At 55.4% G+C, this 114708-nt stretch carries 109 protein-coding genes and 6 tRNA genes (2 of these 115 only partly in view); 59 read left to right on the top strand and 56 right to left on the bottom strand.

The genetic code is table 11. The annotated features are described in order from the left end of the window. From ACR0CW_RS07380 to purC, 7 genes are all read right to left on the bottom strand, one after another. On the bottom strand, positions 1-366 hold the 5' end (the start) of the coding sequence (locus tag ACR0CW_RS07380) for an Rne/Rng family ribonuclease (RefSeq protein WP_480787308.1). 2532 nt of this gene lie to the left of the window's left edge; only the first 366 of its 2898 coding nucleotides appear in the window; the start codon lies at positions 364-366; its stop codon lies off the left edge, out of view. A gap of 525 nt (positions 367-891) precedes the next feature. Next, complete coding sequence (locus ACR0CW_RS07375) at positions 892-2226, bottom strand: sigma-54-dependent transcriptional regulator (protein WP_480787307.1); 1335 nt, start codon at positions 2224-2226, stop codon at positions 892-894. 12 nt (positions 2227-2238) lie between these two features. Further along, a complete protein-coding gene (locus ACR0CW_RS07370) occupies positions 2239-4017 on the bottom strand; it encodes a sensor histidine kinase (RefSeq protein WP_480787306.1) in 1779 nt (592 codons plus the stop codon). Positions 4018-4053: 36 nt separating this feature from the next. Further along, a complete protein-coding gene (purQ, locus tag ACR0CW_RS07365; RefSeq protein WP_480740632.1) occupies positions 4054-4722 on the bottom strand; it encodes a phosphoribosylformylglycinamidine synthase subunit PurQ in 669 nt (222 codons plus the stop codon). Positions 4723-4778: 56 nt separating this feature from the next. Then, positions 4779-5009, bottom strand: coding sequence for a phosphoribosylformylglycinamidine synthase subunit PurS (gene purS / locus ACR0CW_RS07360; protein WP_170430345.1), 231 nt, complete (start codon positions 5007-5009; stop codon positions 4779-4781). Positions 5010-5140: 131 nt separating this feature from the next. Further along, the gene (locus ACR0CW_RS07355; RefSeq protein WP_155146996.1) at positions 5141-5809 is read right to left on the bottom strand and encodes a MarC family protein; all 669 of its coding nucleotides are present in this window, start codon (positions 5807-5809) and stop codon (positions 5141-5143) included. 150 nt (positions 5810-5959) lie between these two features. Next, the gene (gene purC, locus ACR0CW_RS07350; RefSeq protein WP_155146998.1) at positions 5960-6715 is read right to left on the bottom strand and encodes a phosphoribosylaminoimidazolesuccinocarboxamide synthase; all 756 of its coding nucleotides are present in this window, start codon (positions 6713-6715) and stop codon (positions 5960-5962) included. Between the two features lie 187 nt (positions 6716-6902). Here purC and ACR0CW_RS07345 point away from each other — a divergent pair, with 187 nt between their 5' ends. Then, positions 6903-7220 carry a DUF1476 domain-containing protein gene (locus tag ACR0CW_RS07345; RefSeq protein WP_155147000.1) on the top strand — a complete coding sequence of 106 codons (318 nt, stop codon included), beginning with the start codon at positions 6903-6905 and terminating at the stop codon, positions 7218-7220. A 123-nt stretch (positions 7221-7343) separates the two neighbouring features. Then, positions 7344-8360, top strand: coding sequence for a betaine--homocysteine S-methyltransferase (bmt, locus tag ACR0CW_RS07340; protein ID WP_480787305.1), 1017 nt, complete (start codon positions 7344-7346; stop codon positions 8358-8360). An 11-nt stretch (positions 8361-8371) separates the two neighbouring features. Here the strand turns inward: bmt and ACR0CW_RS07335 are convergent, their stop codons facing one another. The 10 genes from ACR0CW_RS07335 to ACR0CW_RS07290 form a co-directional block, all read right to left on the bottom strand. After that, a complete protein-coding gene (locus ACR0CW_RS07335) occupies positions 8372-9148 on the bottom strand; it encodes an enoyl-CoA hydratase-related protein (protein ID WP_155147004.1) in 777 nt (258 codons plus the stop codon). 73 nt (positions 9149-9221) lie between these two features. After that, the gene (locus ACR0CW_RS07330; RefSeq protein WP_480787304.1) at positions 9222-9677 is read right to left on the bottom strand and encodes a cytochrome c-type biogenesis protein; all 456 of its coding nucleotides are present in this window, start codon (positions 9675-9677) and stop codon (positions 9222-9224) included. Continuing rightward, positions 9674-11638 (bottom strand): heme lyase CcmF/NrfE family subunit, encoded by a 1965-nt coding sequence (locus ACR0CW_RS07325; protein WP_480787303.1) that lies wholly within the window; start codon positions 11636-11638, stop codon positions 9674-9676. The genes ACR0CW_RS07330 and ACR0CW_RS07325 overlap by 4 nt, the downstream gene beginning before the upstream one ends. 75 nt (positions 11639-11713) lie before the next feature. After that, positions 11714-12292, bottom strand: coding sequence for a holin family protein (locus ACR0CW_RS07320; RefSeq protein WP_480787302.1), 579 nt, complete (start codon positions 12290-12292; stop codon positions 11714-11716). Further along, complete coding sequence (locus ACR0CW_RS07315; protein WP_480787301.1) at positions 12283-12894, bottom strand: holin-associated N-acetylmuramidase; 612 nt, start codon at positions 12892-12894, stop codon at positions 12283-12285. Before ACR0CW_RS07315 ends, ACR0CW_RS07320 begins: the two co-directional genes overlap by 10 nt. Positions 12895-13023: 129 nt before the next feature. Further along, on the bottom strand, positions 13024-13470 hold the full coding sequence (ccmE, locus tag ACR0CW_RS07310) for a cytochrome c maturation protein CcmE (RefSeq protein WP_170330530.1): 447 nt from the start codon (positions 13468-13470) through the stop codon (positions 13024-13026). 7 nt (positions 13471-13477) lie between these two features. Then, on the bottom strand, positions 13478-14506 hold the full coding sequence (gene argC / locus ACR0CW_RS07305; RefSeq protein WP_155147014.1) for an N-acetyl-gamma-glutamyl-phosphate reductase: 1029 nt from the start codon (positions 14504-14506) through the stop codon (positions 13478-13480). 95 nt (positions 14507-14601) lie between these two features. Then, on the bottom strand, positions 14602-15411 hold the full coding sequence (locus tag ACR0CW_RS07300) for a glutamate racemase (RefSeq protein WP_480787300.1): 810 nt from the start codon (positions 15409-15411) through the stop codon (positions 14602-14604). Between the two features lie 8 nt (positions 15412-15419). Continuing rightward, positions 15420-16298 (bottom strand): lysophospholipid acyltransferase family protein, encoded by an 879-nt coding sequence (locus tag ACR0CW_RS07295; RefSeq protein ID WP_480787299.1) that lies wholly within the window; start codon positions 16296-16298, stop codon positions 15420-15422. Positions 16299-16376: 78 nt separating this feature from the next. Then, entirely contained in the window at positions 16377-19796 is a 3420-nt protein-coding gene (locus ACR0CW_RS07290; RefSeq protein WP_480787298.1) for an indolepyruvate ferredoxin oxidoreductase family protein, read from the bottom strand. Positions 19797-19965: 169 nt separating this feature from the next. Between ACR0CW_RS07290 and ACR0CW_RS07285 the strand changes: the two genes are divergently transcribed. From ACR0CW_RS07285 to grxD, 8 genes are all read left to right on the top strand, one after another. After that, complete coding sequence (locus tag ACR0CW_RS07285; protein ID WP_155147021.1) at positions 19966-20874, top strand: LysR family transcriptional regulator; 909 nt, start codon at positions 19966-19968, stop codon at positions 20872-20874. A 278-nt stretch (positions 20875-21152) separates the two neighbouring features. Next, complete coding sequence (locus tag ACR0CW_RS07280) at positions 21153-23405, top strand: mechanosensitive ion channel family protein (protein WP_155147023.1); 2253 nt, start codon at positions 21153-21155, stop codon at positions 23403-23405. Positions 23406-23475: 70 nt separating this feature from the next. After that, positions 23476-24588: a BamA/TamA family outer membrane protein gene (locus ACR0CW_RS07275; RefSeq protein WP_480787297.1), complete on the top strand. Its 1113-nt coding sequence runs from the start codon at positions 23476-23478 to the stop codon at positions 24586-24588. 88 nt (positions 24589-24676) lie between these two features. Further along, positions 24677-26836 (top strand): phosphoribosylformylglycinamidine synthase subunit PurL, encoded by a 2160-nt coding sequence (gene purL, locus ACR0CW_RS07270; RefSeq protein ID WP_170330540.1) that lies wholly within the window; start codon positions 24677-24679, stop codon positions 26834-26836. Positions 26837-26978: 142 nt separating this feature from the next. Further along, entirely contained in the window at positions 26979-27215 is a 237-nt protein-coding gene (locus ACR0CW_RS07265; RefSeq protein ID WP_155147029.1) for a BolA/IbaG family iron-sulfur metabolism protein, read from the top strand. Next, positions 27215-27448 (top strand): hypothetical protein, encoded by a 234-nt coding sequence (locus ACR0CW_RS07260; protein ID WP_480787296.1) that lies wholly within the window; start codon positions 27215-27217, stop codon positions 27446-27448. The genes ACR0CW_RS07265 and ACR0CW_RS07260 overlap by 1 nt, the downstream gene beginning before the upstream one ends. Continuing rightward, complete coding sequence (locus tag ACR0CW_RS07255) at positions 27445-27693, top strand: hypothetical protein (RefSeq protein WP_480787295.1); 249 nt, start codon at positions 27445-27447, stop codon at positions 27691-27693. The genes ACR0CW_RS07260 and ACR0CW_RS07255 overlap by 4 nt, the downstream gene beginning before the upstream one ends. A 45-nt stretch (positions 27694-27738) precedes the next feature. Further along, positions 27739-28101 carry a Grx4 family monothiol glutaredoxin gene (gene grxD / locus ACR0CW_RS07250; RefSeq protein WP_155147033.1) on the top strand — a complete coding sequence of 121 codons (363 nt, stop codon included), beginning with the start codon at positions 27739-27741 and terminating at the stop codon, positions 28099-28101. A gap of 7 nt (positions 28102-28108) precedes the next feature. Here grxD and ACR0CW_RS07245 read toward each other — a convergent pair whose 3' ends face one another. Genes ACR0CW_RS07245 through ACR0CW_RS07235 form a run of 3 tightly spaced genes read right to left on the bottom strand, consistent with a single transcriptional unit; the run spans position 28109 to position 29708 of the window. Then, a complete protein-coding gene (locus ACR0CW_RS07245; protein ID WP_480787294.1) occupies positions 28109-28459 on the bottom strand; it encodes an MliC family protein in 351 nt (116 codons plus the stop codon). Continuing rightward, positions 28456-28851 (bottom strand): cell division protein ZapA, encoded by a 396-nt coding sequence (locus ACR0CW_RS07240; RefSeq protein ID WP_155147037.1) that lies wholly within the window; start codon positions 28849-28851, stop codon positions 28456-28458. The genes ACR0CW_RS07245 and ACR0CW_RS07240 overlap by 4 nt, the downstream gene beginning before the upstream one ends. After that, complete coding sequence (locus ACR0CW_RS07235; protein ID WP_170330549.1) at positions 28851-29708, bottom strand: coiled-coil domain-containing protein; 858 nt, start codon at positions 29706-29708, stop codon at positions 28851-28853. The genes ACR0CW_RS07240 and ACR0CW_RS07235 overlap by 1 nt, the downstream gene beginning before the upstream one ends. A 235-nt stretch (positions 29709-29943) precedes the next feature. On the opposite strand from ACR0CW_RS07235, the gene tkt reads away from it, so the two are divergent. Further along, positions 29944-31965: a transketolase gene (gene tkt / locus ACR0CW_RS07230; RefSeq protein WP_480787293.1), complete on the top strand. Its 2022-nt coding sequence runs from the start codon at positions 29944-29946 to the stop codon at positions 31963-31965. Positions 31966-32042: 77 nt separating this feature from the next. Here tkt and ACR0CW_RS07225 read toward each other — a convergent pair whose 3' ends face one another. After that, entirely contained in the window at positions 32043-32843 is an 801-nt protein-coding gene (locus tag ACR0CW_RS07225; RefSeq protein WP_480787292.1) for a thioesterase family protein, read from the bottom strand. A 70-nt stretch (positions 32844-32913) separates the two neighbouring features. Then, positions 32914-33885 carry a DUF808 domain-containing protein gene (locus ACR0CW_RS07220; protein ID WP_480787291.1) on the bottom strand — a complete coding sequence of 324 codons (972 nt, stop codon included), beginning with the start codon at positions 33883-33885 and terminating at the stop codon, positions 32914-32916. A 181-nt stretch (positions 33886-34066) separates the two neighbouring features. Between ACR0CW_RS07220 and gap (ACR0CW_RS07215) the strand changes: the two genes are divergently transcribed. The 3 genes from gap (ACR0CW_RS07215) to gap (ACR0CW_RS07205) all read left to right on the top strand — a co-directional run bounded on the left by gap (ACR0CW_RS07215) (position 34067) and on the right by gap (ACR0CW_RS07205) (position 36382). Next, entirely contained in the window at positions 34067-35068 is a 1002-nt protein-coding gene (gene gap / locus ACR0CW_RS07215; protein ID WP_155147045.1) for a type I glyceraldehyde-3-phosphate dehydrogenase, read from the top strand. A gap of 71 nt (positions 35069-35139) precedes the next feature. Next, complete coding sequence (locus tag ACR0CW_RS07210) at positions 35140-35283, top strand: hypothetical protein (protein ID WP_196223486.1); 144 nt, start codon at positions 35140-35142, stop codon at positions 35281-35283. A 94-nt stretch (positions 35284-35377) separates the two neighbouring features. Further along, complete coding sequence (gene gap, locus ACR0CW_RS07205) at positions 35378-36382, top strand: type I glyceraldehyde-3-phosphate dehydrogenase (protein ID WP_480787290.1); 1005 nt, start codon at positions 35378-35380, stop codon at positions 36380-36382. Here gap (ACR0CW_RS07205) and coaD read toward each other — a convergent pair. From coaD to ACR0CW_RS07190, 3 genes are all read right to left on the bottom strand, one after another. Then, the gene (coaD, locus tag ACR0CW_RS07200; protein ID WP_155147047.1) at positions 36374-36865 is read right to left on the bottom strand and encodes a pantetheine-phosphate adenylyltransferase; all 492 of its coding nucleotides are present in this window, start codon (positions 36863-36865) and stop codon (positions 36374-36376) included. The genes gap (ACR0CW_RS07205) and coaD overlap by 9 nt on opposite strands. A gap of 85 nt (positions 36866-36950) precedes the next feature. Continuing rightward, positions 36951-37388 (bottom strand): CBS domain-containing protein, encoded by a 438-nt coding sequence (locus ACR0CW_RS07195; RefSeq protein ID WP_155147049.1) that lies wholly within the window; start codon positions 37386-37388, stop codon positions 36951-36953. A gap of 63 nt (positions 37389-37451) precedes the next feature. After that, positions 37452-38354 carry a LysR family transcriptional regulator gene (locus ACR0CW_RS07190; protein ID WP_170330559.1) on the bottom strand — a complete coding sequence of 301 codons (903 nt, stop codon included), beginning with the start codon at positions 38352-38354 and terminating at the stop codon, positions 37452-37454. 103 nt (positions 38355-38457) lie between these two features. Here ACR0CW_RS07190 and ACR0CW_RS07185 point away from each other — a divergent pair, with 103 nt between their 5' ends. Further along, positions 38458-39957: a CoA-acylating methylmalonate-semialdehyde dehydrogenase gene (locus ACR0CW_RS07185; protein WP_155147052.1), complete on the top strand. Its 1500-nt coding sequence runs from the start codon at positions 38458-38460 to the stop codon at positions 39955-39957. Between the two features lie 67 nt (positions 39958-40024). On the opposite strand, the gene ACR0CW_RS07180 is transcribed toward ACR0CW_RS07185, so the two are convergent. Further along, positions 40025-40810, bottom strand: coding sequence for an EF-hand domain-containing protein (locus tag ACR0CW_RS07180; RefSeq protein ID WP_480787289.1), 786 nt, complete (start codon positions 40808-40810; stop codon positions 40025-40027). 250 nt (positions 40811-41060) lie between these two features. Between ACR0CW_RS07180 and ACR0CW_RS07175 the strand changes: the two genes are divergently transcribed. Then, positions 41061-41660 carry a L,D-transpeptidase gene (locus ACR0CW_RS07175; protein ID WP_480787288.1) on the top strand — a complete coding sequence of 200 codons (600 nt, stop codon included), beginning with the start codon at positions 41061-41063 and terminating at the stop codon, positions 41658-41660. A 56-nt stretch (positions 41661-41716) separates the two neighbouring features. On the opposite strand, the gene ACR0CW_RS07170 is transcribed toward ACR0CW_RS07175, so the two are convergent. Together ACR0CW_RS07170 and ACR0CW_RS07165 are read right to left on the bottom strand one after the other, a co-directional pair. Next, positions 41717-42193, bottom strand: coding sequence for a fasciclin domain-containing protein (locus ACR0CW_RS07170; protein ID WP_155147054.1), 477 nt, complete (start codon positions 42191-42193; stop codon positions 41717-41719). A gap of 71 nt (positions 42194-42264) precedes the next feature. Further along, entirely contained in the window at positions 42265-43116 is an 852-nt protein-coding gene (locus tag ACR0CW_RS07165; protein WP_480787287.1) for a class I SAM-dependent methyltransferase, read from the bottom strand. 143 nt (positions 43117-43259) lie between these two features. Between ACR0CW_RS07165 and ACR0CW_RS07160 the strand changes: the two genes are divergently transcribed. The 5 genes from ACR0CW_RS07160 to ACR0CW_RS07140 all read left to right on the top strand — a co-directional run bounded on the left by ACR0CW_RS07160 (position 43260) and on the right by ACR0CW_RS07140 (position 48130). Continuing rightward, on the top strand, positions 43260-44375 hold the full coding sequence (locus ACR0CW_RS07160) for a carboxylate-amine ligase (protein WP_480787286.1): 1116 nt from the start codon (positions 43260-43262) through the stop codon (positions 44373-44375). 186 nt (positions 44376-44561) lie between these two features. After that, complete coding sequence (locus ACR0CW_RS07155; protein WP_480787285.1) at positions 44562-45704, top strand: acyl-CoA dehydrogenase family protein; 1143 nt, start codon at positions 44562-44564, stop codon at positions 45702-45704. A 7-nt stretch (positions 45705-45711) separates the two neighbouring features. Next, complete coding sequence (locus ACR0CW_RS07150; protein ID WP_480787284.1) at positions 45712-46752, top strand: enoyl-CoA hydratase/isomerase family protein; 1041 nt, start codon at positions 45712-45714, stop codon at positions 46750-46752. Positions 46753-46755: 3 nt separating this feature from the next. Further along, the gene (gene mmsB / locus ACR0CW_RS07145; protein WP_480787283.1) at positions 46756-47628 is read left to right on the top strand and encodes a 3-hydroxyisobutyrate dehydrogenase; all 873 of its coding nucleotides are present in this window, start codon (positions 46756-46758) and stop codon (positions 47626-47628) included. A 109-nt stretch (positions 47629-47737) separates the two neighbouring features. Continuing rightward, a complete protein-coding gene (locus ACR0CW_RS07140) occupies positions 47738-48130 on the top strand; it encodes a hypothetical protein (RefSeq protein ID WP_480787282.1) in 393 nt (130 codons plus the stop codon). Positions 48131-48134: 4 nt separating this feature from the next. Here the strand turns inward: ACR0CW_RS07140 and uvrA are convergent, their stop codons facing one another. The 7 genes from uvrA to pdxH all read right to left on the bottom strand — a co-directional run bounded on the left by uvrA (position 48135) and on the right by pdxH (position 53563). After that, the gene (gene uvrA / locus ACR0CW_RS07135; protein ID WP_480787281.1) at positions 48135-50993 is read right to left on the bottom strand and encodes an excinuclease ABC subunit UvrA; all 2859 of its coding nucleotides are present in this window, start codon (positions 50991-50993) and stop codon (positions 48135-48137) included. Between the two features lie 176 nt (positions 50994-51169). Further along, positions 51170-51246: transfer RNA gene (locus ACR0CW_RS07130), tRNA-Asp, on the bottom strand. Between the two features lie 52 nt (positions 51247-51298). Then, a tRNA-Asp gene (locus tag ACR0CW_RS07125) sits at positions 51299-51375 on the bottom strand. A gap of 340 nt (positions 51376-51715) precedes the next feature. Continuing rightward, positions 51716-51792: transfer RNA gene (locus ACR0CW_RS07120), tRNA-Pro, on the bottom strand. Positions 51793-51835: 43 nt separating this feature from the next. Then, positions 51836-52300, bottom strand: a complete 465-nt coding sequence (locus tag ACR0CW_RS07115) for a DUF192 domain-containing protein (RefSeq protein ID WP_480740559.1) — start codon at positions 52298-52300, stop codon at positions 51836-51838. Between the two features lie 8 nt (positions 52301-52308). Further along, positions 52309-52836: a cold-shock protein gene (locus ACR0CW_RS07110; RefSeq protein WP_170330578.1), complete on the bottom strand. Its 528-nt coding sequence runs from the start codon at positions 52834-52836 to the stop codon at positions 52309-52311. 121 nt (positions 52837-52957) lie between these two features. Further along, complete coding sequence (gene pdxH / locus ACR0CW_RS07105; protein WP_155147069.1) at positions 52958-53563, bottom strand: pyridoxamine 5'-phosphate oxidase; 606 nt, start codon at positions 53561-53563, stop codon at positions 52958-52960. 136 nt (positions 53564-53699) lie between these two features. Between pdxH and fabI the strand changes: the two genes are divergently transcribed. The 5 genes from fabI (at position 53700) to trpE (ending at position 59716) form a co-directional block, all read left to right on the top strand. Further along, a complete protein-coding gene (gene fabI / locus ACR0CW_RS07100) occupies positions 53700-54506 on the top strand; it encodes an enoyl-ACP reductase FabI (RefSeq protein ID WP_480740555.1) in 807 nt (268 codons plus the stop codon). Positions 54507-54512: 6 nt separating this feature from the next. Beyond that, on the top strand, positions 54513-55022 hold the full coding sequence (gene gpt, locus ACR0CW_RS07095; RefSeq protein ID WP_155147071.1) for a xanthine phosphoribosyltransferase: 510 nt from the start codon (positions 54513-54515) through the stop codon (positions 55020-55022). Positions 55023-55094: 72 nt separating this feature from the next. Next, positions 55095-56270: an aminotransferase gene (locus ACR0CW_RS07090; RefSeq protein ID WP_480787280.1), complete on the top strand. Its 1176-nt coding sequence runs from the start codon at positions 55095-55097 to the stop codon at positions 56268-56270. Between the two features lie 81 nt (positions 56271-56351). Continuing rightward, a complete protein-coding gene (locus ACR0CW_RS07085) occupies positions 56352-58193 on the top strand; it encodes a peptidyl-prolyl cis-trans isomerase (RefSeq protein ID WP_480787279.1) in 1842 nt (613 codons plus the stop codon). A gap of 11 nt (positions 58194-58204) precedes the next feature. Continuing rightward, positions 58205-59716 (top strand): anthranilate synthase component I, encoded by a 1512-nt coding sequence (gene trpE, locus ACR0CW_RS07080; RefSeq protein WP_170330586.1) that lies wholly within the window; start codon positions 58205-58207, stop codon positions 59714-59716. Between the two features lie 58 nt (positions 59717-59774). Here the strand turns inward: trpE and ACR0CW_RS07075 are convergent, their stop codons facing one another. Then, complete coding sequence (locus tag ACR0CW_RS07075) at positions 59775-61265, bottom strand: divergent polysaccharide deacetylase family protein (RefSeq protein WP_480787278.1); 1491 nt, start codon at positions 61263-61265, stop codon at positions 59775-59777. A 198-nt stretch (positions 61266-61463) separates the two neighbouring features. Here ACR0CW_RS07075 and ACR0CW_RS07070 point away from each other — a divergent pair, with 198 nt between their 5' ends. The 6 genes from ACR0CW_RS07070 to lexA all read left to right on the top strand — a co-directional run bounded on the left by ACR0CW_RS07070 (position 61464) and on the right by lexA (position 66290). Continuing rightward, positions 61464-62045: an anthranilate synthase component II gene (locus tag ACR0CW_RS07070; RefSeq protein ID WP_480787277.1), complete on the top strand. Its 582-nt coding sequence runs from the start codon at positions 61464-61466 to the stop codon at positions 62043-62045. Beyond that, positions 62042-63061, top strand: coding sequence for an anthranilate phosphoribosyltransferase (gene trpD / locus ACR0CW_RS07065; RefSeq protein WP_155147082.1), 1020 nt, complete (start codon positions 62042-62044; stop codon positions 63059-63061). Before ACR0CW_RS07070 ends, trpD begins: the two co-directional genes overlap by 4 nt. Continuing rightward, positions 63058-63870 (top strand): indole-3-glycerol phosphate synthase TrpC, encoded by an 813-nt coding sequence (gene trpC, locus ACR0CW_RS07060; protein WP_480787276.1) that lies wholly within the window; start codon positions 63058-63060, stop codon positions 63868-63870. Before trpD ends, trpC begins: the two co-directional genes overlap by 4 nt. After that, positions 63870-64343, top strand: coding sequence for a cyclic pyranopterin monophosphate synthase MoaC (moaC, locus tag ACR0CW_RS07055; protein WP_480787275.1), 474 nt, complete (start codon positions 63870-63872; stop codon positions 64341-64343). The genes trpC and moaC overlap by 1 nt, the downstream gene beginning before the upstream one ends. Beyond that, complete coding sequence (locus ACR0CW_RS07050; RefSeq protein WP_480787274.1) at positions 64340-65512, top strand: molybdopterin molybdotransferase MoeA; 1173 nt, start codon at positions 64340-64342, stop codon at positions 65510-65512. Before moaC ends, ACR0CW_RS07050 begins: the two co-directional genes overlap by 4 nt. Before the next feature lie 79 nt (positions 65513-65591). After that, entirely contained in the window at positions 65592-66290 is a 699-nt protein-coding gene (gene lexA, locus ACR0CW_RS07045; protein WP_170330595.1) for a transcriptional repressor LexA, read from the top strand. Here lexA and ACR0CW_RS07040 read toward each other — a convergent pair. After that, positions 66284-68326, bottom strand: a complete 2043-nt coding sequence (locus tag ACR0CW_RS07040; protein WP_480787273.1) for a ComEC/Rec2 family competence protein — start codon at positions 68324-68326, stop codon at positions 66284-66286. The two genes, lexA and ACR0CW_RS07040, sit on opposite strands and share 7 nt — an antisense overlap. 79 nt (positions 68327-68405) lie before the next feature. Here ACR0CW_RS07040 and gltX point away from each other — a divergent pair, with 79 nt between their 5' ends. Both gltX and gltA read left to right on the top strand, forming a co-directional pair. After that, on the top strand, positions 68406-69806 hold the full coding sequence (gene gltX / locus ACR0CW_RS07035; RefSeq protein ID WP_480787464.1) for a glutamate--tRNA ligase: 1401 nt from the start codon (positions 68406-68408) through the stop codon (positions 69804-69806). Positions 69807-69928: 122 nt separating this feature from the next. Next, the gene (gene gltA / locus ACR0CW_RS07030; RefSeq protein ID WP_170331076.1) at positions 69929-71224 is read left to right on the top strand and encodes a citrate synthase; all 1296 of its coding nucleotides are present in this window, start codon (positions 69929-69931) and stop codon (positions 71222-71224) included. Positions 71225-71274: 50 nt separating this feature from the next. Here gltA and ACR0CW_RS07025 read toward each other — a convergent pair whose 3' ends face one another. Next, positions 71275-72342 (bottom strand): PA0069 family radical SAM protein, encoded by a 1068-nt coding sequence (locus ACR0CW_RS07025; protein ID WP_480787272.1) that lies wholly within the window; start codon positions 72340-72342, stop codon positions 71275-71277. A gap of 301 nt (positions 72343-72643) precedes the next feature. Here ACR0CW_RS07025 and ACR0CW_RS07020 point away from each other — a divergent pair, with 301 nt between their 5' ends. From ACR0CW_RS07020 to ACR0CW_RS07010, 3 genes are all read left to right on the top strand, one after another. Beyond that, positions 72644-73342, top strand: coding sequence for a corrinoid protein (locus tag ACR0CW_RS07020; RefSeq protein ID WP_155147101.1), 699 nt, complete (start codon positions 72644-72646; stop codon positions 73340-73342). A 146-nt stretch (positions 73343-73488) separates the two neighbouring features. After that, positions 73489-74523, top strand: coding sequence for a Hint domain-containing protein (locus ACR0CW_RS07015; RefSeq protein WP_480787271.1), 1035 nt, complete (start codon positions 73489-73491; stop codon positions 74521-74523). Positions 74524-74600: 77 nt separating this feature from the next. Continuing rightward, complete coding sequence (locus tag ACR0CW_RS07010) at positions 74601-75272, top strand: DUF1638 domain-containing protein (RefSeq protein WP_480787270.1); 672 nt, start codon at positions 74601-74603, stop codon at positions 75270-75272. Positions 75273-75298: 26 nt separating this feature from the next. Here ACR0CW_RS07010 and ACR0CW_RS07005 read toward each other — a convergent pair whose 3' ends face one another. Further along, entirely contained in the window at positions 75299-75709 is a 411-nt protein-coding gene (locus ACR0CW_RS07005; protein WP_480787269.1) for a SufE family protein, read from the bottom strand. Positions 75710-75849: 140 nt separating this feature from the next. Here ACR0CW_RS07005 and ACR0CW_RS07000 point away from each other — a divergent pair, with 140 nt between their 5' ends. After that, entirely contained in the window at positions 75850-76374 is a 525-nt protein-coding gene (locus ACR0CW_RS07000) for a hypothetical protein (RefSeq protein WP_170330610.1), read from the top strand. 8 nt (positions 76375-76382) lie between these two features. Here the strand turns inward: ACR0CW_RS07000 and rnd are convergent, their stop codons facing one another. The 3 genes from rnd to purM all read right to left on the bottom strand — a co-directional run bounded on the left by rnd (position 76383) and on the right by purM (position 79295). Further along, a complete protein-coding gene (rnd, locus tag ACR0CW_RS06995) occupies positions 76383-77540 on the bottom strand; it encodes a ribonuclease D (RefSeq protein WP_480787268.1) in 1158 nt (385 codons plus the stop codon). A 115-nt stretch (positions 77541-77655) separates the two neighbouring features. Continuing rightward, positions 77656-78252, bottom strand: coding sequence for a phosphoribosylglycinamide formyltransferase (gene purN / locus ACR0CW_RS06990; protein ID WP_170330616.1), 597 nt, complete (start codon positions 78250-78252; stop codon positions 77656-77658). Continuing rightward, the gene (gene purM, locus ACR0CW_RS06985) at positions 78249-79295 is read right to left on the bottom strand and encodes a phosphoribosylformylglycinamidine cyclo-ligase (RefSeq protein WP_480787267.1); all 1047 of its coding nucleotides are present in this window, start codon (positions 79293-79295) and stop codon (positions 78249-78251) included. The genes purN and purM overlap by 4 nt, the downstream gene beginning before the upstream one ends. A 106-nt stretch (positions 79296-79401) precedes the next feature. Between purM and ACR0CW_RS06980 the strand changes: the two genes are divergently transcribed. Next, positions 79402-79478: transfer RNA gene (locus tag ACR0CW_RS06980), tRNA-Ile, on the top strand. A gap of 2 nt (positions 79479-79480) precedes the next feature. Here ACR0CW_RS06980 and ACR0CW_RS06975 read toward each other — a convergent pair. Continuing rightward, complete coding sequence (locus ACR0CW_RS06975; protein ID WP_155147113.1) at positions 79481-80800, bottom strand: ATP-binding protein; 1320 nt, start codon at positions 80798-80800, stop codon at positions 79481-79483. A 44-nt stretch (positions 80801-80844) separates the two neighbouring features. On the opposite strand from ACR0CW_RS06975, the gene ACR0CW_RS06970 reads away from it, so the two are divergent. After that, the gene (locus ACR0CW_RS06970) at positions 80845-81759 is read left to right on the top strand and encodes an MBL fold metallo-hydrolase (RefSeq protein ID WP_480787266.1); all 915 of its coding nucleotides are present in this window, start codon (positions 80845-80847) and stop codon (positions 81757-81759) included. Between the two features lie 77 nt (positions 81760-81836). Further along, positions 81837-81911 (top strand) — tRNA-Asn (locus ACR0CW_RS06965). A 150-nt stretch (positions 81912-82061) separates the two neighbouring features. On the opposite strand, the gene ACR0CW_RS06960 is transcribed toward ACR0CW_RS06965, so the two are convergent. Beyond that, complete coding sequence (locus ACR0CW_RS06960; RefSeq protein ID WP_480787265.1) at positions 82062-82952, bottom strand: class I SAM-dependent methyltransferase; 891 nt, start codon at positions 82950-82952, stop codon at positions 82062-82064. A 283-nt stretch (positions 82953-83235) separates the two neighbouring features. Between ACR0CW_RS06960 and ACR0CW_RS06955 the strand changes: the two genes are divergently transcribed. Beyond that, positions 83236-83310 (top strand) — tRNA-Asn (locus ACR0CW_RS06955). A gap of 19 nt (positions 83311-83329) precedes the next feature. Here the strand turns inward: ACR0CW_RS06955 and ACR0CW_RS06950 are convergent. The 4 genes from ACR0CW_RS06950 to zwf all read right to left on the bottom strand — a co-directional run bounded on the left by ACR0CW_RS06950 (position 83330) and on the right by zwf (position 88863). Continuing rightward, complete coding sequence (locus ACR0CW_RS06950) at positions 83330-84949, bottom strand: long-chain-fatty-acid--CoA ligase (protein WP_480787264.1); 1620 nt, start codon at positions 84947-84949, stop codon at positions 83330-83332. Between the two features lie 181 nt (positions 84950-85130). After that, positions 85131-86735 carry a glucose-6-phosphate isomerase gene (gene pgi / locus ACR0CW_RS06945; protein WP_480787263.1) on the bottom strand — a complete coding sequence of 535 codons (1605 nt, stop codon included), beginning with the start codon at positions 86733-86735 and terminating at the stop codon, positions 85131-85133. Between the two features lie 5 nt (positions 86736-86740). Next, on the bottom strand, positions 86741-87412 hold the full coding sequence (gene pgl, locus ACR0CW_RS06940) for a 6-phosphogluconolactonase (RefSeq protein ID WP_480787262.1): 672 nt from the start codon (positions 87410-87412) through the stop codon (positions 86741-86743). Continuing rightward, complete coding sequence (gene zwf / locus ACR0CW_RS06935) at positions 87409-88863, bottom strand: glucose-6-phosphate dehydrogenase (protein ID WP_480787261.1); 1455 nt, start codon at positions 88861-88863, stop codon at positions 87409-87411. Before zwf ends, pgl begins: the two co-directional genes overlap by 4 nt. A 160-nt stretch (positions 88864-89023) precedes the next feature. Between zwf and ACR0CW_RS06930 the strand changes: the two genes are divergently transcribed. Beyond that, positions 89024-89977, top strand: a complete 954-nt coding sequence (locus tag ACR0CW_RS06930; protein ID WP_480787260.1) for a radical SAM protein — start codon at positions 89024-89026, stop codon at positions 89975-89977. Between the two features lie 3 nt (positions 89978-89980). Here ACR0CW_RS06930 and ACR0CW_RS06925 read toward each other — a convergent pair whose 3' ends face one another. After that, positions 89981-90250 (bottom strand): usg protein, encoded by a 270-nt coding sequence (locus ACR0CW_RS06925; RefSeq protein WP_155147246.1) that lies wholly within the window; start codon positions 90248-90250, stop codon positions 89981-89983. A 193-nt stretch (positions 90251-90443) separates the two neighbouring features. Between ACR0CW_RS06925 and gyrA the strand changes: the two genes are divergently transcribed. Together gyrA and ACR0CW_RS06915 are read left to right on the top strand one after the other, a co-directional pair. Beyond that, positions 90444-93173, top strand: a complete 2730-nt coding sequence (gene gyrA, locus ACR0CW_RS06920; RefSeq protein ID WP_480787259.1) for a DNA gyrase subunit A — start codon at positions 90444-90446, stop codon at positions 93171-93173. A 159-nt stretch (positions 93174-93332) separates the two neighbouring features. Continuing rightward, complete coding sequence (locus ACR0CW_RS06915) at positions 93333-94184, top strand: DUF4396 domain-containing protein (protein ID WP_480787258.1); 852 nt, start codon at positions 93333-93335, stop codon at positions 94182-94184. A gap of 88 nt (positions 94185-94272) precedes the next feature. On the opposite strand, the gene ACR0CW_RS06910 is transcribed toward ACR0CW_RS06915, so the two are convergent. The 3 genes from ACR0CW_RS06910 to ACR0CW_RS06900 are packed head-to-tail and all read right to left on the bottom strand — an operon-like array spanning position 94273 to position 97696. Beyond that, the gene (locus ACR0CW_RS06910) at positions 94273-95742 is read right to left on the bottom strand and encodes a carboxypeptidase M32 (protein ID WP_480787257.1); all 1470 of its coding nucleotides are present in this window, start codon (positions 95740-95742) and stop codon (positions 94273-94275) included. Positions 95743-95746: 4 nt separating this feature from the next. Continuing rightward, positions 95747-96892, bottom strand: coding sequence for a heme A synthase (gene ctaA / locus ACR0CW_RS06905; RefSeq protein WP_480787256.1), 1146 nt, complete (start codon positions 96890-96892; stop codon positions 95747-95749). A gap of 60 nt (positions 96893-96952) precedes the next feature. Then, positions 96953-97696: an RNA methyltransferase gene (locus tag ACR0CW_RS06900; protein ID WP_480787255.1), complete on the bottom strand. Its 744-nt coding sequence runs from the start codon at positions 97694-97696 to the stop codon at positions 96953-96955. 152 nt (positions 97697-97848) lie between these two features. On the opposite strand from ACR0CW_RS06900, the gene ACR0CW_RS06895 reads away from it, so the two are divergent. Beyond that, complete coding sequence (locus tag ACR0CW_RS06895; RefSeq protein ID WP_480787254.1) at positions 97849-98469, top strand: thiamine phosphate synthase; 621 nt, start codon at positions 97849-97851, stop codon at positions 98467-98469. Here the strand turns inward: ACR0CW_RS06895 and ACR0CW_RS06890 are convergent. Continuing rightward, a complete protein-coding gene (locus tag ACR0CW_RS06890) occupies positions 98466-99434 on the bottom strand; it encodes a HupE/UreJ family protein (RefSeq protein WP_480787253.1) in 969 nt (322 codons plus the stop codon). The genes ACR0CW_RS06895 and ACR0CW_RS06890 overlap by 4 nt on opposite strands. 313 nt (positions 99435-99747) lie before the next feature. On the opposite strand from ACR0CW_RS06890, the gene ACR0CW_RS06885 reads away from it, so the two are divergent. The 3 genes from ACR0CW_RS06885 (at position 99748) to ACR0CW_RS06875 (ending at position 102303) form a co-directional block, all read left to right on the top strand. Continuing rightward, a complete protein-coding gene (locus tag ACR0CW_RS06885; RefSeq protein WP_480787252.1) occupies positions 99748-100641 on the top strand; it encodes a PfkB family carbohydrate kinase in 894 nt (297 codons plus the stop codon). Then, positions 100638-101552, top strand: coding sequence for a pseudouridine-5'-phosphate glycosidase (locus ACR0CW_RS06880; RefSeq protein ID WP_480787251.1), 915 nt, complete (start codon positions 100638-100640; stop codon positions 101550-101552). Before ACR0CW_RS06885 ends, ACR0CW_RS06880 begins: the two co-directional genes overlap by 4 nt. A 73-nt stretch (positions 101553-101625) precedes the next feature. Then, entirely contained in the window at positions 101626-102303 is a 678-nt protein-coding gene (locus ACR0CW_RS06875; protein WP_170330638.1) for a DUF502 domain-containing protein, read from the top strand. Here ACR0CW_RS06875 and ACR0CW_RS06870 read toward each other — a convergent pair whose 3' ends face one another. Together ACR0CW_RS06870 and ACR0CW_RS06865 are read right to left on the bottom strand one after the other, a co-directional pair. Next, complete coding sequence (locus tag ACR0CW_RS06870; protein WP_480787250.1) at positions 102304-103329, bottom strand: patatin-like phospholipase family protein; 1026 nt, start codon at positions 103327-103329, stop codon at positions 102304-102306. Positions 103330-103381: 52 nt separating this feature from the next. Next, positions 103382-104155: a 3-hydroxybutyrate dehydrogenase gene (locus tag ACR0CW_RS06865; protein ID WP_480787249.1), complete on the bottom strand. Its 774-nt coding sequence runs from the start codon at positions 104153-104155 to the stop codon at positions 103382-103384. A gap of 322 nt (positions 104156-104477) precedes the next feature. On the opposite strand from ACR0CW_RS06865, the gene ACR0CW_RS06860 reads away from it, so the two are divergent. The 5 genes from ACR0CW_RS06860 (at position 104478) to ACR0CW_RS06840 (ending at position 108737) form a co-directional block, all read left to right on the top strand. Further along, on the top strand, positions 104478-106292 hold the full coding sequence (locus ACR0CW_RS06860) for an extracellular solute-binding protein (protein ID WP_480787248.1): 1815 nt from the start codon (positions 104478-104480) through the stop codon (positions 106290-106292). Positions 106293-106324: 32 nt separating this feature from the next. Further along, positions 106325-107149 carry an arsenate reductase/protein-tyrosine-phosphatase family protein gene (locus tag ACR0CW_RS06855; RefSeq protein ID WP_480787247.1) on the top strand — a complete coding sequence of 275 codons (825 nt, stop codon included), beginning with the start codon at positions 106325-106327 and terminating at the stop codon, positions 107147-107149. Positions 107150-107185: 36 nt separating this feature from the next. Continuing rightward, positions 107186-107662 (top strand): arsenate reductase ArsC, encoded by a 477-nt coding sequence (locus tag ACR0CW_RS06850; protein ID WP_480787246.1) that lies wholly within the window; start codon positions 107186-107188, stop codon positions 107660-107662. Then, positions 107659-108318 carry an aquaporin gene (locus ACR0CW_RS06845; protein ID WP_480787245.1) on the top strand — a complete coding sequence of 220 codons (660 nt, stop codon included), beginning with the start codon at positions 107659-107661 and terminating at the stop codon, positions 108316-108318. Before ACR0CW_RS06850 ends, ACR0CW_RS06845 begins: the two co-directional genes overlap by 4 nt. 191 nt (positions 108319-108509) lie before the next feature. After that, entirely contained in the window at positions 108510-108737 is a 228-nt protein-coding gene (locus ACR0CW_RS06840) for a hypothetical protein (protein ID WP_155147174.1), read from the top strand. Here the strand turns inward: ACR0CW_RS06840 and ACR0CW_RS06835 are convergent. Continuing rightward, the gene (locus ACR0CW_RS06835) at positions 108734-109357 is read right to left on the bottom strand and encodes a helix-turn-helix domain-containing protein (protein ID WP_155147176.1); all 624 of its coding nucleotides are present in this window, start codon (positions 109355-109357) and stop codon (positions 108734-108736) included. The genes ACR0CW_RS06840 and ACR0CW_RS06835 overlap by 4 nt on opposite strands. 65 nt (positions 109358-109422) lie before the next feature. Between ACR0CW_RS06835 and ACR0CW_RS06830 the strand changes: the two genes are divergently transcribed. The 5 genes from ACR0CW_RS06830 to ACR0CW_RS06810 all read left to right on the top strand — a co-directional run. Then, the gene (locus ACR0CW_RS06830) at positions 109423-110940 is read left to right on the top strand and encodes a class I adenylate-forming enzyme family protein (protein WP_480740476.1); all 1518 of its coding nucleotides are present in this window, start codon (positions 109423-109425) and stop codon (positions 110938-110940) included. Next, positions 110937-111596 (top strand): DsbA family oxidoreductase, encoded by a 660-nt coding sequence (locus ACR0CW_RS06825; protein ID WP_170330655.1) that lies wholly within the window; start codon positions 110937-110939, stop codon positions 111594-111596. The genes ACR0CW_RS06830 and ACR0CW_RS06825 overlap by 4 nt, the downstream gene beginning before the upstream one ends. 75 nt (positions 111597-111671) lie before the next feature. Then, positions 111672-112880, top strand: coding sequence for a multidrug effflux MFS transporter (locus ACR0CW_RS06820; RefSeq protein WP_170330657.1), 1209 nt, complete (start codon positions 111672-111674; stop codon positions 112878-112880). 56 nt (positions 112881-112936) lie between these two features. Next, entirely contained in the window at positions 112937-114601 is a 1665-nt protein-coding gene (locus tag ACR0CW_RS06815) for a tetratricopeptide repeat protein (RefSeq protein WP_480787244.1), read from the top strand. Then, positions 114598-114708, top strand: partial view of an SH3 domain-containing protein gene (locus ACR0CW_RS06810; protein ID WP_480787243.1) — the 5' end (the start) only. 567 nt of this gene lie beyond the right edge of the window; only the first 111 of its 678 coding nucleotides appear in the window; its start codon is at positions 114598-114600; the stop codon falls past the right edge of the window. The genes ACR0CW_RS06815 and ACR0CW_RS06810 overlap by 4 nt, the downstream gene beginning before the upstream one ends.

Below are 114708 nucleotides of genomic sequence, written 5' to 3'. Positions count from 1 at the left end.
TGCCTTGGTGCGTGAACGCGAACGACGCTTTTTGGGCTTCGCCTCTTCAGCTTCGTCACGTGCCTTCATCGCTTCGGCGTAGGCGCGTTCTTCTTCCATCAGGGCTTCGCGGTCTGCGACCGGAATCTGATAGTAGTCGGGGTGAATTTCCGAAAAGGCGAGGAAACCGTGCCGGTTGCCGCCGTAATCAACAAATGCCGCCTGCAGAGACGGTTCGACCCGAGTTACCTTTGCGAGGTAGATGTTTCCTGCAAGCTGACGCTTGTTTTCGGATTCAAAGTCGAACTCCTCGACCTTGTTTCCATCGACCACCACGACGCGGGTTTCCTCCGCGTGGGTGGCATCGATAAGCATTTTCTTAGCCATGTGTCCTTGGTGCACCGCGCCAAACGCGTTGTCCTTACCCGTCCGGGCGGACAGGCGCTTTTGGGGTGGTGTCTTGTCAGGGCGATATCGGACGGCGCGCGGCAGGGTCTGGCGCTCTGGCCCCCTGCCCGTTCACTCAATCGTTGCGCGCGCGTCATCGCGGTTCTTCTCCGACAGGCGCGATCCATGCCGCAGCCCGCCCATTTATTCCTTTCGCCCGTATTCCGGGCTCAGGTGCTCCAATACCCCGTGAGGGGCACAATCGGTCTGCCTGGCCTTGTGGGAATGATCACCATCTGCGGCAAAGCAGCGAAACTCAAAGATTCGGGACTTCTGGGCGCAAAATTAGCCCGGCCCGTTCCGTCACAATAAAAGCAGTCCTGTGGAAAAGACAATGGGCAAACTGCACGATCAGCATCTGCCGATAGGCATCAAAATCAGCAAAAAGCCGTCAAAGAGCTAATTTTCAGGGGTGTTTGGCCTAAAAAATATCCGGAGAGGGTGTGCCCTCTCCGGACTTGGTGGTCAGAGATAATCGGAACGTTGCAGGCCATATTTGGCCATTTTTTCGTTCAATGTCCGGCGTGGCAGACACAGCTCTTCCATCACCGAAGCAATCGAGCCTTTGTGGCGGCGCATGGTATTATCGATCAACATCCGCTCAAACGCTTCGACGTATTCCTTGAGAGGCTTGCCTTCGGTTGTCATGACCGGCTGCATCTCTTCGTGATCCGACATCAGCAACGATGCGATGGTACCCGACCCCCGTCGAGACTGAAGAACAGCCCGTTCTGCAATATTGATCAGCTGGCGTACGTTTCCGGGCCAGGGTGCCTGCAGCAGTTGCGCAGCTTCCTGAGCGCTAACCTGAGGTGCCTCGCAGCCGTATTCCTCAGCAAACTGCTCACTGAGACGAGTGAACAGTGTCAGAATATCCTCACCGCGCTGACGCAGCGGCGGCATGGTGATCCGCAGCGCGGCCAGACGATAGAACAGGTCAGGACGCAAAACATCTTCGCTGGTTTTCCCGGCTTCCTGCAGATTCGAGATGGCAACGATCCGGGTTTCTGCCGGCGTGCCCTGCTCATTCATTACGCTCAACAGTCGAGCCTGGAGCGTATCGCTGAGCGCCTCTACATCCTCGAGCACCAGTGTACCACCGCGTGCCTCTTCGATCGCTGGTAGCTGTGCATCTTCAGGCATCATCGGGCCAAACAGCCGTTTCGACAGCGCCTCTTCTTCCAGAGCTGCACATGACACCAGAACAAATTTCTTACCCGCACGACTGCCGACAGCATGAAGCGCATGAGCGACGAGTGTCTTCCCGGTTCCGGTTTCGCCATCGATCAATACATGACCATCGGCTTGCCCCAGATCCAGAATATCTTCGCGCAGGCGCTCCATTACCGGGCTGGCGCCAATCAGCTTGTTCATGATCTGGGTGCCGCCTGACAGTTCGCGACGCAGCGCGCGGTTATCCAGTGTCAGACGTCGCGCGTTGCTGGCACGCTTCGCCAGCTCCGACATACGGTCCGGATTGAACGGTTTCTCAAGAAAATCGAAGGCACCGACGCGCATCGCCTCGACAGCCATAGGCACATCACCGTGGCCCGTGATCATGATCACAGGAAGCGTGCTGTCAGCGCCCATCAGTTTCTTCAACAGCTGAATACCGTCCATACCCGGCATCTTGATGTCAGAGATAACAATGCCTGGATACTCCGGCCCCAACACCTTGAGCGCATCTTCAGCGCTGGAAAAGGTCTCGGTGTCGTATCCCGACAATGCCAGCCATTGGCTGATCGACTGGCGCATGTCCTGTTCGTCATCAACAATGGCTATCTTCATGGCCTGTGCCATAGTACTTCCTCGTTATTCAGCGGCCTCAAGGCCGTCGCTTCCCAGTATCGGCAGTTGCATTTCGAATACCGCGCCACCGTTTTGTCCGTTGCGCGCAGTCAGCCGACCCCCATGGTCGTTCACGATCCCGGATGAGATGGCAAGACCCAGTCCAACGCCATCCCCGGGACGCTTGGTTGTATAAAACGGCTCAAACAGGTTCTCGATATCCTCGATACCGTGGCCGTTATCGCGGACCGTCAACACGGCCGTGTCGCCCGCCGCCAGAATGATCTCCACATCCGGCTCAATAACAGATTTGGTGGCGTCCAGCGCGTTGCGCAAGAGGTTCACCATCACCTGCTCGATCCGCATCCGGTCCCCCATCACTATAACAGGTTCTTCGGGCAGGATCTGAGTAATCTTCACGTGCCGCTGGCGCAGCTGCGGTTCCATCATAGACAGGCTAGAGGCCAGCGCCTCACCAAGATTTACTGGTGAAAACGCGTCTGCACCCTTGCGAGCGTAGGACTTGAGCTGGCGTGTGATTGCACCCATCCGCTCGATCAGGCCATCGATCCGACCGAAGCTGGCCAGCGCCTCTTCTGGACGATTTCGCCGCAGCAAAAGGCGCGCACCGGCGAGGTAGGTTTTCATCGCAGCGAGCGGCTGGTTCAACTCGTGACTGACGGCTGCAGACATCTCACCCAAGGCGGCAAGTTTGGAACTCTGGGCCAGGGTTTGCTCGGCCACTTCCAGCGTCTTTTCAACCCGTTCGCGTTCAGCAATTTCCCGCTGCAGCCTTGTATTCAATGCGCGAAGCTCCGCCGACTCACGCTGAAACAAAGCGGCGCGCAAAGCGGTGCGTCGGCTAAGTGCATAAAACGCCAGCGCCAGAAGAATCGCGAAGCCCATGATTTCGAGGGCCAGCACACTATTCACCTTCTCGCGGATCGACGAATAGGTGGTGAAAGACGTCATCTGCCAGCCTCGGAAAGGAATACGGGTTTCCATCCGCATCACAGCCTCGCCCTGCAAATAAGCATCGGGTGGCAGAGCCGTCCAATCAGTCGTTGCACGAATGGCGCGCTGAATAGCCCCCTGAGGCGGCTGGCGCAGCATTGCAGCGCTTTCATTAAGGCCACGCCATTGCGGTTCGGTCGACAAAATGATTGTGCCTGTACTGTCCGTCACCATCACGGCGTCAGAAATCCCCGCCCAGGCGCGCTCGAACTTCTGCAGATCGACCTCAACAACGATTACGCCCAGGATTTCAGAGCCAGCCTCAAGTCGCCGGGAGTAGACAAAACTATAGCCGCCAGATTCACGCGGGATCACCGAAAATATCGTCGAGTTTGCGCGAATAGCATCGATAAAATAGGCGGCGCTACGATGCGCCTCGCCCAACCGGTTCCGGTCGGTTGCAGCGACGGTGCGGCCGTCGCTATCCAGCAGCATGAGTGAAGCCGCACCAATCTCTTCAACAAAAGAAATCAGGCGTTGTGTAGATAAAGAGAAATCGCTGGATTGTAGTGCAGCGATGAGCGTCGGGTCGCGCGCAAGCAATTGCGGCACGATGGCATTTCTGCGTAGTTCGCTCAGAAGGTTACCAGAATATAGCGCTAGGCGCAGTTCGGCACGGTTTCGTGTCGATTCAGTAAACCGGTTCGTCAGCAGGCTGTTGGTTATCCATACCGTGGCAACCGTCGCAATCAGCAGTACAATAATCGCCAATCGCAATCGCCAGCCCAGCGGCGCACCGCGGAACCGGCTCATGAAATTTGCCCAGCCTGATTGTACTTCGGAACTCATCCCCCGAAGCTAAGCCCCAGTGGCCACGACCTCAAGTCACGCAGGTGTCAAAACACCTGACAATGCGCGGAAGAGCGCCGTTCCATCGGTGCCACCATGGCCTTCATCCGCCGCCCGTTCCGGATGCGGCATCATCCCAAGCACGCGTCGGTTGTGCGACAGGATGCCGGCGATATCGCCGCGGGAACCATTTGGGTTCTCGGTGTAGGTGAACGCGATGCGATCTTCATCACGAAGTCTTGCCAAAGTCTCGTCATCGGCAAAGTAGTTGCCATCGTGGTGCGCAATCGGAATCCCGATGACGTCACCAGCATTGTAGCCTTCAGTGAATGCGCTGTCGCTTGTTTCCACCTTCAGTCCAACGGTGCGGCAGATGTATTTTAGTCCCGCGTTACGCAGAAGCGCACCCGGCAGGATGCCGGTTTCCGTCAGGATCTGAAAACCATTGCAAACACCAAGGGCATATCCGCCACGTTCGGTGTGTTCGACAACTGCTTTGCAGATCGGCGACTGCGCTGCAATCGCACCACAACGCAGATAATCACCATAAGAAAAGCCACCCGGTACGCCGACGATGTCGATGCCTTCTGGCAGTTTGGCGTCCTTGTGCCAGACCATATCGACCTGAAAGCCCGCCTGCTCAAAGGCGACCGCAAGATCTCGGTCACAGTTGGAACCGGGGAAAACGACGACGGCTGCGCGCATGACAAGCACTCCTTGGTCACAAATCAGTGGTTTGGTCGCGTCACGACCGGAAAAAGTCAGACCAGTTCGATCTCGTAGCGTTCGATGACCGTGTTGGCCAACAGCTTCTCGCACATCTCGGTCACGTCCGCTTCGGTCGCGCCTTCGGCCAGTTCCAGGTCGATCACCTTGCCCTGACGCACGCCTTCGACCTTGTCGAAACCCATGGCGCCCAATGCGTGACGAACCGCCTCGCCCTGCGGGTCCAGCACCCCGTTCTTGAGCATCACATGCACCCGTGCCTTCATTTTCGCAACTCCACCTGCGGCCCGCGCCCCGGGGCCAATTCCGTTGCGCGGGGAGATACCCTGCTTATGGTATTTGGACAACCCTCGATAAGACGGACGGATTACCGCAGCCAAGGCAACCCGTCAGTTGATCAGCCGTCAGCGCCTGAGGTCAGACCCGGGTAATGCGCATCGATGGCGTTGAAAGTGCCTGTCAGAACCATCTCGACCGCTACTGCGACCAGTAGAATCGCCATGATCCGGGTCAGCACATTGATCATGGTTTCCCCAAGCAACCGGGAAATCTGGTCCGCAAACAGCAATCCCAGTCCAACAATTGCGCAAGCTATCAGCACGGCAGAGCCCAGAGTTACCATTTCAGCACCATCCGAAAGCTGATGTGAGAAAACGATGGTGATGGCAATGGTTCCCGGACCGATGGTCAGAGGTATCGCCAGCGGAACCACGGCAAAATTGAGTTTCCGCTCCTGCCCTTCGGCGAGTGCGGCCTGATCACCTGCGGGACGGTCTTCGGCATTTAACATCGACATACCAATCCCGAAGATGATGATCCCTCCGGCGATGCGGAAAGAGGGAACATCAATCCCGAAAATCGCCAAAACCTCTTCTCCAATCCCCACGGCAATCAAAGCGATCAAAGTGACCGAAATCATCACGATCAGAGCCACCCTGCGCCGCTCGGGCTTGGTACACTGACTCGTCATGCTCAGGAAAATCGGAATATTATAGAGCGGATTGAATATAGCCAGAACAGCCGCGAGAAACTTCAAGAACACAGCGTGGTCGAACAGTTCGCTCATACCGAGTGTCACCTTGTTAGTAAGCCGGATTAGTTGTCAGATCTAAACATGCTGCATGACAGTCAAATCTGTCAAATACTTATACAGAATACGAAAAGTGCCGCCTGATAAGTGGCGGCACTTGGATCATTGCAAGTTTGCGCTTGCGGATCAGTTGATCAGCGTAGGTTTCGCGACATTGCTTTTGGGCAAAACGCCCAAACGACGCGCCACCTCGGAATAGGCATCCGTCAGATTGCCCAGATCGCGGCGGAAGACGTCCTTGTCCAGCTTCTGACCGGTTTCAATGTCCCACAAACGGCAACTGTCGGGGCTGATTTCATCGGCAATGATCAAACGCTGGAAATCGCCTTCATATACGCGACCGATCTCGATCTTGAAATCGACCAGACGAATGCCGACAGCCAACATCATACCACTCATGAAGTCATTCACGCGGAGTGCGAGGCTCAGGATGTCGTCCATATCCTGCTGGCTGGCCCAGCCAAAGGCAGCAATGTGCTCTTCGGTAACCAGCGGATCACCGAGCGCGTCGTCCTTATAGCAATATTCGACAATCGGCCGCGGCAATTGCGTGCCTTCGGCGATACCCAGACGTTTGGACATCGAACCAGCGGCGTAATTGCGTACAATTACTTCCAACGGCACGATTTCGCAGCTGCGAACCAATTGCTCGCGCATGTTCAGGCGACGAATGAAATGGGTCGGCACGCCGATCTGGCTCAGACCAGTCATGAAGAACTCGCTCAGACGATTGTTCAGAACGCCTTTGCCGTCGATGACGTCTTTCTTTTCGGCGTTGAACGCAGTGGCATCGTCCTTGAAATACTGCACAATTGTGCCCGGCTCGGGGCCTTCATACAGAATCTTGGCCTTGCCTTCGTAGATCTTTTTGCGACGCGCCATAAGCGAACCTTCCAGTCTGGGGTGTGGGAATGAGTCCCTCTCCTTTGGCGCCCTCATAGTCCAAGCCCCACTTTCTCGCAAGTTCGCAGGCCCGAGGGGCTTTGACGCAGCGCAAATCTCTTGCACCCGGCCTCACGTATAGTCATATCATCAGGAAAGAAATCGTTATCCAAGGGGTCCCTAACCAATGACCACGTTCGACGAACGCGAAAATGCCTTTGAAGCCAAGTTTGCTCATGATGAAGAGATGCAGTTCAAGGCGCAGGCCCGCTGCAACAAACTGCTCGGCCTTTGGGCTGCAGGAAAGTTGGGCAAATCCGGCGCGGACGCCGAAGAATATGCAAAAACCGTAGTGTTGTCCGATTTCGAAGAAGCCGGACACGAGGATGTTGTGCGCAAGGTGGCTGGTGATCTGGGTAGCTTGGCATCGGATGATGAGATCCGTGCGAAGATGGCTGAACTTCTGCCTGAAGCAAAATCGCAGGTTCTCAGCGAAGTTGACTAAGGCATTGCTGCCTTCCTCATGATCTTCATGAGTTTTATGAATTTGATTTGACGCCCCGGTCGTGAGACATGGGGCGTCTCTAAATTTGATCGGCCATGGCGCCCTCTTTTTCGGAATACTCCAATGACAAACGCGCTGAGCAAACTTCTGGAATCCACAGATGCCATCCTCGCGGATGGGGCCACTGGGACCAACCTTTTCAATATGGGTCTTCAATCAGGCGATGCACCTGAGCTCTGGAATGTGGACGCTCCGGATAAAATCCGCGCGCTCTATCAGGGTTCGGTTGATGCGGGCAGCGACCTGTTTCTGACCAATACCTTTGGTGGCACCTCGGCACGACTGAAGCTGCATGATGCGCAAAACCGAGTTGCGGAACTCAACCACGCCGGAGCCGAACTCGGCCGTGAGGTTGCAGACAAGGCCGGACGCACGATTATCGTCGCAGGATCAGTTGGCCCGACCGGTGAAATCATGGAACCTGTCGGCAGCTTGTCGCACAGCGAGGCCGTCGAGATGTTCCATGAACAGGCCGAAGCGCTCAAAGCCGGTGGCGTTGATGTTCTTTGGGTCGAAACCATCAGTGCACCTGAGGAATTCCGCGCCGCAGCCGAAGCATTCGCACTGGTCGATATGCCTTGGTGTGGCACCATGAGCTTTGACACTGCGGGACGCACAATGATGGGTGTGACCTCTGCAGATCTGGCACAACTGGTCGAAACCCTGCCCAACCCACCGATCGCCTTTGGTGCAAACTGCGGCACCGGTGCGTCTGACATTCTGCGAACGGTTCTGGGCTTTGGCGCTCAGGGAACTGAACGTCCTATCATTTCGAAGGGTAATGCGGGCATTCCCAAGTATGTGGATGGGCATATCCACTATGATGGCACGCCAGAGCTTATGGGTGACTATGCCGCTATGGCCCGTGATGCAGGTGCGACAATCATCGGTGGTTGCTGTGGCACCATGCCAACCCACCTGCGCAAGATGCGTGAAGCACTCGATACCCGCCCACGTAGTGAACGCCCGACCCTGGATCAGATCACGGATGCGCTTGGGCCGTTCTCGTCGGCATCAGACGGTACCGGCGACGATGCGGCGGCGCCAGAGCGCCGCACACGTAAACGCCGTCGCGCTTAAAATTTACTGGATTAACGCCCCTCGAATTTCGCGGGGCGTTTTTCCAAGAACGCAACAACACCTTCCGCAAAATCACGTGTCCGGCCGCAATCGCCCTGCAAATGCGCCTCGGTCGCCAATTGCTGCGGCAGCGTTTTGTCGTATGTGCCACGGATCGCCTGTTTGATCGCACCAAACCCAGCGGTTGGTCCATTGGCCAAGTACTCTGCGCGCTTGCGCCAATGGGTGGCGAAATCTGCGTCAGCAACCGCTTCCCAGATCAAACCCCAGTCATCCGCCTGCCGTGCGCTGATCTTTTCCGCAAACAATGCAGCCCCCATCGCCTTGGCAAAACCCATCTGGCGCGGCATGAACCATGTACCACCGGCATCAGGCAAAAGGCCAATGCGGGCGAAGGCCTGAAGGAAATATGCACTCTCAGTCGCAATCACGACATCGGCACATAATGCAAGGTTGGCCCCTGCCCCTGCTGCCGGACCATTCACCGCTGCAATGGTGGGAACAGGGCAATCGTACACGGCTTCGAGCATGGGCTCGTACTCGTCACGCAAGGCACGCTCAAGATCGATCTTCCCGGTGCTGGATGCGTCACCCAGATCCTGCCCCGAACAGAACGCGGGCCCTGCGCCGGTTAGCACAATTGCACGTGCATGCCGTGCTGCATGTTTCATCGCATGCGTAATCTCGGCGCGCATCTGAGTTGTCAGTGCATTCATCTTGTCGGGCCGATTCAATGTCAGCACCGCCAATCCATCAGTGATATCCAGAAGGATCGCTTCGTATTCCATAAAAAACCTCATCTGCGCAGAGCTTTGTCAGACCCTGACGCAGTTACCATGGAAGGGAAAGTGGAACCACGCGTCAGTCTTCGAGAATTTGGCGCAGGCGCTCTTTTTCGTCATCGCTCAATGCGTCGACGTTCCCGGAAACCTGTTTGGCTGAGCGCGAGCGCAGAAAGCTCCACCCTACAACAGCAGCAATCAACAGCATGATCGGTCCGGCCAACCATAACAGAAGGTTGGAGCCAGACGTTGTGGGTTTCAGCAGGACATACTCACCATAGCGATCGACGATGAATTCGATCGTCTCTTCATCCGTATCGCCTGCGACCAGACGTTCCCGAACAAGCAAACGAAGATCGCGCGCTAGATCGGCATTGCTTTCATCGATACTTTCGTTTCGGCAAACAAGACAGCGCAGTCCTGTGCTCAGGTCGCGCGCACGCTCCTCCAGTACGGGGTCGTCAAGTACTTCGTCGGGCTGAACCGCCAGCAGTGGCGTAGCGGCAATCATCAATATCAGGACAAGACGTTTCATTCCGCCGGTACTCCTGAAGCAGTTGACTTACGAGCCCCCGCCGCAACCCTGAACCTGCGGTCAGACAGGCTGAGCACGCCGCCGAGGGCCATCAGAATACATCCACCCCAGATCCAGTTCGCCAGTGGTTTGATGTAGGTACGTACAACCCAACCGCCATCAGCCTGCTGATCACCGATCACGACATAGAGATCTCGCAGGAACCGGTAGTCAATTGCAGCCTCGGTCGTGGGCATCCGTGCCACCGGGTAGTCCCGCTTTTCAGGATGCAATGTGGCGATCGGGCGACCATCTTTTTCTGCAACGATGTCGGCCATGGTCGAAAAGTAATTTGGTCCCTGAACGCGTTTTACGTCCTGCAGGGTCAAAGTGTATTGCCCTACCTCAAACGGTTGTCCCGGTTGGACGACGCGAATGTCCTCTACTTCCCATGCAGACAGACCAGCGATTGCGAACATGGTGACACCCAGTCCGGTATGTGCCACGGCCTTGCCCCAGTCAGCACCTGGCAGGCGCAGCAAGCGCTTGAAACTGCCATTGCGGCCCGTGCGGCTCCACAGATCAACAATGGCGCCAAAGGTAATCCACGCCCCAAGGAACAACCCAATCGGACCCATAGCGCTGCGCCCTGTCTGCATAACCCAAACCAGCAGCGCCAGCGCAACAGCCAGAATGAACGCATATCGCAGCGACCAGGCAGCACGTCCCAGTTTTCCACGCTTCCAAGGCAGGATCGCGCCAATCGGCAAGGCAATCCCCAATACAATCATGAACGGTGTAAATGCCGAATTGAAGAACGGTGCACCAACCGACAATTTCCGGTCAAAAGCCATCTCGGCAACCATCGGCCACATCGTACCGACGAACACGACAAAACAGCTTACAGCCAGCAGGATATTGTTCAAAATCAGTGCGCTTTCCCGGCTGACCATGCCAAACACACCTTTGGCCTCCATCGCCTGAGCGCGAGCTGCAAACAGGGTCAGCGCGCCACCGATGAAGATCACCAGAATGAACAGAATGAACACACCCCGTTCAGGATCGTTCGCGAACGCATGTACCGAAGTCAGCAAACCGGATCGGACAATGAACGTTCCGATCAGCGAAAAACCGAACGCAATGATCGCCAGCAGGATGGTCCAGCTTTTCAGAGCTTCCCTCTTTTCAACCACGATCGCCGAATGCAAAAGCGCCGCCGCCAGCAACCATGGCATGAAAGAGGCGTTCTCAACCGGATCCCAGAACCAGAAACCGCCCCAACCCAGCTCGTAGTAGGCCCACCACGACCCCAATGCGATACCGATGGTCAGGAATATCCAGGCAGCAAGCGTCCAAGGGCGTACCCAACGCCCCCACGCAGCATCAATGCGGCCCTCAATCAACGCAGCAACTGCAAAGCTGAACGCCATACTCAAGCCAACGTAACCCAGATAGAGGAATGGCGGATGAAAGGCCAAACCCGGATCCTGCAACAGAGGGTTCAGATCTCGCCCGTCAAAGGGCGCTATTACCAGTCGGTCGAACGGGTTCGACGTAAACAGGATAAACGCGAAAAACGCCACTCCGATCGCAGCCTGAACCGACAGAACACGTGCCTTCAAGGTTGGCGGCAATCCCCCTCCAAATATAGCGGCCATGGCGCCAAACAGCGCGACGATCAATACCCACAGCAGCATGGAGCCCTCGTGGTTCCCCCATGTGCCGCTGATCTTGTACAGCATCGGCTTTGCCGAATGGCTGTTTTCGACGACGATACGTAGCGAGAAGTCGGATGTGACGAACGCCCAGACCAGTGCGCCGAAAGCAAAGGCTGTCAGGATGAACTGAGATATTGCCGCAGGTTCAGCAAATACCATCCAGCCAGTCCAACGTTTTGCCGCCCCGATCAGGGGGACTACGCTTTGGACGATGGCTACAAAAAAGGCTAGGATCAGTGCGAAGTGGCCGAGCTCTGTAATCATGGCCAAGGGTATAATCCTGTCTCCGGGCAAGCGCCAATCACTTTCGCCCGGAAACAGCGCACATAGTGTCGCGGCTCAGGGTCGCCTTAACTGTCTCCAGTCCTCGAGTGCCCGGTTCGCATCCGGTTGAGCTACATCAATTTCTAGCTGAGCGTCGTGACCCGGATCTGCAGCACCCGGAGTATCGTTGCGCAATCGATCGAGCGCCTCGAGATTGGCCACCACAGCCGGTGCACGGACCATCGTCGCGGTGATTTCTCGCTGCAAATCCTGAACTTTGGCCTGATGCCGAGCGCCAAAATAGAAAGAGACGATCACCCCCAGCAGCCACCACAGAGGCTCGGGGACCAATGCGATGCCCTGCATCCGCTCAGCAAACCATACTGGATCGACCATGGCTGCCCCGAACAATCCCAGCGTCCCCAAGGCAAGTGCGGGCCGAGGCAATCGGTTTAGGCCGTCCATAAAGCGGTCAAAACCACTCTTTCCTGACGTATGAAATTCTGCCCCGAATTGCGTCATGGCCTGCACCCGCATGGTCGCGCTTCGCTCTGCGCCGGCCTCTGTATTTTCACGAAACACTTCGGCAGTTTCGCGTACGACATTGCGCCCGTTTCCGAACAGAAAACCCAACAAGCCAGAAATCAATCCCATCCTGAAACCCTCATTTGAAACTCTGTGTCGCTAAGATGGTAAGTCGGCGAAAGAAACTCCTCGGCCCTTTTGATCCATCCACCTTTGCCGCCAGACCGACTGCGCGCATATTTTCTTGAGGCAGGTCTGCGATCTGCCAATCTGAAATAGTAATTCCGCCTTGCAACGCCGTACGCATCCCGCAACGCAATCGGATTTGGATCAGCAGCCGAATGAGATGCCTGAGCGGTCTGGGGGCCCAACGCGCCATCCACGTTCACCTCAAATCCCATTTCTCGGAGAAGCCGTTGCAGGATTTTCACCGCCTGCGCGCCTGCGTTTACATACATGTCAAACAAAGAAGGTTGCAGAGCTTCGGGCAGCAGCTCTATGCGTGGCTTGCGATAATAATGGGTCAGAAAAACATCCACTGCCTGATCGCGTGTCAAAGCACGAACGTCGGCACGGTTCACCACGCCATCGTGATCCAGATCCAAACCCAATCGCCGCATAGTGTGAATGGTCACACCGTATTTGGTCACCCCACCCGGATCATCGGGATCATCCACAAATCCCCCTTCACGCGCCACAATCCCTTGGGCAATCTGACGAACCGTCTGCATGCAACAACCTCCGCTTTACTCTGCAAACGGTCAGACAACTTCATTAAGACAGCCGAAATAATGAGGGCGCTGCAGGTCTTTCCCTGGCAACGCCCCTTTGGTCATCCATCCATGGATTTCAGATGAAAATCAGCCCTCGTCGGCCTCTTTGTAGACACCTTGTTCTTTCAACGCATCCACGACCTCTTTCGGCATGTATGTCTCATCGTGTTTTGCAAGAATTTCAGTGGCTTCAAACACACCGTTCACGTAGCTCCCAGTGCCCACCATACCCTGATTTTCAGAGAACAGATCAGGCAGCACCCCGGTAAAAGATACCGGGACGCTCTCGCCCCCATCCGTAACAACAAAGCGGACAGTTTCACCTTGCCCGCGGATGATAGAGCCTTCTTCAACCAGACCTCCGATGCGAAACACTTCGGTTGGTTGTGGCGGCTCAGCAATAACCTGGCTGGGTGAACGGAAGAAATTGATGCCGTCCCGCATGGCATACCCAATCAACGCCGTCGACAAAGCCAAGGCAACAACGGCCAGAACTATGATCTGTACACGACGACGTTTCTTGAGTGTTTTCATACCGTCCTCACGGGAATAGAGGGGCCATCATCAGCCCCTGGGTCTCAGCCTCACCTAACATCAGGTTGGCATTCTGCAAGGCTTGTCCGCTGCTACCTTTTGTCAAGTTATCCAATGCTGCGATCACAATGGCGCGACGCTCGATCCGATCCGCAGCCACTCCGATATGGCAGAAGTTGGATCCCCGGACATGGTGGGTCGACGGCGCCTCGCCAAATGGCAACATCTGGATGAATGGTTCATTTTCGTAGGTGGCGCACAGCGTCTCATAAACACTTTGCGGATCACCTTTTACATAGGTGGTTGCCAGAATGCCCCGGTTGGCTGGAATCAGGTGCGGCGTAAACTGCACATGTACAGTCCGCCCGGCCAGCTTGGAGAACTCCTGATCGAATTCACCTAGATGCCGGTGCGATCCGCCGATGGCGTAGGCATTGGCCCCTTCGCTCAACTCTGCATGTAGCAGGTTTTCCTTCAGCGACCGCCCTGCCCCTGAAACAGCGCATTTCAGATCGAGAATGATGTCATCCAGATCAATCACCCCCGCAGAAATAAGGGGCCGCAAGACATACTGCCCGGTTGCGGCGTTACAACCGGTTCCGGCAACAAGCCGGGCATTGCGGATTTCTTCCCGATAGAACTCGGTCAGACCGTACACAGCCTCTTCCTGTTGTTCGAGCGCCGTATGAGGGTTGCCGTACCACTTCTCGTATTCCTCAGCATCCTGCAGCCTGAAATCGGCCGAAAGATCGATGATCTTCAGTGTCTTGGGCAAGTCACGGATGACCTCTTGGCTAGTTTTGTGCGGCAACGCGCAGAAACATAGATCAACCTTGGAAAAGTCGATCTGAGAGATTTTGCACAGCACCGGCAGATCTAGATGCCGCAGATGGGGAAAGACCTGTGCCATGGATTGACCGGCTTTGCGCTCGGCCGCCAAAGCCACGATTTCCATATTCGGGTGCTCGGCGATCAGCCGCACCAGTTCCGCACCGGTATAGCCGGACGCGCCAAGGATTGCGATTTTATGGGTCATGTCAGACCTCTTTGTATTTGAGTGTCATACGTATCGATCGCCGATGTGACGATCATCGAACTACAGAATCAATGCGGTTGTTTCCTTGACCTAAGTCAGGCCGCCTCAAATGCGATTTGTCGTCGGAGGAATTGCGTTGCGCGATCGCTGACAAAGTCCGGTTTACCGGTTGTCACGAATCCACCCTCGCCGGTCCCCAGCATATTTGGATGGCGTTGCAGATAGTCGGCAAGACTTTGAGCAACCAGATCACCTTGGCTGAAAACCTGTACATCTGGCCCAAGCGCTTTCTGGAATGTCTCGGCCATCAGCGGATAGTGGGTGCAGCCCAAAATAGCTGCCTGCGGTTCGGGCATCTTGCGTTTCAGCGCATCGACATGGGACCGGACCAATGCCTCGGCCAGGATCATGTCCCCGTCTTCGATCGCGTCAACGACGCCGCCGCAGGATTGGGCCTCAACATCCACGCCGATTGCACGGAATGCGAGCTCACGCTGAAAGGCACGGCTCGATACGGTTGCGGGTGTCGCAAACAACGCCACGTGCTTGACCGTCACTTCACGAGGTGGGCTGTTGTCGCCCCATTGCCGCTCAGTCAGGGCTTCGATCAGTGGCACAAACACGCCCAAAACGCGTTTGCCTTCTGGTACACCTTCTTCCTGCATCCGGCGCAGCGCGGCAGCGCTCGCTGTGTTGCAAGCGAGAATCACCAGATCGCACCCACGCGACCACAGATCGGATACTGCCTTGCGTGTGAGTTGATAGATATCTTCTGCGTCACGCACGCCGTAAGGCGCGTGTGCGCTGTCCGCAAAATACAGAAAATCAACGTCCGACAGACGTTTCTGAGCTGCGTCCAGGACGGTCAGACCGCCCAACCCGGAATCAAAGATACCTACTGCCATTTGCCCCTTCAGGCGCGATGCCGTTCCTCAAATTCATAACCGTAGTCATACGACTTCAACGGCTTTGGAGACAGCTCATACGTGGCTTTGCGCAGGAAATCCATCATCTTGCGCGTATCCTTCGCCAACGGGTCCAATACGTCGCGGCCAATGGGCTCGCCGATCACGACTTTTACAGGTGTATCGACACGCTTTTTGAACTCTTTGATAAGCAAACCCATGCGAAGGGTGTAATGAAGATGGCTTGCGATCTGGAACAAACGTGACGTGTGACCATCGAAGAAAACCGGCACAACAGTAGCATTGGATTTTGCCACCATACGTGCGGTGAAACCACGCCAACCTGGATCCATTGGGTGTGAGAATGGCTTGACTGCCGTGCTGACTGTCCCGCCAGGAAATATTCCGATGGCCCCACCCTCGCCCAGATAATTCAACGCGTTTTTGCGGGTTTCCAGGTTCAGCTTCATGGCCTCCTTCGTTTCGTCAAACGAGATCGGCAAGATAATTCGATTCAGGTCTTCGGCCTTGCGAAACACGTGGTTCGCCAGAATGCGAAAATCGCCACGAGCCTGAGACAAGATGTGACCCATCATCAGACCATCAAGAATTCCGTAGGGATGGTTCGCGATCAGGATCAGTGGCCTGTCCATTGGTATGTTCGTCAACGCCCCCCCGACCACATCCAGCGACAGTCCATAACGTTCGACCATAACGGACCAGAAGTCGCGACCGTTGGCCACCTCTTGCTCATATCCGTCCGCACGCTTGATCAGGCGCAGACGGCCTGTTGTGTTTTCCATAAGCTTGATGACCATTCTGCCGCCTTTGGTTTCGGCAGAATAGGCATAAGAAATGTCACGAGCGACGTGGCGGCGCGAGGGCATAAAGGTCTCCGGTTTGCTGCCTGCTACATAGGTTGTCGCAACAGTTTTGCCTAGCTTGCATGACAGTCCTGTGACGATCTACTCAGCCGCCTCCTTGAGCTTTTCGCCACCTTGCCGAATTGCCGCAAGCAATTCCTCGCGCCGTTTTGCAGCCTTGGTCTCATTGGCAATCAAAACCGGGCCAAACCCACGGATATCCAAGGGAAGTCGACCTAGAGCTGCAATAGCGTCTTTTGTCTCGGGCGAAAGCTTCGGCAATACCTCTTTCATGTCCTTTTCGTACTGCCGGATCAGCGCCCGCTCCATGCGCCGTTCAGCACTGTATCCAAAGATGTCGAGCGGCGTCCCACGCAAACCCTTCATTTTGGCCATCAGCTTAAGCGGCCCTGACAGCCATTCACCAAAGGCGCGTTTACGAGGGCGACCATCAGACCCCTTACCGCCCAGAATCGGCGGTGCGAGATGGAAGGTCATCTTGAAGTCACCATCAAATTCAGCCGCAGCCTTATCTCGGCTGCTCAGCAACAAACGCGCGACTTCGTATTCATCCTTGTAGGACAACAGCTTGTGATATCCTTTGCCGACCGCTTCCTTGACCTCACGGTCCTCAATGGCGTCAACAATCTTGCGATAGCGCTTGGCAAGTCGGTTCCCTTGATAAGCCGTCAAATGCTCCGCACGCAGATCAATCTTCTGATCCAGTGTTTTCGGCAGTTCGGTCACGCCAGGTTTCAGGATATTGGCTACTTCATCTGGGTGCAGAACGGCCCAGCGACCAACCTCGAAGGCACGTTTGTTCCGTTCAACTGCGGCACCGTTCAGTTCTATAGCCTGCAAAATGGCCTCATGGCTGACCGGAAGCAGTCCACGTTGCCAGGCTGCACCAAAGACCATCATGTTGGAATAGATCGAGTCACCCATCACCGCACGTGCCAGATCGGTGGCGTCGAACAGATCCAGCCCATCTTTCAAGCGGGCCTCGAGGGCCAGTTCCAAGCGGTCGCTTGGAATATTGAATTCGGTATCCCGAGTGAAATCGCCGGTGATGATTTCGTGGTTATTGACCACTGCGCCTGTCTGGCCGGTTTGCGTCAGACCTAACGTCTTGGCCCCGGCCGACACTACGAGATCACCACCGATCAACGCGTGGGCCTCGCCGGTTGCCACACGGATGGCGCTGATGTCTTCGGGTTTGTTGGCTAGTCTGCAGTGGATATGAACCGCACCGCCCTTTTGGGCGAGGCCAGCCATCTCCATCATACCAGCGCCCTTACCGTCGATCTGGGCCGCCTGAGCCAAAACCGCGCCGATGGTAACAACACCGGTACCGCCAACGCCCGTGATGACCACGTTATGCGTTCCCTTGATCACCGGCAGAGACGGATCTGGCAAGTCTGGCAGGTCCAGATCGGTTGTAGCCTCCTTGCGGATTTTTGCACCTTCCAGCGTGACAAACGATGGGCAGAACCCGCTGAGACAAGAGAAGTCCTTGTTACAGCTTGACTGATCAATCGCACGCTTTCGGCCTAGTTCAGTCTCTTTTGGAACAATCGAAACACAGTTGGACTGAACGCCGCAATCACCGCAGCCTTCGCAGATATCGGTGTTGATGAACACCCGCTTGTCCGGATCAGGAAAGCTGCCCCGCTTGCGGCGGCGACGTTTTTCAGCGGCACATGTCTGAATATACACGAGGACAGACACGCCCTCTACCTCGCGGAATTTTTCCTGAACGCTCATCAGATCAGCGCGTTCAAATGTTTCCACGTCTGACGGCAACGCCTTGAAGTTCACATCTTCCTTCTCGTCGTAGACCACCGCCACATGGCGCACGCCCATGGATTTGACCTCACGAACGATCCGCTCGGCCGTCAGATCACCTTCGTTATCCTGCCCGCCGGTCATTGCAACGGCATCATTGAACAGGATTTTAAAGGTAATGTTGGTTCCTGCAGACAAAGCTGCGCGAATGGCCTGAACACCCGAGTGGTTGTAGGTTCCGTCGCCAAGGTTCTGGAACACATGTTTTGTGGTCGAGAAAGGCTCCTCACCGATCCAGTTGGCACCCTCACCACCCATCTGGGTGAAGCCGGTGGTATTCCGGTCCATCCACTGCACCATGTAGTGGCACCCGATCCCAGCATAGGCACGGCTGCCATCTGGTACTTTGGTCGAACTGTTATGCGGGCAGCCCGAACAGAAATAGGGCAGACGGGTCGCAATCTCTTGTGCGTTGTCAGCCCTGCGCGCCTGGTTCAACTGGTCCAGACCGGCACGGACACCATCGGTATCACGCCCCTCCTCAATCAGGATTTCGCCCAGTTTTTCCGCAATCATGATCGGGTCGAGCGCGCCTCGGGTCGGGAATAGCTCTTCACGATGCAATGTGCCTGCTCCACCCTTGTACCAACCGTACACCCGGCGCCCGCGACGATCGTCGAAAATGGCTTCTTTGACCTGCACCTCGATCAGTTTGCGCTTTTCTTCGACGATAATGATCAGGTCCAGCCCTTCGGCCCAGTCGTGGAACCCCTTCATATCAAGCGGGAAAGTCTGCCCGATCTTGTAGGTGGTAATCCCAAGTCTTTCGGCCTCATTCTCGTCGATGTTCAGCAGCGACATGGCATGGACAAGATCCAGCCAGTTCTTGCCTGCAGCGGCGATACCGATCTTGGCCCCGGATTTACCCCAAACCCGGCGATCCAGCCTATTGGCATGTGAAAAAGTCTCAGCCGCAAAGCGCTTGTAATCAATGACCCGCGTTTCCTGCAGATGTGGCGTGTCACCCAATCTGATATTCAAACCACCCTCAGGCATGTCGAACTCGGGTGTGACTAGCCGCATACGATCCGGGCGACCATCGACAACCGAGGTTACCTCGATCGTATCCTTCATGGTCTTCAGGCCAACCCAGACACCTGCAAACCGGCTGAGTGCGAAACCATAGATGCCGTAATCAAGGATTTCCTGTACGCCCGCCGGGCTGACCACCGGCATATACATATCGACCAATGACCATTCGGATTGATGCAACACAGTCGAGCTTTCACCCGTATGGTCGTCGCCCATGGCCATCAGGACACCGCCATGCTTGCCGGTTCCTGCCATGTTTGCGTGACGCATCACATCGCCGGAACGGTCAACCCCTGGTCCTTTGCCGTACCAAAGACCAAAGACGCCGTCGAACTTGCCGTCTCCGCGCAACCCGGCTTGCTGGCTTCCCCACAATGCGGTCGCCGCCAGATCTTCATTCAATCCAAACTGAAAAGTGACGTCATTCTCGGCAAGTTGCTTTTGCGCCCGCGACATTTGCAGGTCTACCGCGCCCAAAGGTGATCCCCGATACCCGGTGACCAGACCGGCGGTATTCAACCCGGCATCACGGTCACGCGCCTTTTGCATCATCATGAGACGAACAAGCGCTTGCGTCCCGTTCAGAAGAACAGGGCTTTTGGATAGATCGAAACGGTCGTTGAGCGATATTTTCGGCTGACTCATCTGACGTCTCCCCTCGTCGGATTAGTGTGCTGCATTTGTAAACATTTTAGGTCATAAAAGCTGACCTGTATAGTGATTTTCCCCTATTGCGTAACGATTTCGCCGTTTGAATGTGGAATTTGTTACCTCTTTCATATAGGGCTGCGTGAGGATAACGAAAGTTGCGGTTATGGATTGGGACAAGCTTAGAATATTTCACGCAGTAGCTGACGCGGGCAGTCTGACTCATGCGGGAGACAAGCTGAATCTGTCCCAATCTGCAGTCAGTCGGCAAATTCGCGCACTGGAAGAATCACTGGATGCCACCCTTTTTCACCGCCATGCACGCGGCCTGATTCTGACCGAACAGGGTGAACTTCTGTTCGACGCCACTTCTGCCATGTCCAAACGATTGGATGCAGCTGCTGCGCGTATCCGGGACAGCGAAGATGAAGTGTTCGGTGTTCTACGCGTAACGACCACCTTCGGGTTTGGAACCCTTTGGCTGGCCCCGCGCCTTCCGAAGCTTTATGAGCAATACCCCGATCTCAACATCGACCTGATGCTGGAAGAACGTGTTCTGGACCTTCCGATGCGCGAAGCTGACGTTGCAATCCGCATGAAAGAACCCAGCCAGGCAGATCTGGTGCGCAAACGGCTGATGACGGTTCAAATGCTGCTTTATGCGACCCGCGATTATCTGGACACCCATGGTGGCGCGCCTCAGACACTCGAAGATATCGCCAAGCATCGTTTGATCTGCCAGACCCCGTCAGCGCCTCAGGTTGGCGCTGGCGCGTCGATGGTGCGACATCTCATGACCTGTAACCCAAGCTCGCTGCTGACCGTGAACAACTATTTCGGTGTATTGCAGGGGGTACTGCACAATCTGGGTATTGGTGTGCTGCCTGACTATGTGACCGAAGATTTCCCGGATCTCGTCCCGATACTTTCAGACATTGAAAGCGCCGATGTACCTGTCTACCTCGCCTATCCCGAAGAATTAAGACATTCTAAACGTGTCGCCGCCTTCCGGGATTTCGTTCAGGATGAGATCATCGCGCACCGCAAACATCTGAGGCAATTGGGAAAACTCTAGCTATGCGCCTATGACATAGCGGACATGTACCAATGTTTGTGAAAAAATCTTGAACGTACATACAGTGATAACTAAATGAGCACTCGAAGGCGGTGATGCTGAAACGCTCATCATCTTCATACCTCCCTGTTGGACTACGGCCGAGCTTAGTGCTCGGCCTTTTTTTTCGTACTTTGTAGTTTCGAAGGTCGCACCATCCCAATTTCACTGGGAATTTCCCCCCGATATGGCTATGATGCGGGAAAATAAACAAATTTTCTGCCTTCGAGGGAAAGCAAATGTTCCACCCACTACGCCTTGTGCTGGCGTTGCTTGCCGCGATTTGTTTCGCGGTACCAGCGTTCGCACAGGTGCCATCAACCAGCACCTCCTCTTCTGCACCCGCTCCGGTCACCATTCCAGATGATCTGACGCCCGATCAGGTGGACGATCTCGTCGCTCGTATGTCTGACGATCAGGTCCGCTCGATACTGCTTGAACGGCTTGATGCTGTTGCGGCCAAACAGGCTCAGGCACCTGCAAAGAAGGGTCTGGTAACGCGCGTCACCGAAACAGCCACAGCAATGGCTGCATCCTGGGTGGATGTAATCAGAAAGTTGCCGTCCCTTGTAACTTTGCAGATCGAAGCAATTACCAATTTTGGCAAGGCCTTTGGCTCAAGCGGCTTAATGACCTTGTTCGGCTTTACCTTCTTGGCGCTGGCCATAGGTTTTGCCGCTGAAAAGATCGTTGGTATTTGGACACGTCGTTGGATCAAAGCCGTTCCGGGAGATGCCGAACACGATCTACGCGGAGCAGTCATGTTCCTGATCAAACGTTTTTGCCGGGAACTGCTGGGCCTAGTGGTCTTTTACTACACGCTCGTCTTTGTTGGTCGTCAACTGCTGAACCCCGAGCAAATCGCACAGGTTGCTCCATTCGTATTTTTCCTGATTTGGTTCCCAAGGCTTGGCGCTGCAATTTCCCGTTTCGTGCTCGCCCCCGAAAGGTCCGAGCTTCGACTGGTTAACATCGACGATCATTGGGCCAAATACCTGCATCGCAACCTGATCGGCCTGTTCCTACTGATCGGGTTCACCATGTTCATCATCCGCTTCAACACCCTCAACGGTGTCGAAATGGGCGAAACCCGACTGGGTTTCTGGCTGAACACATCGATCCATATCTATATCGGCCTGATTGCCTGGACCGCACGCAAAGGTCTGAGCGACATGATGCGCGGCACCGATCCCGACCGGACCGAATTTGATGAATGGGTAGCCGAATTCTATCCCTATTTCGCAATCGGCGTATCCTTCGTCATGTGGTTCGTGGTTGAGTATCTTGCAGCCACCAAAGACCCACAGCTGGTCGCAATGGCCGCCGAAGGTGCACATTTTGCGACAATGTTCTGGTTGCTGATCCTGCCAGCGCTCGACACGCTGATCAGAGGATTGGTTCGGCATTTGCAACCGCCCATCATGGGACATGGTGCAATCGCTGAACGCGCCTACAAATCCACGAAACGCAGCTATATTCGTATCGGTCGGGTTCTGGCAGGTATCTTCATCGTTCTGATGATCGCAAATGCCTGGGATCTGGATCTGCAGGAAATCGCGGGCGCTGGAACTGATGCTGGTGGACGTGTGATCCAGTTCTTCATCCTCGTTGCCTTCGGCTACATCCTGAATGAGGTCGTCTCGCTCTGGATCAACCGTCGACTGGCGAAAGAAGAGACCGAAGGCCAAAGCCCCGATGAGGAAGCGGGCGAAGGCGGCGGTACAGGCGGTTCACGTCTGGCAACCGTCCTGCCGCTGCTGCGCGTTACGGCACAGGTCGCAATTGCGGTTATCTTTGGCCTGCTCGCGCTGGGCGCACTGGGCATGGACATCACACCGCTGCTGGCCGGTGCTGGTATCCTTGGTCTGGCCATTGGTTTTGGTGCACAGAAGCTGGTTTCGGACATCGTGGGCGGTATTTTCTTCCTGATCGACGATGCCTTCCGTGTTGGCGAATACGTTGATGTCGGCGGAACCACGGGTACGGTCGAGAAAATCTCGATCCGCTCGATGCAATTGCGTCACCACCGCGGTCCGGTTCACACCATTCCTTATGGTGAGATTCAGAAGCTGACCAACTACAGCCGTGACTGGGTCATCATGAAGCTGAAATTCACTGTTCCTTTCGACACGGATCCGAACAAAGTGAAGAAGATTTTCAAAAAGATCGGTGCCGAGATGATGGAGGACGAAACCCACAAGGATGGCTTCCTCCAGCCGTTCAAGTCACAGGGCGTGTTCGACTTTGACGATGTCGGCATGATCATCCGCGGTAAATTCATGGCCAAACCCGGCAAGCAATTCACGCTGCGCAAGGAAATCTTCAACCGGGTCAAAGCGGCCTTTAAGGAAAATGGCATCGACTTTGCCCGTCGCGAAGTGCGCGTCGCGATACCGGGCCTCGAAGAGGCTGAAAACCTGTCCGACCAGCAAAAGGCCGCAATTGGCGCGGCCGCAAGTGATGCGGTCAACAAAGAACAGGGACCAGCCTGACCTAACCAACTTTCAGGGGCAGCGGAGATATCTTCGCTGCCCCTTTTTCATTTCGAATAAGGTAAAGTGCATGCGACCTCATGCCATTACTCTATCTCTGCCAATTCTTGCCTGCAGCACCTCTTTCTCTCTCGCCGGTTCGGTCACGCTTGAACCCAATGTCGATACGTTCGATGACGCACAGGAAGAAGAATCCGTTGGGTTTGGAAATGGCTCGGTCATCGTGGTACCCATTCCCTTCTCAGATCCAACAATTGGTTCCGGGCTTACTCTTGCAGCAGGATATCTGTTCACAATTGATGAAGGTTCAAAACCTTCGCTGATTGGCCTGGCTGCTTTGCGATCCAGCAATGGCAGCGAAGCTTATGGTGGCGCCGCAAATTTCGCCTTCGACAACAATCGCTGGCTGATCAAATCGCTCTATGCAAAGGCCAATATCAACTACGATCTCTTCACCCCCATCGGGCGTCTGCCGATCACCCAGGAAGGCGACCTTGGCCGGCTCGAACTGTCATACGGTTTCACACCAGATATTTCAGCAGGGATTGCGGTTCGTTATCTGAACACATCGATCAGCCCCGATGGTCTAGGCTTGCCACCGATACCGCCGCCATTCGATCGGTTTCTTAACATGGAGATTGTCACCCCCGCCTTGGTGGCCAACTGGGATACCCGCGACGATACCATCTACCCAACAAAAGGGTTCAATCTCAACTTTGAGGCGTCACATAGTTACACGCTCGAGGGTATTACTGGTGATTACTCCAAGTCGTTCGTGAACTTCACCAAGTACTTCAACCCCATCCCCAATGGCGTTATCGCAGCTCGAGTATCAACGTGCGCGGCATCGCAAGAGACTCCGTTCTTTGATCAATGCTCGTTAGGTGGGACAGACGCCTTTCGCGGGTTCCCGGTGACCCAGTTCCTCGACTTTCGCTCAGCCTCGCTGCAGGTAGAGTATCGCCATCAATTCACCAAGCGTATCGGCGCTGTAGCGTTTGGTGGTGTCGGTCAAACCGGCGACAGCTTTTCCGATCTCTCAGATGGTGGAACGCATTCCGCCTTTGGTTTGGGTGCACGTTATCGCGTGTCCAAGAAGTTCCCGGTTGATTTTTCAGTGGACTGGGCACGTAACAATCTGGATGAAGATCAGCTTTATATCTATGTCGGACAGCGCTTCTGAAGGGGCTGCGCGCTCTTGACCCTTCCCACCGGCGCGCCCTTGCCCTAAAAGGCGCCCAAACTCGGCCACCTTGAAAACAGGACAGACCATGCAAGAGCCCGCCATCACACCGGATCTGATTGCTGCACACGGGTTGAAACCCGAAGAATACGATATGATCCTTGAGATCATTGGGCGCGAGCCGAGCTTCACAGAACTGGGTATTTTCTCGGCGATGTGGAACGAACATTGTTCCTACAAGTCCTCCAAGAAATGGCTTCGTACATTGCCAACTTCAGGCCCTCAGGTCATCTGCGGTCCCGGTGAGAATGCTGGTGTTGTCGATATCGGCGACGGTCAGGCCGTGGTCTTCAAGATGGAAAGCCACAACCACCCGTCTTACATCGAACCTTATCAGGGTGCGGCGACTGGTGTAGGTGGCATCCTGCGTGATGTGTTCACCATGGGTGCACGTCCGATTGCGTCGATGAACGCTCTGTCCTTTGGTGAACCGGGTCATCACAAGACCCGCCAGTTGGTCAACGGCGTGGTCGAAGGCATTGGCGGCTACGGCAACTGCTTCGGCGTTCCCTGTGTTGGTGGCGAAGTTCGTTTCCACCCTGCATACAATGGCAACTGCCTCGTAAACGCATTTGCTGCCGGTCTGGCGGACAGCGACAAGATTTTCTACTCGGCAGCTTCTGGCGTTGGTATGCCCGTCGTCTACCTTGGCGCAAAGACAGGCCGTGACGGTGTTGGTGGTGCGACAATGGCCTCTGCCGAATTCGACGACACGATCGAAGAAAAGCGTCCCACCGTTCAGGTTGGCGACCCCTTCACCGAAAAACGTCTGATGGAAGCGACACTGGAGCTGATGCAGACCGGTGCCGTAATCTCGATTCAGGATATGGGTGCTGCGGGCCTGACCTGCTCCGCCGTTGAGATGGGCGACAAAGGCGGTCTGGGCGTACGCCTCGATCTGGAAACCGTACCGCAGCGCGAAGAGAACATGACAGCCTATGAAATGATGCTGTCCGAGTCTCAGGAGCGCATGCTCATGGTTCTCAAGCCCGAGCTTGAGGCCGAGGCCCGCGCGGTGTTCGTAAAGTGGGATCTGGACTTTGCCATCGTTGGCGAAACGATTGCCGAAGACCGTTTTCTGATCATGCACAACGGCGAAGTCAAAGCGGATCTGCCTTTGTCCAAACTTGCCTCAACCGCTCCGGAATATGATCGCCCCTGGGTGCCGACACCTCAGGCTGAAGAACTGGCAGAAGTACCTCAGATCGATCCAATCGATGGTCTGCGCGCCCTGCTCTCTTCACCAAACTATGCCGGTAAACAATGGGTCTACGAACAGTATGACACTATGGTTATGGCCGACACAGCCCGCACGCCGGGTCTGGGCGCGGGCATGATCCGTGTACATGGAACCGACAAGGTACTGGCATTCACGTCGGACGTGACGCCGCGCTATGTCCGGGCCAACCCTGAAGAAGGTGGCAAACAGGCTGTAGCCGAAGCGTATCGCAACCTGACAGCAGTTGGTGCCAAACCGTTGGCGACGACTGACAACCTGAACTTTGGCAACCCGGAAAAACCCGAGATCATGGGTCAGTTCGTTGGCGCGATACAGGGCATCGGCGCTGCGGTAGCTGCTCTGGACATGCCAATCGTGTCAGGCAATGTCTCGCTCTATAACGAAACCGATGGACAGGCGATCCTGCCGACCCCGACCATTGGTGCGGTTGGTCTGCTGTCTCACACCGATGAAATCATTGGCAATGAAGTGCGTGAAGGTCACGTTGCGATGGTGATTGGGGAAACCAATGGCCATCTGGGTCAGTCCGCTCTGCTTGCCGAGGTCTTCAATCGCGAAGACGGCGATGCGCCTCATGTTGACCTTGAGGCCGAGCAGCGCAACGGCGAATTTATCCGCGCGAACCGCGACATGATCAAAGCCTGCACCGATCTGGGTGACGGAGGCCTTGCTCTGGCAGCGTTTGAACTGGCCGAGGCCGCCAAAGTCGGCATTCACCTGGATGACGCATCAACCGAATTCCTGTTCGGTGAAGATCAGGCGCGTTATCTGGTTGCCTGTAATTTTGATCAGGCCGAAGCGCTGATGATCGCCGCAGGTCAGGCAGGTGTACCGTTGGTATCTGTGGGTCGCTTCACCGGTGACAGCGTCAAGATCGGCGCATCCGAAGCACCTTTGGAAGAGTTGACAGCAACCTTCCGCTCCAGCTTTGCCGAGGCCGTGGCCTGACTGCTGGCAACAGACAGCGAAAACTCAAAATCCTGCGCCTGATATACGGCGCAGGATTTGCTATTTCTGAGAGCACTGCACACCCTTGCACGGGCTCCTGCATCGCTCTACATCTTGATAAAGACCTTCAGGAGAAACCTACATGCCGATGAGCGCCCACGAAATTGAACACCTGCTGCGAGAAGCCTTTCCCGATGCGGAAATTCAGGTCGGCGGGCATGATGGTGTTCATATGTCTGCAATGGTTGTGGACGAGAGCTTTCGCGGGAAAAACCGGGTTCAGCAGCAACGCGCGGTTTATGCAGCACTAAAGGGCAAGATGGACGGCCCCGATGGTGAGCTTCATGCGCTGGCATTGACAACGAAAGTGCCGGAGTGATGCAAACAGCGATGGTCATTGCTGGAATTCTAGCAGCTGTGATCCTCGTGGCCCTATTGGCACGCAGCAGAGCTAAATCAGATCCCAAACCGGAGCGTGGAATAGAACCCGGGCAAGGCGAGCAGCTTGTAAATGCGAGCTATGACTCCGGCGGAGGTGGTGGACACGGAATTGTGGTTCGTGTTCCCAAAGACCCTCAGGAGTATGCCAAAATCATGGCTCCAAAGAAATGAGTAACTGGATCATCTGGATTGGAGGAGCAATCTTGGCGCTCTTGGTTGCTGCTGCCCTGATCGAGGCCTATCTAAAGCGCAACACCAAACGCCGGCTATCAGACATGCGTCCGGACCCTGAGGCATTGAAACGCCGACCTTGGGAGCCGGACGGGGTGACGAAAGTTGCCGATATCGACAAGGTTCACGAAGCGAACCAGAAAATGGAAGAACGGAGTTCGCGGCAAAGCCGCCAATCCCTCTGATGAAATGACAGCCCCCGCATACGGGTAAGATTAAGGAAACGCGAAATGAGCGACGTTAAGACCCAAATCGACGAAACCGTCAAAGCTAACGATGTGGTGCTGTATATGAAAGGCACTAAAGAGATGCCGCAATGCGGGTTCTCTTCGCGTGTGGCGGGTGTTCTGAACTATATGGGCGTGGACTACACCGACGTGAACGTTCTGGCCGATGAGGAAGTCCGCCAGGGCATCAAGGATTATTCCGACTGGCCAACCGTTCCGCAGCTTTATGTCAAAGGCGAGTTTGTCGGCGGTTGCGATATCATCACCGAAATGACGCTGTCCGGTGAGCTGGATACCCTGTTTGACGACAACGGTGTCGGCTACAACAAAGAAGCAGCCGACAAAATCCGTGAGGCTAACGCCTGATCAGGCATTACCGGCTGGTACATTCCTGATAAATGACCTGCTCATTGGCGGCAGATCCTGCCGCCTGATAGCTGATCGTAGCATTCCAGCCCTTGGAGCGAAGGATATATGTTCCGTCGCTCCCTACTGACTCATACCGAATGCCCGAACCGCTAGGTACCTGACGCATTGCCACCAGGCTGTTATCCACAATCAAGGCTGCTGCACCGGACCCGTCTGAGGCGTTGAAATAGCTTACTGGCACCGGCACATTGTTTTCACAGGTGAAAGTGACCGAGAGGATATCAATTTCGGCCAGCGCTGCGGTGGCGGGCACCGTCATAAGTGCTCCGCAGGCAATTGCGCGCAGTATGTTCATTTTGCAGATTTCTCCTCGACAACCGACGCCAGCGCCTCTGCCCTTGCGGCCAACTCAGCCAGTGTATCGGTGACCGATGGCGGTACTACGGCAACTTCGACACGCTCGGGTTCGGGCGCAGGTGCATTCTTCAGGTTTGTCAGTTCAGCTTCGACTTCGGCCAGTTTGGATTCGACGGATTTGATACGATCCTCGCTGGCTGCTGCTTTGTCAGCCAGCATCAGACCAGCCATCAGCAGCATCCGTGATTCCGGCATGCGACCGATCTGGTCCGACAAGACCTGTGCTTCGTCGTCCAACATCTTGGCAGCAGATTGCAGGAACACCTCTTCGCCTTCCTGACAAGAGACTTCAAAGCCGCGTCCACCGATATGAATGGTTACCTCGGGCATTATTCCACCTCTCCTTCAGCCAGATTGGCATGGGTCAGCAACGGCTCCAGACGCGCCAGAACCGCATGGGCTTCAGCTGCGTCCGTTGCTCGTGCAGCCCGTGTCGCCTCAAGCTCGGCAACGGTCGCGCGATTCAGCAACTCAGCATCCGGCACACCATCTTCGGCTGCGGCACGCAGTTCCTCTACCGCTTCGCGCAACTGATCGTTTGCCTTGCGCAGTCGCTGAAGATCGTCATCAAGGCGAGACATCGCCGCGCCGTGGCTTGCGCGTTCGGCTCGCAGCATATCCAGCTCTGCGCTTAGTTCCGCGACCCTTTCGCTGTCGGCAAGTTCGGACCGAAGCTTTGCAATTTCGGTTTCCAGCTCCTGTGCCTTACCCGCAATTGGCTTGAGTTGTTCCAACTCTGCCCGTAGCGGTGCAGGATCTTCGACGTTTTCTTGTTCGGCGCGCAGCGATTCAATTTCGGCTTTGAGCGCCATAACTTCATCGCGATCTTCCAGTGCTGCTTTAGCTTCGGCCAGCTCGGCACGCGCTGCCTCAACTGCGGCCAGCTTTTCGGCGGCTTCAGCAAGCTGCTCACGCAAGCCATCGGCCTCGGCGCTATCTACCGGTTGCGCCCGTAGCGTTTCGATATCGGCGCGCATCGCGTCGATTTCCTGATCGTGTCTTTCTTTCAGGGATTTGAGGCGTTCTTCTAACTGAGCATTCGCGACCCGCTCTTCATCAAGTGCTGCGCGCAGCTCCTGATCCTGATTTCCGCCAGCGGGGGCCGCTTCACCCAATGCCTCGACGCCCGAACCGATCCGCTCCATGGCGGCTACTATACGGCGCTGTAGTTCCTCGATCTGACTCATGCCCCTGTCACCTCTTTACCAAGGTTCATTCTGTTGCTCGGTTGGCCGAATCGAATCCAGCCCCGCTCGTCCCTAGTCTAACGGAATGTTCCGGAAAATACCCACTCTTTGCTTTCAAGTACTTGAGCACCACTGTTGAACCAAGGACGGCGTGTCACGCCCGGTTCTGCTTGCACTTTGAGGGTTGGATGGTATTGAGCGCGCAATCTGCCTGTAATCCAAAGGAACAACACCCGTGGACCTGACTGCGCTGCGTACTGCCAACCCCGAACACTGGGACAAGGCTGCGGCTATCCGCACCCTGACCCTTGATGCTGTTGCCGCTGCCAATTCCGGCCATTCCGGCATGCCGATGGGCATGGCCGATGTTGCGACCGTGCTGTTCGAAAAGCACCTGAAGTTCGACGCATCGGCCCCGAACTGGCCTGACCGGGATCGCTTTATCCTGTCGGCTGGCCATGGTTCGATGCTGGTCTATTCGCTGTTGTATCTCACAGGCCACGGCGACGTTACGCTGGAAGAAATCAAAAACTTCCGTCAGTTGGGCGCCAAAACTGCCGGTCACCCCGAGAACTTCCTAGTTGATGGCATCGAAACCACGACTGGCCCACTGGGTCAGGGCATTTCCAACGCCGTCGGCTTTGCCATGGCCGAGGAAATTCAGCGCGCGCATTACGGCAAGAAGGTCGTTGACCACTATACTTATGTGATTGCAGGCGATGGCTGCCTGATGGAAGGCGTCAGCCAAGAGGCGATCACCCTTGCCGGTCGTCACGAGCTTAGCAAACTGATCGTCTTCTGGGACAACAACAACATCACCATCGATGGAACAGTTGATATCGCCGATCGTACGGACCAGGTTCGTCGATTTGCAGCGTCAGGCTGGCATGTCATCGAAATCGATGGCCACGACCCCAAGGCGATTGATGCGGCGATCATCCAGGCTAAAAAATCCAACAAGCCGACGATGATCGCGTGCGAGAGCCACATTGCTCTTGGTCATGCTGCGCAGGATACGTCGAAAGGCCACGGTGCGCTGACTGATCAGGACCAGTTGAAAGCTGCCAAAGACGGTTATGGCTGGCCGCATGACGCGTTTGAAGTACCGGCCAACGTGAAATCAGCGTGGGAAGCCATCGGAGCCCGTGGTGCGTCCGAACGTGCTGCCTGGGAAGAGCGTTTCGCGCAGCTATCCGAGCGCAAGCAGGTCGAGTTCAACCGCGCTTATGCGTTTGAAGCTCCCAAGAAACTGGCAGGTGTCATCCGCTCGTTCAAAAAGCAGATGTCGGAAGATCAACCGAAACTGGCCACCCGCGCATCGTCTGAGAAGGTTCTGAACGTCGTGAACCCGATCATGACAGAAACCGTAGGCGGCTCGGCTGACCTGACCGGTTCAAACAACACGAAATCTTCGGATATGAGTGTGTTCCTGCCCGAAAACCGCAAAGGCCGCTATATCCACTACGGTATCCGCGAACACGGCATGGCAGCCGCGATGAACGGCATGGCACTGCATGGTGGCATCCGCCCCTATGGCGGTACGTTCATGGCCTTCACCGACTATGCGCGCCCGTCTATGCGTCTGGCAGCACTGATGAAGGTGCCGTCTGTCTTCGTCATGACCCATGACTCGATTGGTCTGGGTGAAGACGGCCCGACCCACCAGCCAGTCGAGCATCTGGCGATCTCGCGCGCAACGCCGAACACCTATGTGTTCCGCCCAGCAGACACCGTTGAGACCGCCGAAGCATGGGAACTGGCGCTGACCTTCAAGGACAGCCCTTCCGTCCTGTCACTGACCCGTCAGGGTGTGCCGACCGTACGGACCCAGCACAAGGCCAAGAACCTGACCGCACAAGGTGCCTATGTCCTGGCAGAGGCCGAGAGCAAACGTCAGGCGATCCTGATCGCCACCGGGTCCGAGGTGTCATTGGCGATGGAAGCCAAAGCCATGCTTGAGGCCGAAGGTATCGGCACCCGCGTTGTCTCCATGCCTTGTATGGAACTGTTCGCCCAACAGGACGAAGCCTATCGCAAGCGCGTTCTGCCAGCGGGTGCAGTTCGCGTCGGCATCGAGGCCGCCGTCCGCGCTGGAGGCTGGGATCGCTGGCTTCTGGGAGAACGCGGCCGCGAAGCCAAGGCTGGTTTCATTGGCATGTCGAGCTTTGGTGCATCCGCCCCCGCTGGCGAGCTGTACAAGCACTTCGGCATCACCGCCGAGGCAACCGTGGCCAAGGTAAAGGAACTGCTGGGTTAAACCCGCGTTTCGCATGCAGACTAAATTATCGAAAGCCCCGGTCACAACCGGGGCTTTTTTAATGGATGCATTACTTGTCAGACAAAGATAATGACGGATTGCATCCCGTCTACCACAAGCTCTCCATCCGTATTCCACATCCGCATCACTTGAGAGCTATAGCCATCTCGACCAGCAGTCAGTTGGTTTTCCATCAGCCACCAGCCGTCGTCGGTTTGAACCGTCTCGGACAACAGGTTCACCATCCAGTTCATCGACGAATTCGCGCCCGGCTTTGTCAACAGCGAGAAAATACTCGGCGGCAGCACATCGGCCAACGCTATCAACCCTTCGATTCGATCCCGCATTCGTTCATCTCTGTGACGAGCCCAGACCCGTACATACCCGCTGTCTGAACCGGTGAACGGTAGCGCCCCCTCGACAAGCCGAACATCAAAGTTGTTAAAAAACGGGATCGGTCCTTTGGTGACGCCGGGCGGCAGATAACCGGGGGTATCCTCTGGTGCCGGGCTGGGTATGGGCGGACACGCAACCGAGACCAGGCTTTGTTGTGCCGCACCGAACGAGAAGGTTCCCATCGCCGCTGTCTTTCCACCAATGTCGGCCCGAGCGCTCAGCGTGGTGACATTGCGACCTTGTCTCATCATCTCGGTTTCGATGGACGGCCCTTCGCCAATAGGAGCCGTAAAATTGATCAGGGCCGAGCGAAGCGGTGGCAGATCGTGATGCTGTGTACGCAAAGCGTTAAGCAACATAGCGGCCGTAAATCCGCCAAAACTCGTACGTCCCTGCATCCAGTTCGGCGGCAAGGGACATTGGACGCGCCCCTCGCGGCATTCTACAGCATCAAGGGCGTCCGAAAGTGTGCATTCGGTCATGGGACTCTCAATTCTTCAGGTCACGCCGAGCATAAGAACACGGCATGACCTGGACATCTGTGACCTTGCGTCAGTGCTTTTGAGAGTCGCCCGATATGCTGCTCAGGAGCGGTGCGATGAGCTTTGTGGCCACTGGAATCAGAACCATCCCCCAAGCCAGACCAAAAATGCCGTCCATAGTGGCTTTGGACACCCATTCCACAACTGCAGCCCACTGATCCGAAACGGAATGCCCGATGGCATAGGCCCAGTCGTGGATGTGGTGGCCCAACCAGCCAAAACCCAGCACTTCCATTCCGTGAATGATGATCGACCCACCAACCCACAGCATTGCAGCAGTTCCGACGATCGAAAGCACTTTCATTACGGCTGGCATCGCCTTGACCAACCCGCGCCCCAAACCGCGTCCTATTGGCGTAGGTGCGTTGTTCGCCAGGTACAGCCCGACGTCATCCATTTTTACGATCAACGCAACAGACCCGTACACCGCCAACGTAACCCCGATTCCAACGACCGCCAGTGTCGCCGCTTGCATCCACAGATTCGGAGCTTCAATGGCCGCCAGCGCAATTGTCATAATTTCCGCAGACAGGATAAAGTCGGTCTTGATGGCCCCCCTGACCTTTTGCTCTTCCAGATGGCCGGGATCGCGCACATTCATGTCGTCTTCGATCACGTGACTGCCATGCGGAAACAGTACGTGAAAGATTTTTTCGGCCCCTTCGAAACATAAGTAGGACCCGCCGATCATAAGCAGGGGCGTTATCAGCCAAGGGGCCAGGTTCGCCAATAGCAAGGCGACCGGAAGCAACAGGATAATCTTGTTGAACAGAGATCCGCGTGCAATGCGCCAGATGATCGGCAGCTCGCGCGCTGGCGCAAATCCCTGAACGTATTTTGGAGTGACGGCTGCGTCGTCAATGATCACACCGGCTGTTTTCGCCCCGGCCTTACCTGCAGCCGCGACCACATCGTCAACGGACGCCGCCGCAACCTTGGCTATCCCTGCTACATCGTCCAACAGGGCCAACAAACCGCTCATGGTGCTTCCTTTCCTTTCACCTGCCGCATTCGGAACCTACCTGATCCAACGCTTAGCGCAAGCGTTAGCGCAACCGGCGTAGGTTTGCGCTAACACCTTAAAAATATGCCACTTTTGCCCTTTTGAGATTGTCAAATCGCGGCTATATGGCCTGCAAAGCAAGCGCATTTGGAGACGTCTGATGACCATCAAGGTCGGTATCAATGGTTTTGGCCGCATCGGCCGCTGTACCCTGTCGCACATCGCGGCATCGGCTCGCAACGACATCGAAGTGATCAAGGTCAATGCAACCGGGCCCTTGGAAACCTCGGCTCATCTGCTGAAATATGACAGCATACATGGTCGTTTCCCGCGTGACGTATCCATCAATGGGAACACCATGGATCTGGGCCGCGGCCCGATGGAGATGTTCTCGACCTACGATATGAACGAGCTGGATTGGGATGGCTGCGACGTCGTTCTGGAATGCACCGGCAAATTCAATGATGGTCATAAAGCCAAAACTCACCTTGACCGCGGTGCCCAGAAGGTTCTGCTTTCGGCCCCGGGCAAGAATGTAGACAAGACAATCGTCTTTGGTGTGAACCACAATGACCTGACAACCGAAGACAAAATGGTGTCCAACGGTTCGTGCACCACCAACTGCCTTGCCCCGCTTGCCAAGGTATTGGACGAAGGCATCGGTATCGAGCATGGCATCATGACCACGATCCACGCTTACACCGGCGATCAGCCGACCCTGGACCGCCGCCACAGCGATCTGTACCGCGCCCGTGCTGCTGCTATGTCGATGATTCCAACCAGCACCGGCGCTGCCAAGGCACTGGGTGAAGTACTGCCGAACCTGAAAGGCCGCCTAGACGGATCGGCCATCCGGGTCCCTACCCCGAATGTGTCAGCTGTTGACCTGACCTTCCGCGCTTCGCGTGACGTCACTGCAGAAGAGGTGAATGCAATCGTTCAGGATGCAGCACAAGGTCCGATGCAACGCGTTCTGGGATACGAACCCGCACCACTGGTTTCGACCGATTTTAATCATACCGAAGAAAGCTCGATCTTTGCGCCGGATCAGACCCGCGTTGTTGACAATCGCATGGTCCGGGTTCTGGCCTGGTATGACAACGAATGGGGCTTTTCGGTTCGTATGGCTGATGTAGCCGTCGCAATGGGTCGTCTTAACTGACATCAGCTTGATTGCTTGAACAGCATTGCCCGCTCAGGTTATCTGGGCGGGCTTTATTGTTCGGGGCCGTAATGACCAACCAACTCGCCATCTGGCTCGGAATTTTAATTCTTGGCGGGTTCATGCTCGACTATGCACTCTATGGGACCGAGCATTTATTGTTCCTTGGAAAGAAGTTGTACGACTTTCTTGACTGGCTGGCCTTCTGGCGCTGACAGAGGTTTTGCTTGACTTTTTCGCTCACCTGATTTTGTTAGCGCTAACTGATCATGAAACCGAAGCCGGACGGCTATTCAGACGGAGCGCAAAATGACACTGAAACTGGCAATCAATGGCTTTGGACGTATCGGGCGAGGCGTACTGCGGGCCGTAATGGAATCCGGGCGTAAGGACGTAGAGATCGTTGCGATCAACGATTTGGCCAAACCTGAAATGAACGCCCATCTCTTCGAATTCGATAGTGTTCATGGACGCTATACGGATACGGTCACCCTGAGTGACGCTGGGTTGGATGTCGGTCGCGGCCCTATCCGCTTGACCAGCGAACGCAATCCAGAAGACCTGCCTTGGTCAGACGTTGACGTGGTTCTGGAATGCACTGGTGTATTCCGCACGCGTGAGGCAGCGTCGCGTCATTTTCAAAACGGATCAAAAAAGGTGCTGATCTCAGCTCCTGCTCGCGGCGATGGCGCCGTCAAAACTGTAGTGTTCGGTGTGAATGAGCATGAACTAACTGCCGAGGATTTGGTGGTTTCAAACGCGTCCTGCACGACGAATTGCTTGTCACCGGTGGCAGCGGCACTTGATGCAGGATTGGGCATTCGGCACGGAAACATGACAACCGTACACGCCTATACGGCCAGCCAACCCGTTCATGACACGGCTGGAAAAGACCCCTACCTGTCGCGTGCTGCAGCGTTGTCGATGATCCCGACAACGACGGGTGCGGCCTCTGCCGTTGGTCTGGTTCTGCCACAACTTCAGGGCAAACTGACGGGTCAGGCCATCCGCGTACCCACGCCTAACGTTTCCGTGGTCGATTTGGTTGTCGAAGTCTCCCGTCCGACAACTGAAGAAGAAGTGAACGCGTTGTTCATCGAGGCCGCAGAAAAAATCCCCGGCGTATTGGCCGCAGAAAATCGTCCTCTGGTCTCTGTAGATTTCAACCATGATGCCCATAGTTCGACCGTCTCTCTGTCGGAGACCAAAGTCACCGACGGAACACTGGTTCGTGTTCTCGCCTGGTATGACAATGAATGGGGTTTTTCGAACCGGATGCTGGATACTGCAGCAGCGATGGGCGCTTTAGCCTAACCTCTCACGCAATGCAGTGTTGACACGGGGCGTGACAAATTTTGACACGTCCCCACCCAATCTGGCGATCTCTTTTACCAGTTTGGATGCGATGGCCTGATGTCTTGCCTCAGCCATCAGGAATACAGTCTCGATTGAATCATCCAGGGCTCGGTTCATCCCGACCATCTGGAACTCATACTCGAAATCAGCAACAGCACGCAGGCCGCGCACGATGATCTGGGCACCGACATCTCTGGCACAATCGATCAGCAGGTTTTCAAAGGGATGTGCGACAATCTCAGTGCCGGTCTGTTCGGTCAGATAAGCGCATTCCGCCTCAATCATGGCCACACGTTCTTCAAGCGAGAACAAAGGGCCCTTATCCCGATTGATCGCAACTCCGATGACCAGTTTGTCGACCAGCGCTGCGGCGCGGCGAATGATATCGATATGACCCAGAGTAATCGGGTCAAAGGTTCCGGGATATAATCCAACGCGCATCACTGTCTCCTGCGCAACTTTATTTCTGCGCAAGCAAACACAACTTCGCCGCGTGTGCAAGAGGCGGCATCAGGCTGAAACCCGATCAGTGCCCCATGATCATGCCTTGCAATGCGTCTTTTTCCATGGCCAGTTCGGTCAATTGAGCCTTGACCACATCGCCCAAAGTCACAATTCCAACAAGCTGCCCGTCTTCCAGAACCGGCATATGTCGAAACCGGCCTTCTGTCATTCTGGACATGATATCCTGTACAGTGTCCTGGCGGCTGGCTGTCACCAAATCTCGGGTCATATAGGCGCTGACGGGTTCCGAAAGACACCCGCTGCCACTTGCCGCGAGCTCCCGTACAATGTCACGCTCTGACAGAATACCAGATGCTGTCTGACCACCATCTTCTGATATGACCACCGTACCAATACGTTTTTCAGCCAGAATTTTTGCAGCTTCCGAGACTGTTGCTGACGGTTCGACGGTCACAACCCCGCCCGCCGCCTTGGATTTCAGAATGGCCTGAACAAGCATAAGCGAAAAAACCTCCGTAATAACGTACTGTTTTTTAAAGCGTTGCCGGAATGAAAGACCCTGTCAAGGTTGGGCTTCGGCTTCAAGCCGCGCAACCTCGTCGCGGATACCTTTGGTCAGAGCATCTGCAAAGCGGTTCAACCGCTCGTTGCGGTGATCCCCTTGATGTCGAACGAGGTAGAAACTACGGGTCAAACTGACTTGATCCGTCAGTATTTTCCGAAGATGAGGATGGAACGGCAACGTAAAGTCATGAGCGACGCAGACACCACTTCCCAACGAAACCTGTCGAAGTTGCACAGAGACCGAATTTGATGCAAGCGCAACACGGTCAACGCCGATATCGTTGAGATAATCCAACTCACGGTCAAAAATCATATCGGGGATATACCCAATCAGACGATGCCCCCCAAGATCGGCGACAGATTGAATTGGGGCATGACGATCCAGATATTCCCGGGTCGCGACCAGATGCAATTTGTAATCGCTGACCTTTTGCACCAGCAGCTTCCCTGCCGTAGGCGCACTGACTGTAACCGCCATATCAGCTTCGCGGCGGGACAGGTTAATAATGCGAGGCAGCGCGAGAATCTGAATGTCCAGATCAGGGTTCGCATCACTGATTTTGGCGCAAACCTGCGGCAACAAGTAGTTTGCGCTGCCATCCGGCGCTCCGATCCTTATCTGACCGCTTAGAGATTTTGTTGACCCGGCTACTGCGCCTGCTGCCGCACGCATTGCCTCTTCGGCGTGCAGGCTGTGATCCATTAAGCGCTCACCTGCTGGTGTGAGCAGATAACCCTGCTGAGATTTCGTAAAAAGTGAAGCGTTCAGGGCAGTTTCCAGCCGGGCAATTCGCCGCCCGACGGTTGCCGGATCAATCTTCAGCAATCGGCCTGCGGACGAAAGGCTTTCCTCGCGTGCGACGGCCAGAAAGACCCGCATGTCATCCCAATTTGGGTTCATCTCTTTCCTTTTGCATTTTTGCAAAGCTCTTTTGAGACATTGCCTCTGTTCGCGGGATTTCTGCAAGCCTATTCTGCGCGCAAATTTACCGGAGGAGTTTGCAATGCAAGATCTGACCCATTTCATCAACGGCGAGAACGTGGCGGGTACATCCGGCCGTTTCGACGACGTTTTCAACCCTGCAACCGGCGAAGTTCAGTATAAATGCCCGATGGCAAGTGTAGCTGAAACCACCGCAGCGATCGAAGACGCGGCCGCCGCACAGATCGCCTGGGGTGCAACCAACCCGCAAAAGCGCGCGCGTGTCATGATGGCCATGGTCGGCCTGATGAACCGTGACATGGACAAGCTGGCCGAAGCACTGAGCCGCGAGCACGGTAAAACCATCCCCGACGCTAAAGGCGACCTGCAGCGTGGCCTCGAGGTGATCGAGTACTGCATTGGCGCCCCTCAGATGCTGAAAGGTGAGTTCACCGACAGCGCGGGCCCGGGCATCGACATGTATTCCATGCGTCAGCCACTGGGTGTTGTTGCCGCGATCATGCCTTTCAACTTCCCCGCCATGATGCCTCTGTGGCACGTCGGCCCAGCTCTGGCCTGCGGTAACGCCGTTGTCCTGAAACCTTCCGAGCGTGACCCCTCTGTTCCGCTGATGCTGGCAGAACTGTTTGTCGAAGCGGGCCTGCCCAAGGGTGTATTCCAGGTTGTTAACGGCGACAAAGAGGCGGTAGACACCTTGCTGGACAGCGAGATCATTCAGGGCGTCTCGTTTGTTGGATCGACCCCGATCGCGCAGTACATCTATTCGCGTGCAACTGCCAACGGTAAGCGCGCGCAGTGTTTTGGCGGTGCGAAGAACCACATGATCGTCATGCCCGATGCTGACATGGACCAGGCAGCGGACGCGCTGGTCGGTGCAGGTTTCGGCGCGGCTGGCGAACGCTGCATGGCCATTTCAGTCGCTGTTCCGGTTGGTGAGGAAACTGCCGATGCGCTGATCGAAAAGCTGGTCCCGCGCATCGAAAAGCTGAAGGTTGGCCCTTACACCGCGGGCGATGATGTCGACATGGGTCCGGTCGTAACCGGCGCAGCAAAAGAACGCATTCTTGGCCTGATCAATTCAGGCGTAGAACAAGGCGCTAAGCTGGTTGTCGACAACCGCGACTTTAGCCTGCAGGGCTATGAAGACGGCTTCTTTGTCGGACCGCACCTGTTTGACCACGTGACCCCTGAGATGGACATCTACAAGCAGGAAATCTTTGGTCCTGTGCTGTCGACCGTCCGCGCAGGCTCCTATGAAGAAGCGCTGAAGCTGGCGATGGATCATGAATACGGCAACGGGACCGCGATCTTCACCCGTGACGGTGACACCGCACGTGACTTTGCCAGCCGCGTGAACATCGGCATGGTCGGCATCAACGTTCCGATCCCGGTTCCGCTGGCTTATCACACCTTTGGTGGCTGGAAGAAATCAATGTTCGGCGACCTGAACCAGCACGGCCCGGACAGCTTCAAGTTCTACACCCGCACCAAAACGGTGACCTCGCGCTGGCCGTCGGGCATCAAGGAAGGTGGCGAGTTCAACTTCAAAGCGATGGACTAAAATCCATTCCTTCGAAATACCAAAGGCCGCCCAATCGGGCGGCCTTTTTCAGTTCCTCAGCGAGGTATCAGTTCTGGAGGAACTCGCGCAACGTAATCTGCCCGTCAAAATCAGCATCAAATTCAGCCATCATCATCCGCAGATCGTGTTCGGGGACACAGGCTTTGGCGATGCCTTTGATCTTTCCGTTTTCCACCATTGTTAGGCACTCGGCCGGCAAAGGCTCATCCATTTCGGGATCCGGGAACTCGATTATGTCCTGCACATCAACTGCAACGAGTTCATCCGGTGAAACAACGCCATTTTCATCAGCGTCGTATTCCAGAAACTCTATCGCACGCTCCGCCAGAAACACGGTTTCAAACTCGGAATACTCGACATGGCCATCCGCATTTGCGTCGGCACGGCTGATTTCGTCAGCTGCTATGGCCTCTGGCGTACAGGGTTCAGTGCTGGCGTCACAATCATCGGGTAGAAACAGCACGTCTTCCTGCGTCAGGAATTGCTGGAACTCAGGCTTTGTGATCACTCCGTCCCCATTTCGATCAAGCTCGGTGAAAAACATACGGGCCATGGGGGTAGCCTGCGCAGATGTCTGGGCCGAACCCCAATACACCCCTGCCAGCAACAAGACGGGTAGCACGTAGAGGGTTTTTGGGGCAAAATTGCTCAATGAGCGAACGGGCATGTCATGTTCTCCAATACTATCAGATGACGGCCCTGCCAGCTCCCGATCGATCACACCGCGTACGAGTTCGCTCATTGACGATCCGCGTTGTTCGCTGAGATCAGCCAGCTTGCTTTTCAACTCATAAGATACGCGAATTTCCAAGGTTTCTGATTTCTTGGTCATATCGTGTGGTCTCCGGAATACTGTGGGCCTGTCTCTTGCAGTTGGAGCAGACATGGTCCGAAAAATAGCCCAACCCGTGTCCCGCAAACAGGCAAATCGTGTCCGGACAGTGGTCAATCTGCTGTCCGGACAGGCGAAAATTCGCAAGTAAACCCGATATCTCACAGAAAATTTAGGTGACACATCTGGCTCTGGAGTGAACGAATAACTAAATTGCCGAAAAATCTGAGCAGTCTTTCAGGAGGCTTAAGTGTCCAGTTCCCGTATTAATCGTCGCGCTGCCCTGTTGGGCGTAGCATCCGCTATTGCCGCACCAACCCTATTGCGCGCCCAAAGCTCCGATGCATTCCCAGAGACTGAAGATGCAATCAGCACTCAATTACCCGTGCGTCGCAATGTTTCTTCGTTCTCACAGCAGAACTGGCAGGACCATTTTGATGAACTGGGCGTCGGCTGTCTTCTGGCGGATATCACCAGCCGAGCAGTGCACTATTGGGGGCCTGATGGCACCTACAAGCTGTACCCAAGCTCGGTTCCAATGAGCGAAGAGCTGACTAAACGCGGATACACCGAAGTTGTCAGAAAGCGTGAAAACCCAAGCTGGACACCAACCGCATCTATGCGCGAGCGTGACCCATCCCTGCCGATCCGTATGGAGGGCGGCGATCCGGGCAACCCGTTAGGAACCCGCGCGATGTATCTGAGCTGGCCCGCCTATCTGGTGCACGGCACCCATGACACACGGAAAATCGGTCGTCAGAGCTCATCCGGCTGCATCGGCCTTTACAATCAGCATGTCGAAGAACTCTACCCGCTGGTTAAAGTCGGAACCAAGGTCCGGCTCCTCTGAAACGCGAAGCCCCGGCCATAAGGACCGGGGCTTTTTCATTGTGGTGAAGCGGTAACTTACTCCGGCAAAAGAACTGCGTCGATCACATGGATGACGCCGTTGCTGGCTTCGATGTCGGCTTGAACGACTTCGGCTTTATTTACCTTCACGCCATTTTTGGCATTTACGCTCAGACGGTCGCCCTGAACGGTCAGAACCTTGGCGCGCTTGCCTGCAATGTCACCCGACATGACCTTGGCCGGAACAACATGATAGGTAAGGATCGCGACGAGTTGATCCTTATTTTCAGGCAACAGCAACGTTTCAACCGTACCTTCGGGCAAAGCTGCGAATGCCTCATCAGTCGGTGCGAAAACCGTGTAAGGCCCTTTACCTTTCAGTGTGTCGACCAGATCAGCGGCTTGAACGGCGGCGACCAGTGTATTGAACGAACCTGCCGATACAGCAGTGTCAACGATGTCAGCAGCCTGTGCCTTAAGCGGCAGGGTCAGTGCGATTGCGGCGGCAGCGCCCATGAAAGTACGGCGGAACATAACTGTCTTCTCCTCTCCAGCTAGTTATGGAAAGGGGTACGGGCCTTTAGTAAAACCGGATCACTTTATGATTACGCGGGGTTGTACTGAACCCAGATGCTTTGAGCGCGACCATCCTTGAGAAACGGTAAAGCTTCTACCGCATCCGGGCGATCCTGCTGCAGGTAGTATCCCGGCCAAAGCATTGAATATGAACCAGATTGCAGCAGTGCGTGCAGCATATATTGCTCTCCCCAACCAGGACAGTCATAGAAGAAACGCTTGGGGTATTCATAAGGCAGAAATACATCGTGGACATGGATCACTACACCCGGCTTGAGGGCCGGTATGATCCGACAAAACAAATGCGCCACATCATTGCTCATCCGCACAACATGACTGGAATCGATGAACAGAACATCCCCGGCCTCGAGCTGTGCAAACAACTCAGGATCGACTTCTTCAAGCCGTTTCTGTTCAAACTGATCGACTACGTGAGCAATGTCTGCACGGGGATACGGATCGATGGCTGTGATTTTCGTATCCAGCCCGCCATCAATGATCGCCTGCCGGGTCACTCGGGTCGAGTTGCCACAGCCCACCTCGATCACGCGCTTTGGCTGAAAACGGTGGATCATCAGATACAGCGCCTCAGCATCCGGGCTGTCATAGTAACCGTTACCAATGCGATATCCGGTCTTGTTGCGTGAGGGATCTTTCAACGCTGCCAAGGCATCGGCGCATTGATGAAACTCATTGGTTAGCTGTGAAATGTCAAAATCGTCCATCCCCGGTGACAGGGCATACGCCGGACGTGCCAATCCCCCTGCCCGTTCAAACGCCTCAAGCCGTGCGCGCTCATCCCGCTCAGTCACCTTGTCGATCAGTTTGACGCCGATCCGATCCAGGACGGCGTTGATCCGGGGGAATTTTCTGGGTTTCACGCGGAAGGCTCCGATTTGGCATTGGGCTTTGGACGCTGCATAGCGTTGCTTGCATGACCTCTGCAAGAACCACAATCCCAAACCCTTGGCAAAAAGGCCAATTCCGTATTCACTGGTCTGACAAATAGACGAGAGGTCCGCGTATGCAGCAGGAATTCACGCTTGGCATAGAAGAAGAGTATCTGCTGGTCGATCGCGACAGCCTGCATCTTGCCGAAGCACCTGCTAAACTCATGGAAGCCTGCCAATCCGATTTCGAAGGTCAGGTCAGCCCTGAATTCCTGCAATGTCAGATTGAAGTTGGCACTCGCCCCCACACCACAATCGCTTCAGCGCGGGAAGATCTGAAACGACTGCGTTCCTGCGTGTCCAAACGCGCTGCGGAATACAATCTGGCTCCGATAGCGGTTTCGTGCCATCCCTTTGCGGATTGGAAAAACCAAAGTCACACCCGCAAGGAACGATACGACGCATTGCAACATGCTCTTGGTGGTGTGGCACGCAGGATGCTGATCTGTGGCATGCATGTCCACGTAGGAGTTGAAGACCCTGCATTGCGCGCTGATCTGATGCCTCAGCTCTGTTACTTCCTACCGCATCTGCTTGCGCTTTCAACCTCCTCCCCCTTTTGGAATGGCGAGGATACAGGGCTTTCATCATACCGCCTCACTGTCTTTGACAATCTGCCGAGAACAGGCTTGCCTCCGGTCTTTGGCAGTTGGTCCGAATATGAACGGACCACGGGTGTGCTGGTCGAACTGGGCGTGATTGAGGACACCTCGAAAATCTGGTGGGATCTGCGTCCTTCGCATCGGTTCCCCACACTTGAAACTCGCATCATGGATGTCCAACCGAGACTCGAGCATACGCTATCGCTTGCCGCTCTGAATCAGGCACTGACACGGATGCTCTGTCGTCTCAAAGACCGCAACCTGCGTTGGCGTCAATACGACCGCTTTCTGATCGGAGAAAATCGATGGCGGGCGCAACGATATGGCGTTGGTGAGGGTTTGATCGACTTTGGTGATCGGTCAATCAAACCAATGGCTGAACTCATGGGTGAGCTTATGGGTATGCTTGCCGAAGATGCAGAGGCTTTGGGCACCATGAGCGAGCTTGCGCGTTTGCTACAGATCGCAGAAAGCGGCACATCAGCCACTCGTCAGCGACGTGTTCATGCTGAGGCTGCGGCACAAGGTGAAGATCCAGGCAGAGCTGTCGTTAAACACCTGATAGAAGAATTCCACACCGATCTTTGATCCACCATATCCGATCGTTTCGCGGATTTTTGGCTCAAAGTTCGTCACAACAATTTCAAAGCAGGTACCTGCAAGAATTAGTGCATATTTTGTAGGTAGTCCTACGATTGCTGGCTGTGAAAAATTTCTGTAAGGATTGGGAAATAAACACTCGTTCAATTCACCAATCTGCAGGGGAGGCAGGCCATGGATTTCGCGCTGACCGAGGAACAAACAGCCATCTTCGACATGGCCTACGCGTTCGGACAGGAGAATATCGCCCCGCACGCGCGCCAATGGGAAACGGATGGAACAATCCCAAAGGAGCTTTGGCCGCAAATCGGTGAACTTGGTTTTGGGGGTCTCTACGTTTCTGAAGATAGTAGAGGATCGGGGCTGACGCGGTTGGACGCTACTCTTGTATTTGAAGCGCTCTCAATGGCTTGCCCCTCGGTCGCAGCATTTCTTTCGATCCACAATATGTGCGCCAAGATGCTCGACAGCTTTGGCAGCGATGAACTGAAATCTCGCATTATGCCAGAGGTTCTGAGCCTGAATACCGTACTCAGCTACTGCCTCACCGAACCAGGTTCAGGTTCGGATGCCGCAGCACTCAAAACTCGGGCTGAACGCACTAATGAGGGTTACACTCTGAATGGCACCAAAGCCTTCATCTCAGGTGGCGGGTACTCCGATGCTTATGTCTGCATGGTCCGTACCGGCGAAGACGGACCGAAAGGCATTTCGACGGTCTATGTCGAGGACGGAACAGCGGGCCTCAGCTTTGGGGCGCTTGAGCAAAAGATGGGATGGAAAAGCCAGCCAACGGCACAGGTTCAGTTTGACGATTGCAAGATTCCATCCGGCAATCTTGTGGGAACCGAAGGTGATGGTTTCAAATACGCGATGATGGGACTGGATGGCGGCCGTCTTAACATCGCCTCCTGTTCGTTGGGCGCAGCCCAAGCCGGTTTGGACATGACCCTACAGTACATGTCCGAACGCAAGGCGTTTGGGAAATCCATCGATCAGTTCCAGGCGCTTCAATTCCGCCTGGCTGACATGGAAATCGAACTGCAGGCTGCCAGAACCTTCCTGCGTCAAGCAGCATGGAAGCTTGATCAGGGTGCGCCGGATGCCACCAAGTTCTGCGCCATGGCCAAGAAGTTCGTAACTGAAACGGGATCGAAAGTGGTCGATCAATGCCTGCAACTGCATGGTGGTTACGGATATCTTGCGGACTATGGCATTGAGAAGCTTGTGCGCGACCTTCGGGTGCATCAGATATTGGAAGGCACCAACGAGATCATGCGTGTGATCGTCGCCCGCCAAATGCTTGCCAATCGCTGAGGAATTCATGTCCGAGATCGACATTCGTATAACTGGCCGTGCAGGACGGATTACCCTGACACGGCCACAGGCCCTGAACGCGCTTAGCTATGATATGTGCATGGCAATCGACGTTGCGCTGCGCAACTGGCGTGAAGATGACGCCGTTGATCTGGTCATTCTTGATGCTGAGGGTGAAAAGGCCTTCTGCGCCGGGGGGGACATCGCAGAACTCTATGAAACGGGTACAAAAGGCGATTTTGCTTACGGTCAGACTTTCTGGAAAGATGAGTACCGCCTGAATGCGATGATCTTTGAATACCCCAAACCAGTCATCAGCTTTCTGCAGGGCTTCACAATGGGTGGCGGTGTTGGCATCGGTTGCCACGGCAGCCACCGAGTTGTCGGAGAATCCTCGAAAATCGCCATGCCGGAATGCTCGATCGGTCTGGTCCCGGATGTCGGTGGTTCACTCATGCTGGCATTAGCGCCTGGACGTTTGGGTGAGTATCTGGGCACGACCGGCGCGCGCATGGGGCCAGCCGATGCGATCTACGCCGGGTTTGCTGATCTCTACATTCCGCAATCACAATGGCCTGACTTGATCGAGATGCTCGAGGCGTCGGGAAATGCCGAACTCTTGTCTGATCACGCCGAGATTCCGACCAACAGCGAGTTGGAACAGGCACAGAAGGAAATTGATCAGTTCTTCGATGGTGAAACTCTGGGCGATATTCTGACAAACCTGCGCAATGGAAAGACAGAGTTTGCAGAGACAACACTTAAGACGCTGACACGGACTTCGCCGCTTTCGATGGCATGTGCGATCGAGATGCTGCACAGACTGCGAGGCCCTGCCCTGACTATGCGAAAGGCGTTGGAGTTAGAGTATCGTTTTACCCATCGCGCGATGGAGCACGGTGATTTTCTGGAAGGCATTCGCGCCCAGATCATCGACAAGGATCGCAATCCAAAATGGCAGTTCCCTGACATGAATGTGCCTGCCGTTTCCGTATCAAAAATGTTGCAACCGTTGGGCGCGGACACGTTGAGTTTCGAGGAGGAATAAGAGATGAAGATCGGTTTCATTGGACTGGGCAACATGGGTGCACCCATGGCCGCGAAACTGGCCAAAGCAGGCCATCAGGTTCATGGCTTTGACACCGCAGGCGTTTCTGTTGAGGGCGTCAAGCAGGTCGAAACAGCGGCCGCTGCTGCCGAAGCTGCAGATGCTGTGATTACGATGTTGCCAAATGGCACGATTCTTCGTGCAGTCGCCGATCAGATCATTCCTCAGATGCAGCCAAACGCCGTGCTGATTGATTGTTCAACTGTTGACGTCGACAGCGCCCGTGCCGTTGCTGAACAGGCCCAGGCGGCAGGTCTGTTGTCGGTGGATGCACCGGTATCAGGCGGTATCGGCGGCGCTGCGGCCGGCACCCTGACATTCATGGCAGGTGGTTCTGACGAAGCCTTTACTAAAGCCGACCCATTGTTCGATATCATGGGTCAAAAGGCGGTGCATTGTGGTGAAGCTGGTGCAGGTCAGGCAGCGAAAATCTGCAACAACATGATCCTGGGCGTCACAATGATCGCCACCTGCGAGGCCTTTGCATTGGCCGACAAGCTGGGACTGGACCGGCAAAAGATGTTCGATGTTGTCAGCACCTCTTCGGGCTACAGCTGGACCATGAATGCCTACTGCCCCGCACCCGGTGTTGGCCCCCAAAGCCCTGCGGACAACGAATACCAACCCGGATTCGCTGCCGAGCTGATGCTGAAAGACCTGCGTCTTAGCCAGCAGGCCGCAGACAGTGCCGATGCAGACACGCCGATGGGACAGGTTGCCACCGCTCTATATGAACAATTTGTCGAGAACGAAGACGGACTAGGTCGCGACTTCAGCGCAATGCTACCGCGATTTGAAAAGCGTGGCCGCAGCTGATTAGTCACCGGCAGCAAATCGCGCAGTTATCGCGGACGTGACTGCGCGCACTTATTTTTCCGGGTATGCTCTGACAGACGCCACTGTTGATGGTCATTGGAGTGCTTCGATGAACAAATTTCCCTGTCTTGCCATAGTCGCCGCCATTGCCCTCTCTCCCGCCGTCGTGATCGCCGGAAACGGCAAAGGTAAGGGCAAGAATTCTATTCAAGTTCAAAAGGTTTCGCCACAGCAAGGAATTGTGGTTCAGGGGAATGTAGGTCACTGCCCTCCAGGACTAGCAAAAAAAGCCGTTCCCTGCGTACCTCCTGGTCAGGTTAAGAATCGTTACCAGATCGGTGACAGGATCGAACGCGACTACATCTGGATTAATGATCCATACCGCTATGGGCTTAAGAGAAACGGTTACTACGTCCGCGCCGGTGATTATGTCTACGGCATCGACCCCGATACGCATAAGGTTCTAAACCTGATCGGGGCCGTCGCAGACATCCTGAATTAGCGCGTTACTCGGCTGCCACGCGCTCAGGGTTCAGCATAGGAAGCAGATACCGTCCGGTGTGGCTGCGTTCATTTCCGGCCACATCTTCAGGTGTTCCAGCTGCAACGATCTCGCCACCTCCATCGCCCCCTTCCGGACCGATATCGATAATCCAGTCGGCGGTTTTGATCACGTCCAGATTGTGCTCAATCACGACTACCGTGTTGCCCTGATCGACCAGTTCATGCAGTACTTCCAACAACTTGCGAACATCCTCGAAATGAAGACCAGTTGTTGGCTCATCAAGGATATAGAGCGTGCGACCGGTCGATCGTTTGCTCAGTTCCTTTGACAGCTTAACCCGCTGCGCCTCGCCCCCTGACAACGTGGTGGCCTGCTGACCCACCTTGATATAGCCGAGGCCTACACGCGCCAAAGCATCCATCTTGTCGCGGATCGAAGGCACCGCTTTGAAGAATTCCTGCGCATCCTCGACTGTCATATCAAGGACGTCAGCGATGGACTTACCCTTGAACTTGATTTCAAGAGTCTCGCGGTTATAGCGCGCGCCCTTACAGGTTTCGCAGGTCACGTAGACATCGGGGAGGAAGTGCATCTCGATTTTGATGACCCCATCGCCCTGACAGGCCTCACAGCGTCCACCTTTGACGTTAAAGCTGAACCGTCCGGGTTTGTAACCACGCGCTTTCGCCTCTGGCAATCCAGCGAACCAGTCGCGAATCGGGGTGAAGGCACCGGTGTAAGTCGCTGGATTTGAACGCGGAGTCCGCCCGATGGGTCGCTGGTCAATATCGATGACCTTATCCAGATGCTCCAACCCTTTGATAGTTTCACAGGGCGCAGGCGTCTGCCGCGCGCCGTTCAGCCGCATCGAGGCAGTCTTGAAAAGCGTTTCAATGGTCAGCGTCGATTTACCCCCACCGGACACGCCGGTGACACAAACAAACTTACCGAGCGGGAATTCTGCGGTCACATTCTTCAGATTGTTACCCGTTGCTTTGACAACGGTAACTTTCTTCTTGTTGCCTTTGCGTCTTTCAGACGGGACAGCAATCTCTCGAACACCGGAGAGGTACTGGCCCGTGATCGAAGCCGCATCACCGGCAATTTGATCCGGCGTACCATGACTGACGACCTGACCGCCGTGAACACCCGCACCGGGTCCAATATCGAACACGTAATCAGCTTCTCGGATCGCCTCTTCGTCATGTTCGACGACGATGACAGTGTTTCCCTGATCGCGCAGGTTCTTGAGTGTGCCAAGGAGACGGTCATTGTCCCGCTGGTGCAAACCAATCGAAGGTTCGTCCAAAACATACAGGACACCGGTCAGGCCCGAACCGATCTGGCTTGCCAAACGAATCCTCTGGCTCTCCCCACCAGACAAGGTTCCACTTGAACGTGAGAGCGTAAGGTATTCCAAACCAACGTTATTTAAGAACCCGAGACGCTCACGGATTTCCTTCAGAATAGCTCGCGCAATTTCATTCTTTTGCGCGCTCAGATGGTTTGGGGCATCCTCAATCCACGCGAGCGCCTCACGGATCGACATCTCAACGACCTGACCCACGTGCTGCCCTGCAATCTTGACCGCAAGCGCTTCGGGACGCAGGCGATAACCTTCACACGTCCCGCAGGGTCGGTTGTTTTGGTACCGTTCGAATTCTTCTCGAATCCATGCGCTGTCTGTTTCGCGATAGCGGCGCTCCATATTGGGAATCACACCCTCAAAGCTGCGCGTGACCTGATAAACGCGTCCCCCTTCGTCATACCGGAACTGAATTTCCTCATCCCCGGAACCGCGAAGAAACACCTGCTGAACCTTAGAAGGCAGATCCTTCCAGGGTGTGTTCTTGTCAAAGTCGTAATGGCGGGCAATCGCCTCGATTGTCTGCAAGAAATACGGCGACTTCCCTTTGCGCCATGGCGCGAGTGCCCCGTCATACAGTTTGAGCGTTTGGTCGGGTACCACAAGGCGTTCGTCAAAGAACAACTCGACACCTAGCCCATCGCAGTCCGGACACGCCCCGAAAGGTGCGTTAAACGAAAACAACCGCGGTTCGATTTCCGGAATGGTGAAGCCACTGACCGGGCAAGCAAAATTCTCGCTGAACGTGATACGCTCGGGATCACCTTCACGCGGAGCAGTCTCGAGAATCGCGATTCCATCTGCCAGATCCAGCGCTGTTCTCAGGCTGTCGGCCAGGCGGGTCTCCATGCCTTCACGGACAACAAGGCGGTCGACGACAACATCGATGTCGTGCCGGAACTTCTTGTCCAGCACAGGCGGCTCATCCAGTTCATAGAACTCACCATCCACTTTGACCCGCTGAAAACCCTGCTTCCGAAGCTCAAGGAACTCTTTTTTGTATTCCCCCTTCCGATCCCGCACAATCGGAGCCAGAAGATAGCCACGTGTCCCCTCCTCCATCGTCATGATGCGATCGACCATGTCCTGCACCTGCTGCGCCTCAATGGGCAGACCGGTGGCGGGGCTATAGGGCGTTCCGGCGCGCGCAAACAGCAGCCGCATATAGTCGTATATCTCGGTGACAGTACCGACCGTAGAACGAGGGTTCTTGGATGTTGTTTTCTGCTCGATCGAAATCGCCGGGGAAAGACCACTAATGTGGTCCACGTCCGGCTTTTCCATCATGTCAAGGAACTGACGGGCGTAGGCTGACAGGCTCTCGACATAGCGGCGCTGGCCTTCGGCATAGATGGTGTCAAACGCCAGCGATGACTTACCAGAGCCCGACAAACCGGTAATCACAACCAGCTGGTCGCGCGGAATGTCGACATCGATTCCCTTGAGGTTATGCTCGCGCGCACCGCGCACCTCGATATTTTTCAGCTCAGCCATTCAGGCCCCCAACAAACAAGTGTCCTAGAAATAGGCGAGCGGCGCCGAGTCTCCAACAAAAAAGTTAGAACAAAGTGTGAACTAACGGTTTATTGCCGACATCTCCTGACACTGAGACCACAATCCAATCCGTGCCCCCGGTAGGGGTTTATTTATCATCGGCATTGAAAGGAAAATGGCGCGGTTGACGGGGCTCGAACCCGCGACCCCCGGCGTGACAGGCCGGTACTCTAACCAACTGAGCTACAACCGCGCATTTAGGGTCTATGTCTGATCCATTAACCCGGATCAAAGGCTGGCAGCGATGGCGCGGTTGACGGGGCTCGAACCCGCGACCCCCGGCGTGACAGGCCGGTACTCTAACCAACTGAGCTACAACCGCCCGCTGCCCGTTCGTTGCTGAACGTTGGGGTGTATTATGGCTACGCCCCGACATCGTCAAGCGGCGTTTTCAAGTTTTTTCAATTAACCCGAAAATTTGTTTGTGAGTTCGAAGATATAGCTGCGCCCCTTCCTGAGATCCGGGCGTGCAAGGTTCTCCTCGGCGCAAAACATCTGGTTCTATGATTGTAATCTCGGGCCTAAGCCCGTCATCAAAAGCATCAATAATTCAAAGGTGGAAGATGCCACACCAGGCGCACACACGTCTTTTGGTCTGGCCGAAAAAACGCAGGGTCTGACTATTGTCAGACCCAATTGCGCTTTCAATTTTTTGAAAGAAGTGGTCGGGGCGGCAGGATTCGAACCTACGACCCCCTGTACCCAAAACAGGTGCGCTACCAGACTGCGCCACGCCCCGGACCGTGCGCCTTCCTAACGATGCCGATCTGATTTGAAAACCCCTAACAAGGCCATTTTGCGGGTCCTTGTGAAAAAATTTCATGCCGCATGACAGTTCCGGGTTTGATTGAATAGCGCGAGGCCAAGCCTGCATTGATTTCCAGCACCGCAAACACGGAATCACCGCCTTCAACAGGTGTCAGATTTCCGGGAATCGCACCTTCGTGAACGCGAGTCACCGTCCCGGTTTTATCGAGAAAAATCATGTCCAACGGAATCAGAGTGTTCTTCATCCAGAACGCCACACGCTGAGGAGGATCAAAGACGAACAACATACCCGAACGGCGCGGAAGCGATTCCCGGAACATCAAGCCGCGCGACCTCTCTTGAGGCGTCACGGCTAATTCCACATCGAATCGAATCTGGGCCTGATCGTTTTTGAGGTCGACACTATCGGCTCGGCAGGCAGCAAGTGCATTCCCGGACCAGAGCATTGTTACAACTGCAAGTACCGGAAACAACTTCATGGGCTGCCTCAGTCGTCCAACGCTGCTTCCCAGGCCAGTACCTGAGCTGCCATCCGGCCTCGCTTGCCGTTTATGACGCGCATCGCTAATGCCTCACCCGGTTGCAGATCGGCCAGACCCGAGCGGCGTAGAACTTCAATATGCAGAAACACGTCTTCACTACGACCAAAGACGTTCGCGAAACCAAAGCCTTTGCCTTTGTCGAACCATTTTACCCGAGCAGCCTCCAACGGCGCGTCGGATATCTCTGCCGGGTCCAACTCGGCAAAATCAGCCAACAGCATCGAGTCGGTGCGTTCCGGCGGATCAATACTGACAACCTCGACCGCCTGCACGCCGCGATCGGTGCGGTGTGTCATGATTTCGATACCCGCACCGTCAGCGACGGAGCTCTGACCGAAATTGCGCAAGACATTCACGTGCAACAGAATATCCGGCCCACCTTCGTCGGACACAACAAATCCGTATCCCTTTGCGGGATCGAACCATTTAACGTGTCCACGGACGCGGTACATGCTATTCAGATCTTCTGGCACGGTTTTCCCATCACGAAAAAGCTCAAGTCGTTAAGGGTCGGATGTGTATGATATTGAGCCGCAAATTCAAGCTGAAAAAGCCCTGAAATTTCCGGGTGTTGCATTTCACGATACGTGAGTGTCATGGATTCAGCCTCTGCACACGCCATTCGTGACCGGGCATTTCACGATACCAACGGAACCGGTCATGCAACCGGAATGCACCATCAGCCCAGAACTCGATTTCCACGGGGGTCAAGCGGTATCCGCCCCAGAACGGTGGACGCGGAGGATTCGACCCCAGCTTTGCCGTGACCTTAGCAACCTCAGCCATCAAAGCGGCCCTGCTCGACAATGGCTGCGACTGCTGCGACGCCCATGCACCCAGACGGCTTTTCAGCGATCGGGACGCATAATATTCATCGGCTTGCGGCCCTTCTTCTTTAGCAATGATACCACGAACACGGATTTGTCGCCGTAACGATTTCCAGTGCATGACAAACGCGGCCTTTCCTGCACTGTCCAGTTCTCGGGCCTTTGCACTTTCGTAATTCGTATAGAATACGAATGCGTCCTTTTCGATCTCTTTCAAAAGGACCATCCGGGCATTCGGCAAGCCATCAGAATCAACGGTTGCAAGCGCAATCGCATTCGGATCGTTCGGTTCTGTCTCTTCGGCCTCGGCTAACCACCGCCCCGCTATTTCAAACGGATCGGCGCCAGCGAAAATGCCAGTACGCTCACTCATTTCCATCCCCTGGAACGAATTGTTAACGACCCTACGGCGAGAACCCGCTCCGGCGCAAGAGTGCACGGCCTTGAAGCAGCGCAATCAATGGCATAAACCAACTCAACATATCGCGAAGACAGGCGGAGAACCGAACATGTCAAATCAGTTGATGGCCGGCAAACGCGGCCTCATCATGGGACTGGCCAATGACAAATCAATCGCATGGGGAATCGCCCGCGCCTTGTCCGATGCCGGGGCCGAACTGGCCTTCTCTTATCAAGGGGATGCTCTGAAGAAGCGTGTTGACCCTTTGGCGGCACAATTGGGCAGCGAAATCGTACTCCCCTGCGACGTAAGTGACGAAGCGTCGATCGATGGTCTGTTTACATCGCTGTCTGAAAAGTGGGGCAAGCTGGACTTCATCGTGCATGCCATCGGATTTTCCGACAAGAATGAACTTCGTGGCCGCTACGTGGACACATCGCGCGCGAACTTCAACCTGACGATGGATGTGTCGGTTTATTCGTTCACGGCTGTCATGCAGCGCGCCGAGAAGTTGATGACCGAAGGTGGCAGCGCGATCACCCTAACCTACTACGGTGCCGAGCAAGTCATGCCACACTACAATGTTATGGGTGTTGCCAAGGCCGCACTTGAGGCATCGGTAAAGTATCTGGCCGAAGACCTCGGCAAAGATGGCATCCGCGTCAACGCTATCTCGGCTGGCCCGATCAAAACGCTGGCTGCCAGCGGTATTGGTGATTTCCGCTACATCATGAAGTGGAACGAATACAACTCGCCGCTGCGCCGCAATGTAACCATCGATGATGTCGGCAATTCAGCACTCTACCTGTTGTCTGACCTGAGCAGCGGTGTAACCGGTGAAAACCTGCACGTGGATTCGGGTTACCATATCGTCGGTATGAAAGCCGTCGATGCGCCGGACGTTGAAAAAGGATAACAGATCATGAGCGCCAAGGACCGCCTGCCCCACGAAAAAGGCTTTCACATCAGCTGGGATCAGATACATCGTGATTCCCGCGCTTTGGCCTGGCGTCTGGATGGACAGGGTCCGGATGACGGCGCATGGCGAGCCGTCGTGGCGATCACGCGTGGCGGGATGGCTCCCGCCATGATCGTAAGCCGAGAACTGGATATCCGAACCGTCGATACCATCAGCGTTCGCTCTTATCATCATCAGGAACAGGGCGAGGCCGAAGTTCTCAAAGCCCCCGATGCTGATCTGATGGGCGATGGCACAGGCGTTCTGATCATCGATGATCTTGTCGACAGCGGTAAAACCCTGGAACTGGTGCGGGATATGTATCCCAACGCTCATTTCGCTACGGTTTATGCCAAGCCCAAAGGGCGCCCGATGGTAGATACCTTCATCACCGAAGTGAGCCAGGATACCTGGATTTTCTTCCCGTGGGATATGGCGCTGCAATATGTCGAGCCCTATCGCGGTACAGACTAACTGGTGAACAAACACCATCCTTTGCCTCAATCAGACCGCGGGGAGTTCCTCGCAATCAGAATCGGATAGCCGATGACACTGACACGTACCGCCTCCACTTTCGCTCCTCCGGTGATGGAGGCGCGCCGGTGGCTGGAAGGGGTTGAGTTCACTGCTGATCGGCCATTGATCAATGTCAGTCAGGCGGCACCTGTTGACCCGCCACCATTGGCATTGCGTCAGGCCATGGCAGAGTTCGCGATTAACGAAGACAGCGCCCACCTGTATGGGCCTGTTCTTGGCAACGATGACCTTCGCTCAGAATTGGCACGTGAAATTAGTGAGCATTATGCTGCTGCAATCACAGCTGATCACGTTGCGATCACTTCTGGCTGCAATCAGGCCTTCTCTGCCGTAATCTCGGCGATAACGGATCAGGAAGATGAGGTTATCCTGCCAACCCCATGGTATTTTAACCATAAAATGTGGCTGGATATGGCGGGTGTGCGTGCCGTTGATCTTCCAACGGGTGACGATCTGTTACCAGACCCCGACAAAGCCCGCTCGCTGATAACAGATAAGACGCGTGCCATCGCGCTTGTTACTCCAAACAATCCCGGTGGCGTCGAGTATCCTGCTGAGCTTGTGTTGGCTTTCTATGACCTGGCACGCGAGGCAGGCATTCGTTTACTGGTCGATGAGACATATCGCGACTTCGACAGTCGCAATGGTCCTCCGCACGCACTGTTCCAGCAGCCCGGTTGGGAAGACACTCTGGTTCATCTGTATTCTTTCTCCAAAGCATATCGCCTGACAGGCCACCGTGTTGGTGCTGTGGCCAGCAGCGTTTCGTTGCTGGCTGAAATGGAGAAGTTTCTGGATACCGTCGCAATTTGCCCCGGGCAAATCGGACAGTTTGCAGCACGCTGGGGGATGCAGAACCTGACCCAATGGCTGGCAGGCGAACGGGCAGAGATCCTTGATCGTCGCGCAGCAATTTCTGAGGGCATGCCGCGTCTCAAATCCAAGGGCTGGCGCTTGTTGGGGTTAGGCGCATATTTTGCCTATCTAGAACACCCGTTTGACATGCCGTCAGATGAAGTCGCTCGTCGTTTGGTGTCAGAGGCAGGCATTTTGCTCCTTCCCGGAACGATGTTCATACCGGACCATGATCCTGCCGGAAAGCGACAGGTTCGCATCGCGTTTGCCAATCTCGATCGTCGAGGCATCGAACAATTGTTCGACCGCTTGCAGGCATTGACCTTCTGAGCTTGCCCCCCGGGCACGCGCATCGTATTCAGGGCCGCAACCGACAGGGCAGATACCTGCCGAAAGAAGCAAGAGGGCACCATGGCCGCAGGCATGAAAAACCTATCCAAAACCTTTGTCTGGATTCTCATGGGTCTTTTGATGGTGGGACTCGCCGGATTTGGTGCCGTCAATCTCAGCGGAACCGCACGTTCGGTTGCGCAGGTAGGCAACGAGGACGTTTCAGTTCAGGAATATGTACTTGAGTTGCAGCGTGAGATCCGAGCGGTCGAGGCCCAGACCGGCCAACCGCTGCAAATGTCTCAAGCGCAGCAATTGGGACTTGATCAAAGGGCACTGTCACGCCTGATTGCGCTGGCCGCGCTGGACAATGAAACCCAAGAGCTCGGCATCTCAATTGGTGATGAAAATCTTCAAAATGAAATCGTACAGATTCCTGCATTCCAGGGCGTGAACGGCACATTCGATCGCGAAGCCTATCGTTTCCAGCTGGAACAGGCCGGGATCACGGATTCCCAGTTCGAGGCGGATCTGCGTAAAGAATCTGCGCGTACCATCGTGCAAGGCGCAGTAATGAGCGGCGTCGAAATGCCCGCAACACTGACCGAAACTCTGGCGAACTATGTTCTGGCCCGCCGCAGCTTCACGGTTGCCACGCTCGCAAGCGATGCGCTCGAAACATCCGTCGCAGCGCCGACTGACGAGCAGATCCAAACTTACTACGACGAAAACACCGATTTCTTCACTCTACCCCGCACCAAGCGCCTGACTTATGCGATCCTATCGCCGGAAATGCAGTTGGACACGGTTGAGATCGATGAAGACTCGCTGCGTCGTTTATACGACCAACGCGCCGAGCAATATCAACAACCAGAACGCCGCTTGGTAGAACAACTTGTGTTTCCCAGCGAAGAAGCGGCGACCGAAGCCCTGGCGCAATTGGAAGTTGGTGGCAGCAGCTTCGAACAACTGGTTCGTGCGCGTGAGCTTGAACTGAGCGACGTGGATCTTGGCGATGTAACTCGCGAAGATCTTGGCGAAGCAGCAGATGCCGTATTTGCGGCTGAACTCGACGATGTTGTAGGTCCGTTGCCATCTCAGTTTGGCCCGGCCCTGTTCCGTATCAATGGCTCGCTGGCAGAAAACAATGTACCGTTCGAGGAGGCTGCACCTGAGCTGCGCGAAGAGCTTGCTGCAGATCGCGCACGACGTCTGATCGAAGCGCAGGCCGAAGACATCAATGACATGTTGGCCGGCGGCGCGACTCTCGAAGAGCTGGTGAGCGAAACCGAGATGGAACTGGGCGAAATCGACTGGACAGCCCAGAGCGAAGACGGCGTTGCAGCCTATGAAGGCTTCCGTAGTGTTGCTCAGGCCGTGCAGGAAGGCGATTTTCCTGAGGTGGCGTTCCTTGACGATGGTTCGATCTTTGCCCTGCGCCTGAATGAAGTTTTGCCACCGCGCCCAGAGCCGTTGGACAGTGCGCGTGATCAGGTGATTGCAGCCTGGTTGCAGGAAGAGACCGCTAAAGCCCTGCAAGAACAGGCGAACACTGTACTGACCCAACTGGCGACGGACGGTGATTTTACCACGACTGGTCTGCCATTCCGCGTTGAAAACGCTCTTACCCGCACCGCCTTCCTTGAAGATGTACCTGCGGATTTCATGACAGAGGTTTTCGAAATGGAACTCGGAGAGCTGCGCGTCATTCCGGGCATTGGTTCGGCTCTGATCGTTCGTCTTGATGAAGAGTTGCCTCCTGCGGAAACGGATGAACAACGTCAGATGCAGCAAGCGCTTGCTGCGCAGCTGAACCAAGCCTTGGCCCAGAACATCTTTGACATCTATGTGCGCGACGCTCAGACCCGCGCACGTCCTGTCGTGGATCAGCCTGCCCTGAATGCCGTTCAGGCCAACTTCTAAGAGAGAGCGGAATGGCCCTGACCCCTGAGTTCGACACTTTCGCACGCGCCTATGAAGCGGGCGAAAATCAGGTTGTTTATACCCGGCTGGCGGCGGACCTCGATACACCGGTCTCATTGATGCTCAAGCTGACGGGCGCGCAGAAAGACGCGTTCATGCTGGAATCGGTGACTGGTGGTGAGGTGCGCGGCCGGTACTCGATCATCGGGATGAAACCGGACCTGATCTGGCGGTGCGACGGGGAATCGTCTTCGCTGAACCGGTCTGCCCGATTTGACGGCGAAGCATTCGAGCCGCAAGACGGCAACCCGATGGACAACCTGCGCGCCCTGTTAGCCGAAAGCCGGATCGCCCTGCCCGACGATCTGCCGCAAGCGGCGGCGGGTTTGTTTGGCTATCTGGGTTACGACATGGTTCGTCTGGTTGAGTATCTGCCTGATGTGAACCCGGATCCCATGGGCCTGCCCGATGCAATCATGCTGCGCCCTTCGGTCATCGCAGTCCTGGATGGTGTTAAGGGCGAAGTCACTGTTGTATCCCCCGCATGGGTCAGTGACGGACAGACTGCCAAGGCGGCTTATGCACAGGCCGCAGAACGCGTGATGGACGCCGTGCGCGATCTTGAACGCGCCATGCCAGCCGAGACCCGTGATCTGGGTGAAGCCCATGAAGTTGCACCGCCGGTGTCGAACTTCACCAAATCCGGATACATGGAAGCTGTCGAAAAGGCCAAGGAATACATCCGGGCTGGCGATATTTTTCAGGTCGTCCCGGCGCAGCGTTGGACGCAGGAGTTTCCCCTGCCCCCCTTCACGCTCTATCGCTCGCTTCGACGTACGAACCCGTCGCCGTTCATGTTCTATTTCAACTTCGGCGGATTTCAGGTCGTGGGCGCAAGCCCCGAGATTCTGGTGCGCGTCTTTGGCAGCGAGGTCACAATCCGACCCATCGCGGGCACCCGGCCACGCGGTGCGACCCCGGAAGAAGACAAGGCAAATGAAGTCGATCTTCTGGCCGACAAGAAAGAACTCGCCGAGCATCTGATGCTGCTCGATCTTGGTCGCAATGATACCGGGCGGGTCTCCAAGATCGGCACCGTACGCCCGACCGAAGAGTTCATCATCGAGCGCTACAGCCACGTGATGCATATCGTTTCGAACGTCGTCGGTGAACTTGCCGAAGACAAAGACGCGCTGGATGCGTTCTTTGCTGGTATGCCTGCCGGTACGGTCTCGGGCGCGCCCAAGGTCCGTGCGATGGAGATCATCGACGAACTTGAGCCTGAAAAGCGCGGCATCTATGGCGGTGGTGTCGGGTACTTCAGCGCGGGTGGCGACATGGATATGTGTATCGCGCTGCGCACTGCCATTGTGAAAGATCGCAAGCTCTACATTCAAGCGGGCGGTGGTGTTGTCTACGACAGCGACCCGGAGGCCGAGTATATGGAGACTGTCCATAAATCGAATGCCATCCGACGCGCAGCTGCGGATGCGGCAAGGTTTACTGGCTCAGGAAACTCCTAAGAAATCGGGCGGCAAGTCGAAAGACCGCCGCCCATTGTTCGATGGATTTGCTTAAGCCCTATTGAACTTCATACTTCATAACAGCAGAAATCGGTGCCATCGCGACGCGGTTGCCCCGATCTTCGAGGCCCCATAGCAGAAGGGCTGAAATCGTTTCAGGCCGCAGCCGACCCAGCATCACAACCGCACCGTCCTGACCTGCACGGAAAGCCGCCTGATCCAGGAAACGCCGCATCACTTTCGGATCTTGGCGCGCACCGTCAAAGTCACGGAAAACAACACTCGACGGGACACCATTCCGAGCAGCCAGCTTTTGCACGGTATTCAACCCATTATCCTGAGTGATAATCCCGCGCCCGGTTCCTCCGGCAATCTCGGCGACCTGGTCGGCCAATTTGCGGTTTCCCTGAATACCTGATTCAACGCCTTCCAAAATTCCAACGGTCTCTGGAAGCATTTCCAGCCATACTGACAACGAGACCTCAGCATCCTGAGCACTGGCCGCCTCTGGCAAATCCGCCAGCGCAAGCACTTCGAAACCCGCTTCGCGGTGGCGTGCCATCTTGCCAGCTGCATCAGGGTCAGACGGGCTTACGGCGAAGCTAAGCGGATATGGGAAATCCTTAAGGGCTTCAGCCCCGAACGCGCCTTCGTCGTCGATCAGAATAATCGACATCAACGGCTTGGATTCAGGGTTTTCGAAATCTGCGGCGTAGTCCTCGATCGGCTTTCCGGTCATCGCTGCAGGGTCGTCAGAGTTTTCGTCCGTCTCTGTCGGCTCAGCATCCCGCTCTGTCAACGGTAGGACCCGCTTGCCCACCAATGTCGCTGCAGTTGCGGGTTCTTCACCGCCGATCTGTGGCAACGATGCAATGCGCGCACGCTTTCGCGGCAGAGTGTCTTCGTCACCTTCTACCGCAATTGGATTGTCCTCGAGCGAAATTTCCTCATCAGTACCCTCTTCGGACGGCAGTGAAGTGGTTTCGGGTTCAGGTTCGACCTCATCCCTGGGCAACTCGGTTTGCTCAGGCGTGTCCTTCTCAGGCGCTACATTGTCCTCGGGTACCAGCAACGCTATTTCTTCTTCTTCAGGCTGCGAAGGCTGAGGCGGCATTGCATCCACAACGACAGGCTCCACATCTTCCTGAGGCGAAGCAGGAACTGGTGCTGGCGCTGGGGGCGCGGTTGGCGCTTCCGTGCTCACGGTCACCTCAGTCGCCTCGTTGGTGCCAGGATTTTCCAATCCCTGCGTTGCACCGCCGATTTCGGGCCGGGAATCAGCTTCGGGTTCTATACCGTCCAGATCGACCAGATCATCAGACTGGGTATCAATGGCCGCGAGCGCACTGGGCGCGACTTCAACAAGATCAGAATCAGAGCCCGAACCATCAACCTCGGCTTCGACCTCAGGAGCATCGATCGCATCGACCGACGGGGCCGAGGTCACCAAAACAGGCTTGCTTGTCAGCGGTGTATTCAACGACAGCACCGCACCCAAGATCAAAACAACGACCGCCCCGGCGATCATTCCACCGATAAATCCGCCCATCTTATTTCGCCTCTCGCCTTTCTGCCTGCCTCGACAGCCTGTGCACCGTCTGATGCGGTGCTCACCCACACGATAGATCAAGATAGGGATGTACCCTTGACGCTGCCGCGCAAGCCTGAGCATGTATGTCCCGACATTATACCGTGGCCGAGGGCTGTATCGCCAGCCCGAAATGCCAAAGCTGAGATAAGTGCCCAAATGCTGCTGCTGATCGACAACTACGACTCGTTTACCTACAATCTGGTTCACTATCTGGGCGAGCTGGGCGCTGAAATGGTCGTGCGCCGCAACGATGCGCTGGATGTACAGGAAGCCATGGCTATGAACCCGGCAGGGATACTGCTGAGCCCCGGCCCTTGTGACCCAGATCAGGCTGGCATCTGTCTGGCCCTGACCGATGCGGCGGCAGAGACCAAAACACCGCTGTTAGGTGTTTGCCTTGGGCATCAGACCATCGGTCAAAGCTTTGGTGGCAATGTCGTTCGTTGCCATGAGATCGTGCATGGCAAAATGGGTATGATGCATCACACTGGCAAAGGTGTGTTCGCTGGCCTGCCCTCGCCTTTCGAAGCGACCCGCTATCATTCTTTGGTGGTGGAACGTGAAACGCTGCCAGATTGCCTTGAGATCACAGCAGAGCTCGAAGACGGCACCATCATGGGCCTTCAACACAAGGAACTGCCGATCCATGGTGTCCAGTTCCACCCGGAATCCATCGCATCCGAACATGGCCACGCCCTTCTCAAGAACTTCCTAAACGAAATGAAAGTCCCCGCATGAGCGACGCGCTGAAACCGCTGATCGGAGCAGCTGCCGATCGGCCCCTGACCCGTGCCGAGGCAGAACAGGCCTTTTCGATCCTCTTCGAAGGTGAGGCAACCCCCAGTCAGATTGGCGGCCTGCTGATGGCGATGCGGACACGCGGCGAGACGGTCGAAGAATACGCGGCCGCCGCAGCAGTCATGCGCGACAAATGCAATAAAGTCGAAGCACCTGCCGGAGCGATCGATATCGTCGGAACTGGCGGCGACGGCAAAGGGACATTGAATATCTCGACCGCGACGGCGTTTGTTGTGGCCGGTGCCGGAGTGACAGTCGCCAAACATGGCAACCGCAATCTCAGCTCGAAGTCAGGCGCTGCGGACGCACTTGGCCAACTGGGCATTAACGTGATGGTTGGCCCGGAAATCGTTGAAACTGCACTCAGACAGGCTGGCATCGGTTTCATGATGGCTCCTATGCATCATCCCGCCATTGCCCACGTCATGCCAACCCGGCAAGAGTTGGGAACACGCACGATTTTCAACATTCTCGGGCCGCTGACCAACCCGGCAGGTGTCAGACGCCAGTTGACCGGAGCATTCAGCAGGGATCTGATCAGACCGATGGCCGAAACACTCGGCTTATTGGGAGCTGAGCACGCATGGCTGGTGCATGGTTCGGACGGAACCGATGAACTGACAATTACCGGCGTTAGCTGGGTTGCTGCACTGGAAGATGGTGGTGTGAGAGAGGTCGAATTGCATCCGGAGGATGCAGGCCTGCCCGTACATCCCTTTGAAGACATCGTTGGTGGAACTCCTGAAGAGAACGCAATGGCATTCCGGGCATTGCTCGACGGTGCACCATCGGCCTACCGGGACGCGGTATTGCTGAACTCGGCCGCTGCTCTGGTGGTTGCTGATGCCGCACAAGATCTTCGTGAAGGTGTTGAAAAAGCTGCTGAAAGTATCGACAGCGGTAAAGCTAAAGATAAGATCGCCGCACTTGCCCGCATTACACAGGAAGCCGCATGACCGAGACTGTTCTGGATAAAATCAAGGCCTACAAACTCGAGGAAGTCGCGGCAGACAAAGCCCGTAAGCCTTTGGAAGAAATGGAAGCCGCCGCACGCGAAGCATCTGAGGTTCGCGGTTTTGCAAAGGCCCTTCAAGGTGCGACGCGGCAAGGCTATGGCCTGATTGCCGAAGTAAAAAAGGCCAGCCCTTCCAAGGGTCTGATCCGCACGGATTTTGATCCACCAGCCCTGGCAAAAGCCTATGAAGACGGCGGCGCCACCTGTTTGTCTGTCCTGACGGATACGCCCAGCTTTCAGGGGGCAAAAGAGTATCTGACTGCCGCTCGAGACGCCTGCTCTCTGCCGGCGTTGCGAAAAGACTTCATGTATGATCCTTATCAGGTGGTCGAGGCACGTGCCCTGGGCGCTGACTGTATCCTCATCATCATGGCGTCGGTTGAAGATAATCAGGCTGCAGAACTGGAGCGAACGGCGTTTGATTGGGGCATGGATGTTCTGATCGAAGTCCATGATGAGGACGAACTTGCGCGTGCAGCTGAGCTCAAAAGCCCTTTGATTGGTATAAACAACCGTAACCTCAAGACGTTCGAGACAACTCTTGATACGACGCGCCGGCTGTCTAAACTGGTTCCGGGCGATCGTACAATCGTGTGTGAGAGTGGTCTCAGCACTCCTGCTGATCTGGCCGATATTGCCCGCTATGGCGCCCGGTGCTTTCTGATTGGTGAAAGCCTGATGCGTCAGGATGATGTTGCTGCCGCCACCCATGAACTGCTCGCAAACCCGCTGATCCCCGGAGTAATGTGATGCCGCTGACGCATTTCGATGCCAAAGGTCAGGCCCACATGGTCGATGTCTCTAACAAACAGGTAACGGATCGTGTCGCAGTGGCTGCCGGTCACATTAAAATGGCGCGAGAAACCTTTGATATCATTTCAGAAGGCCGTGCTAAAAAGGGCGATGTTCTCGGAATTGCACGTCTCGCAGGGATCATGGGTGCAAAGAAAACGCCCGACCTGATTCCTTTGTGTCATCCGCTGCCTGTAACCAAAGTTGCCGTCGAGTTGACTTTGGATCCCGATCTTCCCGGCGTTCTTATCGAAGCGACGGTAAAAACTTCGGGACAAACCGGTGTTGAAATGGAAGCCTTGACCGCCGTATCGACCGCAGCGCTCACCGTTTACGACATGACCAAGGCCGTCGACAAAGCGATGGAAATTGGCGCCATCCGAGTGATCTTGAAAGATGGCGGAAAGTCAGGACGTTACGAAGCGGAATGATTACAGTAGAAGAAGCGCGCACCCTTCTTTTTGAACTTGTTTCTGCATTACCGGCCGAAACGGTTCCGCTTGCCGAAGCTTCTGGTCGCATTTTGGCGCAGGATATTTTGGCAACGCGAGACCAGCCTCCATTCGCTGCGTCTTCGATGGATGGATATGCTGTAAAAGCCGCCGAAGTTGAACTGCATGCCATGTTCAAAGTCGTCGGCGAGGCAGTTGCAGGAAAACGGTTTGATAGACCTGTTGGTCCCGGCCAGGCTGTTCGCATCTTTACTGGTGCACCGGTTCCGGAAGGCGCGGATTTTATTGTAATTCAGGAAGATGTCGATCGTCGCGGTGATTTGATCACCATAACCGATGATCCAGGTACAAAAACCAACATTCGCCCTGCGGGTGTGGATTTTACCAAAGGCACGATCATCACTGCCCCGCGCCGACTGCGGCCAGAGGATCTTGCGCTGCTGGCGGCTATGAACATCGCGACAGTTCCCGTTGCGCAGAAACCGCAGATTGCCCTGATCTCAACGGGTGATGAACTGGTAATGCCCGGCGAGGCACCCGGGCCCGATCAGATCATCGCCTCGAACACCTTCGGTCTCAAAGCCTTATTGGAAGAAGCGGGTGCGCATGTTCGCATTCTGCCCATCGCAAAAGACACAACATCGTCGCTTGAAACCGCGTTCGGAATGGCTGCTGGCGCCGATCTTGTTGTAACGATTGGTGGTGCGTCGGTCGGGGATTACGACCTTGTGTCTGATGTATCACAGGCGTTGGGGATGGAGCGCTCTTTCTACAAAATCAGGATGCGCCCGGGAAAACCCTTGATGGCGGGACGTTTCAGGGATGCAGCCATGGTCGGCCTGCCCGGAAATCCGGTTAGCGCAATGGTTTGCGGATATCTATTTCTGGTGCCGTTAGTCAGACGGATGTTGGGTTTAGAACATGGTCTCCCAGCATTTCGTCGGGCCAAACTTGGCGAGCCTATCGGTAAAAACGGCCCACGCGAGCACTATATGCGGGCAATCGTTGATGAAAACGGTATCCGAGCTTGCCCCGATCAGGACAGTTCTCTGCTCAGCGTTTTAGCGCAAGCAAACGCTCTGTTGGTACGAGAACCAAACGACCCCGAACGAGACGCGGGTGAAGAGGTTTTGTACCTTCCAATCTGATCCAAACGGCAAATCCGTTGACACAAAACGTGAACATGCGTAGAACAAAAGAAAACGCATGAGCGACGAGGTGTGAGCAATGCTAACCAAGAAACAGTTGGATTTGCTGGAATTCATCCACAAACGCGTTCAGGCGGACGGTGTTCCGCCCAGCTTTGATGAAATGAAGATTGCGTTGGACCTGAGATCAAAATCCGGGATTCACCGTTTGATTACTGCGCTTGAAGAACGCGGCTTTATCCGGCGTCTCGCCCACCGCGCCAGGGCGATTGAAATCGTCAAGCTTCCCGAAAGTCTGGGTGGTGAGCCGACAGCCGGCTTCAAACCTCGCGTCATCGAAGGTGATCGACCTACAGGGCCGCGCCCTGCCAATTTTGAACCGGTGACTGTCGATGCGATGGAACTGCCTGTAATGGGTCGGATCGCAGCCGGTGTCCCCATCGAAGCCATCAGCCACGTTTCGCATCGCGTAGCGGTTCCGGGGTCGATGGTGTCCGGTCAGGGCGATCACTATGCGCTCGAAGTTCGCGGAGATTCGATGATCGACGCTGGTATTAACGATGGCGATGTCGTTGTCATCCGGGAAACAACCGTCGCTGACAATGGCGACATCGTTGTGGCCTTGGTCGAGGATCAGGAGGCCACACTGAAAAGGTTCTTCCGCCGTGGTCACGCCATCGCGCTGGAAGCGGCAAATCCCGCCTATGAAACCCGTGTCCTGCCTGAAGACAAGGTCAAGGTTCAGGGACGTTTGGTTGGACTGATCCGAACCTATTGAGTTTGGTGTCCGTCCCTGTGGACGGGCGACCACAACCGATGCCCGGTTACCTGAGCGCTTGTGCGTATTTCCCCCCGTGACAATGCAAGGCTTCCGGTTTTCAAAAGCGAATCCGGGTCGAAGATTTTGCAATCTCCGTTCAGTGACACGGGTACTGCCGAAACAACGATTTGATCACTGCTGCACTCGCTAAACTCTTGTGCTGCGCGTTTACCTGTAAGGTGAACCAACTCCTTGTCGTTCATCAAATATCTCTGCACCTTGTCGATGCCGGATGGCCAACGACTGGCGGCCTTTGACTGATCCGCTCCGTCACCATCATTTTCCAACCAAACCGTCGCAACAAACCCACTCCCTCGTTGTTTGCTCAATGCGCGTCCTGTTTCTGTCATTACACCCACCAGTCCTCCGGACTCGGCGATCAAAACTTCAGGCCGGTTTCCCTGCCCCCACAGCAGGAATGCTCCGATGATGGGCACAGCACCTATCCATCGGGCGCTTCCGCGCCACAAAATCAGCCATAGCGCCCCCAGTGCCATCACCGGCACGACGTAGTTTGGCGGGCTGACGACAAATCCCTGGGCACCACTCAGACCTGATATCCAGTCCGCAACTACGATAATCCATCTGAGGCCCAACCCCATCACCCACAGAGCCACCACTTCGAGCCCAAATGGAGCCAGAAGCGCCGCAACTACAGCTGCAGGAACAACGATCGTGCCCATGACCGGTACCGCGAGCATGTTGGCCAACAGTCCATAGTGAGCCATTGTATTGAAATGTGCCGCCCCGACCGGAGCGGTGGCTAGTCCGGCTATGGCAGAAGATAGCAGCACGCCTCCTACTGGTCGGAGCCATTTCGGCCCGGGAATTCGACCAAAATCGCGAAGCCCTCCGAATATCGCAACCAGAGCTGTAGTGGCTGCAAATGACATTTGAAAACCGGGACTTAACAAAGATTCTGGACGCAAAAACAGGACGATGATCGCAGCCACAGCTACGGCTCGCAAAGAAATCGCCCTGCGATCAATCAGCACCGCGCCAAACATGACAGAGACCATGACATAAGCGCGTTCTGTTGCGACGTTACCACCAGATAGAACCAAGTAGATTGTTGCGGCAATTAACGCACAAACTGCTGCGAGTTTTCGAACCGGCAGCCGTAACGCCAAGACCGGAACTGCAGAAAACCCAATTCGACATGCGACAAACACAAACCCCGTCAGCAGCCCCATATGTAGGCCAGAGATTGCCAGCAGGTGCGCAAGATTCGACATTCTAAGAGCGCCCAGAGTGTTCTGCCCCATGCCGCTTCGATCCCCAGTCGTAACCGCAGCCGCGAAACCACCCACCTCGCCAGGTAATATGGATCGAACACGCTGAGAAATTGCCATGCGCCATGCTGTAATCTGAACGCCGCGCTGCCCCGCGGATGCAGGTGCGACGGTCAGCACCGGAACACGCGTATAGCCAACAGCACCCAGTTTCTGAAACCATGCATGGCGACGGAAATCAAAGCCACCGGGTTCCACCGGCCCTTGTGGTGGTGACAGGTAGGCCGTCGTCATAATTCTCTGTCCCGGCTCCAGCGGTGTGGAACCACCATGCAAGGACAACCGGATGCGCTGCGGACGACGGTCTTTGGGTACATCCCCGATCCGCACACCGTCCAGTGTAATCCGCAGCGCATCCGAGGCAGAGCGGTCCAGCGCAACGACCCTCCCCTCAACAGGACCGTAGTAGCGCCATTGCAAGACCGGCTCTGCGACCATATGGGCACGCGTACCGGCCAGTAAGAAACCAGCAGCGACAAGCCCCCCGCCAATTGCCAGCGGAGCCCAGGCAACAGGCAAACAGCGACAAGCCCAGATCGCGAGCAAACCTGAGGCAGCAACGCCGTAGTAGAACTGCTGGTTCGGCTCGAATGTGAGGCCGAAATACAATCCTATGCCAATTGCCAGACAGACCGGAGACCAGGGAAACAGATATCCGCGCTGGTTCAGCAACGCGACCTCAATCCGTGCCAGAACACGCATGGTTGCCCCCGTCCTTCGGGCTCGTTAGACAGGCGCCAACACTATGCCCGACACGGTTACCAAAAGGTTAATCAACACTATGTCCGATCAGGTCGTCACCCGTTTTGCCCCTTCACCCACTGGCTTTCTGCACATCGGTGGCGCACGTACCGCGCTGTTTAATTGGCTTTATGCACGTGGCCGCGGCGGTAAGTTCCTGTTGCGTATCGAAGACACGGATCGTGAACGTTCAACCCCAGAAGCCACAGCGGCGATCCTGCAGGGTATGGAATGGCTGGGTTTGGATCATGATGGCGAAGTAATCAGTCAATTCGAAGGCGCTGACCGTCATGCGGAAGTTGCCCATCAACTGCTGGCTGAAGGCAAAGCCTACAAGTGCTTCTCCACTCAGGACGAGATTTCTGCGTTTCGGGAGCAGGCTCGGGAAGAAGGTAAGTCGACCTTGTTCCAAAGCCCATGGCGTGATGCGGACCCCGCCAGCCACCCCGACCTGCCATTTGTCGTTCGGATAAAAGCGCCAAAAGAAGGCTCGACCGTAATTCGTGATCAGGTCCAGGGCGACGTTACGATCCGCAACGATCAGCTGGATGATATGGTTCTGCTGCGTTCGGATGGCACGCCCGTCTACATGCTGGCCGTAGTGGTGGACGATCATGATATGGGTGTTACTCACGTCATTCGTGGCGATGATCACCTGAACAACGCCGCGCGTCAGATGATGATCTACGAGGCGATGGGTTGGGATGTCCCAGTCTGGGCCCACATTCCGCTGATTCATGGGCCTGATGGTAAAAAACTGAGCAAGCGCCACGGTGCTTTGGGTGCGCAGGAATATCAGGCTATGGGATATCCGGCCGCTGGCATGCGCAATTATCTGGCGCGTTTGGGCTGGAGCCACGGAGACGACGAGTTCTTTACGGATGCACAGGCCAAAGAGTGGTTTGATCTGGATGGAATCGGCAAGAGCCCTGCCCGTTTCGATTTGAAAAAGCTGGAAAACCTGTGTGGACAACACATTGCCATCTCAAACGATGCTGCATTGCAGAAAGAAATTGCTGGCTATCTGGCGGCAGCAGATCTTCCTGCTTTGACTGAAACACAATCTGGTGATCTGGTGCGTGCGATGTATTGCCTCAAGGATCGCGCCCGAACTTTTCCAGAACTGCTTGAAAAAGCGCATTTTGTGCTGACATCTCGGCCGATTGATCCGGATGAAAAAGCTAAAAAGGCGCTCGACTCTGTATCCGATGGTATACTGAAGGAATTGACGCCGCAGTTGCAAAATGTTAGCTGGACGCGAAGCGAACTGGAGGAAGCCCTGAATTCGTTTGCAGAAGCGAAAGGGCTAAAGTTCGGCAAGTTAGCAGGCCCCCTTCGGGCGGCATTGGCAGGCCGGGCAGTAACACCTTCGGTATTTGACATGATGCTCGTGCTGGGACGTGAAGAAAGCCTGGCGCGACTTTCTGATGCAGCGACATAAACCTGGTCTTCACATTCGGGTAACGCTGCTCCGCTAACACCCGGACTGCGCGCCCGCGCGCAGCCGTTGCCCGCTATGTCGGTCAGCGAACCGACACGCGTAAGATTGAGGAAGGGACAACCATGACCGAGAGCCAACAAAAAGCGACCCTGACTGTCCATGGCAAAACCTACGAATTGCCGGTTCACTCACCAACAGCCGGGCCAGATGTCATCGACATCCGGAAGCTTTATGGTCAGGCTGACGTATTCACCTATGACCCCGGTTTCACATCGACCGCGAGCTGCGACAGCACGATCACTTACATCGACGGCGAAAAAGGTGAGCTTCTGCACCGCGGATATCCGATCGATCAGCTGGCTGAGAAATCGCACTTCCTCGAAGTATGCTATCTGCTGCTGTACGGAGAGCTGCCTGTAGCGAAAGACCTCGAGGAATTCGAAACTACCATCACGCGCCACACCATGCTGCATGAGCAGATGCAGTACTTCTACCGTGGTTTCCGTCGTGACGCGCACCCCATGGCGATCATGGTGGGTGTGGTTGGCGCAATGTCGGCCTTCTATCACGACTCGACCGACGTTTCAGATCCGCATCAGCGTGAGGTCGCGTCGCATCGCCTGATCGCAAAGATGCCTACCATCGCGGCATGGGCTTACAAGTATCACATCGGTCAGCCCTTTGTTTATCCGCGCAATGACCTGGATTATGCCTCGAACTTCCTGCGCATGTGCTTTGCCGTTCCTGCCGAGGATTATGAGGTAAACCCGATCCTGAGCCGCGCGATGGACCGCATCTTTACCCTGCATGCAGACCACGAGCAGAACGCTTCGACCTCGACCGTTCGCCTGGCTTCGTCTTCGGGTGCAAACCCGTTTGCGTGTATCGCTGCAGGTATCGCTTGCCTCTGGGGTCCTGCCCATGGTGGCGCCAACCAGGCATGTCTGGAAATGCTCGAGCAGATCGGAAGTGTCGACAACATCCCTGAATACATCGAGCGCGCCAAAGACAAGAACGACCCGTTCCGTCTGATGGGCTTTGGTCACCGCGTCTATAAGAACTTTGACCCGCGCGCGAAGGTGATGAAGCAATCCGCCGACGAGGTTCTGGATCTGCTCGGTATCGAAAACAATCCCAAACTACAGGTTGCGAAAGCGCTCGAGAAACAGGCGCTGGAAGATCCGTATTTCGTTGAGAAAAAACTATTCCCGAACGTAGACTTCTATTCGGGCATCATTCTCGAGGCGATGGGCTTCCCAACGTCGATGTTTACGCCGATCTTCGCCCTGTCGCGCACCGTTGGCTGGGTCAGCCAGTGGAAAGAAATGATCGCCGATCCACAAAACAAAATCGGTCGTCCGCGCCAGCTGTATCTGGGCGAAACCACACGCGATTACGTCGATATCGAAAATCGCTGATCGGTGACAAACCTGAACAAAAGCCCCGGAAATCTCCGGGGCTTTTTTGTTTAGAAAAGAGCGAGTTGATCACCAACCTGCGGTGGTTTCGCAAACAGATCGCATCTCAGTGCCGGCGTCTTGGTAGCTAGCCCCAAACGCTCGGCAGTTGTCTTGAAACGCTTGGCTATCATTTCTGCATAAACGCCCTCGCCCCGCATCCTGTGACCCCAACGTGGGTCATAGTCCTTGCCACCATGCATCTCGCGAAGGCGCGCCATGACCTTGGCTGCACGGTTGGGTTCATGCACCTCAAGCCACTCCTGCCAAAGCTGAGAAACCTCTCGCGGCAACCGCAACATGATCCAACTGGCTGAGTCAGCACCGGCGTCACAACCGGCCTCCAATAGATTCTCCAGTTCGTGATCCGTAAGACCCGGAACAACAGGAGATGTCATGACCCGCACCGGCACCCCCGCCTCCGATAATCGTCGAATCATGCGCAGGCGACGTTTCGGCGAAGGCGCGCGCGGCTCCATCTTTCGGGAAAGATCCGTGTCCAGTGTCGTCAATGATATCCCAACACGCACCAACCCCTGACTTGCCATTGGCGCCAGAATATCCAGATCCCGCTCGATCAACGCTCCCTTAGTGACAATAGCGATCGGATGCTGAAAATCCTGCAATACGCTCAGGCAGTCCCTTGTGATTCCGCGCATCTTCTCAATTGGTTGATAAGGATCGGTATTTGTACCCAAGGCAATAGGAGCGACTTTGTACGAACGCGCAGAAAGCTCGCGACGCAAAACTTCCGCCGCGTTTGGTCGTGCAATCAATCTTGTTTCGAAATCCAATCCGGCAGACAGGCCAAGATAGGCGTGTGTAGGTCGTGCAAAGCAATATACGCACCCGTGTTCGCAGCCCCGGTAGGGATTGATCGATCGATCGAATGGAAGATCAGGAGAGCGATTGTATGTGATGAAGCTTCTGGCCACCTCTTCACGTACTTCGGTGCGCAGTGGGGGCAACTCCTCCTCAATTTCCCAGCCGTCATCTGTAGCTTCGCTGGCATATTGCTCGAACCTGCCTGCAGAATTGGACACGGCCCCCCTACCCACAACATTTGTCTGATTGAGCATATGTTCCACCTTTGTTCTCATCAACAGGTGTAAACCCATTAAGGTCCTTCAGCAATAGGAACAGCCATCTGTAGAATGGGGATGTGAGACGCCCGTTCACATTGGCACCGAGAGCGAACGTGAAGCGAATGCAGAATGATCTTGCAAATAATTCTGTCGAGATGCGACAGATTTTGCCTTAAAGGTCGGTCCCAGAACGACCTTGGTCGCAATCGTCACAGTCTAGATGCGGCGAAATGGCCAAAACGGAAAAAATTGCCACCTACGGGCCAAGGGCCCATTTAGCTCAGGGAAATGACCCATGTCCGATGAAGAAGACATCGTCCTGTCCGAACTGAACGACGATGAACTCGTCGAACAGATGTTTGACGACCTTTACGACGGTCTGAAAGAAGAGATCGAAGAAGGCGTGAACATCCTGCTCGAACGTGGTTGGGCGCCGTATGACATCCTGACCAAGGCATTGGTTGGCGGTATGACCATCGTTGGACACGATTTCCGCGACGGCATCCTGTTTGTTCCCGAGGTTCTTCTGGCGGCGAACGCCATGAAGGGCGGTATGACGATCCTCAAGCCCCTGCTGGCTGAAACTGGCGCACCGCGCGTCGGCAAGATGGTCATCGGTACCGTGAAAGGTGACATCCACGACATCGGCAAAAACCTTGTTTCGATGATGATGGAAGGCGCAGGTTTCGAAGTTGTCGACATCGGCATCAACAACCCGGTCGAAAACTATCTCGAAGCTTTGGAAACCGAAGAACCCGACATCCTGGGCATGTCCGCTCTGCTGACCACCACTATGCCTTACATGAAAGTCGTCATCGATACACTGGTCGAGCAAGGCGTTCGTGACGACTATATCGTTCTGGTTGGCGGCGCACCTCTGAACGAGGAATTCGGCAAAGCCATCGGTGCCGACGCATATTGCCGTGATGCGGCAGTCGCCGTTGAAACCGCCAAGGACTTTGTATCGCGCAAGCACAATCAGCTGGCAGGCTGATTAAGCAACAGCGAAAATTCCAAAGGCCGCCCGTTCAGGGCGGCCTTTTCAATTTCCCGAGAGTAAAGATTTCCCCTTAAAAAACATCTTTACAAAATTTCAGGAGATTATTTAGTACAAGGCGTTACTTTAGTTTCGAGGTTACCGTGCCCACTACATTTACAGCCATCTCGCTTGGTGTTCTTGCTGATATTGATACCGTTGAAGGCAATAATATTGCCGAAAACGCGTCAGCCTTGGTTGGTCAGACATTTGGTGGACCTGGCAATGCCCTTCTGAACAATGCTGTGACATGGAGCCCGGTCAGCCTCTCCGGGACCGTCTATGAAATGGATAACTCTCCACCGGAGCAGTTTTCGATCGACGGCGGGCCGGCCCAGACCTTCGATGGCACATCGATCTACAATGCGACGATCACCTACATTGATGGGACTACGGCAAACATAACTGCTGTTGTGGCTCAAGATACCAATGGCAATACGTATCTGATGCCTGAATTCTCGGACAATGCCGATCAGGCAACGCTCGAAGCTGGCGGGATCAGATCGATCACCTTCAACAGCCTGAATGGAAACAACTTTTCGGGCCTGACCGGGAGCCGTGAAAGCTGGGACCTGGTGACCTGTTTCACGTTGGGAACCCTGATCGAAACCAATCAGGGGGAAGTTCCGGTTGAGAAGTTGCAGGTTGGAGACATGGTCCAGACGCTCGATCATGGCATGCAGCCCATACGTTGGATTGGCCGTCGTACCGTACGTGCCAAGGGATCTTTCTCTCCTGTTTTGATCAAGAAAGGAACGATGGGTAACCGACGCGATCTGCTGGTATCGCAACAACACCGAATGCTCATCAGCGATTGGCGCGTGGAACTGAACACCGGTTATTCCGAGGCTTTGGCACCTGCAAAGCAGTTGATTGATGGAGAGTCCATCATCCTCAAATCGGGTGGCTTGGTCACTTATTATCACCTCCTGTTCGACCAGCATGAAATTGTTTGGGCAGAAGGCTGCCCAAGCGAGAGCTTCCATCCGGGTGTAATGAGTTGGAACAGTCTGGAAAATGACGCTCGACAAGAGATATTGTCTCTATTTCCTGAACTTTCGACACAAGGGCTTGCCTTTTATGGTCCGTCGGCTCGACCATCCCTGAGCGCGTTTGAAACGCGCGCGTCGGTGGCCTGACGCGAGATGTCGGAACGGGGCTTGCCCTAATTCGCCAAAGATCGTCTTCTGGTACAGCCTCGACCGGGAAACGGACCATGCAATCGACCGACCTGCCAGATGATGAAAGCCTGACGACACAAGGCTATGTCAGCGAAGATACGCAGCAGCGTATTTTGCTGATCGCCTGCGGTGCGCTTGCGCGTGAGATTCTTGATCTAAAAAAGCGCAATGGCTGGGAACATATGGCGCTGACCTGTTTACCTGCCATTCTGCATGTTTACCCAGAGCGTATTACCCAAGCCGTCGAAGATGCGGTGGCCAAGCACCGTGATGACTATGACAAGATTTTTGTTGTCTATGCGGACTGCGGTACCGGCGGTCTGCTTCAGCAGGCCTGCGAACGGCTGGGTGTCGAGATGGTTCAGGGACCGCATTGCTATTCCTTCTTCGAAGGAAATCAGGCGTTTGCGGAGCGTGGCGATGATGAAACCACGGCGTTCTACCTAACTGACTTTCTGGCCCGACAATTCGATGCCTTCGTTTGGAAACCTCTGGGTCTGGATCGGCACCCGGAACTACGCGAAATGTATTTTGGCAATTACACCAAGCTGATCTACCAAGCTCAGGTGGATGACCCGGTGTTAACGCAACGAGCTCAGAAATGTGCTGAACGCATGGGGCTTGAGTTCGAGCGTCGCTTTACCGGTTATGGGGATCTGGAAACAACGCTTACAGGCTGGGCCAAGGGCACACGTCCCTCAAGCTGAACCAAAGCGCCCTACGCTCATGGTAGTCAGGCGTTTTCGCGTGCCACGTCCCGGATACGATCAACCATCGCACGCAACCCATTTGATCGTTGCGCAGACAGGTGTTCGTTCAAACCCAGCCGAGCAAGCTCTGCACCTGCATCGACTTTCGGCACGTCTGCCACGGGAAGATCATTATAAAGAGCACGAAGAACCGCTATCAGGCCACGCACGATCAAGGCGTCACTATCGCCATCGAAACGAAATATACCCGCATTAATCATCGGATGCAGCCAGACCTGACTGGCACACCCGTTGACCTTGGTCGCAGGAACTTTCAGCGCATCGTCCAGAGGCTCCATGGCTTTACCCTGCTCGATGACATGGCGGTACCGGTCTTCCCAGTCCTCCAAAAATTCGAAATCATCGACGATTTCTTCAAAGGCAGGCGTTGCCATACTGCGGCACTCCTTAGGTTTTGATCACAGTTCGTGACCTATGTCGCTGATACGCTGCTGTCCAGCCCCAAGCGTGGCTTTTCAAGCCATCGATTTTGCGCTAACCCAATGCACGTGATATTGCTCAAAGCTCTGGGGCCATGCAAAAAACTCTTTCCGTTCTTCTGGTTGCCACGTTAACCCTGTCCGCCTGCAACAGCTGGCGCAACTCGAGGGTAAACCCCACTAACTGGTTTGGCAGCAGCACACCTGCCCCCGTCAACACATCACCTGATGCAGCCGACGCCCTTGTGCCAAAGCAAAGCAGTGGTACTGGCCTCTTTGCAAAGAAAGAGGATGAAGATACCAGCATTCTCATAGCAACCATCGATGAACTGCGGATTGATCCGACGCCGACCGGTGCGATCATCTATTCTGCCGGGACGGCTGTTCGACAGGGCGCTTATAATGCGCATCTTCGTCTGGTGGATTCTGAAGAGAACCGTAAGAACGGAATTCTCGAATTTATGTTCCGCGTGAATTACCCAAAATACTCGACCCAACAAGGTACGGTGCAATCCCGCATGGTCTCGGATGCAGCCACCGTAAGCCTTCAGGATCTCGAAGGGATTCGCCTCGTCCGTGTTGTCGGCCAGCAGAACGCCTTGGAATCACGACGCCGCTAATTGCGGCGTCACAGCGCCACGACGCGCACGACCTGACCTTTGGCCGCCAGCGCGATCTTGCCTTCGCAAAGTTTCAGGGCGTCTTCACCAAATACTTCAAAACGCCAACCTGACATTGCCGGAACGTCCCGTTCACCAGCTGCGATCTGATCAAGGTCAGAGCTTGTTGCAATCAGTTTTGCAGCCACGCCCGAGCTTTCGGTTTTGGATTTCAGCAATACGCGCAGCAAATCGGCAAGTGCCGGATTAACCTTCAACTTGTCCCGACTGTTATCCAGCTTTGGCAGTTGATCGGCCGGGCACTGGACGCCCTGCTTTACTGCCTTCAGAATACCATCAGCAATCGCGCCCTTGCGCGCTTCTCGCAGAAGCAAGCGGGAACCACCCAAATCAGAGGGCGACTTGGGTTTGGTTGATGCTAATTCAATCAGAGCATCATCTTTAAAGACTCTGCTGCGTGGGACATTGTTTTGCTGGGCATAGGCCTCACGAAACTCAGCAAGCTCTTTAACGACAGCCAGAAATTTCGCAGAGTTTGTGCGTGTCTTGACCCGACGCCAGGCTTCCTCGGGCCGCACATCGTAAGTGGCCGAATCCGTCAGAATACAAAGTTCTTCAGCCACCCAATGGTTACGATTGGTTTTTTGCAACTCGGCGGCCAGAAATTCATAGATCCGGCGCAGATGTGTCACGTCTGCCAGCGCATAGGTTTTTTGAGCATCGCTCAGAGGACGGCGCGACCAATCGGTAAAGCGAGAGGTTTTATCCAACCCCTGCTTGCAGATTTTCCGGACCAGTGTCTCGTAACCAACCTGTTCACCAAAGCCGCACACCATTGCGGCAACCTGTGTGTCAAACAGCGGTTTGGGAAACACCCGAGCTTCGACCCAGAATATCTCAAGGTCCTGACGCGCAGCGTGAAAAACCTTTACGACGTTTTCGTTTCTGAACAACTCATAGAGCGGTTCCAGCGACATATCCTCGGCCAGAGGGTCGACCAGAACTGCGCTGTCTTCGTCTTCAGATGGAACCGCAAGCTGAACCAGGCAGAGCTTTGAATAATAGGTGCGTTCGCGCAGGAACTCAGTATCTACTGTGATATAGGGATATTCAGCAGCGGACTTGCAGAATTCAGCCAGCTCTGTCGTCGTCGTCAGGGTTTTCATGCGCCGTACTATTCTTGCTCTTGTTCTTGTATATGCCCGTTAAAATATCCTCGTCCCGAGCGATACGGGCGACAATAGGCCGAATAACAGGCGAGTGTAAATCACCCAGAACTTCTTAGGGCAGCAGAACAGGTGTCTTGTCGCCACACACAAAGCGCCGCAAGACAGCAGGATAGAGTTGATGCTCGTAACCCAGCACTCGGCCAGCCAAAGTTTCAGGTGTATCGCCAATCTCAATTGGCACTCGCGCCTGCCCCAATATCGGGCCGTCATCCAGTGCAGCCGTCACCTCATGCACAGTGCATCCGTGTTCGGCATCGCCCGCTTCAATTGCACGCGCGTGGGTGTTCAAGCCCTTGTATTTGGGCAACAGCGACGGGTGGATGTTCAGCATCCGCCCCTGAAACTGTGAAACGAAATCGCCGGTAAGAACACGCATGAAACCCGCAAGGCAAACTACATCCGGTTGCACATCAAGGATAGGTTTCAGCAATTCAGCTTCGAATGCGGCGCGGTCTCCTTTGAACGGGCGATGATCCACGATGGCGGTCTGGACACCTCGATCCGCTGCCTTCTGCAATCCACCCGCGGCCGCATCATTCGCCAGAACCAAACAAGGACGCGCCGGGTGATCACCGATCATACTGTCGACCAGCGACACCATGTTGGAACCACCCCCTGAAATCAGGATTGCAACGCGCTTGTGGCTCACAACAGCTGGCCCGAATACGCAACGTCTGCTGTTTCTGTTACCGTACCAATTCGGGAAACTGCTTCACCTGCGTCAGACAGCAATGCTGCCAGATCATCGGCCTTATCTGCAGCGCAGACGACGATCATGCCGATGCCGCAGTTGAAGGTCTTGAGCATTTCCGCTTCGACGATTCCACCAGTTTCGGCCATCCATTCAAAGACCGGCGGCAAATCCCATGCGTTCAGATCAATCTCTGCACCCAGCCCCTCGGGCAGGACACGAGGCAGGTTTTCAGTCAAGCCGCCCCCGGTGATATGGGCCAGCGCGTGCACACCCCCTGCCCGGATCGCTGCAAGCGCAGGTTTGACGTAAAGACGCGTTGGGGTCAGCAGAGCTTCGCCGAGTGATCCGTCACTGAACGGCGAATCTGCGTCCCAGCCAAGACCCGACAGCTCGACCAGTTTGCGGACAAGAGAATACCCGTTCGAATGCACTCCGTTTGAGGCCAGCCCCAGTAGAACATCGCCCGGTTCGACGCCATCTGGAAGATCTGCCCCACGCTCCATCGCACCGACAGAGAATCCGGCCAGATCGAAATCTCCATCAGGATACATGCCCGGCATTTCAGCGGTTTCGCCACCGATCAGAGCACAGCCAGATTGCGCACAGCCTTCGGCGATACCTTCGATGATCCGTGCCGCGGTGTCTGTGTCGAGTTTGCCTGTCGCAAAATAGTCCAGAAAGAACAGAGGCTCAGCACCCTGACAAATCAGGTCGTTGACGCACATCGCAACCAGATCAATACCAACCCCGTCGACGACACCTGTATCGATGGCAATTCGCAGCTTGGTCCCAACACCATCTGTAGCGCCAACCAGAATCGGGTCTTCATATCCCGCAGCTTTGAGATCGAACAGCGCTCCGAAACCGCCCAGCCCGCTCATCACGCCGGGACGGTTCGTCCTCTTTGCCGCAGGCTTGATCCGGTCGACCAAAGCGTTTCCTGCATCGATATCGACGCCCGCATCGGCATATGTGATGCCGTTCTTGCCCGCTGTCATGGCATTTCCCTCATGAGTGCTTTTGCGCGGGTTAGTCGATTGTGCGCTCTGTTGCAACGGTCAGGCTTGACGCGGGCATTCATCGTGGTACCCAAGGCGCTCAGGCGGGCCTGTAGCTCAATTGGTTAGAGCAGAGCGCTCATAACGCTTTGGTTGGGGGTTCGAGTCCCTCCGGGCCTACCAAATCACCGCCCAATGATGATATCTGCACACAATCCGCCCATACGTTCGCTTTTTGCCAAGCGCAGTGTTCCGCCATGTGCACGGGCGATATCTGCTACAATTGCCAGCCCGAGCCCAACGCCGGTTCCCTGATTCTGATTTCGGGCCGGATCAAGGCGTGAAAACGGTTTAACCGCCTCTGTGCGCTGCTCAGGTGGAATACCGGGCCCATCGTCTTCCACACGGATTCGCAATGACTTTGGCGTCAGGGACAGGCTAACCTCTGCCCGGTTGCCGTAGCGCACCGCGTTTCCAATCAGATTCTCAAGAGCGCGACGAATCGAAACCGGGCGCAACATTGACAGCCCCTGCCCTTCGGTCGACACCAGTTCGACATCATAGCCCGCGCGGTTGGCATCACGCACGATCTGAGACACAAGCACTTCGGCATCGACTTCTTCGGGCTCACTCTCAGACGCCCCGCGTGAAAAATCCAGAAATGCATCCAGCAACGACTGCATCTCATTCACGTCTCGCAGCAGCGGCGCGGCTTCCTCTTCGGGCATCATCGCCAGTCCCAGCTTTAGCCGCGTCAGTGGCGTTCGCAGATCGTGACTGACCCCGGAAAGCATCCGGGTACGCTGTTCGATCTGTCGTTCAATTCGCGCCCGCATATCCAGAAACGCGCTTCCGGCTGCCCTGACCTCGACTGCTCCGCTAGGTGAATAGGGAACGATCCGCCCACGCCCGAATGCTTGCGCCGCTTTGGCCAGCCGCGTGATCGGCCGAAGCTGGTTTCGCATATAGAGAAATGAGATCGAGGTCATCAGGATCGCAAAAAACAACATCGTAACGATCAACTGATGCGGAGCTGCAGGCGACAACCTGCGTCGATCAAATGTCAGCTCTAGAACTCCGAGATGAGTCGCAATGAAAAGTTTGGCGTCCTGACTGTTGGGCAGAGCAACAGCTTGAATGCCCGGAACCAGTTCATCCAATTCCTTTTCGATCTGAGGTGCGATGAAATCGTACCAGCGACCATAACCACTAACCGGCTGCTCATTTGGATCAAGAAATTGAGCCCTCATTTGCAGGGCCGACAAATCGGGGCGCGCCGCAGCGATTGCTTGCTGCTGACTTTCGGTTCCCCGCATCACATCAAGGATCAAGTTCACTTCACGAGAGGCGGTCCGCACCATCTGACCGGTCACGTCCTCCAGATGTTTTTGCAGAAAGGCAATCGCGACGACCAGCAGGACGACGATCACTGGCAGAGCCAGAATCAGCGCGGCCCGGGCATACAGGCTGCGCGGCATATAGGGTTTGAGCCATCGTGCGGACATGCGCTAAACCTAGCGGGCTGCTCCGGCAAGAGGAAGAGTACAGAATGCAATTGCCCAATGATTTCAATCCGCCTCATGGTCTTGCAGTCGAATTGCAACCGGGTCTCAGACGTATTGTGGCCCCCAACCCGTCGCCGATGACATTTCGCGGTACAAATACCTACTTGTTAGGTGAACAGGACATCGCGGTCATTGATCCCGGCCCACTCGATGACGCGCACATGGACGCGCTTCTCAACGCGTTGCGGCCGGGGCAGAAGATAAGCCATATCCTTGTGACCCACAGCCATCTGGACCATTCACCACTTGCAGCCCCGCTGTCTGCTCGTACCGGCGCGCCGGTTCTGGCTTTCGGCGGGCCACAGGCAGGTCGTAGCGAAGTTATGACGATGCTGGCCGAACAAGGTCTCGCCGGAGGTGGCGAAGGCATTGATACGGATTTTCGGCCCGATATTGAGCTTGCTGACGGAGAAACCGTTAAAGGCAACGGTTGGAGTCTGGAGGTGATCCACACACCGGGCCATCTGGGTAACCACATCGCGTTAGCTTGGGGTGACACCTGCTTTACCGCCGATCACGTCATGGGGTGGGCAAGTTCTCTGGTTTCACCTCCTGATGGGGATCTGACAGATTTCATGAACGCCTGTCACAGGCTACGTGCACGCAAATGGTCGGTTTTCCACGCTGGCCACGGAGCTCCAATCTCCGACCCTTCTGATCGGTTGGATTGGTTGATTCAACACCGGCTTAGTCGTGAAGCACAAATTCTGGAAGCCTTAAGCCAAGCTCAGGGAACCGCACGACAACTGGCCGAGCGGATCTATACCGACACGCCTGTTGCACTATTGCCAGCAGCCGAACGAAACGTATTTGCCCATCTCGTTGATTTGACAGGCAGATCTTTGGTGAGCTCAATTGGAACTCTGGCCTCTGACGCGGTTTTCAAACGACTGGCGTGAAGTGAACAAAAAATTTTCAAATCTGCGCGCTTCTCCTCTGGACGCCGAAAATTCGGGTTGTTATACGCCCCCTCAGTTCCGGCGTAGCTCAGCGGTAGAGCAGTTGACTGTTAATCAATTGGTCGTAGGTTCGATCCCTACCGCCGGAGCCAATTTCTGCATATGAAAACACCTTAGTGTTAGCAGCGGCATATCCTGCAAACCGGGTGCCTCTGAATTGGGGAACCGTGCTCTGTTTTAGGGCTCAACTTATGTCGAGGCACCACGTACGAGTACATTCGTTGCGTGCCCGCACATCAAGATCAGATCGCGCGTAACATAACGTAACGTTGGTAGGGGTCTTTCAGAGAGCGGTCGACCGAAACCACCTCCCACCCAGACACATTGTTGGCAAGCCATTCCATCGAAATCGATGTGTCGCCATAATTCGGACTCGCCACCTGGTCAGTACAATAATAGGCAAAGCCATTTTCGCGATGATCCTTAATGCACTGCTTCATTTTCTTCGGGTCGGAGGTGAGATGGGTATGTCCTGCGATCGCAACGTCCCAGAATTCGATCGGTCGCAAAGTAAGCATGAACAAGGCGTCATCTGCAGCAACGGCACGTAGCGCATTCAAACATGCGTGGGTGCTTGATTCGCTGAGATGGGTAAATACTGAAAATGCGAAAATGAACTCAAACGGTCCATCAAACGGAAGGTCTTCGGGGACTGCCTCCGAAAGCTTAACCCTGTCGCCAAAGCCCGCAGCCTGGCATTGCTCGATAGACTTATCCCACGGATCCACACCATAGACTTCGTCTGAGAAGTAGGAAAACAACCTGAGAAATCGACCGTATCCGCAGCCAAAATCCAGAATCTTCTGGCCCGCCAAGCCTCGGTTCTGCGCGCTCGCATAGCTTGCGGCACAGGCTCGCACAAAACTCAGACTTTGCTCCAACAAACGAAAGCCGGATGCACCGGTCCATAAGTTCTGAACATCTTCGGTTGCCATCGCCGGCAGGGCCTCAGAGAGTTTTGGGAATTTCTTATCCGGCATGGCCCAGAGAATTGCCCCAAAATCCTCAAGTCCAAGAGGCCTGATGGCGTCGAAGGCAGCAGGAAGTGAACTCAGATCCCCCAAGCTCTCAACGTTTTGCATATGAGTAGACAAATGTTCAAATGACGAATGTATCTGCATATCTTCTTTCATTCTTGCTAATCTGGGCTTGATAAATGAAGGTTTAATGGACCGCCGTTTCCGGACTTGCTTTTGGAAATGATATCGTGTCCGAAAGCTTGGTGACCCGGAAACAGTATGCCGAGATACTGCGAACACTCCTTTGTTTAGTGCCGAGGGGTTCGATTCTCAGCCAATTGCATTCCGAACGTATCGCAGTCTATTCGCAGCACCAAACATCCGAGAAATTTTCACTCAAAAAACTCGATCCCCCTCTGGACGTGTCAGAACCAGATTGCTATACGGCGCGAACCGTTCCGGCGTAGCTCAGCGGTAGAGCAGTTGACTGTTAATCAATTGGTCGTAGGTTCGATCCCTACCGCCGGAGCCATTCTTCCATATCTCACAGATCAGGGTGTCAGAGCATCCGCAAAATCTGCCCGCAGAGTGCGTTTCAGCACCTTCCCCGTTGCGTTCAAAGGCAAGGCATCCACAAAAACCACCTTGTCCGGAACCTGCCATTTGGCAATCTTTCCATCAAAGAATTCAAGCAGTTCCTCTGATGTTGGGTCTTCCCCATCGGCTTTGACTGCAACCAACAAAGGCCGCTCATCCCATTTTGGATGCGGCACCCCGATGACTGCAGCGGTGGCAAGTTTGGGATGCGCCACGGCAATGTTCTCAAGCTCTACCGAGCTGATCCATTCACCCCCGGATTTGATGATGTCCTTTGAACGATCCCGGATCGTCATGTAGCCATCCGAATCCAGCGTCGCGACATCCCCGGTGGCAAACCAACCGTCCTGCAGCAGACTCTGATCTTGCAAATGGAAATAGCTGTCCAGCACCCAATGCCCGCGCACCATCAGGTCGCCCTGCGTGACACCGTCATTGGGCAGGTCATTCCCATCATCGTCCACAATCTTCAATTCAACACCAAACGGGGGACGTCCCTGATTCTCACGCAGCCGATGCTGTTCTTCCAACGGAAGATCCCGATGCTTGGCCAAGGGATAGTTTGTTGTACCCAGAGGGCTCATCTCACTCATGCCCCAGGCATGAACGGTATCAACGCCATAAGTCTCGCGGAATGTTTCAATCATCGAAGGTGGGCAAGCCGCGCCACCAATCACCGTACGCTCCAGACTGGCCAGCTTCGTTCCGGATGTGGCGGCATGAGCCAGCAGGCCCTGCCAGATCGTCGGAACGCCCATCGCGAGCGTCACACCATAAGTGTCGATCAGATTGACCAATGCCTCACCGTGCAATCCGGGACCGGGAAGAACCATTCGCGAGCCAGACATGGCGCAGCCATAAGGTGACCCCCATGCGTTGACATGGAACATCGGAACCACCGGCATAACGACATCCATCGCCGAATACCCAATCACGTCTCGTGTATTCGAGGCAAAGCTGTGCAGAACCGTGGACCGATGCGAATACAAAACACCCTTTGGATGCCCTGTTGTGCCCGAAGTGTAACAAAGGCTGGACGCAGTGTTTTCATCAAAGCTGGGCCAAACGAAATCAACCTCCCCCGTCTCGATCAGCTCATCATAAAACTGAAGTCCGGGAATTTGCGCAAGCGCCGCTTCGTTGCGCGGCCCCATCAGAACGAAGTGGCGAACCTCGGTAAGCTGATCCGCAATTCCTGCTACCAGCGGAATGAACGTTTCATCAAAGAACAAAACCCGGTCTTCGGCGTGGTTGATGATGTAAACCAATTGCTCAGGGAACAGGCGCGGGTTGATCGTATGACAAACAAAACCGGCGCCTGAAGTGGCAAAGTAAATCTCCAGATGCCGGCGATTGTTCCATGCTAACGTTCCCACCCTGTCCTGAGGCTCCAGGCCCAGCTTGCCGAGCGCTGACGCCATCCGGCGCGCATTTGCAGCGATGGTTGCCCAGTTGGTTTGCGTGATGGCCCCATCTGTTTCGACCGAGATAATTTCAGTCTGGCCGTGATATCGTTCGGCATGATCCACCAATGACGAAATCAACATGGGTTGCGTCATCATCTGTCCCAGCATGGGCATCCTCCCTTTGTCAGCACAGCCCCAGACAGGCAGCACCAGTTTATGCCCTAGACCCGCCGCCAAAGGGCGCAGTCTTAACAGGCGTCTCCCACGGACAAGCCTGCCAAGCATTTAATTGTCTGACAATAAGAGAATGCAGCTTGCCGCAAAGGCAAGTTGCAACATTTTGTGGAATTCAATCCCGATGACACAATGCGTAATCGATCAGGGCAGCCGTCGAACCATCCTTGTCTGCTGAACTTTCTTCGCCATCTACAATCGGCCCCAGAGACGTCGCCAACTCTTTGCCCAGTTCGACACCCCATTGATCGAATGAGTTGATGCCCAGCAGGACACCTTCGACGAACACCCGATGTTCATAAAGCGCTATGATCTGCCCCAGAACAAACGGTGTGAGTTTTGGATAGATCAACGTGGTTGAAGGTCGGTTGCCCGGGAATACGCGGTGCCGTGCCTGCCGTTCCAACTCGTCACCTTGCAGGCCTTTCTCAGCCATCCGAGCACGCGCTTCTTCCAGCGATCGGCCACACATCAGGGCCTCGGACTGTGCCAGGCAGTTGGCCAGCAGAAGGCGATGGTGGTGGGCCAGTTCGGGTTCGTGCCCTTCTGCTGCCACCATGAACTCGCACGGCACGATATCTGTTCCCTGATGGATCAGTTGATAAAACGCATGCTGCCCGTTTGTTCCCGGCTCACCCCATACCACCGGACCCGAGGGCACTGTCAGGTCAGAACCATCCATCGCCACAGACTTGCCGTTCGATTCCATTTCCAACTGCTGGAAGTAAGCAGGTAGACGCAGCAATCGTTGGTCATAAGGCAATACCGCGCGGCTGGCGTGACCCTGTACCTGACGATGCCATATACCAGCCAGCGCCAGCATAACCGGCATGTTTTCAATCCAGTCGGCCGAACGAAAGTGCAAATCCATCGCCTGACCGCCACGCAGGAACGCATCAAAGGCGTTCGAACCAACCGCGATCATCACAGGTAAACCAACCGGACCCCAGACCGAGTACCTACCCCCAACCCAGTCGGCGAAGCCAAACACCCGGTCTTCCGGAATGCCAAAGGCATGCGTTTTGTCCAGCGCGCTTGATACCGCTGCAAACTGCTTTGCAGGATCGCCGCCACCATCCTGCATCCAGGCGCGTGCCGTGCGGGCATTGGTCATTGTCTCGATGGTTGTGAACGTCTTGGACGCGACGATGATCAACGTCCGCTTTGGATCAAGCTGGCGCAACGTGTCAGCGATATGCGCGCCGTCTACGTTCGACACATAATGCAGCCGCGGACCATCGTGATAGGGCGCAAGCGCATGGGTCGCCATGACCGGCCCCAGATCAGATCCACCGATCCCGATATTGACCACGTCAGTGAAGCTGCCCCCTTCCCCTTTGATTGCACCTCCACGTACCTCTTCGGCGAAGACGCGCATTCGTTGCAGCGTATTCAACACCCCCGGCATGACGTCCTGACCATCAACTTCGATCGGACCGCCATCAAGATTGCGTAAAGCAGTGTGCAGTACGGCGCGGTTTTCGGTCTCGTTAATTTTGACCCCGGTAAACATCGCCTCTCGGCGCGCTGCCAATCCAGCCGCTTCGCAAAGATCGATCAAAGCGGACCGCACTTCCTGATCAATCTGCGTCTTTGAGTAATCGAATAGCAAATCCCCTGTGGACGCAGAAAACTTCTGAGCCCGATCCGGATCAGCTGCAAACAGCTCAAGAATGCGTTGATCAGTGGCCGCAAGGGACTTGAGATTGTCTAGCTGCACGCGCCTTACTCCGCCCAATGTACGGTCATGCCGCTCAGGACGGCTGCTATGGGTGCTTCTTCGGGCGGCAAGGACATGGCCCGATCCAGCGCATCACGTTTTGCTGCGCCATATATGATCAGGTGCTTAGAAAGCGAGCCATCCAAAACTGGAGCTGTAAGCGTAATGCGCGCTTCGGGCTGTGTTTCAGTCCGCGCCACAGCAAGCGTCGGAGCATGGCTGTCCAGCGCCGCGGCCAACCCATCCATTCCAGGGAACAGTGAGGCCGTGTGCATGTCTTCACCCATCCCCAGAACAAGAACCGACAGCGGCAGTACCGGCGCAATCAGTGACTCGATCTGAGGCATTGCCTCTTCGGGGTCCTTCCCAGCCACATAAAGCGGCACATACTCCGCAACCGAGGCGCGGCTGGTCAACAAACGCTCGCGGATCAGGCGCTCATTCGACCGTTCGTGATTGCCTGGCACGCACCGTTCGTCGGTCGGCAAAATACGCACGCGATCCCATTCGAGATCAGCCGCACACAGACTGTCAAACACCGGACCGGGTGTAGTGCCACCGGGAACCGCAAAGGCTACCTTGTCGTGATGCAGTAGCGCTGACTCCAGATCTCCTGCCAGTTCGTTCGCCACATCGATGGCCAGCATGTCCCGGTCGGCATATTCCTGAATATTCATGGCTTGATCCCTTGCCAGTGGCGACCGTCGCGTTTCATCAGCAGCTCGGCGTCGCCGGGTCCGGTGCTACCGCTTTCATATGGTTTCGGCACATCGCCGCGCGCCTGCCATCCCGCGATGATCGGGTCGGTCCACGCCCATGCAGCCTCAACTTCATCACCCCGCATAAAGAGAGTCTGATTACCTCGGATTACATCCATCACCAGCCGTTCATAGGCGTCCGGCGGATTGTGGTTCTCTGGCCCTAGGGCTTCGGCGAAACTCATGTCCAGCGGGACATCGACCAGTCGCATGCCTCCCTGTCCCGGCTCTTTGATCGTCACTTTCAGGGTGATGCCCTCGTTGGGCTGCAGTCGGATGGACAGCGTGTTGGCGTGCCGCCCAGCCTCTTCCCCAAAGATAGAATGCGGTGCGTCCTTGAACATGACATTGATCACCGAAGACCGTGCAACAAGCCGCTTTCCGGTGCGCAAATAGAACGGCGTACCAGCCCACCGCCAGTTGCTGACATGCGCTCGCAGGGCAATATAGCTTTCGGTGGTTGAACGCGGGTTGCCTACCACATCCCGATATCCCGGCCCATCTGGCCCCGCTGTGAATTGCCCCCTGACAATGTGATGCGGTTTGACCGGATCGAGGGCGCGAATGACTTTCAGTTTCTCATCTCGCACCGCGTCCGGATCAAATTTAGCCGGTGGTTCCATGGCGATCAGGCACAACAGCTGCATCAGGTGGTTCTGCACCATGTCGCGCATGGCACCTGCCCGCTCATAGTATTCTTCGCGGCCATCGATCCCGACGGTTTCTGCCACGGTGATCTGAATATGGTCGACATACTGGCTGTTCCACAGCGGCTCAAACAGCATGTTGCCGAACCGAACGGCCATTAGGTTCTGAACGGTCTCTTTTCCAAGATAATGGTCAATCCGGTAGATTTGACCTTCACTAAAGTGCGCAGCCAGAGTCTCGTTCAACTCGCGTGCACTTCCCAGATCGTGACCGAATGGCTTCTCGACCACGATGCGCGTGCGGCCCGATGCCATACCATTGGATTTGATGCGTTCGGCCAACGGCCCGAACAAACGCGGCCCTACCGAGAAATAGAATGCCCGAATGCGACCCTCACCCAGCTTTCCGGCAAGTTGCTCCCAACCCTCATCTGACAACGCATCCAAAGGCACATAGTCAACGCGGCTCAGGAAACCATTCAGTTGTTCCGGATTCTCTGCCTGTCGCGACGCATGAGCCTTTAGCGAATCGAAAACCATTGATCGGAATTCAGACTGATCATGCTGTCCGCGCGCAGCGCCAATGATCTGCACCTCTTCGGGCCATTGGCCAGCACAATACCTGCGAAACAGCGCCGGCAGGATCTTGCGTTGCGCCAGATCGCCGGTCCCGCCGAATATGACCAGATCAAAGGGGTCAACCGGTATGACGCGAGAAACCATGTGTTGTCCTTACCTTGCAACCAGAAGCATGTCCAATGTTAGCGCCACCATTCAAAAGGTTTTCCTTCATCAAAACTCTGTCAGATCACTTTCATCCGCCTTAACTATCCCCAGACAACAAGCTACATCAGGCAGATACAGCCAACGAACCGGAAGCGGAATGAAAGACAACGCCCCACAGATCGCCAATATCGGCAAGTTTCAGAACAAATTGGTGACAGCGGACGGCCAGACTCGCGCTTCGGTCGAATTCAGCAATCCTGAAACGCTATGGTTCAATACCGGCACCTTGTGCAACATCGAATGTGTGAACTGCTACATCGCAAGCAGCCCAACCAACGATGCGCTGGTCTACATTACTTCGGCTGAAGTGTCTGACTATCTGGATCAGATAGAAGAGCGTGAATGGCCCATTCGCGAAATCGGTTTTACCGGTGGCGAGCCATTCATGAACCCGGAAATGATCGAAATGACCCGCGCAGCACTAATGCGCGGCTATGAAGTTCTCATACTGACCAATGCTATGCAGCCCATGATGCGCCGTAAGATGCGTGAAGGGTTGCTGGAACTGCAAAAAGAGTTTGGTGATAGGCTCACCCTGCGCATCTCAGTCGATCACTACAAACCCGAGCTTCATGACGAAGAACGCGGCAAAGGCAGCTTTGCAAAGACCGTTGCGGGTATGGAGTGGCTGCGTGACAACGGGTTCAAAATGGCTATCGCCGGGCGCACGGTCTGGGGTGAAAGCGACGCTGAAAGCCGCACGGGATATGGGGCGTTTTTTGAGCAAAACAAATTTGATATCGACGCACAGAACCCGGGGATGACGGTTCTTTTCCCCGAGATGGACGAAAGCGTTGAAGTACCCGAAATTACGACTGCCTGCTGGGGAATTCTGGATAAATCCCCGAATGCCGTTATGTGTTCCAGCGCCAGAATGATCGTGAAACGCAAAGGCGCCGAGAAGCCAGCCGTTCTGGCCTGTACCCTGCTGCCCTATTCACCTGAGTTTGAAATGGGACATACGCTTGCCGAGGCAGAGGCTGACGTTCATCTAAACCATCCGCATTGCGCCAAATTCTGTGTACTTGGCGGTGCCAGCTGTTCGGGCTGAGGGTCAATTCACCCTGAACTCACCCACCATATTGCGCCATTCTCCCGGCGCGATCATCTTGCGATGCGTAAACCGGACCGAATGTAGTGGTCCATCGATTTCTCTTTGCCAGAAATCAATGAAATCGAACAGTTTCGGATGATCGGGTGCCAGGTCGTATTCCTGCCAGATGAACGTGTTCAGAACGTGTATATAGTCGGGCATGTGATAGTAGAATTCTGCCGTCGTCAGCCCGTACCCCTTAAGCATTAACTCTGTTTCGCTTTGCTCCATGCAGACCTCCAATTTCATGCAAGGTCTCTTCATGGTAGCACGAAAACCCGCTAACCCTTAGTTAACAATATGTTACTCAGGCGTTACGGTTGTTTTTCGCATGCAAAATCGTTGCTTGCTTGCACCTTATGTGCCGGGTCTGATAAGGTACATCCACAAGATATAGACCCTGCACAAAGAACGGGCAGTTTACGTGAGCGATACGCCAGAAATTCCTGAAAACATGGATGAAACCCCACCGGAGCGCCCTGTTTATGACGGTCCGACGGTCTCAATCGAATCCGAGATGCGCACTTCGTATCTCGATTACGCGATGTCGGTCATCGTGTCCCGCGCGATCCCTGATCTGCGCGACGGGCTGAAACCTGTACACCGCCGCATCCTCTATGCGATGCACGAAACAGGAAACACCCACGACAAGGCCTATCGCAAATCGGCCCGTCCGGTTGGCGATGTGATGGGTAAATATCACCCGCACGGCGACAGCGCGATCTATGATGCGCTGGTCCGGATGGCGCAGGACTTCTCGATGTCGCTGCCGCTGCTGGACGGTCAGGGCAACTTTGGCTCGATGGACGGCGATAACCCGGCGGCCATGCGTTATACCGAAGTTCGCATGGACAAACCCGCTGCGTCTCTGCTGGCCGATATCGAAAAAGAAACGGTCGATTTTCAGGACAACTATGACGGCAAGGACAAAGAGCCGACGGTCCTACCCGCCCGTTTCCCGAACATGCTGGTCAACGGTGCCGGTGGTATCGCCGTGGGTATGGCGACGAACATCCCGCCGCACAATCTGGGCGAAGTGGTCGACGCGACCTTGGCACTTATCGACGACCCGGATCTGACATCCGAGCAGTTGATCGAATACGTCCCCGGCCCTGACTTCCCGACCGGCGGCGTCATGCTGGGCCGTTCTGGTGCACGCAAAGCCTATCTGGAAGGCCGTGGCAGCGTCATCATTCGCGCCAAAACCCGTGTGGAAGAGCTGCGCAAGGATCGCTATGCCATCGTCGTGGATGAGATCCCCTATCAGGTGAACAAAGCCTCGATGATCGAAAAGATTGCCGAAGCTGTGCGTGAGAAGCGTATCGAAGGCGTCAGCCATGTGCAGGACGAATCCGACCGCAATGGCGTACGAGTTGTTGTGGAACTGAAGCGTGACGCGACACCCGAAGTGGTTCTGAACCAGCTCTATCGTTTCTCGCCGATGCAAACCTCGTTTGGCTGCAACATGCTCGCTCTGAACGGTGGTCGACCTGAGCAACTGACACTGCGTCGGTTCCTGACCAGCTTCATTGATTTCCGTGAAGATGTTGTCGCCCGCCGCACTGCCTATGACCTGCGCAAGGCGCGTGAACGCAGCCATATCCTGTGTGGCTTGGCAGTGGCCGTGTCCAACGTTGATGAGGTCGTTGCCACGATTCGCTCGTCTGCCGACGCGGCCGAGGCGCGCGAAAAGCTGATGACCCGTCGTTGGCCTGCAGCAGAGATCGAAAGCTACCTGCGTCTGATCGACGATCCTCTGTCCAAGATGAACGATGATGGCACCTATAACCTGACAGAGGTTCAGGCCCGTGCAATCCTGGATCTTCGCCTGCAACGACTGACCCAACTGGGCGTCAAAGAGGTCACGGACGAGCTTGAAGAACTGGCCGCCAAGATCAAGGAATACCTTGATATTCTGTCTTCGCGCGAGCGGATCATGTCGATCATCGGCGATGAGCTGCGCAGTGTACGCGATCAATTCGCAGTGCCGCGTCGCACCCAAATCGTCGACTGGTCCGGCGACATGGAAGACGAAGACCTGATCGAACGCGAAGATATGGTCGTGACGGTCACCTCGGGCGGTTACATCAAGCGTACACCACTGGCTGACTTCCGCGCCCAGAAGCGTGGCGGCAAGGGCTTGTCAGGTATGCAGACCAAGGAAGAGGACGTGGTCACCACTCTCTTCGTGGCGAACACTCATACGCAGCTTTTGTTCTTCACCACCGACGGAATGGTCTACAAGCTCAAGACCTGGCGCCTGCCGCAATCGGGACGCACCGGTAAAGGCAAGGCAATCGTCAATATCCTACCTATCCCGACAGGCGTTTCCATCGCGGCGATCATGCCGGTGGATGTCCCTGATGAAGAATGGGAGAACCTGCAGATCGTCTTCGCAACCAGCGCAGGCGACGTACGCCGCAATGCACTGAGCGACTTCACCAACGTCAAACGTAACGGCAAGATCGCTATGGACCTGCCGGAAGACGTGGAACTGGTAAACGCGCGCATCTGTTCGGAAGACGATGACGTGATGCTGGTCACCAACTCAGGTCGTGCAATCCGTTTCCAAACGACGGATGTCCGTGTCTTCAAGGGCCGTAAATCCACCGGTGTACGTGGCATCAAGCTGTCTAACGGCGATCGGGTCGTATCGATGTCGGTGATCCGCCATTTTGACGCAACCTCTGACGAACGCGCCGCATATCTGAAGATGCGCCGCGCGGTCGCCGGCCTGACCGACGATGCCGAAGCTTCGGACGAAGAGGCCAACGAAATGGCCACGATCAGTCAGGAACGCTATGCGGAAATGTCTGCGGCCGAAAACCTCATCCTGACCATCACCGCTGGCGGTTCCGGCAAGCTCAGCTCGTCTCATGACTACCCGGTTCGTGGCCGCGGTGGCATGGGGGTCGCTGCCATGGACAAAGCCATGCGAGGCGGTGAGCTTGTGGCGTCATTCCCTGTCGAAATTGACGATCAGATCATGCTGGCCACATCCAAAGGACAGTCGATCCGAGTGCCGGTCGAAGGCATTTCCTTCCGGTCGCGGTCGGCAGGTGGTGTTAAGGTGTTCAATACTGGCAAGGGCGAAGAGGTCGTCAGCGTTGCCTGGATCGCCGATCAAGGCGAGGAAGAGGCAGAAGTCGAATAGGTTCTTCTTCCCGGCTATTTCTGAAACCCGCAGTGCCTTCACTGCGGGTTTTTTTGTTTCAGGACTCACTCAAAACAAAGAGCGACTGAGCAGCGTAGGATAACAAACAAGCCGTGCTAGACTCAGGAGAATCTGGTCCTCATTGTCGGGAGTCCTCTGATGCTTGATGGTGCGATGCTTGTCTGGTTCTCGCTGACCGGCTTGAGTCTTTTGTTCGTTTTATGGGATTCGATTTCAAACGGCGTCACTAGTTGGGTACAGCGAGCTGCCTGGATACTCGTAACCTTGTACACCGGGCCGGTCGGATTGTTCTTTTACTTGCTAGCATGCCGCCGCCCATTTCCCGGCGGTCACGATGAGTTCACCAAAGCCACTTGGAAGCAAGGCATCAACAGCGAAATGCACTGTGTCGCCGGAGATGCGACAGGCATCATCGTAGCCGCCATTCTTTTACATTTTTTTGCGCTCCCGAATGGCTGGGATATTCTTGTTGAATACAGTTTTGGATTTGTCTCTGGTCTTTTCATTTTTCAGGCGTTGATGATGCTGCCGATGTTCGGCAGCTACAGTCAGGCCATTCGTAAAACAGTGTTCGCCGAGACCGTGTCGATGAATTTCGTCATGACCGGAATGATCCCGACAATGGTTGTTTTGGCATCGCTATGGCCTGGTTCCGAAGATCCACTAAACCCGAGTTTCTGGTTCAGAATGAGCCTGGCAACAGTGGTCGGTGCAGTGATCGCATTTCCCATAAATTGGTGGCTGGTGGCAAATCACCTAAAGCATGGTTGCATGACCTTGCCCGGAGCAGATGGGCCAGCCCCGGCTTTGGGCCATCGATCGCCTGAGGATGCGATGAGCTCAACGCCTCATGGTAACATGAAAGGTCATAGCATGATGAAAATGCACTCACTTTCGGCGTGGCAGATGATTGCATGGGTGATTGGAACCTACGCTCTTCTGATCGCATCCCTTTGGATAACCTCCAGATATGTTCCGATCAGTTTCTAGTCGATGTCTGCTTACCTCTCAGGCAGCAAGCACCTTTTGTTCCCAAAAGAGTGAAAGCAAAAGGCCGCCCCGAGGGCGGCCTTAGCGCTTACAGTCCGTAAATTTTTCCGAACTTGTCCTCGAGATAAGCCAACAATGGCTCGGGTCCTGGCTCGCCGCCGCTGGCACGTTTGATGACTTCACGGGGCGCATAAAGGCCACCGTATTGCTGCACATTCTCGCGCAGCCATCCTGTCGCCCCGGAAGTGTCGCCTTTGGCCAGTTGTGCATCCAGATCCGGTACAGCGGCGCGCAGCGGCTGATATAGGCATCCGGCATAAACATTGCCCAGAGAGTAAGTCGGGAAGTATCCGAACAATCCTACTGACCAGTGAACATCCTGCAGGCAGCCGTTTGACGGCTTGTCCACCGCATAGCCGAAATCGGTGTTGAAACGATCATTCCATGCTGCCTCAAGATCACCGACAGACAGGCCGCCCGACATCAATGCCCGCTCAAGATCGAAACGGAGCATGATGTGCAGGTTGTACTGCACCTCATCCGCCTCGGTTCGGATGTAGCCATTATGAACCCGGTTGACCGTTGCATAGAACGCATCTGCATCTGCTATTCCAAAATCACCGAATACTTCGGTCATTTGCCCGAACAACCAGCCGGTAAATGCGCGTGAGCGGCCCAGCTGGTTCTCGTAAATCCGGCTTTGGCTTTCGTGCACACCCATCGAAACACCACGACCCAGCGGTGTCAGAGCGTAGTCCGGGTTGATCCCCTGCTCATAGGCTGCATGGCCAACCTCGTGAATGGTGGAGTAAAAACAGTTGAACGGATCGGTCGCGCTGGTCCGCGTTGTGATCCGCACATCCGACCCGCTGCCAGAACTGAACGGGTGCACGGCTTTATCAACGCGGCCCTTGTTCAGGTCATACCCGAACGCCACAGCCAGTTTCTGAGACAGACGCATCTGGTCCAGCTCATCGAATGTACCAGACAAAGCCTGAGGTTCGGGTTGGTCTAGGACAGCAGCACGCAGCTCGACCAATCGAGGACGCATTTGGTCAAAGATCGCGGCGATCTGATCGCCCGTTGTATAAGGCTCGTAATCTTCGACCATGGCGTCATAGATATTTCCGCCTTGCGCCAACGCGGCACCTTCCTCGCGCTTCAGTGCAACAACCTCTTCCAGAACTGGCAAAAAGGCTGCAACGTCTTCGTCGGCTCGCGCTTGTGCCCACTTTCCCTGCGCAGCGGAAGTCACGCTCGCAATAGCCTTCGCCAGATCAGCAGGAACTTTGATTGTACGCTCGTAAGAGCGCCGGATTTCCCGCAACTGGGCTTGTCCCGACTCACAACTGGTTTCTGCCTTGTCCAGCCAATCGGCGACGCGCGGGTCGGACCGACGCGCGTGCAATACAGCCTCGATCGCCGCCATTTCCTCGGCACGTTGCGGGGCCGCTCCACGAGGCATCACCGTTTCCTGGTCCCAGCCAAGCCGACCGGCAATCTGTCCAAGGGCCGAGGTTTCACGCTGATAAGCCATCAGATCGTCAAATGCAGTCATTAAGTCATGCTCCACGAAGCGAGGTTGCAATAGGATAAGCAGTCAGGAAACGCGCCCGCAGGATCAGTGTCCAGACCACGACCGCAAGGAACTGGTGGAAAATGGCGATCTGCCACGGTGCACCGTAAACGACCGTCAGAATGCCAATCACCACCTGCAGCGCTAGGGCCGCAAATGCTGCGTTGAACGCAAATCGGGTCTGAGGATGAGCACTGGTGCTGCCGCGACGCCAGACGACAATAGCAAAGGCAAACAACAGGTAACCCGCACAGCGGTGAATGAACTGCACCAGCCCGGGGCTCTCGAAGAAGTTGCGCCACATCGGCTCCAACATCGCCGCATCCGGCGGGAGCAACTGCCCCCCGATCAGCGGCCAGTCAGTGTATGAGCGACCGGCATCGATACCGGCAACCAAGGCCCCGATGAGTATCTGCAAAAAGGCAAAGTGCATCAGGCCGGTCGACAGGGAAAACAGTTTTTCCTCTTTCGCACGCCGGGCCTGCATCAGATCGCGTTCCTCGCGACCCAACATAAAGATGTACCAGGCAAGAAATCCCAGGATCACAAAAGCCAGTCCCAGATGGATCGCCAGCCGATAGCTGGCAACAGCGATCATGCCTTCGCCTTGGGTCACGCCCGAGGCCACCATCCACCAACCAACAGTCCCCTGAACACCGCCCAGAATACCAGGGACCAGCAATCGTCCGGTCCACCCGGCCGGAATCTTGCGCGCCACAAGGAAACCAAAGAACCCGATGGCCCAGATCAGGCCAATCACACGCCCCAGCTGACGGTGACCCCATTCCCACCAGTAGATGAATTTGAAATCATTCAGCTCCATCCACTGGTTCTGAATGCGCCACTGGTCGATCTGTTTGTACTTGTCGAACTCAGTCTGCCAGTCGGCCTCATTCATCGGAGGGATCGCACCGGTGATCGGGCGCCATTCAGTGATCGACAGGCCACTATCGGTCAAACGGGTCAGGCCACCCACCGCAATCATTACGACTACCAGCGCAAACAGGATCATTAACCAGATCCGAATGGCCCTGCGGGCACCACCGCGTCCGCGGTCGATCATACCCGGTTGTACAGATTGTTGTTTTTCGTTGTCTGAGACTTCTTCGAAGATGCTGCGCTTACCGCTCATGCTGTCCTCATGTCCTGGATTTCATCGCAAGCTAGGGCCAAGGGGTGGCAAGGTCCAGCCTCAGCCCTTGTCCTTCCAGCGGACCATCTGACGCATGATCCCGTGCAGCATCTGCACATCCGCCCGCGTCATACGCATCCGTGACCACAGATTGCGCAAATTGGTCTTCATGCCCTCGGCCTTTTCAGGAGGGTAAAAGAACCCCGCCTCTTCCAACCGGTCTTCATAATGCTCAACCAGCTTCTCGACTTCGATCCCGGTGGCCCAGTCACCTTTGCCCAGATCAGTGGCCTCATGTACCACATCGCCGGTCTGCCGCATCCACTCATAGGCAGTCAGCAATACACATTGCCCAAGATTAAGCGATGCATACTCCGGGTTTACCGGGACCGAGATTATTGCGTTCGCTTTAGCGATATCCTCATTCTCAAGCCCCGCCCGTTCCGGCCCGAAGAGAACCGAGACCTTCTCGCCCGCTGCAACCTTTTCAGCAGCGATCTGCATCGCACGTTCCGGACTGTATACTGGCTTGGTCAGCCCGCGCTGACGTGCTGTTGTCGCGAAGACAAAGGTGCTGTCAGCCAATGCTCCGGCAAGATCATCATATAGCTGTGCTTCATCCAATAGTCGCCCTGCGCCACTGGACATCGCAACCGCCTTGGGGTTCGGCCATCCGTCGCGGGGCGCCACGATCCGCATCCGGTCCAGCCCGAAATTCCACATCGCACGCGCGGCCGCGCCGATGTTCTCACCCATTTGGGGGCGCACGAGCACAAATGAAGGCTGAGATCTGTCGCTTGGCATGGCTTTCTCCGAAAACTCCGCCTGCTCTAATCCTCGTACCGACGCAGGGCAAGGCTCTGCGACAAGCATTTAACCCTGCCAGAGGTATAAAAGTTTGCTTCCCCGTCGCAATCCGCTAAACCCCGCCAAAGACCAAAGCGAAGGATGCGCCAATGGACACCCCCGAGCAGCCACAGATTTACCTGATTACCCCTCCGTCGATCGAGCTGAGCCGTTTTCCCGATCGGCTGGCCCGGGTTCTGGATGGGGCCGAGATTGCCTGCATCCGTATGGCGCTTGCCGGAAGCGACGAAGACGCCATTGCACGCGCAGCCGACGCCTGCCGCGAAGTGGCACACGCACGGGATGTGGCGCTGGTCATTTCCAACCATGTTCTGTTGGCGCAGCGTTTGGGTTTGGATGGGGTGCATCTGGATGATGCGGCCCGATCGGTACGTGCAGCGCGCAAGGAACTGGGCGCTGATGCAATTGTTGGTAGTTTTTGCGGTAACTCCAGCCATGATGGCATGACCGCTGGGGAAGCGGGTGCAGATTACGTCGCCTTTGGACCTGCTGGCAGCACATCACTGGGCGATGGGACCCTTGCTGAACGTGATCTGTTCCAGTGGTGGTCTGAAATGATCGAAGTGCCGGTTGTGGCCGAAGGTGGTCTGACCCCAGAGATCGTGCGCAGCCTGACACCCTGCACCGATTTCTTTGGCATCGGAGAAGAGATCTGGTCCGAAGACGACCCTCTCGCCGCGCTGAACACTCTGATCGCCGCGATGGCTTAGATCGGCAGATACGGCCCCAGGCTCCAATATACCCCGATCAACGCAATCATCATCGAGGCCAGGATGGAGATCCGGCCTCGGTATCGATGTGATCCGCGCGAAAGTAAAAGCGTCACGAAATATGCGCCGATCATAATGGCCAACATCGCAAGCAAGGCCCCGGACAAGTAACCCAGCAGCGCTGGTGGGACTCTGTCGGGTGGAATTCCAACTTTGGACAAGGAATCTGACAGCGCGATCCCATGTGGTAACGCTGCGAGAAAAACGAGAAGTACGCGCAGAAAGCCCAGACGCCTTGCAAACAGGTTCCATGCCGCGACGACGATGATCGTAATCGGCAGGAGTTGCGAAGATGCCGCCTCGGAAACCCCAATCATCTGATAGGTCCCCAAGGTCGCTGTTGTCGTCACCCCCAAAACCATAATCAAATATTGGATCAAAGCTGGCCGCGCTCTGACGGACAGAAACAGCATAGCCAGAACAAACATAATCTGTTCAGACCCATGTGGAAGAACACGGCTGATCCCTTTTGGAAAATATGTCTCAAGTGTCTGTCTGGCATCCAGTCCGGCTCCACCTTGGAGTGGTATCAGCGGACTGGTCTCTCCCCCATCCAGATAACCGGTGTACGGGGCGTCAACACCCTGTTGTTTAAGCACCACTGGTCCGCTGTCAGCGGGCCAGGTCAGACGCAGAGCATTCGAGCCTGATGGCAGTTCCCCGGTCAACAAAACCCGAGAAATTCGAACTACATCTGGATTACCGACGACAGGGATCCGCGAACCCTCATAGGATAACTCAATCGGCCCGTTGGCATCGACTTGCAGAGTTCCTTTCCACGAGTTGATGAACTCGTGCAGTTCAGATTCCAGTTCCGTCGATACCAAACGCCGAAGTTCTCTGTAGCGCGCAGACTGCAAAGCCTCAGATGGATCACCACCGACCAATGCGGCTTCGGCATTCATGCTGATATCCAGAAACAACCTATCCCCATCAACGCGAAAATCGACAACCGTTGGGGAAGCAGGTTGCGCTGTGACTTGCTGTGACCAAGTAAGCAAAGCCGTAAAAAACAGTATAGTAATCAGGCAGAAACGAGGAATAATTGTCAGATCGACAATGCTTCTCATGCGCAATGAACCATCAAAGAAACGAACTCAACTCTCATTACAGATGATTGTTGAACCGATTGCATTTGATGGCAAGCCCAAACGTGAATTCCTGTTGGCGGTAACGATCTGACTTGCACGTCCATCAGGCCTGCGGCATGACAGCGACATGACACAGACCAGTGAAATCCTTTGCATCGGTTCCGTCCTTTGGGATGTTATCGGCAGATCAGCCAGTCATATGCGGCAGGGGGCAGACGTGCCCGGTCGCATAACGCGCCTTCCAGGCGGTGTTGCCATGAATATCGCGATGACTCTGGTTCGATTTGGCATGACCCCTACTCTCCTCACCGCAATCGGGCGCGATCCCGAAGGGGATGAATTGGTTCATGCCTGCTCCCGCCTGGGAATGATCACAGACCACATCTACCGTTCTCAGGATTTGCCCACCGATCGCTATATGGCTGTCGAAGGTGCAAATGGTTTGATCGCAGCCATTGCGGATGCTCATTCATTGGAAGCAGCTGGCGCCAAGATCCTGCGTCCCTTGATGCATGGGCCACTGGGGTATGAAAACACTCCATTTGAAGGTCCGATTGCCTTGGATGGCAACCTGACGTTGGACCTGTTGGAAGAGATCGCCCAAAGCCCGGCATTCGCCAAAGCTGACCTGCGCGTGGCACCTGCCTCTCCCGGCAAAGCAGAACGCCTTCTGCCGTTTTTGAAACATGCCCGTGCAACACTCTACGTGAACCTCGAAGAAGCCGGGCTACTGTGCCAACGCGAGTTTTCCGACTCCGAAAGTGCCGCCAATGGATTGCTAGAACGCGGCGCTCTGCGGGTTCTGGTGACTGATGGCGGCAATTCAGCGACTGTCGGCACAGCTTCGGGCGTCCTTACCCAAACACCCCCATCCGTTCTTGTTACGCGCGTAACAGGTGCGGGCGATACATTCATGGCAGCTCATATAGCTGCCGAAGCCAATGGCGCTGCCAGCGACGAGGCCCTGACCCGCGCTCTGCACGCTGCCGCAACTTACGTTTCCGGAGAAACCCCACTGTGATCGACATTCAATACTCTGCCGAGGTTCGCGCTGCAAAAGATGCTGGCAAACCAATCGTTGCGCTGGAAAGCACCATCATAACACACGGCATGCCCTACCCTCAGAACATCGAGGTCGCTGCACAAGTCGAACAAGATATCCGCGACGCAGGTGCGGTTCCCGCCACCATGGCCGTGATCAAAGGCAAACTGCATGTCGGGCTGGAAGCGGACCAGCTGCAGGATCTGGGAAAGGCTCAGGGCGTTGCCAAAATTTCGCGCGCTGACATGGCCGCCTGCATCTCCACTGGTGGAACCGGCGCTACAACGGTTGCCGCGACCATGATCGCCGCGCACTATGCCGGTATCGAGGTCTTTGCGACAGGTGGCATTGGTGGTGTTCATCAGGGCGCCGAAACTTCGTTCGACATATCGGCTGACCTGCATGAGCTTGCACAGACATCAGTCACAGTCGTGGCTGCGGGTGCAAAGGCTATCCTCGATCTGGCTAAGACTCTGGAAGTGCTGGAAACACTAGGCGTTCCCGTCATCGCCCACGGTCAGAACGAATTTCCCGCCTTCTGGTCTTCGAAATCACCCTATGCAGCCCCACTGCGCATGGACAGCGCTGAGGAGATTGCCCGGGCGCATGCCACGCGCCGAGCGCTGGGCCTGCCAGGTGGACAGCTTATCGCCAACCCGATCCCGGCGGCAGATCAGATCCCGACCGAAGAGCTCGCCCCTATCATTGCCTCCGCACAGGCCGACGCCGACACACACAGGATCACTGGCAAAGCAGTTACACCCTACCTGCTGCAGCGGATTTTTGAACAGACCGAGGGCCGTTCGCTGGTCGCGAACATCGCATTGGTGCGGAACAATGCGCGTCTGGCAGCAGGTATCGCCCGAGCTTTGGCAGAACAGGCCGAGTAGCTATCCGGGATTTAAGCTATTGTACCAACGCCCCGGACTACTTAACTAATTCCGCAAACCGCTCGGATCCGCAATGAACACACCGTTTGACGAAGAACCTCAACGCCGCCCCGGCCTGTTTTCCCGGCTTCGTGGGTCCTTTCTGACGGGTATCGTCGTCATCGCCCCGGTTTGGCTGACGGTCTGGCTGATCTGGTCGGTGGTCGGATGGATCGACAGCGCAGTGCTGCCGCTGGTTCCACAGCGTTTCCAGCCCGAGGAATATGTCGGGATCAACCTGCGTGGCGTTGGCGTCGTCATCTTCCTGATCTTCACCATCATCGTCGGCTGGATTGCCAAAGGTATTCTTGGCCGCTCGCTGATTCATTTTGCCGAAAGCCTGGTCGACCGTATGCCTGTCATTCGTTCGGTCTATTCGGGGATCAAACAGATTTCCGAAACGGTATTTGCACAGACTGAACGGTCTTTCGAAAAGGCCTGCCTCATCCAATATCCACGTCGCGGTATCTGGGCGATCGGATTTGTTTCGACCACGGCGAAGGGCGAGGTCAGCGATCGCGCCGAGACCGGAGGCGAGCTGCTGAGTGTGTTTGTACCCACAACGCCAAACCCAACATCAGGATTTCTGCTGTTTTTCCCGGCCGAGGACGTCATCCTTTTGGATATGTCTATCGAAGAGGCAGCAAAACTGGTGATATCGGCCGGCCTTGTCTATCCGAATGACAAGGACCCAACACAGCCACCCGAGTAGTCAGCCGAACATTGCGGGCAGATCCACCGTACTGCGTTCACCCAGTTCTTCCTTATGTTCACTCAGGAAACGATCGGCAGCCTCGCGACCCGCTTTCTTGAGTTTGTGAAGGATGACCGGGTTCGGAACGGTTTTGGTGGCGACAGACAGGCTGTTCATCAACTCGTTATCCGCAATCATATGAACCAGTACCCGGCTCATCTCGCCCGCTTTAAGCTTGCCGTCCTTCAGCAGCCGCTGAACAAAGTTGATTGCTCGCAGTTCGCGGAACAATGAAGAGTTAAAGCTGATCTCGTTGATCCGATTCTGGATTTGCTGCGGGGTTTTGGGCACTTCGTCCCGCTCAAGCGGATTGATATTCACGATGACAACATCATCGGGCAAATCGGTATTGAACAACGGATAAAGCGCCGGATTACCGGTATAGCCGCCGTCCCAATATGCTTCGGTGCGTTCTGTCTCGGGATCGAAAATCTCAACCGCCTGAAACAGGTTCGGCAGACAGGCAGACGCCAGGATCGCATCGGTCGAAACTTCATGGCCGGTGAAAACCCGTATCTTGCCACTACGCACACAAGTGGCGCAAACGAACAATTGCGGGCCTTCGTCGGCGCAAATCTCATCAAAGTTGAAACGGTCAACCACCGAAGTCAGTGGATTCTGATAAAACGGCCCATAAGCATAGGGCGAAACCATTCGTGACCAGGTGTCTGCCACAGAAAACGGTAGCGAGTATTCCATGGCCTGAGCGATCTGCGCAGGCTCCATCCCGCTAATCCAGTTCGCGATTCGCATATCGCCCACTGCACCCATACGCTTCCACAGACCATTCAAACACTCCCGCGCCCCATCGCGGCCCGCATGGACCATACCGGATTTGAAGGCCGCACCGTTCAGCGCCCCGGCTGAGGTGCCCGTGATGGCCGCAACCTCAAGATCTTCCTCGTCCAGCAGACGATCCAGCACGCCCCAGGTAAACGCGCCATGCGCACCTCCACCCTGCAATGCCAGATTGATCTGTTTCATTTCCCGTTTCTTTCCCGCCATGACCCGTAAGCTATCGAAGGTTGTAGGGCGATCACAACGCCGTCCAGCCACCATCCACAGAAATCGTCGTGCCGGTGATCTGTGCAGCGGCATCCGAACACAGGAAAACTGTCGTCCCGCCCAATTGTTCAACGGTGGCAAACTCTTTCGATGGCTGCCGTTCCAGCATGACGTTCTTGATCACGTCTTCGCGGCTCATGTCGTATTCTTTCATCGTGTCGGGAATCTGCGCCTCGACCAGCGGTGTCAGTACATAACCCGGACAGATGGCATTGCAGGTGATCGACTCCTGCGCCGTTTCAAGCGCAACGGTTTTGGTCATGCCGACCACGCCGTGCTTTGCGGCCACATATGCCGCTTTGAAAGGCGAAGCCGTCAGACCATGCGCTGACGCGATATTAACGACACGCCCCCAGCCAGCTTTTCGCATCATCGGTAGGGCCGCTGCCATGGTGTGGAAAGTCGAGTTCATGTTGATCGCGATAATCGCATCCCATTTCTCGACCGGAAACTGATCGATTGGTGAGACGTGTTGGATACCCGCGTTGTTGACCAGAATATCGCAGGCGCCTGCCTTTTCGATCAGCGCTCGGCACTCGTCACCTTTGGACATGTCGGCCTTGATGTATCGGGCATTGGTTCCGGTTTCCCGGCCAATCTCAGCAGCCAACGTATGATCTTCGTCGCGGTCCGTGAATGAGTTCAGGACGACATCCGCTCCGGCCTTGGCCAGTTCCCGCGCGACACCCAAACCAATGCCAGAGTTTGATCCAGTGATGATTGCTGTTTTTCCCGACAGGCTCATGAGGGCTCTCCAAATGACTCAGATTTGCTGACACAGTGCCATGCTGCACGTGCAAAGAAAACGGAGAAACATCACTCTTTCCGGATCACATCATCGCGCATTGCCATCGTGCAAATCAGGAAAACCCGACCACAAAAAAACGCCCGCACGAAGCGGGCGTTAAGTTATTGAGGCAGGTTTCATACAGGCAAGAAACCTATCGAGCAGTGCATCCTTTATAAGCAATTCCTTGCATTCATCCAAGCTAAAAGTTTGATAATATGAAAAATCATCGGTACGGTGAATCCCAACAAAATAAGGCCAGAGCAGGATTGTTTCCAAAATGAGCCAGGATTTTCTACACCCGTTTCGCTCTCTGATCACGGGAATCGCCACCATTTTCGCCGCATCGATGGCACATGCAGAATCGGCGCATGGCATAGCTATGTATGGGGACCCTGCTCTACCACCGGATTTTGTGTCTCTGCCCTATGCTAACCCTGACGCGCCCAAAGGCGGCAAGGTCGTGTTTGGAAATACCGGCGGCTATGACAGCCTCAACCCGTTCGTACAAAAAGGCACCTCTCCGTGGCAGCTTCGGTTCTGGACACACGAAGGTCTGATGGGCCGCTCCTGGGACGAACCTTTCACCCTTTACGGGCTGTTAGCCGAATCGGTTGAGACAGCCCCGGACCGTTCATGGGTCGAATTTACATTGCGAGAAAACGCGCGATTCTCGGACGACAGCCCAGTCACGGTGGATGATGTCATCTGGTCCTACCAGACATTGGGAACCGAAGGACATCTGCGCTATCGCGGCTTGTGGTCCAAAATCGATAGTATCGAGCAGACGGGCCCAAGATCTGTTCGGATCACGTTCAATGAACCTGACCGCGAACTTGCGATGCTCGCCGGGTTGCGCCCGATCCTGAAGAAAGACCAATGGGAAGGTAAGGATTTCGCCAGCGCCCAGCTGCACGACGTCCCGATTGGAACCGGCCCCTATGTGATCGATGACTATGAGGCCGGGCGCTATGTCAATCTGCTCCGAAACCCAAACTATTGGGGCGAAGATATTCCATTTCGTCGCGGTACCATGAACCTCGATGATATTCGGATCGAGTTTTACGGCGACCAGACCGTTCTGTTCGAGGCATTCAAGGCCGGAGAATTGTCAGCCGTCCGCGAATTCAACGCCGACAAATGGAATACGCAGTACAACTTCCCTGCCGTCCAGCGTGGTGACGTAATCAAAACCGAAATCCCACATGGCAAACCATCAGGAATGACCGGCTTCGTAATGAACACGCGTAAGCCGCCTTTTGATGACTGGCGCATGCGTGAGGCCCTGTTGCTGGCCTTCAACTTTGAATTCATCAACGACACCATCACCGGCGGTGCACAACCCCGGATCACTTCCTACTTTTCGGGTTCTGATCTGGCGATGCAGCCCGGGCCCGCAACCGAACGCGTGGCTGAACTGCTGGAACCTTATGCAGATGACCTTATGCCCGGTACGATCGAAGGGTATGAACTGCCTCAGGGTGATGGATCTGCACGCAATCGTTCAAACATCCGTAAAGCGGCCAAACTCCTGGAGGAAGCTGGCTGGACCATTCAGGACGGTGTCTTGCGAAATCAGAATGGCGACACCTTTACGATGACAGTCCTGCTGCAGCAGGGCGATAGCGACATGCAGACCGCTGTAGACATCTACTCACGCGCGCTCGAACGTCTGGGTATTCAGGTTCAAACCGAGACCGTCGATAACGCTCAATACACTGGTCGTGTCGCAGAACTTGATTTCGACATTACCCCATTCCGTCGTGCGCTCTCACTTTCGCCCGGCAACGAGCAACGTCTCTATTGGGGCAGCGAAGGTGCGGAAACGCCCGGAACCCGAAATCTGATGGGTGTAGCTTCACCTGCCGTGGACGGCATGATCGACGCCATGCTCGCCTCAGAAAGCCACGAGGACTTTGTTGCCGCGACGCGTGCGCTCGACCGTGTGCTGACCGCCGGTCGCTATGTTATTCCGATCTGGAGCTTTGATGTCGGCCGGATTGCCCACGCTAAAGAGCTGAAACAGCCAGAGAAGCTTCCGATTTACGGCGACGGTCCTGAATACATGCCACAGGTCTGGTGGTACGAGGATTGACGACCACGCTCTATTTCCATATTTCATGAAATATGGAAATAGAGATTCACGATAAGCTGGGCGCATTGGCGCATCCCAAACGACTGGACCTGTTTCGGCTGTTAATGCGCAGATACCCGGATTCTGTTCCAGCCGGTCAAATTGCTGAGGCGCTGGACCTCAAGCCCAATACCACGTCTACCTATCTCAACGCCCTCAAGGCGGCTGATCTGATCGAACAAAGCCGTCATGGCACCTCGTTGCAGTATACAGCCAAACTCCCGGCTGTTCGCGAGCTGTTTGGCGGTCTGTTAGGCGAGTGCTGCCAGAACCGACCCGATTTGTGCATCACCAGATCCGGAGATCCCCTCATGACCAGCCCTGACCGCGTTCTGAACGCCCTGTTCATCTGTACCGGAAACTCGGCCCGCTCAATAATGGCAGAGGCCATTCTGAACCAAGAAAGCAACGGCACCATTAGGGCTTTCTCAGCCGGAACGGCACCTTCGGGGTCGCCGAATGCAGATGTTTTGGAACTGCTTCGACAAAAAGGATACGCCACCGCTGATCTTCGTTCGAAATCGGTGGAAGAGTTTGCGGCAGAGGGTGCGCCGCAGATGGATTTTGTCTTCACAGTCTGCGACCACGCCGCGAACGAGGCATGCCCCGCTTGGCCCGGCCAACCGATGAGTGCGCATTGGGGACTCGCCGACCCGGTCAAAGCCCAGGGAACGGACGCACAGAAGAACCTCGCGTTTCAACAGACGTACGGCCTGCTGAGAAACCGCATTACAGCATTTACCAGCCTACCCTTCGAAACGCTCGACCGCATTTCGCTTCAACACAAGGTGGATGACATCGGCCGCATCACCGAGTGATCCACAAATCCACATACAGCCCAAGGATACCCCTTCATGAACATACTGGTTCTGTGTACCGGGAACTCTGCCCGGTCGATTTTGCTGGAATCGATCTTTAATCATACCGGCGATGGGCGGGTAAGAGCCTTTTCCGCTGGCTCGAACCCCACCGGCAGAGTGCATCCGCAATCTCTGACCCTACTGAGCGCGCAGGGACATGACATCTCGGATGCTCGCTCCAAAAGTTGGGACGAATTTGCAATCGAAGGCGCACCGGAAATGGACATGGTCATCACGGTCTGCGGGTCCGCAGCCGAAGAAACCTGTCCGGTCTGGCCAGGCGCGCCGGTACGCGCGCATTGGGGCGTGGAAGATCCCGCCGCCGCTGATGAGCCTGATTGGGATCAGGCATTTCGTACGGCCTATGACATCCTGGGCCGTCGGGCCGCAGCTTTGCTTGAATTGCCAGTAGAAACGATGGAGAGCGGCGAACTCTCTGCTCAGCTCAAGCGTATCGGAGGCATTCAATGAACGCGCGCAAGTACTTTGCTGAATTCCTCGGCACAGCTTTCCTGCTGATCGGTGTGGTTGGTTCGGGGATCATGGCGCAGACACTTTCGGGTGGAAACATCGCTTTGGCGTTGCTGGCGAACGCAATCGCCACGGGATGCATGCTTTATGCCATCATCACGACCCTGGGGCCTGTGTCTGGTGCGCATTTCAATCCTGCCGTGACCTTGGCCTTTGCTCTGCGGGGCGAACACCCCTGGAGCGCGGTCGCCCCCTACATGGTGGTTCAGATCGCAGGCGGGATCGTCGGCGTCTGGGCTTCACACTACATGTTTGATCTGCCGATTCTTCAGACCTCTGAAACTCTGCACCGCACCGGGTCTCACCAATGGTTTTCCGAAATCATCGCAACGCTGGGCCTGCTGTTCGTGATTTTCGGCGGAATTCGGCACAAACCGGACACTGTACCAGCGCTTGTGGGCCTCTATATCACCGGCGCCTACTGGTACACATCATCCACAAGTTTTGCGAACCCGGCGGTCACAATAGCAAGGGGGTTTACGGATACCTTTGCGGGCATATACCCTGCGCACATACCGATGTTCATCGTGATGCAGATTATTGCTGTGTTTATCGGGCACATAGTTCTGAATTGGCTGTTTCAGCCCGAAGAATAACGGACCGGCCGCCACTCACTTTCAAGCAGGTCCGAACGCCCGTTGCGGGATGTCCGCAGCGGGCAATTTTTTGCCACTTTGTTACGTTGCGTCAAGGTGCGACATTTTGTCATGTCATCTGCAACACCACCCCGTCCTTACCCTGTCTGGGGGAGAGCAGTCCTGAAACACGTACAAAGGAAAGCTCGCAGATGCTGAACTGGACTGATCTGACGCAAGACTGGAGTGCATCTTACGCGCGTGCCAAACGCCGTTTTCCGAACTTGCGCGACCGCGATATGGCGCGCGTCAAGAAGGACCGAAAACGGTTCGAAGCTTATTTGGCGGAGCGCCACCATCTGACTGTGAACGAAGCCCACGAAGAGGTAGAGGACTTTCTGTTCACGGAAGGACTGAACCGCGAACTGGCCAGCCGTTAGGCCAGAGATGTCACCCAAAGGATCGTAGCATCCTCGTCACTGACAGAAATCACATTGTGTCCCATGCTGCCGTCGTAATAGGCGCTGTCGCCTCGGCGCATCTCAACGGGTTCGTAGAACTCGGTGTAAAGGCGCACAACGCCCGTCAGGACATACAGGAATTCTTCGCCATCATGGCGCACCCACCCATCGAACTCTTCCATTGAACGGGCGCGAACGCGGGCGCGATATGGCAACATCTGCTTTTTCGTCAACGCTTCAGCAAGCAATTCATGCTCGTAAGTCGCGGTCGCGTGTGCCGTCCCTGCCCCCATCTTGGTCACTGCCATACGACCGATAACCTGATCACGCTCGGGCGGGGTGAAAAGCTGAGGCACCGAAATCTCAAGACCCGTCGCAAGCTTTTTCAGCGCGTCGTATGTCGGAGACATCTGACCATTTTCGATCTTGCTGAGCGTCGAGCGTGCAAGACCCGCCTGACTGGCTGCCTGCTCCAGCGTCCATTTGCGCGCCTTTCGCAGCTCGCGCACGCGGGCGCCAAGGTCTACGGGCTCAGGCTCGGTGCGGATACCGTTGTCACGTGCAATACGGACGATGGATTTGTGATCGCGGCTGGTCATGTCCACGTCTATAGGGCCAGCGACCAGCGCTTGCAACGCGCGTTGCACAGCGATAGCCAGATCGCATGTTGTCGATATTCGATCATGGCGCACCGCCGCCCTGCCCTGCACCATTCAATCTGGCCGCGCATGTTCTGCGCCATGCAGATGCAACCCCGGATAAGATAGCTTTGTCCGTATTGCGCGCAGACGGGGTCCAGAACTGGACCTACCGGGCATTGCAACGCGCTGTTCTGGCGACAGGCACCGGTCTGCTACAGGCAGACCTGAACCCCGGCGAAATTGTCCTGATGCGTTTGGGGAATACGGTGGATTTCCCGATCGCCTATCTCGGCGCAATCTCAGTTGGTCTTGTTCCGGTCCCAACCTCATCCCAACTGACCGAACCGGAAACTGCCAAGATTATAGAAGAGCTGGCCCCGGCTGCCGTTCTACGCGATCCCGGCGTTGCCTGTGCAGCTCATGAGCGCGAGATCAGCCTGCAAGAGCTAGTCCAGATGCGCGAGCTGTCTGCTGCATCTTACCAAATGGGTGATCCTGAAAGGTTAGCTTACGTTGTCTACACCTCTGGAACATCAGGTAAACCGCGTGCCGTAGCCCATGCCCATCGGGCTATCTGGGCGCGACAGGTGATGGTGGATGGCTGGTATGGCTTGCGCCCCACCGACCGGCTGTGTCACGCGGGCGCTTTCAATTGGACCTACACGCTCGGTACCGGATTGATGGACCCCTGGACTATCGGAGCGACTGCCCTGATCCCCGAACCCGGTACCGATACATCAGCACTGTCTGATATGCTGCGAAAGCACAAGGCAACAATCTTTGCCGCCGCACCGGGCGTTTTCCGTAAAATGCTACAAAGCCACGAGAAAATGTCTCTACCCAATCTGCGGCATGGTTTATGTGCGGGGGAAAAACTGTCCCGCCATCTACATGAAAAATGGACCCATATCACGGGAACCGAGCTGTACGAGGCATATGGCATGTCCGAATGCTCGACCTTTATTTCCGCCAGCCCGACACATCCCGCCCGGGGTGACAGCCTTGGCCAACCCCAGCCGGGCCGCCGCGTGGCGATCATGGGGCCGGACGGGCCGGTACAGTTGGGTGAGGAAGGAACCATTGCCGTTCACCAATCAGACCCCGGATTGATGCTGACCTACCTCAACGCCCCAGACGAGGCGCGCGCCAGAATGCAGGGCGAGTGGTTCCTGACCGGCGATCAGGGTTCCATGGATGGCGATGGGCAGATCACCTATCTTGGTCGCGACGACGACATGATGAACGCAGGCGGCTATCGCGTTTCCCCGGTTGAGGTCGAAGCGGTACTGTCCCGCTATCCCGGCATATCGCAGGTCGGAGCTGCGGCTGTGGAGGTCAAACAGGACACATTCGTGATAGCAGCCTTCTATACCGGCCCAGAAAAGCTGGACGAGACGGCCTTGCGATCCTATGTCGAGGCAAATCTGGCGCGGTACAAACAACCCCGTGCTTTTGTATATCTTCCGGCCCTGCCCAGCGGTGGCAACGGTAAACTCCTGCGCCGCGCATTGCCGGCCCATTTCAAGGCGTCTTCCGAATGACCCAGACTGTCAAACTCGACATCCTGTCCGATCCGATCTGCCCGTGGTGCTATATCGGCAAGACGCATCTGGACAAGGCGCTGGCCGAAGTGCCGAACCACCCCTTTGTGATTGAATGGCACCCCTTTCAATTGAACCCCGACATGCCCGACATGGGTATGGATCGCCGCGAATATCTTGAACGCAAGTTCGGCGGCAAGGAAGGTGCGGTTCGCGCCTACGCTCCAGTTGTTGAGCATGCGGAGAACGCCGGGCTAAAGATCGATTTTGAGGGTATGCAGCGCACCCCCAATACACTGGATGCCCACCGATTGATCCACTGGGCCGGGATCGAAGGCAAACAGAACGAAATCGTCGACGCCTTGTTCGATGCCTACTTCGTGCAAGCCCGCGACATCGGAGATCACGAAGTTCTGGCCGACATCGCAGACAGTGTCGGGATGGATGCCGCGGTGGTACTGAAACTGCTGCAATCAGATGCTGATCGCGAGGATATCCGCAAGCGTGACAGCCATTCACGCGAAATGGGTGTCAGTTCGGTCCCGACGTACATCGTCGCCAATCAACACGCCGTTCCGGGTGCGCAACCACCTGAAATGTGGGGAAAAGTGATCGGCGAGATCATGTCTCAAATTGAGGCTTCCTCTGCAGAATAGCACATAGATCTGTGCATTTTCCCACCTAGTCCAACCCGTTCAGCCGTGATAGCGCGAACGGGTAAGGAGTCTTTTATGGCCGACCGCATGTCCAAGGCGGAATTCATTGCGCTTATCGCAATGATGTTCGCCACCATCGCATTTTCGATTGATTCAATGTTGCCCGCCCTTCCCGAGATCGGCGCGCAGCTAAGCCCAGATGACGTCAACCGGGCGCAGTTGATCCTGACCTCTTTCGTGTTGGGAATGGGGATCGGCACATTCTTCACAGGCCCAATTTCAGATGCGGTCGGACGCAAGCCGGTGATTTATGCCGGTGCCGTCCTTTACATTATCGCGTCCGCAGTAGCCTGGGCCAGTTCGTCGTTGGAAATGGTACTGGCTGCACGTGTGGTTCAGGGATTGGGCGCAGCTGGTCCGCGCGTTGTTGCCATGGCTGTCATCCGCGATCTTTACTCTGGTCGCGAAATGGCGCGGATCATCTCGATTGCGATGATGATCTTTACACTGATTCCTGCTGCTGCCCCGATGCTGGGAGCTGGTGTCATTGCTATCGCAGGATGGCGCAGCATCTTTGTATCCTTCATCCTGTTTGCTCTGATCGTCATACTCTGGATGGGCATTCGCCTGCCCGAGTCGCTGGCGCGCGAAAACCGCCGCCCGTTTCGTCTGCCGCTGATGGTATCCGCCGTGAAAGAGATGTTCGCGCATCCCACAGTGCGCCTGTCCATTCTGGTTCAGACCCTGTGTATGGGCGTACTGTTCACCATGCTGACCATGGTGCAGCCGGTTTATGACATCATCCACGACCGGGCCGATAGCTTTCCGTTCTGGTTCGGCTTTATCGCGCTTGTCTCCGGGTCTGCCAGCCTGCTGAACGCTGCATTGGTCGTGCGTGTTGGTATGCGTCGGATGGTGACCTGGGCCTTGGGTGGCCAGATATTGATCACATCGGCCGTCATCTCTGTAAGTATGATGAACCTGTCACCCGAAGCTGATTTTGCCCTGTTTGTCTTCTGGCAGACCACCGTGTTCTTTATGGCCGGTGTGACGATGGGCAACCTTAATGCGATTGCAATGGAACCCATGGGCCATATCGCAGGAATGGCCGCGTCGGTAATAGGATCGATTGCAACGGTTCTGGCGGCAGTCATCGCAGCGCCAGTGGGCCTGTTGTTCGACGGATCGTTGACACCATTGACCACCGGAATTCTGACCATGTGCGTGATCGGCTTTGGCCTGATGGTGCATATGGGCCGGATTGAAAACAGACTGCCCGCCTGATCTGTGCAGCGGCCGTGAATCGCGCTAACCTGCCTGCAATTGGTGGGGAGTTTTCGATGAGCGACTATTACGATCTGGGCACACATACCTGCCCGGTCACGACATCTTCGTCAGAAGCACAAACATGGTTCGATCGCGGTCTGGTCTGGACATTCGGATTTAACCATGACGAGGCGGTTGCCTGCTTTCAACGCGCGCTGGAACATGACCCCGAATGCGCAATGGCCCACTGGGGCATCGCTTACGCGGCTGGTCCCAACTACAATCTGCCCTGGGATCTGCGCGACGAGCGTGGACAGATCAAAGCCCTGAACTGCGCATATGATGCCACCCAAAAGGCGCTGGCATTGATGGATGGCTGTACTACGGCTGAAAAGGCCCTGATCCGTGCCCTGCCCGCACGATATCCGCAGCGTGATCCGGCCGAAGACATGCACATCTGGGATCACAACTTCGCTGATGCGATGCGGGTGGCCTTTACCGAGCAACCTGATCATCTGGATCTGCGCTCGATCTACGTTGAGGCGCTGATGAACCTGACGCCATGGCAGATGTGGGACCTGACAACCGGGCAGCCTGCCGAAGGGGCCGCAACACTCGAGGCGCAGGAAGCGCTAGAATGGGCGATGGCAAACAATCCGGCCACGATGACCCATCCCGGATTGCTGCACCTTTATGTCCATCTGATGGAAATGTCGCCCACACCTGAAAAGGCCCTGAAAGCCGGTGATATTTTGCGGACTCTCGTGCCCGATGCTGGCCATCTGGTGCATATGCCAACGCATATTGACGTACTTTGCGGACACTACCACAACGTCGTCTATTGGAATGAAAAAGCCTCCGTAGCCGATCTGAAGTATTACGAACGTGAAGGTGCCTTCAACATCTACACGGGATACCGCCAGCACGATTATCACTTTGCCATCTACGGAGCTTTGTTCCTTGGTCAGATGGAACCCGCTTTGCGCGCCAACAAGGGTTTGTGGGCTACAACACCCGAAGAGATGCTGCGCATCGAGAGCCCCCCTATGGCGGACTATTTTGAGAGCTACATGTCCATGGGTCCTCATATCCTGATCCGGTTTGGGCGCTGGGATGAGGCAAAGGCGTTGGAACTGCCTTCTGACCCTGATCTGTATCTTACTCTGACCGCAACAACACACTACGCTCGTGCAATTGCACATGCGGCGACCAATCAGGTCGCTGAGGCCGAAGCGGAAGAGCAAAAGTTCCTCGCAGCCAAAGATCGCGTTCCGGAAACCCGCCTGATGCACAATAACCGTGTCGTTGATCTGCTTGAAATTGCAAGGGAAATGCTGCGTGGTGAGATTGAATATCGCAAAGGCAACTATGTTGCGGCTTATGCCCATCTGCGTCGCTCGGTCGAGCTGGACGATACCCTGCCATATGATGAACCTTGGGGTTGGATGCAGCCGACCCGACACGCGCTGGGGGCGCTGCTGTTCGAACAAGGGCATGTGGATGAGGCCGAAGCGGTCTATCGCGAAGATCTTGGCCTTGGTGGTTCACTCAGCCGTGCGTCAATCCACCCCGACAATGTCTGGAGCCTCAAAGGCCTGCATGATTGCCTGAAGGCCCGCGGAGAAACTCTTGAAATCAAACAGATCAGGCAGCGACTGGACCTTGCTCTGGCTCGTGCCGACCGAGCAGTTGGCGCCTCCTGTTTCTGTGCACAAGCTGCGATGAAGGCCGCCGAATGAAACTTACACCATTGTTAATCGCCGCTCTGCTTGCGACTCCGGCACTGGCAAACCGACAGACCTTTCCCCCTGTCGACGAGGCCGAGCAGGATCCATCACTGCAGGCT

This window comes from Ruegeria sp. CH6, from assembly GCF_056537005.1.
The sequence above is the reverse complement of the archived record's forward strand: the minus strand, read 5'-3'. Positions and strand labels throughout refer to the sequence as shown.

Bases quoted from the DNA above. Each gene is read 5' to 3' on its own strand.
- ACR0CW_RS07375 (WP_480787307.1), bottom strand. From the start codon at position 2,226: ATGGCACAGGCCATGAAGATAGCCATTGTTGATGACGAACAGGACATG.
- ACR0CW_RS07370 (WP_480787306.1), bottom strand. From the start codon at position 4,017: ATGAGTTCCGAAGTACAATCAGGCTGGGCAAATTTCATGAGCCGGTTC.
- purQ (WP_480740632.1), bottom strand. From the start codon at position 4,722: ATGCGCGCAGCCGTCGTCGTTTTCCCCGGTTCCAACTGTGACCGAGAT.
- purS (WP_170430345.1), bottom strand. From the start codon at position 5,009: ATGAAGGCACGGGTGCATGTGATGCTCAAGAACGGGGTGCTGGACCCG.
- ACR0CW_RS07355 (WP_155146996.1), bottom strand. From the start codon at position 5,809: ATGAGCGAACTGTTCGACCACGCTGTGTTCTTGAAGTTTCTCGCGGCT.
- purC (WP_155146998.1), bottom strand. From the start codon at position 6,715: ATGGCGCGTCGCAAAAAGATCTACGAAGGCAAGGCCAAGATTCTGTAT.
- ACR0CW_RS07345 (WP_155147000.1), top strand. From the start codon at position 6,903: ATGACCACGTTCGACGAACGCGAAAATGCCTTTGAAGCCAAGTTTGCT.
- bmt (WP_480787305.1), top strand. From the start codon at position 7,344: ATGACAAACGCGCTGAGCAAACTTCTGGAATCCACAGATGCCATCCTC.
- ACR0CW_RS07335 (WP_155147004.1), bottom strand. From the start codon at position 9,148: ATGGAATACGAAGCGATCCTTCTGGATATCACTGATGGATTGGCGGTG.
- ACR0CW_RS07330 (WP_480787304.1), bottom strand. From the start codon at position 9,677: ATGAAACGTCTTGTCCTGATATTGATGATTGCCGCTACGCCACTGCTG.
- ACR0CW_RS07325 (WP_480787303.1), bottom strand. From the start codon at position 11,638: ATGATTACAGAGCTCGGCCACTTCGCACTGATCCTAGCCTTTTTTGTA.
- ACR0CW_RS07320 (WP_480787302.1), bottom strand. From the start codon at position 12,292: ATGGGATTGATTTCTGGCTTGTTGGGTTTTCTGTTCGGAAACGGGCGC.
- ACR0CW_RS07315 (WP_480787301.1), bottom strand. From the start codon at position 12,894: ATGCAGACGGTTCGTCAGATTGCCCAAGGGATTGTGGCGCGTGAAGGG.
- ccmE (WP_170330530.1), bottom strand. From the start codon at position 13,470: ATGAAAACACTCAAGAAACGTCGTCGTGTACAGATCATAGTTCTGGCC.
- argC (WP_155147014.1), bottom strand. From the start codon at position 14,506: ATGACCCATAAAATCGCAATCCTTGGCGCGTCCGGCTATACCGGTGCG.
- ACR0CW_RS07300 (WP_480787300.1), bottom strand. From the start codon at position 15,411: ATGGCAGTAGGTATCTTTGATTCCGGGTTGGGCGGTCTGACCGTCCTG.
- ACR0CW_RS07295 (WP_480787299.1), bottom strand. From the start codon at position 16,298: ATGCCCTCGCGCCGCCACGTCGCTCGTGACATTTCTTATGCCTATTCT.
- ACR0CW_RS07290 (WP_480787298.1), bottom strand. From the start codon at position 19,796: ATGAGTCAGCCGAAAATATCGCTCAACGACCGTTTCGATCTATCCAAA.
- ACR0CW_RS07285 (WP_155147021.1), top strand. From the start codon at position 19,966: ATGGATTGGGACAAGCTTAGAATATTTCACGCAGTAGCTGACGCGGGC.
- ACR0CW_RS07280 (WP_155147023.1), top strand. From the start codon at position 21,153: ATGTTCCACCCACTACGCCTTGTGCTGGCGTTGCTTGCCGCGATTTGT.
- ACR0CW_RS07275 (WP_480787297.1), top strand. From the start codon at position 23,476: ATGCGACCTCATGCCATTACTCTATCTCTGCCAATTCTTGCCTGCAGC.
- purL (WP_170330540.1), top strand. From the start codon at position 24,677: ATGCAAGAGCCCGCCATCACACCGGATCTGATTGCTGCACACGGGTTG.
- ACR0CW_RS07265 (WP_155147029.1), top strand. From the start codon at position 26,979: ATGCCGATGAGCGCCCACGAAATTGAACACCTGCTGCGAGAAGCCTTT.
- ACR0CW_RS07260 (WP_480787296.1), top strand. From the start codon at position 27,215: ATGCAAACAGCGATGGTCATTGCTGGAATTCTAGCAGCTGTGATCCTC.
- ACR0CW_RS07255 (WP_480787295.1), top strand. From the start codon at position 27,445: ATGAGTAACTGGATCATCTGGATTGGAGGAGCAATCTTGGCGCTCTTG.
- grxD (WP_155147033.1), top strand. From the start codon at position 27,739: ATGAGCGACGTTAAGACCCAAATCGACGAAACCGTCAAAGCTAACGAT.
- ACR0CW_RS07245 (WP_480787294.1), bottom strand. From the start codon at position 28,459: ATGAACATACTGCGCGCAATTGCCTGCGGAGCACTTATGACGGTGCCC.
- ACR0CW_RS07240 (WP_155147037.1), bottom strand. From the start codon at position 28,851: ATGCCCGAGGTAACCATTCATATCGGTGGACGCGGCTTTGAAGTCTCT.
- ACR0CW_RS07235 (WP_170330549.1), bottom strand. From the start codon at position 29,708: ATGAGTCAGATCGAGGAACTACAGCGCCGTATAGTAGCCGCCATGGAG.
- ACR0CW_RS07225 (WP_480787292.1), bottom strand. From the start codon at position 32,843: ATGACCGAATGCACACTTTCGGACGCCCTTGATGCTGTAGAATGCCGC.
- ACR0CW_RS07220 (WP_480787291.1), bottom strand. From the start codon at position 33,885: ATGAGCGGTTTGTTGGCCCTGTTGGACGATGTAGCAGGGATAGCCAAG.
- gap (WP_155147045.1), top strand. From the start codon at position 34,067: ATGACCATCAAGGTCGGTATCAATGGTTTTGGCCGCATCGGCCGCTGT.
- ACR0CW_RS07210 (WP_196223486.1), top strand. From the start codon at position 35,140: ATGACCAACCAACTCGCCATCTGGCTCGGAATTTTAATTCTTGGCGGG.
- gap (WP_480787290.1), top strand. From the start codon at position 35,378: ATGACACTGAAACTGGCAATCAATGGCTTTGGACGTATCGGGCGAGGC.
- coaD (WP_155147047.1), bottom strand. From the start codon at position 36,865: ATGCGCGTTGGATTATATCCCGGAACCTTTGACCCGATTACTCTGGGT.
- ACR0CW_RS07195 (WP_155147049.1), bottom strand. From the start codon at position 37,388: ATGCTTGTTCAGGCCATTCTGAAATCCAAGGCGGCGGGCGGGGTTGTG.
- ACR0CW_RS07190 (WP_170330559.1), bottom strand. From the start codon at position 38,354: ATGAACCCAAATTGGGATGACATGCGGGTCTTTCTGGCCGTCGCACGC.
- ACR0CW_RS07185 (WP_155147052.1), top strand. From the start codon at position 38,458: ATGCAAGATCTGACCCATTTCATCAACGGCGAGAACGTGGCGGGTACA.
- ACR0CW_RS07180 (WP_480787289.1), bottom strand. From the start codon at position 40,810: ATGACCAAGAAATCAGAAACCTTGGAAATTCGCGTATCTTATGAGTTG.
- ACR0CW_RS07170 (WP_155147054.1), bottom strand. From the start codon at position 42,193: ATGTTCCGCCGTACTTTCATGGGCGCTGCCGCCGCAATCGCACTGACC.
- ACR0CW_RS07160 (WP_480787286.1), top strand. From the start codon at position 43,260: ATGCAGCAGGAATTCACGCTTGGCATAGAAGAAGAGTATCTGCTGGTC.
- ACR0CW_RS07155 (WP_480787285.1), top strand. From the start codon at position 44,562: ATGGATTTCGCGCTGACCGAGGAACAAACAGCCATCTTCGACATGGCC.
- ACR0CW_RS07150 (WP_480787284.1), top strand. From the start codon at position 45,712: ATGTCCGAGATCGACATTCGTATAACTGGCCGTGCAGGACGGATTACC.
- mmsB (WP_480787283.1), top strand. From the start codon at position 46,756: ATGAAGATCGGTTTCATTGGACTGGGCAACATGGGTGCACCCATGGCC.
- ACR0CW_RS07140 (WP_480787282.1), top strand. From the start codon at position 47,738: ATGAACAAATTTCCCTGTCTTGCCATAGTCGCCGCCATTGCCCTCTCT.
- uvrA (WP_480787281.1), bottom strand. From the start codon at position 50,993: ATGGCTGAGCTGAAAAATATCGAGGTGCGCGGTGCGCGCGAGCATAAC.
- ACR0CW_RS07115 (WP_480740559.1), bottom strand. From the start codon at position 52,300: ATGAAGTTGTTTCCGGTACTTGCAGTTGTAACAATGCTCTGGTCCGGG.
- pdxH (WP_155147069.1), bottom strand. From the start codon at position 53,563: ATGAGTGAGCGTACTGGCATTTTCGCTGGCGCCGATCCGTTTGAAATA.
- fabI (WP_480740555.1), top strand. From the start codon at position 53,700: ATGTCAAATCAGTTGATGGCCGGCAAACGCGGCCTCATCATGGGACTG.
- gpt (WP_155147071.1), top strand. From the start codon at position 54,513: ATGAGCGCCAAGGACCGCCTGCCCCACGAAAAAGGCTTTCACATCAGC.
- ACR0CW_RS07090 (WP_480787280.1), top strand. From the start codon at position 55,095: ATGACACTGACACGTACCGCCTCCACTTTCGCTCCTCCGGTGATGGAG.
- ACR0CW_RS07085 (WP_480787279.1), top strand. From the start codon at position 56,352: ATGGCCGCAGGCATGAAAAACCTATCCAAAACCTTTGTCTGGATTCTC.
- trpE (WP_170330586.1), top strand. From the start codon at position 58,205: ATGGCCCTGACCCCTGAGTTCGACACTTTCGCACGCGCCTATGAAGCG.
- ACR0CW_RS07075 (WP_480787278.1), bottom strand. From the start codon at position 61,265: ATGGGCGGATTTATCGGTGGAATGATCGCCGGGGCGGTCGTTGTTTTG.
- ACR0CW_RS07070 (WP_480787277.1), top strand. From the start codon at position 61,464: ATGCTGCTGCTGATCGACAACTACGACTCGTTTACCTACAATCTGGTT.
- trpD (WP_155147082.1), top strand. From the start codon at position 62,042: ATGAGCGACGCGCTGAAACCGCTGATCGGAGCAGCTGCCGATCGGCCC.
- trpC (WP_480787276.1), top strand. From the start codon at position 63,058: ATGACCGAGACTGTTCTGGATAAAATCAAGGCCTACAAACTCGAGGAA.
- moaC (WP_480787275.1), top strand. From the start codon at position 63,870: ATGCCGCTGACGCATTTCGATGCCAAAGGTCAGGCCCACATGGTCGAT.
- ACR0CW_RS07050 (WP_480787274.1), top strand. From the start codon at position 64,340: ATGATTACAGTAGAAGAAGCGCGCACCCTTCTTTTTGAACTTGTTTCT.
- lexA (WP_170330595.1), top strand. From the start codon at position 65,592: ATGCTAACCAAGAAACAGTTGGATTTGCTGGAATTCATCCACAAACGC.
- ACR0CW_RS07040 (WP_480787273.1), bottom strand. From the start codon at position 68,326: ATGCGTGTTCTGGCACGGATTGAGGTCGCGTTGCTGAACCAGCGCGGA.
- gltX (WP_480787464.1), top strand. From the start codon at position 68,406: ATGTCCGATCAGGTCGTCACCCGTTTTGCCCCTTCACCCACTGGCTTT.
- gltA (WP_170331076.1), top strand. From the start codon at position 69,929: ATGACCGAGAGCCAACAAAAAGCGACCCTGACTGTCCATGGCAAAACC.
- ACR0CW_RS07025 (WP_480787272.1), bottom strand. From the start codon at position 72,342: ATGCTCAATCAGACAAATGTTGTGGGTAGGGGGGCCGTGTCCAATTCT.
- ACR0CW_RS07020 (WP_155147101.1), top strand. From the start codon at position 72,644: ATGTCCGATGAAGAAGACATCGTCCTGTCCGAACTGAACGACGATGAA.
- ACR0CW_RS07010 (WP_480787270.1), top strand. From the start codon at position 74,601: ATGCAATCGACCGACCTGCCAGATGATGAAAGCCTGACGACACAAGGC.
- ACR0CW_RS07005 (WP_480787269.1), bottom strand. From the start codon at position 75,709: ATGGCAACGCCTGCCTTTGAAGAAATCGTCGATGATTTCGAATTTTTG.
- ACR0CW_RS07000 (WP_170330610.1), top strand. From the start codon at position 75,850: ATGCAAAAAACTCTTTCCGTTCTTCTGGTTGCCACGTTAACCCTGTCC.
- rnd (WP_480787268.1), bottom strand. From the start codon at position 77,540: ATGAAAACCCTGACGACGACGACAGAGCTGGCTGAATTCTGCAAGTCC.
- purM (WP_480787267.1), bottom strand. From the start codon at position 79,295: ATGACAGCGGGCAAGAACGGCATCACATATGCCGATGCGGGCGTCGAT.
- ACR0CW_RS06975 (WP_155147113.1), bottom strand. From the start codon at position 80,800: ATGTCCGCACGATGGCTCAAACCCTATATGCCGCGCAGCCTGTATGCC.
- ACR0CW_RS06970 (WP_480787266.1), top strand. From the start codon at position 80,845: ATGCAATTGCCCAATGATTTCAATCCGCCTCATGGTCTTGCAGTCGAA.
- ACR0CW_RS06960 (WP_480787265.1), bottom strand. From the start codon at position 82,952: ATGAAAGAAGATATGCAGATACATTCGTCATTTGAACATTTGTCTACT.
- ACR0CW_RS06950 (WP_480787264.1), bottom strand. From the start codon at position 84,949: ATGCTGGGACAGATGATGACGCAACCCATGTTGATTTCGTCATTGGTG.
- pgl (WP_480787262.1), bottom strand. From the start codon at position 87,412: ATGAATATTCAGGAATATGCCGACCGGGACATGCTGGCCATCGATGTG.
- zwf (WP_480787261.1), bottom strand. From the start codon at position 88,863: ATGGTTTCTCGCGTCATACCGGTTGACCCCTTTGATCTGGTCATATTC.
- ACR0CW_RS06930 (WP_480787260.1), top strand. From the start codon at position 89,024: ATGAAAGACAACGCCCCACAGATCGCCAATATCGGCAAGTTTCAGAAC.
- ACR0CW_RS06925 (WP_155147246.1), bottom strand. From the start codon at position 90,250: ATGGAGCAAAGCGAAACAGAGTTAATGCTTAAGGGGTACGGGCTGACG.
- ACR0CW_RS06915 (WP_480787258.1), top strand. From the start codon at position 93,333: ATGCTTGATGGTGCGATGCTTGTCTGGTTCTCGCTGACCGGCTTGAGT.
- ACR0CW_RS06910 (WP_480787257.1), bottom strand. From the start codon at position 95,742: ATGACTGCATTTGACGATCTGATGGCTTATCAGCGTGAAACCTCGGCC.
- ctaA (WP_480787256.1), bottom strand. From the start codon at position 96,892: ATGAGCGGTAAGCGCAGCATCTTCGAAGAAGTCTCAGACAACGAAAAA.
- ACR0CW_RS06900 (WP_480787255.1), bottom strand. From the start codon at position 97,696: ATGCCAAGCGACAGATCTCAGCCTTCATTTGTGCTCGTGCGCCCCCAA.
- ACR0CW_RS06895 (WP_480787254.1), top strand. From the start codon at position 97,849: ATGGACACCCCCGAGCAGCCACAGATTTACCTGATTACCCCTCCGTCG.
- ACR0CW_RS06890 (WP_480787253.1), bottom strand. From the start codon at position 99,434: ATGAATGCCGAAGCCGCATTGGTCGGTGGTGATCCATCTGAGGCTTTG.
- ACR0CW_RS06885 (WP_480787252.1), top strand. From the start codon at position 99,748: ATGACACAGACCAGTGAAATCCTTTGCATCGGTTCCGTCCTTTGGGAT.
- ACR0CW_RS06875 (WP_170330638.1), top strand. From the start codon at position 101,626: ATGAACACACCGTTTGACGAAGAACCTCAACGCCGCCCCGGCCTGTTT.
- ACR0CW_RS06870 (WP_480787250.1), bottom strand. From the start codon at position 103,329: ATGAAACAGATCAATCTGGCATTGCAGGGTGGAGGTGCGCATGGCGCG.
- ACR0CW_RS06865 (WP_480787249.1), bottom strand. From the start codon at position 104,155: ATGAGCCTGTCGGGAAAAACAGCAATCATCACTGGATCAAACTCTGGC.
- ACR0CW_RS06860 (WP_480787248.1), top strand. From the start codon at position 104,478: ATGAGCCAGGATTTTCTACACCCGTTTCGCTCTCTGATCACGGGAATC.
- ACR0CW_RS06855 (WP_480787247.1), top strand. From the start codon at position 106,325: ATGGAAATAGAGATTCACGATAAGCTGGGCGCATTGGCGCATCCCAAA.
- ACR0CW_RS06850 (WP_480787246.1), top strand. From the start codon at position 107,186: ATGAACATACTGGTTCTGTGTACCGGGAACTCTGCCCGGTCGATTTTG.
- ACR0CW_RS06845 (WP_480787245.1), top strand. From the start codon at position 107,659: ATGAACGCGCGCAAGTACTTTGCTGAATTCCTCGGCACAGCTTTCCTG.
- ACR0CW_RS06840 (WP_155147174.1), top strand. From the start codon at position 108,510: ATGCTGAACTGGACTGATCTGACGCAAGACTGGAGTGCATCTTACGCG.
- ACR0CW_RS06835 (WP_155147176.1), bottom strand. From the start codon at position 109,357: ATGACCAGCCGCGATCACAAATCCATCGTCCGTATTGCACGTGACAAC.
- ACR0CW_RS06830 (WP_480740476.1), top strand. From the start codon at position 109,423: ATGTTGTCGATATTCGATCATGGCGCACCGCCGCCCTGCCCTGCACCA.
- ACR0CW_RS06825 (WP_170330655.1), top strand. From the start codon at position 110,937: ATGACCCAGACTGTCAAACTCGACATCCTGTCCGATCCGATCTGCCCG.
- ACR0CW_RS06820 (WP_170330657.1), top strand. From the start codon at position 111,672: ATGGCCGACCGCATGTCCAAGGCGGAATTCATTGCGCTTATCGCAATG.
- ACR0CW_RS06815 (WP_480787244.1), top strand. From the start codon at position 112,937: ATGAGCGACTATTACGATCTGGGCACACATACCTGCCCGGTCACGACA.